Annotated in this window: 96 protein-coding genes and 1 tRNA gene (1 of these 97 running past the window's edge); 27 read left to right on the top strand and 70 right to left on the bottom strand. The window is 43.0% G+C overall.

Annotation, left to right across the window (positions count from 1 at the left end; all coding sequences use genetic code 11):
- From LX99_RS00005 to LX99_RS00085, 16 genes are all read right to left on the bottom strand, one after another.
- Positions 1-5139, bottom strand: a 5139-nt coding sequence (locus LX99_RS00005) for a non-ribosomal peptide synthetase (protein WP_146203028.1), incomplete at its 3' end; no start/stop codon positions are given.
- 335 nt (positions 5140-5474) lie between these two features.
- Complete coding sequence (locus LX99_RS00010; protein WP_109605259.1) at positions 5475-6470, bottom strand: methyltransferase; 996 nt, start codon at positions 6468-6470, stop codon at positions 5475-5477.
- 340 nt (positions 6471-6810) lie between these two features.
- Positions 6811-7650, bottom strand: coding sequence for a phytanoyl-CoA dioxygenase family protein (locus tag LX99_RS00015; RefSeq protein ID WP_109605260.1), 840 nt, complete (start codon positions 7648-7650; stop codon positions 6811-6813).
- 182 nt (positions 7651-7832) lie between these two features.
- The gene (locus LX99_RS00020) at positions 7833-8129 is read right to left on the bottom strand and encodes a FecR domain-containing protein (protein WP_170122574.1); all 297 of its coding nucleotides are present in this window, start codon (positions 8127-8129) and stop codon (positions 7833-7835) included.
- Between the two features lie 11 nt (positions 8130-8140).
- The gene (locus LX99_RS26000; protein ID WP_109605263.1) at positions 8141-8788 is read right to left on the bottom strand and encodes a FecR family protein; all 648 of its coding nucleotides are present in this window, start codon (positions 8786-8788) and stop codon (positions 8141-8143) included.
- Positions 8789-8890: 102 nt separating this feature from the next.
- Positions 8891-9487, bottom strand: coding sequence for an RNA polymerase sigma-70 factor (locus LX99_RS00030; RefSeq protein ID WP_109605266.1), 597 nt, complete (start codon positions 9485-9487; stop codon positions 8891-8893).
- A gap of 396 nt (positions 9488-9883) precedes the next feature.
- Positions 9884-11572, bottom strand: coding sequence for a trypsin-like peptidase domain-containing protein (locus LX99_RS00040; RefSeq protein WP_109605270.1), 1689 nt, complete (start codon positions 11570-11572; stop codon positions 9884-9886).
- 97 nt (positions 11573-11669) lie between these two features.
- Entirely contained in the window at positions 11670-13118 is a 1449-nt protein-coding gene (locus LX99_RS00045; RefSeq protein WP_109605272.1) for a TlpA family protein disulfide reductase, read from the bottom strand.
- Positions 13072-14484, bottom strand: coding sequence for a PKD-like family lipoprotein (locus LX99_RS00050; protein WP_170122575.1), 1413 nt, complete (start codon positions 14482-14484; stop codon positions 13072-13074). The genes LX99_RS00045 and LX99_RS00050 overlap by 47 nt, the downstream gene beginning before the upstream one ends.
- 12 nt (positions 14485-14496) lie before the next feature.
- Positions 14497-15204: a DUF4843 domain-containing protein gene (locus tag LX99_RS00055; protein WP_109605276.1), complete on the bottom strand. Its 708-nt coding sequence runs from the start codon at positions 15202-15204 to the stop codon at positions 14497-14499.
- An 8-nt stretch (positions 15205-15212) separates the two neighbouring features.
- The gene (locus tag LX99_RS00060) at positions 15213-16628 is read right to left on the bottom strand and encodes a RagB/SusD family nutrient uptake outer membrane protein (protein WP_109605278.1); all 1416 of its coding nucleotides are present in this window, start codon (positions 16626-16628) and stop codon (positions 15213-15215) included.
- Positions 16629-16639: 11 nt separating this feature from the next.
- A complete protein-coding gene (locus LX99_RS00065; protein ID WP_109605280.1) occupies positions 16640-19987 on the bottom strand; it encodes a SusC/RagA family TonB-linked outer membrane protein in 3348 nt (1115 codons plus the stop codon).
- Positions 19988-20146: 159 nt separating this feature from the next.
- Positions 20147-21271, bottom strand: coding sequence for a FecR family protein (locus LX99_RS00070; protein WP_109605282.1), 1125 nt, complete (start codon positions 21269-21271; stop codon positions 20147-20149).
- Between the two features lie 69 nt (positions 21272-21340).
- Positions 21341-21916, bottom strand: coding sequence for an RNA polymerase sigma factor (locus tag LX99_RS00075; RefSeq protein ID WP_022830346.1), 576 nt, complete (start codon positions 21914-21916; stop codon positions 21341-21343).
- A 108-nt stretch (positions 21917-22024) separates the two neighbouring features.
- Positions 22025-22318 carry a PHP domain-containing protein gene (locus LX99_RS00080; RefSeq protein WP_109605284.1) on the bottom strand — a complete coding sequence of 98 codons (294 nt, stop codon included), beginning with the start codon at positions 22316-22318 and terminating at the stop codon, positions 22025-22027.
- 333 nt (positions 22319-22651) lie between these two features.
- Positions 22652-23374, bottom strand: coding sequence for a Y-family DNA polymerase (locus LX99_RS00085; protein ID WP_109605286.1), 723 nt, complete (start codon positions 23372-23374; stop codon positions 22652-22654).
- 435 nt (positions 23375-23809) lie between these two features.
- Between LX99_RS00085 and LX99_RS00095 the strand changes: the two genes are divergently transcribed.
- On the top strand, positions 23810-24277 hold the full coding sequence (locus tag LX99_RS00095; protein WP_022830343.1) for a hypothetical protein: 468 nt from the start codon (positions 23810-23812) through the stop codon (positions 24275-24277).
- Here LX99_RS00095 and LX99_RS26415 read toward each other — a convergent pair.
- The 8 genes from LX99_RS26415 to LX99_RS00130 form a co-directional block, all read right to left on the bottom strand.
- Positions 24249-24416 (bottom strand): STAS-like domain-containing protein, encoded by a 168-nt coding sequence (locus tag LX99_RS26415; RefSeq protein WP_170122576.1) that lies wholly within the window; start codon positions 24414-24416, stop codon positions 24249-24251. The two genes, LX99_RS00095 and LX99_RS26415, sit on opposite strands and share 29 nt — an antisense overlap.
- A 57-nt stretch (positions 24417-24473) precedes the next feature.
- A complete protein-coding gene (locus LX99_RS00100) occupies positions 24474-25037 on the bottom strand; it encodes a DUF1543 domain-containing protein (RefSeq protein ID WP_031265999.1) in 564 nt (187 codons plus the stop codon).
- Between the two features lie 30 nt (positions 25038-25067).
- Entirely contained in the window at positions 25068-26756 is a 1689-nt protein-coding gene (locus LX99_RS00105; RefSeq protein WP_109605291.1) for an FAD/NAD(P)-binding protein, read from the bottom strand.
- 341 nt (positions 26757-27097) lie between these two features.
- A complete protein-coding gene (locus tag LX99_RS26420) occupies positions 27098-27220 on the bottom strand; it encodes an STAS-like domain-containing protein (RefSeq protein ID WP_146203029.1) in 123 nt (40 codons plus the stop codon).
- Positions 27221-27264: 44 nt separating this feature from the next.
- Positions 27265-27480 carry a BTB/POZ domain-containing protein gene (locus LX99_RS00115; RefSeq protein ID WP_109605294.1) on the bottom strand — a complete coding sequence of 72 codons (216 nt, stop codon included), beginning with the start codon at positions 27478-27480 and terminating at the stop codon, positions 27265-27267.
- A gap of 429 nt (positions 27481-27909) precedes the next feature.
- Complete coding sequence (locus tag LX99_RS00120) at positions 27910-29586, bottom strand: protein-disulfide reductase DsbD family protein (protein WP_109605298.1); 1677 nt, start codon at positions 29584-29586, stop codon at positions 27910-27912.
- Positions 29587-29969: 383 nt separating this feature from the next.
- Positions 29970-30419, bottom strand: coding sequence for a protein-disulfide reductase DsbD domain-containing protein (locus LX99_RS00125; RefSeq protein WP_109605300.1), 450 nt, complete (start codon positions 30417-30419; stop codon positions 29970-29972).
- Positions 30420-30437: 18 nt separating this feature from the next.
- Positions 30438-31460 (bottom strand): PLP-dependent cysteine synthase family protein, encoded by a 1023-nt coding sequence (locus LX99_RS00130; RefSeq protein WP_245927808.1) that lies wholly within the window; start codon positions 31458-31460, stop codon positions 30438-30440.
- 214 nt (positions 31461-31674) lie between these two features.
- Here LX99_RS00130 and LX99_RS00135 point away from each other — a divergent pair, with 214 nt between their 5' ends.
- From LX99_RS00135 to LX99_RS00145, 3 genes are all read left to right on the top strand, one after another.
- Positions 31675-32136 carry an Lrp/AsnC family transcriptional regulator gene (locus LX99_RS00135; protein ID WP_109605303.1) on the top strand — a complete coding sequence of 154 codons (462 nt, stop codon included), beginning with the start codon at positions 31675-31677 and terminating at the stop codon, positions 32134-32136.
- Between the two features lie 558 nt (positions 32137-32694).
- Positions 32695-35163: a glycoside hydrolase family 95 protein gene (locus tag LX99_RS00140; RefSeq protein WP_109605306.1), complete on the top strand. Its 2469-nt coding sequence runs from the start codon at positions 32695-32697 to the stop codon at positions 35161-35163.
- A 92-nt stretch (positions 35164-35255) separates the two neighbouring features.
- The gene (locus LX99_RS00145) at positions 35256-37880 is read left to right on the top strand and encodes a glycoside hydrolase family 2 protein (protein ID WP_109605308.1); all 2625 of its coding nucleotides are present in this window, start codon (positions 35256-35258) and stop codon (positions 37878-37880) included.
- A gap of 483 nt (positions 37881-38363) precedes the next feature.
- Here LX99_RS00145 and LX99_RS00150 read toward each other — a convergent pair whose 3' ends face one another.
- The gene (locus LX99_RS00150) at positions 38364-39338 is read right to left on the bottom strand and encodes a quinone oxidoreductase family protein (protein WP_170122577.1); all 975 of its coding nucleotides are present in this window, start codon (positions 39336-39338) and stop codon (positions 38364-38366) included.
- Between the two features lie 52 nt (positions 39339-39390).
- On the opposite strand from LX99_RS00150, the gene LX99_RS00155 reads away from it, so the two are divergent.
- Positions 39391-39795 carry a winged helix-turn-helix transcriptional regulator gene (locus tag LX99_RS00155; protein ID WP_245927809.1) on the top strand — a complete coding sequence of 135 codons (405 nt, stop codon included), beginning with the start codon at positions 39391-39393 and terminating at the stop codon, positions 39793-39795.
- 75 nt (positions 39796-39870) lie between these two features.
- Here LX99_RS00155 and LX99_RS00160 read toward each other — a convergent pair whose 3' ends face one another.
- On the bottom strand, positions 39871-40230 hold the full coding sequence (locus tag LX99_RS00160) for a winged helix-turn-helix transcriptional regulator (RefSeq protein ID WP_245927810.1): 360 nt from the start codon (positions 40228-40230) through the stop codon (positions 39871-39873).
- Positions 40231-40367: 137 nt separating this feature from the next.
- Here LX99_RS00160 and LX99_RS00165 point away from each other — a divergent pair, with 137 nt between their 5' ends.
- Complete coding sequence (locus LX99_RS00165) at positions 40368-41063, top strand: IS5 family transposase (protein ID WP_109605312.1); 696 nt, start codon at positions 40368-40370, stop codon at positions 41061-41063.
- Here the strand turns inward: LX99_RS00165 and LX99_RS00170 are convergent.
- Entirely contained in the window at positions 40990-41733 is a 744-nt protein-coding gene (locus LX99_RS00170) for an IS110 family transposase (protein ID WP_109605314.1), read from the bottom strand. The genes LX99_RS00165 and LX99_RS00170 overlap by 74 nt on opposite strands.
- Positions 41734-42317: 584 nt before the next feature.
- On the opposite strand from LX99_RS00170, the gene LX99_RS00175 reads away from it, so the two are divergent.
- Positions 42318-42521: a hypothetical protein gene (locus LX99_RS00175; protein WP_109605316.1), complete on the top strand. Its 204-nt coding sequence runs from the start codon at positions 42318-42320 to the stop codon at positions 42519-42521.
- On the opposite strand, the gene LX99_RS00180 is transcribed toward LX99_RS00175, so the two are convergent.
- Positions 42518-43621, bottom strand: a complete 1104-nt coding sequence (locus LX99_RS00180) for an ISAs1 family transposase (protein WP_109605318.1) — start codon at positions 43619-43621, stop codon at positions 42518-42520. The genes LX99_RS00175 and LX99_RS00180 overlap by 4 nt on opposite strands.
- Before the next feature lie 258 nt (positions 43622-43879).
- Here LX99_RS00180 and LX99_RS00185 point away from each other — a divergent pair, with 258 nt between their 5' ends.
- From LX99_RS00185 to LX99_RS00195, 4 genes are all read left to right on the top strand, one after another.
- A complete protein-coding gene (locus tag LX99_RS00185; protein WP_109605320.1) occupies positions 43880-46024 on the top strand; it encodes an outer membrane beta-barrel protein in 2145 nt (714 codons plus the stop codon).
- 99 nt (positions 46025-46123) lie between these two features.
- The gene (locus tag LX99_RS25465) at positions 46124-46291 is read left to right on the top strand and encodes a hypothetical protein (protein WP_170122578.1); all 168 of its coding nucleotides are present in this window, start codon (positions 46124-46126) and stop codon (positions 46289-46291) included.
- A gap of 39 nt (positions 46292-46330) precedes the next feature.
- Entirely contained in the window at positions 46331-46690 is a 360-nt protein-coding gene (locus LX99_RS00190) for a type II toxin-antitoxin system VapC family toxin (protein WP_109605322.1), read from the top strand.
- A 136-nt stretch (positions 46691-46826) separates the two neighbouring features.
- A complete protein-coding gene (locus tag LX99_RS00195; RefSeq protein WP_109605324.1) occupies positions 46827-48215 on the top strand; it encodes a hypothetical protein in 1389 nt (462 codons plus the stop codon).
- A 15-nt stretch (positions 48216-48230) separates the two neighbouring features.
- Here LX99_RS00195 and LX99_RS00200 read toward each other — a convergent pair whose 3' ends face one another.
- Complete coding sequence (locus LX99_RS00200) at positions 48231-48596, bottom strand: VOC family protein (RefSeq protein ID WP_109605326.1); 366 nt, start codon at positions 48594-48596, stop codon at positions 48231-48233.
- Between the two features lie 164 nt (positions 48597-48760).
- Between LX99_RS00200 and LX99_RS00205 the strand changes: the two genes are divergently transcribed.
- Positions 48761-49531: a hypothetical protein gene (locus LX99_RS00205; protein ID WP_109605328.1), complete on the top strand. Its 771-nt coding sequence runs from the start codon at positions 48761-48763 to the stop codon at positions 49529-49531.
- Positions 49532-49566: 35 nt separating this feature from the next.
- On the opposite strand, the gene LX99_RS00210 is transcribed toward LX99_RS00205, so the two are convergent.
- The 5 genes from LX99_RS00210 to LX99_RS00230 all read right to left on the bottom strand — a co-directional run bounded on the left by LX99_RS00210 (position 49567) and on the right by LX99_RS00230 (position 54333).
- Positions 49567-50223 carry a phosphatase PAP2 family protein gene (locus tag LX99_RS00210; RefSeq protein WP_109605331.1) on the bottom strand — a complete coding sequence of 219 codons (657 nt, stop codon included), beginning with the start codon at positions 50221-50223 and terminating at the stop codon, positions 49567-49569.
- Between the two features lie 145 nt (positions 50224-50368).
- Entirely contained in the window at positions 50369-51691 is a 1323-nt protein-coding gene (locus tag LX99_RS00215) for an IPT/TIG domain-containing protein (RefSeq protein ID WP_109605333.1), read from the bottom strand.
- A gap of 344 nt (positions 51692-52035) precedes the next feature.
- Positions 52036-52593 (bottom strand): isochorismatase family protein, encoded by a 558-nt coding sequence (locus tag LX99_RS00220; RefSeq protein ID WP_109605335.1) that lies wholly within the window; start codon positions 52591-52593, stop codon positions 52036-52038.
- A 20-nt stretch (positions 52594-52613) separates the two neighbouring features.
- Positions 52614-53882, bottom strand: a complete 1269-nt coding sequence (locus LX99_RS00225; RefSeq protein ID WP_109605337.1) for an MFS transporter — start codon at positions 53880-53882, stop codon at positions 52614-52616.
- A 13-nt stretch (positions 53883-53895) separates the two neighbouring features.
- Positions 53896-54333, bottom strand: a complete 438-nt coding sequence (locus LX99_RS00230; protein ID WP_109605339.1) for a MarR family winged helix-turn-helix transcriptional regulator — start codon at positions 54331-54333, stop codon at positions 53896-53898.
- 297 nt (positions 54334-54630) lie between these two features.
- Between LX99_RS00230 and LX99_RS00235 the strand changes: the two genes are divergently transcribed.
- Together LX99_RS00235 and LX99_RS00240 are read left to right on the top strand one after the other, a co-directional pair.
- Positions 54631-55509 (top strand): glycoside hydrolase family 25 protein, encoded by an 879-nt coding sequence (locus tag LX99_RS00235; RefSeq protein WP_109605341.1) that lies wholly within the window; start codon positions 54631-54633, stop codon positions 55507-55509.
- Between the two features lie 201 nt (positions 55510-55710).
- Entirely contained in the window at positions 55711-56127 is a 417-nt protein-coding gene (locus LX99_RS00240; protein ID WP_245927812.1) for a winged helix-turn-helix transcriptional regulator, read from the top strand.
- A 46-nt stretch (positions 56128-56173) separates the two neighbouring features.
- Here LX99_RS00240 and LX99_RS00245 read toward each other — a convergent pair whose 3' ends face one another.
- Both LX99_RS00245 and LX99_RS00250 read right to left on the bottom strand, forming a co-directional pair.
- Positions 56174-56677 (bottom strand): inorganic diphosphatase, encoded by a 504-nt coding sequence (locus tag LX99_RS00245; RefSeq protein WP_109605344.1) that lies wholly within the window; start codon positions 56675-56677, stop codon positions 56174-56176.
- Positions 56678-56687: 10 nt separating this feature from the next.
- Positions 56688-57473, bottom strand: coding sequence for a mechanosensitive ion channel family protein (locus LX99_RS00250; protein WP_109605346.1), 786 nt, complete (start codon positions 57471-57473; stop codon positions 56688-56690).
- 168 nt (positions 57474-57641) lie between these two features.
- Here LX99_RS00250 and LX99_RS00255 point away from each other — a divergent pair, with 168 nt between their 5' ends.
- On the top strand, positions 57642-60704 hold the full coding sequence (locus LX99_RS00255) for a glycosyltransferase family 117 protein (protein WP_245927813.1): 3063 nt from the start codon (positions 57642-57644) through the stop codon (positions 60702-60704).
- A 131-nt stretch (positions 60705-60835) separates the two neighbouring features.
- Here LX99_RS00255 and LX99_RS00260 read toward each other — a convergent pair whose 3' ends face one another.
- From LX99_RS00260 to LX99_RS25470, 3 genes are all read right to left on the bottom strand, one after another.
- Entirely contained in the window at positions 60836-61741 is a 906-nt protein-coding gene (locus LX99_RS00260; RefSeq protein ID WP_109605351.1) for a metallophosphoesterase family protein, read from the bottom strand.
- Positions 61742-61935: 194 nt separating this feature from the next.
- Complete coding sequence (locus LX99_RS00265; protein ID WP_109605353.1) at positions 61936-64209, bottom strand: lantibiotic dehydratase; 2274 nt, start codon at positions 64207-64209, stop codon at positions 61936-61938.
- A gap of 79 nt (positions 64210-64288) precedes the next feature.
- Entirely contained in the window at positions 64289-64465 is a 177-nt protein-coding gene (locus LX99_RS25470; RefSeq protein WP_170122579.1) for a hypothetical protein, read from the bottom strand.
- A 121-nt stretch (positions 64466-64586) separates the two neighbouring features.
- Here LX99_RS25470 and LX99_RS00270 point away from each other — a divergent pair, with 121 nt between their 5' ends.
- Both LX99_RS00270 and LX99_RS00275 read left to right on the top strand, forming a co-directional pair.
- On the top strand, positions 64587-65696 hold the full coding sequence (locus tag LX99_RS00270; protein ID WP_109605355.1) for a sensor histidine kinase: 1110 nt from the start codon (positions 64587-64589) through the stop codon (positions 65694-65696).
- Positions 65683-66411 (top strand): LytR/AlgR family response regulator transcription factor, encoded by a 729-nt coding sequence (locus LX99_RS00275; RefSeq protein WP_109605357.1) that lies wholly within the window; start codon positions 65683-65685, stop codon positions 66409-66411. The genes LX99_RS00270 and LX99_RS00275 overlap by 14 nt, the downstream gene beginning before the upstream one ends.
- Here the strand turns inward: LX99_RS00275 and LX99_RS00280 are convergent, their stop codons facing one another.
- The 5 genes from LX99_RS00280 to LX99_RS00300 all read right to left on the bottom strand — a co-directional run bounded on the left by LX99_RS00280 (position 66412) and on the right by LX99_RS00300 (position 73521).
- Complete coding sequence (locus tag LX99_RS00280; RefSeq protein WP_109605360.1) at positions 66412-69393, bottom strand: lantibiotic dehydratase; 2982 nt, start codon at positions 69391-69393, stop codon at positions 66412-66414.
- Positions 69394-69910: 517 nt separating this feature from the next.
- On the bottom strand, positions 69911-70462 hold the full coding sequence (locus LX99_RS00285) for a dual specificity protein phosphatase family protein (RefSeq protein WP_109605362.1): 552 nt from the start codon (positions 70460-70462) through the stop codon (positions 69911-69913).
- A gap of 1 nt (position 70463) precedes the next feature.
- The gene (locus LX99_RS00290) at positions 70464-71351 is read right to left on the bottom strand and encodes a diacylglycerol/lipid kinase family protein (RefSeq protein ID WP_109605364.1); all 888 of its coding nucleotides are present in this window, start codon (positions 71349-71351) and stop codon (positions 70464-70466) included.
- 218 nt (positions 71352-71569) lie between these two features.
- Positions 71570-72019: a GNAT family N-acetyltransferase gene (locus tag LX99_RS00295; RefSeq protein ID WP_109605366.1), complete on the bottom strand. Its 450-nt coding sequence runs from the start codon at positions 72017-72019 to the stop codon at positions 71570-71572.
- A 119-nt stretch (positions 72020-72138) separates the two neighbouring features.
- Positions 72139-73521 carry a S41 family peptidase gene (locus LX99_RS00300; protein ID WP_109605368.1) on the bottom strand — a complete coding sequence of 461 codons (1383 nt, stop codon included), beginning with the start codon at positions 73519-73521 and terminating at the stop codon, positions 72139-72141.
- A 223-nt stretch (positions 73522-73744) separates the two neighbouring features.
- On the opposite strand from LX99_RS00300, the gene LX99_RS00305 reads away from it, so the two are divergent.
- From LX99_RS00305 to LX99_RS00320, 4 genes are all read left to right on the top strand, one after another.
- Positions 73745-74737: a FecR family protein gene (locus LX99_RS00305; RefSeq protein WP_109605370.1), complete on the top strand. Its 993-nt coding sequence runs from the start codon at positions 73745-73747 to the stop codon at positions 74735-74737.
- A gap of 89 nt (positions 74738-74826) precedes the next feature.
- The gene (locus LX99_RS00310) at positions 74827-78123 is read left to right on the top strand and encodes a TonB-dependent receptor (RefSeq protein WP_109605372.1); all 3297 of its coding nucleotides are present in this window, start codon (positions 74827-74829) and stop codon (positions 78121-78123) included.
- Positions 78124-78285: 162 nt separating this feature from the next.
- A complete protein-coding gene (locus LX99_RS00315) occupies positions 78286-79740 on the top strand; it encodes a hypothetical protein (protein ID WP_109605374.1) in 1455 nt (484 codons plus the stop codon).
- 85 nt (positions 79741-79825) lie between these two features.
- Positions 79826-80599 (top strand): hypothetical protein, encoded by a 774-nt coding sequence (locus LX99_RS00320; protein WP_146203030.1) that lies wholly within the window; start codon positions 79826-79828, stop codon positions 80597-80599.
- Positions 80600-80801: 202 nt separating this feature from the next.
- Here the strand turns inward: LX99_RS00320 and LX99_RS00325 are convergent, their stop codons facing one another.
- Positions 80802-81377, bottom strand: coding sequence for an RNA polymerase sigma factor (locus LX99_RS00325; RefSeq protein ID WP_109605378.1), 576 nt, complete (start codon positions 81375-81377; stop codon positions 80802-80804).
- 259 nt (positions 81378-81636) lie between these two features.
- Here LX99_RS00325 and LX99_RS00330 point away from each other — a divergent pair, with 259 nt between their 5' ends.
- Positions 81637-81903: a CHC2 zinc finger domain-containing protein gene (locus LX99_RS00330; RefSeq protein ID WP_022833961.1), complete on the top strand. Its 267-nt coding sequence runs from the start codon at positions 81637-81639 to the stop codon at positions 81901-81903.
- Positions 81904-82111: 208 nt separating this feature from the next.
- On the opposite strand, the gene LX99_RS00335 is transcribed toward LX99_RS00330, so the two are convergent.
- The 11 genes from LX99_RS00335 to LX99_RS00380 form a co-directional block, all read right to left on the bottom strand.
- Positions 82112-84586 carry a glycoside hydrolase family 95 protein gene (locus tag LX99_RS00335; protein WP_245927814.1) on the bottom strand — a complete coding sequence of 825 codons (2475 nt, stop codon included), beginning with the start codon at positions 84584-84586 and terminating at the stop codon, positions 82112-82114.
- A gap of 126 nt (positions 84587-84712) precedes the next feature.
- Positions 84713-85579 carry an HD domain-containing protein gene (locus LX99_RS00340; RefSeq protein WP_109605381.1) on the bottom strand — a complete coding sequence of 289 codons (867 nt, stop codon included), beginning with the start codon at positions 85577-85579 and terminating at the stop codon, positions 84713-84715.
- 156 nt (positions 85580-85735) lie between these two features.
- Positions 85736-87136 carry an alpha-L-fucosidase gene (locus tag LX99_RS00345; RefSeq protein ID WP_109606916.1) on the bottom strand — a complete coding sequence of 467 codons (1401 nt, stop codon included), beginning with the start codon at positions 87134-87136 and terminating at the stop codon, positions 85736-85738.
- A gap of 520 nt (positions 87137-87656) precedes the next feature.
- Positions 87657-88082: a hypothetical protein gene (locus LX99_RS00350; protein WP_109605382.1), complete on the bottom strand. Its 426-nt coding sequence runs from the start codon at positions 88080-88082 to the stop codon at positions 87657-87659.
- Between the two features lie 51 nt (positions 88083-88133).
- On the bottom strand, positions 88134-88433 hold the full coding sequence (locus LX99_RS25315; protein ID WP_146203031.1) for a hypothetical protein: 300 nt from the start codon (positions 88431-88433) through the stop codon (positions 88134-88136).
- Positions 88412-88621 carry a hypothetical protein gene (locus tag LX99_RS00355; protein WP_109605384.1) on the bottom strand — a complete coding sequence of 70 codons (210 nt, stop codon included), beginning with the start codon at positions 88619-88621 and terminating at the stop codon, positions 88412-88414. The genes LX99_RS25315 and LX99_RS00355 overlap by 22 nt, the downstream gene beginning before the upstream one ends.
- 29 nt (positions 88622-88650) lie before the next feature.
- A complete protein-coding gene (locus tag LX99_RS00360; protein WP_109605386.1) occupies positions 88651-89088 on the bottom strand; it encodes a hypothetical protein in 438 nt (145 codons plus the stop codon).
- Between the two features lie 12 nt (positions 89089-89100).
- Positions 89101-89496, bottom strand: a complete 396-nt coding sequence (locus tag LX99_RS00365; protein ID WP_109605388.1) for a hypothetical protein — start codon at positions 89494-89496, stop codon at positions 89101-89103.
- A gap of 332 nt (positions 89497-89828) precedes the next feature.
- Positions 89829-90956, bottom strand: coding sequence for a glycoside hydrolase family 43 protein (locus tag LX99_RS00370; protein ID WP_109605390.1), 1128 nt, complete (start codon positions 90954-90956; stop codon positions 89829-89831).
- A gap of 8 nt (positions 90957-90964) precedes the next feature.
- On the bottom strand, positions 90965-92191 hold the full coding sequence (locus LX99_RS00375) for a DUF2264 domain-containing protein (RefSeq protein ID WP_109605392.1): 1227 nt from the start codon (positions 92189-92191) through the stop codon (positions 90965-90967).
- Positions 92192-92195: 4 nt separating this feature from the next.
- The gene (locus LX99_RS00380; RefSeq protein ID WP_109605394.1) at positions 92196-93191 is read right to left on the bottom strand and encodes a family 43 glycosylhydrolase; all 996 of its coding nucleotides are present in this window, start codon (positions 93189-93191) and stop codon (positions 92196-92198) included.
- Positions 93192-93601: 410 nt separating this feature from the next.
- On the opposite strand from LX99_RS00380, the gene LX99_RS00385 reads away from it, so the two are divergent.
- Positions 93602-94723, top strand: a complete 1122-nt coding sequence (locus tag LX99_RS00385; RefSeq protein ID WP_109605396.1) for an SPFH domain-containing protein — start codon at positions 93602-93604, stop codon at positions 94721-94723.
- 36 nt (positions 94724-94759) lie between these two features.
- Positions 94760-95890, top strand: a complete 1131-nt coding sequence (locus LX99_RS00390) for a zinc finger domain-containing protein (protein WP_109605398.1) — start codon at positions 94760-94762, stop codon at positions 95888-95890.
- Here the strand turns inward: LX99_RS00390 and LX99_RS00395 are convergent.
- The 3 genes from LX99_RS00395 to LX99_RS00410 form a co-directional block, all read right to left on the bottom strand.
- Positions 95887-97080: an MFS transporter gene (locus LX99_RS00395; protein WP_109605399.1), complete on the bottom strand. Its 1194-nt coding sequence runs from the start codon at positions 97078-97080 to the stop codon at positions 95887-95889. The two genes, LX99_RS00390 and LX99_RS00395, sit on opposite strands and share 4 nt — an antisense overlap.
- A gap of 439 nt (positions 97081-97519) precedes the next feature.
- Positions 97520-100219: a carboxypeptidase-like regulatory domain-containing protein gene (locus tag LX99_RS00405; RefSeq protein WP_170122581.1), complete on the bottom strand. Its 2700-nt coding sequence runs from the start codon at positions 100217-100219 to the stop codon at positions 97520-97522.
- Between the two features lie 287 nt (positions 100220-100506).
- Positions 100507-100580 (bottom strand) — tRNA-His (locus tag LX99_RS00410).
- Between the two features lie 120 nt (positions 100581-100700).
- Here LX99_RS00410 and LX99_RS00415 point away from each other — a divergent pair.
- On the top strand, positions 100701-102800 hold the full coding sequence (locus tag LX99_RS00415; protein ID WP_170122582.1) for a heavy metal translocating P-type ATPase: 2100 nt from the start codon (positions 100701-100703) through the stop codon (positions 102798-102800).
- 86 nt (positions 102801-102886) lie between these two features.
- Positions 102887-103357, top strand: a complete 471-nt coding sequence (gene rnhA / locus LX99_RS00420; protein ID WP_109605408.1) for a ribonuclease HI — start codon at positions 102887-102889, stop codon at positions 103355-103357.
- A gap of 30 nt (positions 103358-103387) precedes the next feature.
- Here the strand turns inward: rnhA and LX99_RS00425 are convergent, their stop codons facing one another.
- On the bottom strand, positions 103388-103882 hold the full coding sequence (locus tag LX99_RS00425) for a metallophosphoesterase family protein (RefSeq protein WP_109605410.1): 495 nt from the start codon (positions 103880-103882) through the stop codon (positions 103388-103390).
- Between the two features lie 37 nt (positions 103883-103919).
- A complete protein-coding gene (locus tag LX99_RS00430) occupies positions 103920-104579 on the bottom strand; it encodes a tRNA1(Val) (adenine(37)-N6)-methyltransferase (RefSeq protein WP_170122583.1) in 660 nt (219 codons plus the stop codon).
- A gap of 450 nt (positions 104580-105029) precedes the next feature.
- Here LX99_RS00430 and LX99_RS00435 point away from each other — a divergent pair, with 450 nt between their 5' ends.
- Positions 105030-105527: a DinB family protein gene (locus LX99_RS00435; protein WP_109605414.1), complete on the top strand. Its 498-nt coding sequence runs from the start codon at positions 105030-105032 to the stop codon at positions 105525-105527.
- Between the two features lie 87 nt (positions 105528-105614).
- On the opposite strand, the gene LX99_RS00440 is transcribed toward LX99_RS00435, so the two are convergent.
- The 9 genes from LX99_RS00440 to LX99_RS00480 form a co-directional block, all read right to left on the bottom strand.
- Entirely contained in the window at positions 105615-105821 is a 207-nt protein-coding gene (locus LX99_RS00440; protein WP_022830466.1) for a hypothetical protein, read from the bottom strand.
- Positions 105822-106340: 519 nt separating this feature from the next.
- Positions 106341-107171 carry an amidohydrolase family protein gene (locus tag LX99_RS00445; protein WP_109605416.1) on the bottom strand — a complete coding sequence of 277 codons (831 nt, stop codon included), beginning with the start codon at positions 107169-107171 and terminating at the stop codon, positions 106341-106343.
- The gene (locus LX99_RS00450) at positions 107158-108009 is read right to left on the bottom strand and encodes a fumarylacetoacetate hydrolase family protein (RefSeq protein WP_109605417.1); all 852 of its coding nucleotides are present in this window, start codon (positions 108007-108009) and stop codon (positions 107158-107160) included. Before LX99_RS00450 ends, LX99_RS00445 begins: the two co-directional genes overlap by 14 nt.
- 10 nt (positions 108010-108019) lie before the next feature.
- The gene (locus tag LX99_RS00455) at positions 108020-109309 is read right to left on the bottom strand and encodes an alpha-L-fucosidase (RefSeq protein WP_109605419.1); all 1290 of its coding nucleotides are present in this window, start codon (positions 109307-109309) and stop codon (positions 108020-108022) included.
- Positions 109310-109321: 12 nt separating this feature from the next.
- Positions 109322-110086, bottom strand: a complete 765-nt coding sequence (locus tag LX99_RS00460; protein WP_109605421.1) for an SDR family NAD(P)-dependent oxidoreductase — start codon at positions 110084-110086, stop codon at positions 109322-109324.
- Positions 110087-110232: 146 nt separating this feature from the next.
- The gene (locus tag LX99_RS00465) at positions 110233-111894 is read right to left on the bottom strand and encodes a UxaA family hydrolase (RefSeq protein WP_109605423.1); all 1662 of its coding nucleotides are present in this window, start codon (positions 111892-111894) and stop codon (positions 110233-110235) included.
- Positions 111895-111941: 47 nt separating this feature from the next.
- Positions 111942-113294, bottom strand: coding sequence for an alpha-L-fucosidase (locus tag LX99_RS00470; RefSeq protein ID WP_109606917.1), 1353 nt, complete (start codon positions 113292-113294; stop codon positions 111942-111944).
- A gap of 12 nt (positions 113295-113306) precedes the next feature.
- Positions 113307-113639 (bottom strand): L-rhamnose mutarotase, encoded by a 333-nt coding sequence (locus LX99_RS00475; protein ID WP_109605425.1) that lies wholly within the window; start codon positions 113637-113639, stop codon positions 113307-113309.
- Between the two features lie 406 nt (positions 113640-114045).
- Positions 114046-115343, bottom strand: the 3' portion of a protein-coding gene (locus tag LX99_RS00480) for an ABC transporter permease (protein ID WP_109605427.1). The gene runs 1123 nt beyond the window's last position; only the last 1298 of its 2421 coding nucleotides appear in the window; the start codon falls outside the window, past its right edge; the stop codon is at positions 114046-114048.

Here is a 115343-nt window from a genome sequence, read left to right on the forward strand (position 1 = left end):
TGTTAATATATAGGAGATCCGTTCAACCGGGTATGACGGATCCAGCGGAACATAGGCCCCCCCCGATTTTAAAACCCCTAATATCCCGATCACTAACTCCAAACTTCGGTCCAGAAGCAAGCCTACAAGGCTCCCCCGCTCCAACGATACACCATTGATCAATGCATAATGCTTCCGGATATGCCGCGCCAGCTGGTTACTACGTTCTTCAAGCTCCCGGTAGCTCAGCGATAATCCCTGATACACCACAGCCGTATTCTCAGGAAGAAGCTTAGCCCGATTCTCAAACACCAGATGAATCGTACGATCTGAATCGTAATCCTGATCCGTACGGTTCCAGTCCCGGACCTGCTGTACATAAGATGATTCTGGTAACAGTGACAACTCAGCGTATGCTTTGTCGGGAAAATTGACCAGGAGTTTCAAAAGTTCATTGAAATTCCCGATCAACCGGTTTATGCTTTCAGCTTCAAATAAGCTCGTCGAATATTCGATGTATCCAGAAAGCGAATCGGCACTGTCGTCGATAAATACTGATAGATCGAATTTTCCTACCTCGTAGATTCCGGGAAGCCTAATCGCTTTAAAGAACTTTCCAAATTCATTTTCCTTGCCCAACCTGCTACCGAAACTCTGCACTGAAAATGTAACTTGAAATATAGGATGTCGTGATAAGTCTCGTTCAGTTTCAAGTTCCTCGATCAACTTCTCGAAAGGAAGATTTTGATGCAATTGCGCCAAAACCTGATCCTCATGAACATTGGCAAGGAGCTCCGTAAAACATTGCCGATTATCTAGTAACGTCCGATGAACCTGCATATTGACAAAGAAGCCTATCAAGCCCTCAGTTTGCCTATAATGCCTGTTAGCGATAGCGCTCCCAATGACAATATCATTCTGCCCTGTGTATTTGTTAAGCAAGATATTGAAAGCACTTAGTAAAGTTACATGCAAGGTTGTCCTGTTATCTTTTGCGATATGTCTTAAAGATTGACTAAGTTCCTCAGTGAACGCGAAGGTTTTACGGGAACCTGAGTAGTCAATGGCCTTGGGTCTGACTTTATCCGTTGGCATTGCCAACGTTTCATAATTTTTTAGCTTTTGCTTCCAGTATTCCAATTCCTTTTGCAATACCTGCCCTTGTAAAAAATTTCGATGCCAAATCGCATAATCTTTATACTGGATCTCAAGAGCGGGTAGATCCGATGCAGTATCTCCAGACACGAACATTTTGTAGAAAAAGGCTAACTCCTTTAAAAATATTTCCATAGACCAGCCATCACTGGCAATATGATGAATATTAATAAGAAGGAGCCTTCGATCTGCACAATATTCCTTATCAGCCTGCAAATCCAATTTATTGTATAAAACTATTCTGATAGGGAAATCAGAAGACAACTCAAAGGGACGGTTCATGTCCGCGCGGAGAATCGCCTCTATGTCATCCGAGTCATTCAGTATCATTTCATCAATACTGACAGGCAAGTCATGGATAACCTGAATGGGCTCAAGGTTAGGATTTGTCTCTATCGTTGTCCGCAATATCTCATGTCTTAAAACGACCTTCTGCAGCGCAAATTTCAGGCCCGCTAAGTCTACATCTTGCTGCACTTCAAAAAGAACTGGTATGTGGTAAGCATTGGTTCCGTCTTCGTACCGTTCAATAAACCACAAACGTTCCTGGGCAAATGATAAAGGGGCCTTGTCCATACTCGTTTTCGGTATATTTACTAACATTGCGTTTACGTGATTATTTAAGATGTTCGAGAGGGTTCTTTGTCTGAATATTTCAGCTACCTGTATCTCATTTTGCAAAATCTTACTCATGCGGTGCGAAACCTGAATGGCGAGAATAGAGTTACCGCCAATCTGAAAAAAATCATCAGTCATACCGACACGTTTCACACCTAAGGCAGCTTCCCAGATTCCACATAATGCGATAGCGAGAGGCGTAGCCGGGGGGACAAAATCATTTTCCAGGTCATAATTCGGTTCAGGAAAAGCACTCTTATCCAGTTTACCATTGGCAGTTACCGGAAAGTTTTCCATCTGTATGAATTGATCCGGAATCATAAAATCCGGGAGCCAATCATTCAACGCAGCCCTAATTTTTTCTACTTTAATTCCCGACTCTTGATCATCCAGAACATAATATCCGACGATTTTTTTTTCACGATTTTCATGCGTACCGCTTTCCCTGACCATCACCATAGCTTGTTTGATGCAGGGGAAAAGTCTCATTGCAGCCGCTATTTCGCCAGGCTCGATACGATACCCTCTTAATTTAAGTTGGTCGTCTTTTCTGCCTATGTATTCGAGGTTGCCATCAGGCAGCCACTTAACCAGATCACCTGTTTTATACAACCGTATATCCTTCTGTAATCTAATTGAATATGAGGGAAAGGTTACGGTGATGAATCGTTCATTCGTCAATTGAGCGTCGTTAAGATAACCTCTTGCCAATCCATCTCCACCAATAAAAAGTTCTCCGATAACCCCTATCGGCACCGGATTCAGCGAAGAATCAAGGACAAACACATTTCTGTTGCTAATTGGCTTTCCGATTGGAACGTTCTGCCTCATAATGGCCGAACTGAAATTATAAATACATGTGAAGGTCGTGCTTTCGGTGGGGCCGTAACCATTTAAAAAATTTAACGGTTTTGCCGGATTCCGGATCATCCTGTTAACTACATCTCTATCAAGTGCTTCACCTCCGGTAATCAGATATTTCAGCCGACCGAATAAGGAAGGGTCCGCTGCAAATAAAACATCAAAGAGCGTTTTTGTGAGCCAGAGAACAGAGACGTCATTTATTTCCAGGAAATTCTTGAGAAGCCGGGCATCCGACAGGGTTGTAGTAAAGCTTTCCGGTATAACCAAAGTATTTCCGGAAAGCAATGGAGTCCAAATTTCAAACGTAGCGGCATCAAAACCAGTTGCGGAAAAGAATGCGAAAACGTCAGATTCGCCAATGTCGATGTAATCGTTATAAATCAAACTAAGCACGGACGAATGCTCTATCATAACACCCTTTGGAATTCCTGTTGTCCCGGAAGTATAAATTACATAGGCCAGATCGGACGGAGCACCTTTCCTGGAAAGACCAGTCGAATCTTCCTGCAGGTAAAGACCATCGCTCCAAGTGAATTTGATCTTCATTTCATCCTCTATCGCCGAATATCTGTCTTCCAAGGATGAATTCGTTTCCAGAATCAAAACAGCCCTAGTATCCTCGAATATAAACCTTACCCGTTCTTTTGGATAAGAGGAATCTACAGGTACGTAGGCTGCACCCGCTTTTAAAACTGCTAAAGTGCCAATTATAAACTCAGGACCTCGCTCCAGGCATATCAAAACCATCCCTTCAGGTCCCAGGTTCTTTCCAGTAAGTTCTTGATACTTTCGTTTAATGTGTCTCGCCAGCTGATTGCTTTTCTCGTCAAGTTCCCGGTAACTAAGCGACCACCCGCCAAACCTCAAAGCGGGCTTGTGGGGCGTTCTGGCTGCCTGTTTCTCAAACAAACTATCCAAAGTTCCAGATGGTGTTGCTACCTTTTCTCTTGCCGCCCACATTACGATCAGTTTCTCAAGTTCTTCAGGGTCTAAAAGATGAAGTTTACTGTAATCATTATTCGGATCCCTAAGTAATTTGCCGAGTAAGATTAGATAAGCGTTTACCATTCTTTCGATACTTTCTTTGCGAAATAAGGAAGTTGAATAGTTAAAATATCCGCGAAGCTGACTCCCTCCTTCCTCAAACATGATGGTAAGATCAAACTTTTCTACCTGATATAATGAAGCTATGTCATAGGGGCGGAAGTACTGTTCGGCGCCACTTGAAGCATATAGTTCCAATTCTGGGGTTTGCAAACCAACCATAACTTGGAAAACCGGATGCGTGGACATGTCTCGCTCTATTTTTAACTCGTTGACGAGTTTTTCAAAAGGCACTTCCAAAAATGATTGCGCCGCGGACTGTTCCCGCTGGAACCGACTAATTAATGAGCTAAAAGATTCGTCATTTCTTAAAAGCGTCCGATTCACAACAGTGTTAACAAAAAAACCGATCAAATCAGCAGTTTGCGCGTGTTGTCTGTTGGCAACAGCCCCGCCCGTAATGATATCATCCTGACCAGAAAGTTTACCTAACAAAATATGAATTGAAGCTAACAATATACTGTGTAGGGTTACGCCATATGCCCGAGACAGGGAATCTAGCGCGGCATGATCCTCTTTACTGATCTCGAATTTGAATCGGGCTCCTTGGAAGTCTGAGTCTGAAGGCCGGACCATATCTAAAGGCAGTTGCAATTGTTGAAAGCCGGTAAGCTTATTATTCCAATAATCTAATTGCGAAGCGACATTTTCACCATCCAAGTAATAGCGTTGCCATAGCGCATAATCCTTATATTGAATTTCCAGCGATGGGAGATTAAAAGAATTATCTCCACGGACAAACGCGCCGTAAAAGCTCACAAGTTCCCGGAAAAAGATTTCAGAAGACCAGCCGTCACCGGCGATATGGTGTATATTGATCAAGACGACGACCCGTTTTTCTCCAACATAGAAAAATACAACGCGTATAGGAGAATCGTTTTTCAGATCAAACGATCTGTGAATTTCCCGCACCAACACTCCTTGTAATTCCAGTTCGCCTTCAACTGCAAGCTCATCCAGAAAGGGCTCCTGATCATGAACGATTTGGATACCCTGATGGTTCTCCCCGGAGACAATGGTCGTACGCAAGATTTCGTGCCTTGCAACAATCGCTTTAATAGCATACTTTACTCCGGAAATCTCTGTCAAAGGATTTAGTTCAAATACTATAGGGATGTGATAAGCATTGTTCCCTTGAACATACTGATCTGTAAACCATAGACGTTCCTGGGCGGAACTGAGAGGGTATTGCTTTCTTTCCGGTTCTCTAAAAACAACATTATTCCGGAACCGTTCTTTTGAAAATATTTTATTCGCCTCCAGAATAGCATTAATCTCAGCCTTATTCGCTATAATAAATACTTTCACGTCTTCGTGCTGAAATTTCTTAGGTACAAAAAGTTTCAACGCGCCGTTTTCTAACCATATCGCGCCTGAACTCAATCTCAATTCATTGAAAAAAATTTGGATATCTTTCATAAAGGGGGGGGGGGAACAATATTATAGATAGATGTAAAGAATTATATAATAGCATCTAAATATAATTATCCATTATGACAAAGTATCTTGGCTCATATATATTTTAACTATTTTTTTTAATACTGTGAAAGTATGGCAGGTAGAAAATTTCTTCTCCTGTAAAGGTGCTGCCCCAATCATCCTTGTGACTTGGTTAACAATTGTGAACATCCTCGCGAAGAACTGATGTTAAGATTTAGGACTAAAATAAATGGAACACTTAATTTGCTCTGCCTCCCCTGAACTGTGACCGAGCTAAGTAAAAAATCAGAGATTCAACTACACTAATAGAAAGCTTATCCTTTCTTCGCAATTACCAGGTTCAATTCTCGGCGGACTTTCCCGAAGCCAACTTCTTTTAAAATATCTTCCATTTCCGAATAAGACGGTTGCCAGCCAGATTTTTGATCTGGCCCCAATATCAGAATAGACTGGATCATATGCAATAATGGGCCTTGCCAATTGTCTTCGATAAAAAGTTCGGAGACCAACAAGGTAATCTGCGGATAAGCAACATATATATTTTTCAGAATAGTTATCATATCACTACGGGTCCAATCGTGGAGCACGTTGGCGAGTAAAATGACGTCGGCATCGACCGGATATTGTGGGTCATTGAACATATCGCCCGGGATAACACCGGTGTTATTGTCTCCATTTTTTTCAATGACTAACTTAGTAATTGCTGTCACGTCAGGAAGATCGAAGATATCACATCTTAAATGAGGGTACACAGACCGGATGCCCATAGCCCATCCTCCGCTCGCCCCGCCGATATCCAATAAATAGGAATAACCGGAGAAGTCAAACTGTCCAGCAAGTTCCTTTCCTTTTTGCACCCGCCAGTTATGCTGCGTCCCCGCCATAAAAAAGTCATTGGAAATTCCATGGACATTCGCAATATTGTTGTCGCGATTTTTAATCTCATACCAGGGTTGGGGTACTGGATGATAAAGTTGATCTTTAAAATTTGTGAATGTACGAGCACTGAAGGCTTCAATTTCCCTGGAGAACGCTTCATTAAGCAAGTAATTTTTGGATAACTCGGAATTGCTAAACTCGCTATCATTAAAATTGAGCAATTTTAGACCGCAAAGATATTGTGCTATCACCCGGGCAGACATTAATGGCATTTCCAGGATTTCTGCAAGCCTTTCTAAGGAAACTGCAGTTTGCCTTTCTACGGCAAAAAAGAGATCTTTTTCCAAAGCGATCTCCAGAACATATCCGTATGTCTTGGACCAAAGGATCATGTTAATATTGTCGAGCGGGAGTGAACTGTCTTCAGTCATGAGTGATCTGGTTTTTGGAATGATTAGCGGGATTATAATTCATCACGCAATTTCTTAGTTAAATAGTAAACTTTTGAGATCGCCCCAGCATGGCAAGCACCTGCTGTCGGTCTTTTAAAGCTCTACCGTTTTCCCCATTACTGAACGAGCCTATAAAAATATCAGTAATTTGTAAAACCATTCTCCGGCTTACATTCTTTTTCGATTCACTGCGATTAAGTATAATTAAATTACAATAAGTTTTGACATATAATCTAATTATCCAAGGCACTTTTTCAGAGACAATTACAAGTGAATAAATTAGACGACTTGTTTTCCATTCATTGTTACATTAAATAAATTAATTTGAGGTCAATGAATTTCGATTAGGAATAATGACTTCAAATTGGCGGTTAGATATAAAAGAAGGCCGGGGGTTTTCGATAGTGGGCAATTTATTTTCAATGCTGTTATAAGTTATCAGAAAAGTGTGTCGATCCCATGGTGACAGATTATTGGACGAAGCGTGAAAAAGATTGCCATGAAAAAATACGACTGAACCGGCAGTACCCTTTATTGAATGTATTCCTTTACTTTTCATAACATCGGAAAGCATGTGCTCTTTCAATGTATACTTCAGGTCCGTAGTAAGTGATGACATATAATCGGTACTTTTGTGGTAATCAGCAAACCACCCATCATTTTCATTTATATTGCTGTTGTTTGCTATAACGTCTATATCTTCCTTCTTATGAGACCCGGGAATAACGATCAGCGGCCCATTGAATTCATTGACATCATTCAGATAAATCATTGCCGTAAGAACATTCGGTTTAGGCATTCCATCTTCCTTGTGCCAATATGTAAAATCCTGGTGCCACTCCCACCAATCGCCTACCAAAGCCTGCTTTGTATTCAGTTTAGTCTGATGTTTATAAACATCGGATCTCAAAAGTTGCTTAGCAGGTACCACCAGTTTTTCAAGGTTTATTGTGTCAGCGAATAGCTGATTATTCCACTCCGGCGCAAAAAAAGATCTGACAGAGCCCTTTTTATCCAAAATACGCCTATCACAATTTTCAGAAATGACTAATTTCATTTCATTTAACAAAAGCCCGACCTCTTCCTGACTAAAAACGTTTTCGATAAATAAATACCCTATTTCATCATAATTCGAGATTTGAAACTCCGATAATGTCATAAAATTCCCCCTTGTTGTGAATAATTAAATTGCCATCTTATATCGCGCGTTATAATGCTTTGATATCCATCATGCCGCTGGTAAGTCAGGCCCTTTAACTTTTGTTTAGCTTCGGTTAAAGATAGTTGACTTATTGTAACAACAAAATTTTTTAGAAATTTATGATAATAAATGTTCCCAATTCAATTTATTTGATATGCTTCCATAATGGCCTTGACCGGGGTATTCGCTACAGTTAACCGGGTAGTTACCAGTAGCTGTTTTTTAGAATGGTGCTTAAATTCGATCTTTACATTATACCATCGCTCAATTACCGCGGTCATTTCACTTAAAGGAACGCCTTCGAACACTAAATGGCCCTCTTTCCAGTCGGTTATATCATTGACAGGCACCGTGCTTGTAATCAGCGTTTCATTGTTCCATACAGACTGTTGACCGGGCTGCAGGTGAGCCAGTACCTTTATTTCCTTACCTTTCAAGCGTTCGATACTTACCTCGCCGCTGGCCAGTGCAATAGAAACCGGGCGATTTTTAAACGCACTGATTTTGAATGAGGTACCAATATCCCTCGTCTGCAAGTCACCTGTGTGAACAATAAAGGCTTGTTGAGGCTTGTGTTTAACATCAAAAAAGCCTCACCGTCCAGGTTAATATCCCTTATGTCGCTTTCGAAGGTTTCCGGGAAACTGATCTTACTGCCTGCTCCCAGATACACAACCGAACTATCCGGCAGGGTAATCACAGATCGTTTGCCATTGGGGTTGACGATCTGACGCATCGAAACGAGCGTTTTTTCTGCTGGCTTACCCGCCTTTTGCGTGATAACCAAAACCAGGCCGATGATAACCGCTGCGCTTATACTGGCATAACGAAATAAGCCGGAACGAAAAATGCGGAAAACGTTGCTGTCTTTTGCAGGCCTGATTCTTTGGTGCAATTCTTTGTGCAACTCCGACAATTGCAGGTCACTCAGGTCATCCGCTGCCATTGTTGCATCCCATCGTTCCTGCAGCACTTCATCAAATAAGCGTTGTCCTTCGGGCGTATTTAAGACCTGTAATACCACTTGCCTTTCGGCTTCAGTGCATTGCTGCCCTAAAAATTTGATAATTAATTTTTTGCTTATTTCTTCTTGCATACCTCGTGTTCATTTAGGTAAACAAGCAAAATCAAGAGGAGTACTAATGCAAGGAATAAAAAAATTTACTTTGTAAAAGATAGAGGATTGAGCCAAATGCTACTACTTTTTAAAGGCGGTTATCAGCAAAATAACAGGCAGGAGCAACGCCGCAAACTCGTTTAAATGTTCACGGAAATATTGCAGGGAGGCGCTTACATGATTTCTTACCGTGTTTACCGAAAGATTTAAATGATCCGCTATTTCAGCATAGGACATATTTTGTTCCCGGCTCATTGTGAAAACCTGCTTGCGTTGCGGACTTAGTTGATTTAATTTTTCCTGATAGGACTGTTGAAGTTCTTTACAATCCAGTTCATGATCTGCGGGTTGTGAAATCGGTTCAAAAGATTCCGGGAGATCACTGATCGGCAAAGTAATAATGGCTTTTCTTTTCCAATTGTTGTATAAGGCATTTCTGATCGAACGGTATAGATAAGCGTTGAGATCAGTTTCAACCAGTATGCTCCCTCTTTTTTGCCATAAACGGATCATGACATCCATCGCAAGTTCTTTTGCGGTTTCGTCGTCGCGGACGGAAGATCTGGCAAATGCATGGATCTTTCTGAAATAACGAAAGAAGATCGCGTCATAGGCTTTAAGATCGTCGTCTCTTAATTTCTTTAAAAGAATATGATCTGGGAGATCTTTATCAGCCATAGCGATTTACTTTTTCCACCACACAAAAGTAAATCGAAAACAACAACAATACATTAATGACAGGTTAACCATTTGTTAACTGATCCAATTGGTAATCATTGGGATCGGTGATCTGTGGATCATGATGGTATTTGCTGGGAAAGAGTTCTGATTAATGTTGCAAGAAAATTTTCCCCTAACTCGGCCCTTCTAAGTAGTATTCGGCCGATATTATTTTGGAACGCAAATTTCTCGTAATAGTTATGACCGGTTTTCATGCGTAGGATCTTAATTCTACTACCTAAATTTTTAAGTAAATCACGCTCTCTCTGGATTATTTCCGTCAAGGATATTCAATTGATTGGAGATCATTGCAAAGTAAGTCTTCCATCTCCACTATTGGTATAAATATAAAAATCAATCCCTTAATTTATTTCCAATTTTATTATTGCTTTCAACAACCACTTTATAAATTAAAGAGGGTAGTAAAATCACTGTGGAAGTTCTGCTATGCCGCGCAATGTTAACACCCACAAAAGCTCCATTAATATCATAAACCGGTCCTCCGCATTCAACAGAAGGAATAGCCGCATCCTGCACAAAAACTTCTTTGAAACCGTCCGAACGCTTACTTCGTTTACCCTCATAGTCATCAGCTACATGATCAGATTTTGGCTCTTCAAATATTATGGTTACAAGCATAGGTGTTTTATCCCTGATGATGTTTAATGCTACGCTGTCAGACATGTACATTTTCCTTATCTCAGATACAAACGCCTCCATGTTAGATACGTTGAGATGGTTAATAGAAACTATTTGATCTCCTATTTTAAGATACTTTTCAGCAGGATACGATGGCGCTATATCCTGCACAAAAACTTTTCCATCCCTTTCTTCTAACAAAGCTCCGAGCTGTGCTCTGCTAAATAATTGAGGAAGTTCTATTATCTGGGTACTAACAATACCTTCTTTACAACGCTTATTCGCAAGTGGTGAGATAAGCAACCTGCCAATTTGCAGATTATTGCGATCACTTGATAGGTACTTATCTATATGAATCGCTTTTAAACCATGCAGCGACTCACGAGACTGCAAAACAACAACATCATTCTCTCGGTCACGATAACAAACAGATAAACTGATCCTTTTATCCTTGTAGTTGATCCAGGGGCGATTGCTTACCAAAGAACTTTTACTTACAAATACGGGCTTGCCCAAGTTGTTAAACTTACCCGTTATAGAAGTTGCCAATGCAACCGGTATTTTATCTTTTTCTGAATTATAAACAGCAAATGCACTATCTAATGCCGCATTACAGGATGTTAAAGGCTCTTCGGGTAGGCGTACTTTAAGTATGGCTTGCGTAGTAACAGGCACAATCTTATCGCTATCAGGTAATATCTTATAGTCAATGGGTTTCTGGAGTGCTGACCAATATTTCCTAAATAAATTTATTTGAATATCAAAATTTTCATTTTCACTCCTGTTGATCTTATCACGTATGCCTATTACTTTGCCGGTAAGGTCAAATAACGCACCTCCTGAATCTCCCGGCTCCATTTTACAGGTAGACTCTATGTAGCCATAACCATCATCTAAGCGGATAATGCGGCCAAAACGCACATTCGGCATTACCTGAAAAAAGCTACCGGGATAAGATATGCCCACGCAGCCTTCACCAGGAGAAAGCAGTTGACTATTGCCCATTTCAACAAATGGCCACTTTGCTTTTTCTTCAATTTTAAGCATGGCCATGTCCAGCTTTTTATCAGCGGTTACAAAAGCCATTCTGCCTAAAGCGGTAGCAACCGCTTTTTGACCATTTGGTAATTCCACCCGGTATCTTATACCAGGCATTACGGAATGTGCTGCGGTCAATATCAAACCATCCTGCGAAACAATTACCCCGCTGAAGCCACCAAAATCACGGTCGTTAAGCGTATCACGGATTACCAGTTTAATACACGCACCTTCTACCTTATTGTATGTATCCTTTATCAGTTTTTCAACCTGATGCGGCTTTAGGACTTTCTCTTGCGCATTAGCATTTAATATTGTTAAAATCAATATTAAAAAAACACACTTCATCATTTTAAGCAAGACCATTCACGAACTTTAATTTGGCGAAAAAACCTTTTCTATTTAGTTTAAGGTAAGCGGGGGAACCTAACTACTAACACTGCGTAGGCCCCCCGTTACCAATTTAATTAAGCTTTTTTATCTCATCAATTGCAGCGCTCATTTCTGCGATTAGCTCAGGTGTGGAACCACTAAAACCTACGCTGGAAAAGCGTATGTAACCATTACCGTCAACAATAACTTTATGTGGGATACCGGAAACTTTGAACGCCTTTGCAACTAAATTTCCCCTTTCACCTTTCTTCAGATCAAGATACAGCGGCAAATCATATTGCTTTGACTTAAAGTATGCCAAGGCATTTTCTTTTACATGCTGTGTATCACCAGGTAATTCATTGGTATGTATAAACAGGAATTTCACTGTAGTGTCTGCTTTATACTTATTAACTAATTGTTGCATTGCGGGCAAAGCGGCTTTACATGGACCACACCAGGTTGCCCAAAAATCAATTACCATGGTTTTCCCTTTAAAGGTTTCCAGGGTAACTGTGTTGCCATTTACATCAAGTAGTTCAAATTCTGGCGCTTTGATTTTAATTAATTTTTGAGCAATGCTGTTATTGTAGGTATGCTCGTATTTATCCTGCAAACCTTTATTGATAGAATCTATGTGTGCTTTATAGTTTCTGTTGGGGTATAAACTTTGGTAAGCTATACGATAGTTATCTCTGATATCCTCATCTTCGGTACCTTGCTTAATGGCTGCCTCCAATGCAGGAAAAGCTAATTTGTACTGCCCGCTTTTAGCAAGCAGTATGGTATAATGATCATTCTCTCTTTGATCTTTACCTTTTTTTAGGTCGATAATCTTTTTAGTAACAATTACAGCCTGTTTAAAATCTTGTCTTTTTTCAAGAAAATAACGCTTTAGGTTAAGCATTAAATTTTGTTGTTCTTCACTTATTTTGCCATTTTTCAGTTCTTTGTCAACCAATTGCTCTGCTTTGGCTAAGGAAACCGGATTGGTAGTGTAACCAAACATTGCCCAAGCCGTTAACCTGTAATAACCTGTAGTTTTGTACAAATATTCCATAGCTTTATCAAACTGGCCGGCATCTGCATAAGCATGAGAAACCATGGCATAAGCATATCCCTTATCCTTGTTTGGATATTGCTTTTTAAGTGCCTCCAGCATCTGGAGTTTCTTTTGCAGGTCCTTTTCTGCAATTAAGCGCTCCACTTGCCTGCCATATGCTATATCACCGTTTGGAAAGCGTTTTTCAATAAGTTCAAGAACGGGTTGATAAGGCAATTCTTTGGCTATGTTGTAATTTGCCAGCAGAATAAGATCGCTTTCGTTGCCTTCTCTCAAAGCAGCCAATTTTTTATTTAAAACAACCGTGTCTTTAATTGCAGATAATGAGTCTACGCCCTTTTGAAAATCCCGCTCATTTTGGGCGAATAGCGATGCTGAACACGTTATCAGCATTAAAAACAAAGAAATTTTTTTGAACATGTTATGATTATTAAAGAGGTTTACGATAATTAATATTAGCAATTGCGCCAAAGCCATCTATTTTTTGCAGGTAATTATTGTTGGTGACATTGCCCAGATTATCTAACTGAAAAAAGTATACGCTTCCCGAGGTATTTGTATTTGCGGCAATCACTAATTTTTTTGCATCATCTGGCTGCACAACCATCTGTTTAATTGAAACACCTGCCGGGAAACTATAAATGAGTTTAGCTGAGTTAGCCAGGATATCATACACGTATAAATGATTATCAGTAGCGTAATATAGTTGACTGAGAAAAAGCGAACCGGCAAATGATTTAGCGGAGGCGATCTCCGGACTGTTTTGCATTTTTTGTTTAAGCGTTGGCCTGCCGCCTGTTAAAGAAAAAATGTACCTGTCGTTATTGCTATCCAGCATAACAAAATAGAATATACCGTCACTGTCATTTTGAGAACCATCTGCGGCTCCGACCATGGTCATGCCTGTATCACCCATATTAAACACCGTAGAAGTAGAACTCAGAATAGGGTTTAAACTAAAATCTCCAAAAGTTACCGACATAAACCTTTTGTACTTATTATCAAAAAAATAAGTAAAGAAATTGGTACTATTAATTACTTTAGGGAACAAGGAATAATCACCGATAAATCGGTCACTAAAAGTTATGTTAATCGGGTCATCAATAACGGTAGTGGCAAAAAGATCACCGTTATTAACTATATACTCTTCTGTACCATATTTAGATACCGCAAAATCGAACTGATCCTTAACCGGTGTAAAGCCAATGGTTAATTTGCCACTTTCTAAAAAACTATTCGAGTCATACATATAGCTGCCTTTATCCGTGAAAAAACCAATACTTATTTTTGAACCGAAAGAGCTTGGATAAGCATATGCGGCTACTGCGTTGCCTGAATAAGTGGTTTGATTTACGGATGCAGCAGCCGAATAAAAAACCCTGTAATCTGATCTTATAAAATCCAGTTGAGCGGTATTACCTTTTGCACTGCTCACTAACCATCCATCGCTAAAAACACTGGAAACTTGCAGCCTAAGGGTTTTAAAAGCAGATACGCCGTTACTTTTATTCGTTACCTTATACTCTAAATTATAACCGTCCGCAAGTGGCGGATAACTGATCACGGCTTTGATCGCTTTGTCTGTTGATATAACCATTGGTGATATCCCCTCAACGGGCCTAACGGGATAGATTTTCCACTGATAGCTATAACTTTCACCGGCGGGCTTAGATTCTGTGAGAACCGGATCTAACCTTAATGTATCAAACTGTGAGATAGTGACTGAAGAATCTGTTTTGATTGTTACTTCATTGATTTGAGCATACTTAAAATCTTGATTATTTTTTTTACAAGATAACAGGCACCAACAAACTATAAATAGGGCGAATATGTAAATTTTCATTGTTGACATTTTTTAAAATTTAACCCGGTTTCCAAACTCATCGATAAGAGGGCCGTTAGCCGTCTCATATACAGTAAGAGCATTCCTGAAATTTACCTGGAGTCTGAACAAATCTCCGGCTCCAACAACATTTGGATCAAAATTGGTAAGGCCTGAAACCTTTATCATAAATTGAAACTTAACAATGCTAAATGTTCCGAATAAAAATTCGAGGTTATCCCAATATGTCGGACGGATCAATTGGTTGGTAATATTCACCTTCATTCTTTTTAAATTGGCTGAAAGGTCTGCAGCCACACCCGGCGCTCCGGCAACAAGATCGGCTCCGGGAGCTACCTCGAGCATCAACTTAAAAGTATTCGTTTTCAATTCGGGAGAATTTAAAACGATAAGTGGATAATTGACCGATAATTGATTAGCGGGTAGCGTTGCATTGGGCAAAATATAGTCAACGTTATTTCTTGCTGTTGAACTGTCAGTAGCCCTTAATTTAAAAGTGCGTGGGTTTGCAGAAGGCTTACCAACCAGGCGCATGGGAATAAATACTGTATCGCGCTGTTTTTGGGCCGGTTGCAGTGCAAATGAATAGTTGATGCTATCAGGATTTGCAAAATAGCTTATATAGAAGCTGATGCCATCCGCACCGTGATACGTTGGTATCTCGCTTTTTTTACAGCCTAAAACCGATACCAATAGTATGAATATAGTTAGGTATTTCATATATAACTTTATTTATAATTAGGGTTAAACTCCAACTCACTGTCCGGAATAGGAAGAACGTACTGAGACAGAGATATATCCGTGGATTTAAATTGCATCCTGACGATGTTCTGTCTTTTATAGTAAAAGAAAAGCTGCCCCTCCGCATGAAATTCCTTCTGATATTCTTTAGTGATCTCGCTATTTAATAACTCTTGAGTGATGTTATCGGCAAGTGGCGTCAAATTTCTGCTTTGCCTCACTATGTTTAAATAGTTAACGCCATCTACTGGTGTTGTGGCACATTCGGCTAAAATGTAATACATTTCAGACAAGCGTATCATGGGAACAATTTCATCAAGCCTGCCGTCCGTAGGTGCAGTGCCGGGATAAGTTTGCCAAAACTTCGAGCAGAAAATATTTCCTGCGGAGTTGGCAACACTGTTATCGGTTTCTATTCGGGCCATATACCGGATATCAGTACTCCCTCCGGTACCTGTTTCATAAAGCGATTGATAATCTATGAGTGGCCTTCTCATAAAAGATGGCCCACGAAAATAACTTTGATCAGTCCAATTTCTTAAATTGGCTACACGTAAACCAAAGATCAGTTCAGTAATGTAGAGCCGGTCTCTTGAACTTGCGTCAGCGGTAGCCGCGCCGAAATCAACAAATGGGAACTTGTTAGCCTTTACCACAGTTTGCGCTGCTGTAAAAGCATTTGTTTTATCACCGGCGAAAAGGTAAATTCTGGCCTCAAGCGCCTTAACCGCATAATAATTCATTTTTGTTGCTCTTACAGCATCGCCGGTTAAGATTGGGTCAGAATTCTGTAGTAATTGCTCCGCCTCCTTTAAATCCGCTAAAGCCTTTTGTACTACCATTTGGGTAGTAGATGGTACGACTACATATTGGTTTACGGCTGTTTTGTAAGGTATAGCCTTTTTGTTTTGACCACTTACATATTCGGGGCCAAAGAGGCGTAAAAGTTCAAAATGCATGTAAGCTCTAAGTGCCAGCGCTTCGCCCCTTATTCTGTTGTAACCCTGATCACTTAGCACACTACGTTTTTCCTGGGTATTTTGTATTACTTTATTGGCCCCTGCAATAGCATTATATCCACCGCTCCAAATGCTATTCAAGTAGCTAATAACTTCAGTTGAATTAAAATTCAGATTTGAGGTATCATAGAAGGCATTGCTGGTAGGAATGTTATAATTTTGTGCCAGCGCCGATTCAAAGCCCATAGAAAGGTTATCGCCAAAGAGGTTACGCGAACCAAACAATGCATACACCCCATCTAAAGCCTGTTGAAACCCGATTTCTGAAGAAAACAATTGCTCCTCTGAGATGGATGATTTTGGATTTACGTCCAGATACTTATTACAAGACACGAGTATGGTGCTTAAGCAAAGTAATATCACCAGTATTTTTTTACACTTCATCTTATTAAATTTTAAAAGCCTGCTCTTAATGTTAATGAATAGGTTCTTGCAAACGGGTTGCTTGTACCACGTTCAATTTGTATAGAGCTTACCCTGAATAGATCATTGGTTATTGCCGTAAGCTGTAAACTTCTCAGGCCGATATCTTTTAGGAACTGTCTGTTATAAAAACTATATCCCAGTGATGCCGAGCTTAAAATCAGATTATTATCGTTTTGTACAAATCTTGAGGTAAGTTTAGTAGTGCTTGGGGTAGCAGTAATTCTCTTGTAAGAACTAATTGAACCAGGGCCTGTCCATCCAAGGTTATAGGCTCTCTGGTCAACATTGTAATTTGCATTAACCGACTCCACCCTATCTACAAGAGTTTGGTTGTATAGTTGCCCACCCCATTGGTAATTAAAAATTAGGCCAAGCTCAAAACCACGGTGGGAAAAATTAGTACCAAAGTTTCCGTTCCAAACCGGCTGACTGATCCCTACCGGAACTTTATCAGCTACATTCCAGTTCATGGTGGTTTGCCCGCCTTTTGTTAAATAGACTTCTGAACCTGTAACTGGATCAATGCCAAGCGATTTAACTGCAAATATGGTATTGATAGATTGTCCTTCAACCAGTTGGATATTCGGTACTACCTGGCTTGGGTTACCGTTGTTCAGCAAATCATTCGACGCTTTCAGTGCATCTGATATTTTAGCTAAAGTATTCTTGTTGGTAAAGCCATTCAGGGTTACGGTCCAGAGTGTTCTTGAATCCGGTTTTTGCATAAGCGTGTACCTGGCATAAAACTCAAACCCTTTGTTAAGCAAATCGCCAAAATTTTCGGTATAAGAATCAAAGCCCGCAGAAGGCGCAAGGGTAATTTGTGTTACAGCGTTCCGGGTATTTTCACGGTATAACTCCATTCTAAGATCGAGTTTGTTTTTAAAGAGCGTGGCATCTAAACCAATATTGGCTTTATAAACATTTTGCCAGCTCAAAAATTCATTACCCATAGCTGCAAGTGTAGCACCCAGGTTATTGTAGTAAGAGGTGTTGTTGTTGAAATTATACCTGAATTGCGATGCATATGATGGCACGTTAAGAGAACCTGTAGAACCATAGCTACCTCTTAGCTTCAAACGATTTACGATATCACTTTTCCCAAAAAACGATTCGTTGTGGATATTCCACCCTGCACCAACAGACCAAAAGGTTCCGAATCGTTTCTGATTGCCGTATTGTGAAGACCCATCCCGCCTAACAGACACGCTTCCAAAAAACCTGTCATCATAAATGTAATTACCACTGTATACCCACCCTACTCTTCTAACGGTATTTTCATCCCCGGTTGGCGTACCGGAGTATTGCGCTGCAAATAACAGATTATCCAGTGCATCCGTAGGAAAACCAGTAGCCGATACTATGTAATAATTTGACCTGGTATCCGCAATATTAAAACCCAGGTTAGAAATTATCTCGTGCTTACCAAATGCTTTATTAAAGTTAGCAGTGGTTAAACTCTCATATCCGGAAGAACCATTGGTAGTTAATTGGTAACTGCCTCTTTGAGTTACATCTGGCACATTGGCAAACCTTGGGCTCAGAGCAGAATAGAACATATCTCCACCACCGGTTTGTTTATTGATGCTTAAACTTGATTCTATGTAGAAATATGGAGTGGGTTTATATCTGGCCGTGAAGTTATTGGAAACACCGAAGTAATTTGCACTATTAACGGAATGTAATGTAGCATCATACATGGGGTTTGCCTGCTGGTAAGTAAATCCCAGAAAGTTGTAGTTCTCTACAAATGGAACAACTTTTCCGTTGGCGTCATAGGGTGACCAGTATGGGTTCATTTTCACATAGTCACTGAAATTTCCGTATGGCGATTCGTTGGATTTATTTTGAAACACGCGAAGAGAGTTACGGAATTCAAACTTCTTTTTGAAGTAATTAAGATCGAACTGTCCAGAATAATTACGCCTATTCTGCCCTTTCATTACGCCCGATTGGAAATCACCGGATACCTGGAAGGCGTAACGTATAACACTGTCACCACCTTGCGCATAAACAGACGTACGATTACTATAACCATTTTGCGTGGGTATCGATAACCAGTCGGTATTTACACCCTTTACGTACGCTTTATATCGCTCATTATAAAGCATATCATAGCTACTTTGCAAAATAGGAGAGTTAACGGTATACACACCTGCCCTTTTTTCAAAGTCAAGCTTCTGCTGTGAATTTAAAAGATTGTAAACGGACAGATCGGGGGTAGTAAAACGAAAATCATTGGTAACATTCACTTGAAACTGACCCGGAGCCGGCGTTATCGTAGTAATCACGATTACACCATTTGCACCTCTGGATCCATATAGCGCTGTAGCAGATGCATCTTTAAGGATGGTAACATTTTTTACAAGGTTAATATCCAGGTCTACAATACGTTGTAAGGTTACTTCAAAACCATCTAATATCAAAAGCGGAAGCGTAGGCGCCGTTGATAGCTGGCCGGACAAATTAGGAAATGAGTTTTCACCACGTAACTGAATATTAGGCAGTTGATTGATGTTACCACCGGTTATATTGTTGGGTACTATTCTAAATGACGGATCTATTGCACTCATAGCCGCAAATAGATTGCTTGAACTCACTGTTTTAAGTTCTGTGCCTGAAATGCTTTTGGCAGCCCCTGTAAAGCTCTCTTTTTTCTGCTCAAATACACCGGTAATTACTGTTTCCTTTAATGCTACCGATGTTTCTTCTAAAAAAATATTGTAGTTTGTGTCGGGCTTTATTTTAACCACAACAGTTTTGTAGCCAATGAACCTAAACTCTACAGCATCAGCATCTTCAGGTGCAATAAGTTTGAAGTGGCCTTTGGCATCTGTTTGTGTAGCTACGCTTGTGCCCTGCACCGAAACCACTACGTAAGGCATAGGCGCGGCATTTTTCCTGTCTTTAACCGTACCTTCTATAATTTGAGCCAGCTTTTGATCTTTGATCACAACGGCCTTTTGGTCTTTTATAACCAAGATGATCGTTTTTGCCTGTATGACGAACTTAATAGGCTGAGGCTTGAAAATGGAATTTAATGCAGTTTCTAAAGGTTGATCAATTATTTTCAGGCTGATCGGTTTAGCTGAAGAAATAACGTTGTCCGCATAAACAAAGTTATAACCGGTCTGATCCCTTATCACCTTCATAACCTCTGTTATGGGTTTATTTGAAACATTTAAAGTAACCCGTTGAGCAAAACACGACGCGCTCACGAGTAGGAAAAACATGATTAATGTAAACTGAGATAGGGAGAATCTTCTAAAAAAATTTGGACGAGTTCTTCCTATCCCATTTGAATGAATTGTTTTCATCAATTAGGGTTTAATAAAAAACATTTTTGTTGAATTCACCGGCACAGCATTCTCAGCAGGCCGCTATTTACGTGGAAAGGATGATAGTTAAAGTTTAATCATATTGGGTAAATTAGGTTGTTAGTTTTATGATAGTTTTGGTCAGTTAACTTTTAATAGTTATTGCACACCGGATATAATGATTTTTTTTCCAGTGATTTGAATTTTCACGGCCTCGGTCGCCCTCAGCACCTTAATTACATCGTTTATGTCAGCAAACCTGGAAATACTTCCACTGATCTTTTCGTTTGTGACATTGCCTTCGTAGTAAACATCGACATCATACCATCGTGCGATAAGTTTCATAATAGAGCGGATATCTTTACTGGCAAATACGAACTCGTTATCTTTCCACCCTGTGGCTGCATAAACATCTGCGTTGGATTTCGATATCCTGCTATCGCTAACGACACCTTGCTCACCGGGTACCAACATCACTTTTTGATGGCCGGTCGACATACTTATACTTCCTTTTAACAGCGTGGTCGTTTCGGAATCGTCATCCGTGTAAGAACTAATATTAAATTCAGTACCTAAAACTTTCACTTCCTGCGAGGACGTCTTCACAATAAATGGGTGCGCCGCATCATGCGCTACTTTAAAATAAGCTTCTCCAAACAACTTAACCGACCGAACTTCCGCACTAGCCAGGTTGGTAGAATACGTTAAACTGGAAGCTGCGTTTAACCATACCGAAGAGCCATCCGGCAGGTCAACTTTAAAAGTCTCGCCCTTAGCGGTGCTGAGTGTGTTTACTTGTGATGGCGCAAAACCGTTATTTTTTACCTGGTAAACCACTTCACCTTTAGCAGTCTTGCTGATTGAAACTGCGGATTCCTGCGCAAAAATTCCGTTTTTCAAGTTTCCCAGGGCAATGCGCTTACCGTTTGCCAGCGTAAGCGTTGCACCGTACTGCCCGGGCGAAATGGATTGCTTTGCAATTTCAGATGAACTTCCCCTTTTTGTAAGCGTAGGTAAAAGGATACTGCAAATAACAGCCAGTACAGCCGCGGCCGCCGCAACTTTATACCATAAATTTCGCTTAATTGCTTCACCAGATGCAGGTAAATTACGCCATATCTCCTGCCCTACAAGCTCAATATTATCTGGCTCGGGCATTGCGTCAATATTACCAGCCTGATGGTTGAACCATGAATCAACCAAACGGCTTTCTGCTTCGCTGCATGCCCCAACGTTATAACGGTCAAGAAGATCTTTAGTAAGTTTGGTTTCCTTTTCGGTCATCCGTAATTTGATTTCTACTGGTTTAACGACTAACCTATGCCAAAGTCCCAGACGAAAATCAAAAAAATATTAAAAGAACATTAAATAGATATTAATCGAATCCCCAAGCTTATTTTTCAATAATTTCAAGGCGCTGCTTAATTGGTTTTTAACCGTTTTATTAGTGATACCAAGCTCGTCTGCAATTTCCTGATTAGATTTATTATGTTTCCTGCTCATTTCAAATACCAACCTCATTTTTTCAGGAAGATGCTGTATTTCTTTTTCTATCTGATCGTATAGCTCCTTTTGAATGTAGAGCCGATCGGGCGTGCTATGGTTAAGTTCGATGAAATGATGTAACGACTCCAAATATCTATTCTCCACTTTAGCATGTTTAACCATGTCCAATATACGGTTCCTGGTTAAAGTATACAGATAAGCAGCTAATGGTGAAGCAATGTAATGGTCGTTTCTTTTCGTCCACAAAATGGTAAACACTTCTTGCACTACATCCTTTGCGATGCTATCATCCTGCAACATTTTTCTGGAGAAGCGGTAGAGTAACTGCCAGTAGCGTTCGTAGATATGTTGATATGCCTTTCTGTCACCGCCTATAAAGGCAGCCAGCAATTCATCATCGCTTGAGTCGGAAGGTTTGAACATGATCTATTAAAGTAGGGGATAAACTATTACTGCAATTTAGGCAAATATCCCAACGTATTAAAATCTGCGCAATATTTCAATCTCCAGTTAAAGATTAATTAACAACTTTCATTTGTTATCTGTAATCCTCAACATGGGTTTAAACACCAATTCAAACTCGAAATCTTCTGTTAGTTTCCCCGGAGGAATTATAATAAAAATACTCCCTTCACTGTGCTCGTAAACATCCTTTTTGTAGATAAAACACATTTCCTTTTCCGCCCGGAGGTTGCCTTTGGTCAGCAATGCGGATAAACGGGCGTAAGCGTCCTTGTTGGTCGGGTAGGCCAGAAGGGACGGGCCATCAAGCAGGTCAAGACGAACACCCGGGACGAGGCGGATGTTCCTGTCCCTGGCAACCACGTAAGCCCTGACCAGACCGGCAAAGGTGTTGCGGTCGGTACAGGTTCCACCAGTGATGCCTCCATGACGAAAAGCTCGATTCCTAATCCCGGTTCAATCTGATCGAATTTCAAAGAAAAGAGTTTAAAAAGATGTTCGGTGCGGTTACTGGCCTGGCTGGTACCTATATCGATTCTTCATTTTTTTCCGTCGATACGAAACCAGATCAATTCCTATTGCCGCAACCCTGTCCCTTCTCCGTATAATCTTTTACATAAAGCATCCAGTAATTTAAAAACGGCGATTTCGATAGCCTCACGTGTCTGTACAGGTTCGAGGCACTCCAATCGCTCGCTATATGGAACAGCCTCTTTTTAGCGGGATCAAAAATTCCTCTTTCTGGCCAAGCGCCTGCAAAAGGCGTAGCACCAGTTCCTTTTGAAACCGTCTGCGAAGCACCGAATGGGGTATATGTACAAAACTACTGACCTTATCAAGCCCAAGATTCTGCAACTTGATCAACAAATCCGTTGGTAAACGGAGCGCTGAAGGCGGCAGCGGCAATAAGGCGTTGCGGTGCCCCCCTTCCGCAACAATGAGGTCTTTTTCTGCACAACGGGCAACTCCCCAGGCGCAACCGATGGTATAGGCGATTCCCGGATGAACGCCATAACCAATAATCCTTAACCTGCTGATCATATCTTTCAGATACCCACGTTCTCCTCCGCGGAGATGCGCACATCCGGTAATATCCAATAGTAAGCCATCCGGAGGATCCAGCATAATCAAAAACGTGTAGCGAAGGCACCATTCTGCCAGGCCGCCAAGTAATTTCAGCTCCCGGCCCATTTTATGGTCTAAAACCACCAGTTCAGGAGTGATGACCTTGGCGTCGGCCACGGTCATTCCTACTTCAATGCCAAAACGCTGAGCAGTAGCAGTAGCCGCTCTCGCGATCAGCCGTCCGTGATCCGGCTCAGCAAAAACAAAAGTTTTCCCCTTAAGCTCCGGCTGTCGGATTGCTTTCCAATCCGTCAGCAGATAACGGAACCAAAGGGATAAAAAACGCTTAGGCATACTGGTGCAGTTTTTCAGGTACTGCCAAAGGCGTTACTGTTCGGAATTGATGCTGGAACCATTCGAATATCCAGGTATCGGGAATGTCGTTAGGTTCAGGACTATGGATCCAGCTTGTTCCTGATACTCCCGGGAGCTATTGTCTATACGAACCATTGCCGGAGTTGCAACTCGGGAAATTATTGTTTAACCAGGAGGATAACTGGATTTATGATGGGGACTTGTTGAGTATAAGCGAACAGGAAGATGTTGCCTCAGTAATTACTGGCTGTCAGCGTGAAATGGGTGAGTTATTGAGAAGTATAAAGGCGCTGTAGCCAGACAAATTGCTTTGCATCTGACCGGCAAAACAAAAGTGGAGTAGAATAGCGAAATTACCAGCTGTGAGTTAACCGAATTGAACGGCCTCTCAACTGGTAAATAATTGAGGGGACCATGGATAAGAAATTCGAAATCATCAGGCAAGATGGTGATGACCTGATCTTTTTAACGGAAACAGAGATCATCTTAAGGGTCATTACACCTGAGCAACGGGAGACGCGCGAAAGTTGTGCGACCGACGTGTTTGAGCTTAAAGGGAATTATATCAGCGTGCTCATCAATAATCTTGACCTCCCAGAGACTTTGTTCCCGGTTACCCTGATATACGACTTCCTGATTTTAAACAGTGAACCCATAAAAGCTAAATCGACCATTAAGGATATCCGGTCGGCAATAGAATACTATTGCACCTCGAAGCTGAAAGCCAGTATCGGTCAAATTCAGATTATGGACCTGGACGGCCTGGAAGAGGTCCTCGAAGATAGTGTAAATGAACCTACGGAAAAGGTTGTATATGATTTCAAATATTTTGAAGGGGGAGATAAAAACTGGTTTATCTGCCGGACGGCAGTTTTAAGATAAGAATTGAAGAACGCGAATTGGGTTTGGTCTGTGCGGCTGTAATGCCTACTATTTTGATGGAATCCTTTACCTTATCATAACCAAATTGTGAGATAAGTTCGCCAAAACTGGAGTTAAAGAAAGATGACGAGATTGGCATACTTAAGGCGAGGGATATCTTACTAAACAAGGGATATCTTACTAAAAAGTTGCCGCATCATCCTATCGGTAATTTATAATAGCCTAAGTGTATGTCGTCCGTCGGCCCATTATAGTTGGCGGTAAGCTGAATATGGTATCTTCTTTTAATTTCTTCACTCAGCAGGTCTTCAATATGGTAAAGGTCATCTACATCGATGCCGTATTTTTCGTCAATGTGGGCGCTGGCCGCTTTAACCCGGGTTACCGAAGCGGTTTTAAAAAAATCTGTAGCGGTTGATGCTTTTATGGCCGCCTTTCTATCGTCCTGCACCGTCAGTAGCGTGTAGTGCTGCTCTTCCAGCCTGCCGCTTTGGTAACCGCCCAGGTTGATAAAGAAGAGGCGATGTTTGGTAGCGGCCGCCTGGTTATGAGGCACAACTTGTACCTGGTAACCGTTAACCTGGGTTACCTCGCGCCAGCCGTCGATGTGCAGGCTACTGCCGGATTCCGGCCAAAAGGCCCGCAGCTGTGGCAGGAGATCGTGCAGTCCCTCAGCGATGCCGAAAAAAAAATCATGTTGCTCAATGTTCCGTCCAGGCGCTTTCGAGCCCAGCAATACCATAAATAGCTTCTCTGCCATAGTCTTAAAAGGGTTGATATATTGGTTATGTTACAACGTTATCATCTTTGCGCCAAAAAGCCCCTCCAGTATTTTGCCAGAAGCCGCCTCACCAAAATCCAGCCCGGAATAGTCGGGGTTAAAACCGCCCATTAAAGGTACAGCCATTATATAAATGCGTTCGTTAAGGCCGTTAGCGTTATCGAGCAACTGAAAGCGGTCGTTAATTGCCAGGCCGGGAACGGTCAGAAAATAATGGTCGCCATTTTTCGTAACGCGTTTATCCCCCTTATTCAATAACGGCAGTGCGGCTTGCGGGTTACGAAAGGCAACTTTTGCCCAGGTCCCGGCCTTGCGGATACCGTCAAAAGGGATGTGGTTAAACGCGATATGCGGTTGCCCGATACAATCGATGAACAACGGATAATGCCGCCCCGCGTAGTTGGCGCCACCGTTATCAGCCGGTTCCGGCTCCTGGTCGTCATCTACGGTAACCATTTGCAATCTCCCGGCCGCATGCAAAGCCATCAGCGTTTCTGCCGAACTTTGTGGCACAAACGCAATTACCACCGAAATCAGGGGCATAAGCGTTTGCTGCAGGCGCAACATATCTTCAGCCGAAAAGTACTTGGCCGGGTAGTTCATCGCAAAGCTCAGGATAGCCAGCATTTCTTTCCAGTAAACAGACTGGTGTTTTTGAATAGACCGCTCGGCCTCGGCATATTCTTTTTTCAGCAACTCAAAAGGATCTATCTTTTCGCGGCTGCTCATCGTCCGTTCCACAAACTCCTCCATGGTCAGGTCTTTAATTTCGGCATAACAGGCGGGGTCATTTTTCTCAATACCTTTTTTGAAATTTTGTTCGAAAACATAATCCAATGATAAAAAGCCGTCATTTTCTTTTCTGTTCTGCTCGATCTGCTCAGGCGACAACACGGTGTCTTTACCCAGATGGGTATCTTCCAGGTGAAAACGTACCGCGGGCAATAAGCCGTTACGGGTATGCATCACAATGCTGAAATGTTCACTTTCCGGGTCGGGATAAAAATGCAGGATGCCTTGTTTATCCTCTTCAAACCTCCCGTTATGACGGGCTAAGGTTTTAATGGCATCAATTGCCGTTAACGAGGCACCGCGAACCGCCACCGGATGATTGGCCAGCCGGGCTATCTTTTCCGGGGGATAAGGTGAATCGAACCAGTTGGTCACCTTCCCTTCATGATGCTTCGGCCACAGGTGGCCGGTGCAGATAATGGCCCGGTCATATTCCGTACTGTCTGGCCCGGTAATAACGGCGACCTTTTCTTTTTCGGGCAGATCCTCGATGTCGGTTACTTCCGTATTAAATAAAACTTTGGTAACGATGCCCTTTGTGCGCCCGGCGCGCAGAAGCGCTTTAAACTGGTCGGCCAGGTATTGCCCGAAAAGCAGGCGTGGCAAAACTTTATAATTGTTAAAACGCCCGGGGTCGACGTGGTATTTGTCCAGCGTATCTTTCGAAACTTTTTTTACCCAATCAGCTACATCGCTGGTCAATTCAGGTATCTCGTTTCCGGATACGTTAGTGACATGCTCATCGGCTGCACCGCTATGGCTATAGGGCATACCACTGCCCAGGTTGCCGGTTTTTTCGTAAATATCGATGAACAGTTGGCCGGGATAGTTGCTTTCGATCAGGCGTTTATACATAAACAGGGCACTGGGGCCGCCGCCTACAAGGGCTATACGCAGGTCAGTCATGGCAGCAGCTGGTTTTTAAAAGGTTGATCTGCATCATAGTTTCAATTGAGTTAAAAATAGTTGGAGCGGCTGTTAAAGAAGTATCGGCGAATAAATATGAGTTATAACAAGCTTTGTAAAGATTTGTTCAGCAAAAAAGCCTCTTGCGAAGCTTTTATCCGGTTACTTATTGCCGGCAGTTTTGCTTTTTCTTTAGGTACGGGCTTTTTATAGTCTCTTCGCCAATAAGCGGCTAACGCTAACCCATGCAAATTTGATTTATACGCTTCGAAGTAAACGCGCAAAGATTTCGCTTGTACGGCTGTAACTACTACTATCCGGATAGCGTACTTTATTTTATCCTAAGGAAACTGTTTGATATGCTTGCCAAAACTGGAGTTAAAGAAAGATGACGATATTAGCGTACTGCCGATAAAGGATATCTCAACTAATTGATTTGATTTTATTGAAGGGATAATCTGCATTGCCGGCAAGCCCCGGATGTGCACGCTATATGATCATTTAAAGTTTATTGCAAGAAATCGGATTGTTTTAATCCATCTTCTGAATTAAAAAAAATCATTGCTGTATAAAGTGTTCCCATCACTGTTTGTATGGGCCGGTATTGGACATCCGGAAGATAGGCAAAGCCGATAGTTTCTAAAAAAGCATTTGTTTCTTTTTCCAGTTCCGCAACGGTAGCCGACTCAATTATTTTAACAAGCTTACTTAAGCGGACGGGCATAATTTATATTTGATTTAGCTAAGATAAAATTTCCAAACGTAATTGAATGAAAACGCTACTGTTTTGCTTTTGTCGGTGTTTTTATACCGCCATTTTCATATTTAGCCAAACAATAAAGCCCCATATGATGCGCGGCCTCCCAATAATGTAATAAGAGTTTTCTTCGCCAGTGAGCGGCTAAGGGTTAACGAGCAATTTTAGCAATGCATATTTGATTTATAGGCGTTGAAGTAATCACGCAAGAATTTCGTTTGTACGGCTACGTCTCTTTACAACTTGATGAAATAAAAGACACCCGCTTCTAAGGATGCCTTCAATTTATTTTAACTATAACTGAATAAAGAACGATTGAAGCTTTTTATGGTATTCCGTCAAATCCATTTTCCCTGATGAAGGCTAATCACACCAGAATAATAATGGTATATTAATTCATTGTTTAACGTAACCTTTCAAACCGCTATCCAGATATTTCAAGTAGCTAAGCGGATCATAATCGGCTCCTTGCGGAGTTACTAACGGCGCCTGCGTATCAGGATCAAGCAGCACGTAAAAGGGTTGCGAATTGGATCCAAATTTTGAAGTTTGGAGGTAGCTCCATTTATTACCAATGGTTTGGATCTTTCTTCCTTCAGGTGTGGTGGTTTGCTCAGCTTTAGCCAGATCTGTCTTATCGTCAACATATAGTTGTATCAATACATAATCTTGTGTAATTCTTTGATACACCTGTTTGTCCGGCCATACGTCAGCTTCCATTTTACGGCAATTGACACAGGCGTGGCCTGTAAAATCTATCATCACCGGCTTATGTACCTTTTTTGCATAAGCAAGGCCTTCGTCATAATCAAAATAGGGATTAAATCCTTTTGGTTTATCAAACAAATCGGCATATTTATGCGGGCGAACGTCGGTGATCGTATTACTATTTCTATTATCAGTGTTCATGCCGGGATTTGACAGGTCAAAATCCTGGGTTGCCTGCGGCGGAAGAAAAGCACTGATTGATTTGAGCGGGGCGCCCCACAAACCCGGTACCATATACATGCTGAACGCCAAAACGATAATGGCCAAAAAAAGCCTTGGAACCGAGATATATTTCAGATCGCTGTCATGACTGAATTTTAATTTACCCAATAAATAAAAGCCCATCAGCGCAAAAATCACGATCCACAATACCAGGAAAATTTCCCTGTCAAACCAATGCCAATGATAAGCCAGGTCTACATTACTCAAAAATTTGAAGGACAAGGCCAGCTCCAGAAAGCCCAGGGTAACCTTTACACTGTTAAGCCATCCACCTGATTTAGGCAACGATTGAAGCCAACTGGGAAACATAGCAAACAATACGAACGGTATGGCCAGCGCCAGTGCAAAACCCAGCATGCCGATAGCCGGCCCCAATAATGCCCCTGTGGTGGCAGCCTGAACCAGCAGTGTACCAATAATAGGACCGGTGCAGCTAAAAGACACCAGCGCTAATGTGGCCGCCATAAAAAACAATCCTGCCAAGCCGCCTTTATCTGAGTTCTGATCCATTTTATTTACCCAGCCCGAAGGCAGGGTAATTTCAAAAGCCCCCAGAAATGATGCGGCAAACGCCACAATTAACAGAAAGAAACCAAAGTTGAAGATGCCGTTGGTTGATAAACTATTTAAGGCGTCGGGGCCGAAGATTATGGTTACCAGGAGGCCCATCACTACGTATATCGCTACTATACTGGCGCCATAAATAGCGGCCTTACCTACCGCGCTCCCCTTGTTATCGCCGGATTTGGTGAAATAGCTAACCGTTAAAGGTAGCATGGGAAAAATGCAGGGCATTAACAGGGCCGCAAATCCACCGGCTAAACCGGCTAAAAATATGGCCCAGGGGGCTTGTTTGCTTTGCCCTTTGGCAGTTTCCTTTAATGCCGCCTTTCCGCGTTTTTTATCCGCTGTTTTTTCCCGGCTGCCGTCTTTTTTTGTTGTCCCGGTGGTTTTTGTAGCCGGTGGTGTATTAATAGGGGTAAATTGTATACCCGAGGTTGATGCAGTGTCTTGTGCCTTTGCGACATGTTGGGCGAACGCTATCCCTGTAATTAATAAAATAAATAATATGATCCGCTTCATTAATCTCTCTGTTTTTTTCGATCCAGATATTTGTTACAATTTTTGTAGACCCAGGTTTATCATGTAATTGTGATACCTGGTCAGGTTTAAAAGATGATATAAGAGCGATAGTCTGCCTCCTGCCGGTAGATATCAGCTATATTTTAACCACTATTGATGATAAAAAGCTATTACTTCTCCGTGGTGCCGGGCCCATCATAATTAACATTAGCTGTATCTCAACAACCCAATAAGCTGGGCAGTTAAAAGAAACGGTTATCGTTTAAAGGTGTCAACCAGAAGTTCCTGTTCTACACAAAGACATCAACAAGTTGGAAAAAACCGGGCAAAGGCATAGCCTGAGGTACTCCTCAAATCGCATTGACACTACGAATTTTACAGCTTTATTTGATTGGTATGCTAAAGTCTATATTATCCGGAGGCAAGCATTTCTGATCGTTACAGGTCATATATTCCAGTTTACCGCTAACGGTAACCTGCCTCGCCTTCAGCTTAATTTTCTGCTGAAAAATCACGCTGCCTTCAAAAAAGCCAACCTCCATTCCAAAAGCTTTTTCCATCCGGGTTATCGGCTGTGGTTCGGTGGTTCTGCCTACCAGGGTAAAAGTATTTGACGGATTAAAATTAATAGTGGTTTTAACCGGTCCACCGTCTTTAACAAACTGGGAATATACATGCCAGCCGACATCAATAGTTGCCTTAATATATACCACGGCCTCGGTTGCGCTTGTTTTCCTGGCAGCATAACTCCACTTTACCGGTTGCAAAATCTGCGATTTGCTTTGCAGGGCAAACAAGATCAGCATGGTTATGATAGTTGTAATTTTTTTCATTTTATTTTTCTTGATTAATTATTGAATAACGGGTTCATTTAAACGGGAGATAGGCTGATATCCGGTAAAATCAGTTTCTGTTGAGATATAGCCATCTTTAACAGGTTCTTCTTTTACAAGATCGGTGCTCAGGTACTTTTTATTGCTGTCGCATAGCAGCGTAACCACTACCGCGTTACCCCCTAATTGTTCCTTTAATTTAATGCCGCCGATAACATTGGCACCTGATGATATGCCTACGGCCAACCCCAGTTGTTTAGATAACTTTTGTGCCATGATGATAGCATCACCATCGCCTGCCTGCACTACCTCATCCAAGGTTTCCAGCTTTACAATTGCCGGTATAAACTCATCCGAAATTCCCTGTATGCGATGGCTGCCTACCTTATACCCCGTCGTTAACGTGGGCGACTCGGCAGGCTCAAGGGGATGGATCTCAGCTTCGGGATTCATCATTTTCAGATATTTACCGACCCCCATGATCGTTCCACCTGTACCTACCCCCGCCACAAATGCATCGGGCTTAAGGCCCAGGCCAACAAGTTGCTCCCATATTTCGGGCCCCGTTGTCATTTCGTGCGCTTCGGCATTATAGAGGTTTTCAAATTGTTGAGGTAAAAAAACTCCGCCGTTGGCCGCCAACTCCTCACTTAATTTAATACTGCCTAAAAAGCCGCCTTGTTCTTTACTGATCAATAGTACCTCGGCACCCATACTTTTGATAATATCCATGCGCTCTTTACTTAACCAATTTGGCATAATTATCTTTACATCGTGACCAAGCGCCCTCCCTATTGCTGCAAAAGCAATACCCGTGTTGCCGCTGGTGGCCTCAATAATGGTATCGCCAGACGCTATGTTTCCATTTTGATAAGCCTTGTATAAAATATACAGCGCCATCCTGTCCTTTACACTACCGGTAAGGTTATAATGCTCGCATTTTACATAAATTTCTCCGGGCTTGCCTTGGTACTTATACTGTAGTTTTAACATCGGCGTGTTACCCACCAGGTACCATAGGTCCTGAAATTTCTTTTCCATGTTTATTGCCAGATCAAATACAGCTGCGCCGTCCCTCATACTTAAATTTTATGGCTTAAAATTCAGCATATCCTATAATAGTAACAATCATCTTCAAAAAATCCGTAAATTTTATGGTTAATTGTGTTTATAGTTAGTTTATTTTCAGTTTTAATGCTTTTTAGTTCTTATCATTGTATCTTTTTTCAACAGCCCCAATTTCAAACTTTTATAAATGAATGATTTAGATGCAACTGACCTAGAAATTTTAAAGCTTTTACAGCAAAATGCTTCATTAACCAATAAAGAGATTTCTTACAAGCTTCATAAATCGATTGCCACTGTTCATGAGAGGATAAGGCGATTGAAAGACCAGGGTTATATTAAGCGTGTAGTAGCTATTCTTGACAGCAAAAAGATCAACAGAAACCTGATCGCGTTTAGCCACGTACTTTTGAATGACCATACTGCCAATACGCTGAATGGCTTTGAAGCCGAAGTTGCAAAATTCCCGGAAGTGATGGAGTGCTTTCAGATGACCGGAACCTTTGACTTTATTCTGCGCATAGCCACGAGTGACATGGAGGCTTACCACCATTTTTACAGGAACAAACTGGCAACCCTACCTAATATCACCACCGTGCAAAGTTTCTTCGTTTTATCTGAAACCAAGAGCGATACGGCATATCCCTTATAAATTTCACTATTACTAAAACAGGCAACATCGTTATACGTGTTGCCTGTTTTAGTAAGTTCATAGCTGAAGATTTATAGTAATATGGAAAAACCATTTTGGTTGACCACTATTTACGAATTTTATTTACAATGCTAACCATTTGATTCTTACAACCAAAGGTGGTCAAAACCAAATTGACCAACAGGGGTCAATTTGTTGTGGTTTATCCAGGATATTTAGCCTTGCAGATTTTTGCGTGTGTCCAAACAGAATTTCGACCAAGTGTCTTCCGCGTTGTTTGACAAAGTCCGCTGTCTGAAAAAATCTATTCTGAATTTCGTGACACGTATCCATTTGAGCTCAAGGTTACGGCGGAACTTTGCCAATGAAAAAAGTCATTGATCCCTCGGCGCTACCTATAACTTTTAATGCCCCGTCGACGTGAACGAGCCGACAGGGTTTAAAAAGTCGGATTTTTATAAAATAAAGTCGTTTAATTTAAATTTTTTATCAAACGTACCTCATTATTTTGTTCCATTGCTTTCGGAGCTAAACTCATATCCGTGAGAATGAACAATCATGAAAATTTTACTAAAATTTGTACTATTCGGGATCCTGATTCTAAACCTACAATTTCACAGCGTCATTGCACAATCGCATAAAAACACTTTTTCTACCAACTACCGCAATAATCTTTTATGGTATTTGAAACCTGCTCAAGTATGGGAAGAGGCGCTGCCTATAGGAAATGGTCGGCTTGGTGCAATGATTTTTGGTGATCCGGAAAATGACCGCCTTCAGCTCAACGAGATCACTTTATGGTCTGGTGATCCGCAAACTGATGCTGACAGGCCTGGCGCCTATAAATACTTAGACACCATCCGTAGCGCTATCAGAGATCAGGATTATCCTCTGGCGCACAAGCTTACCAATCAGCACTTCACTTCATCTGCTCCTTATTCATCATCTTATCAAACATTAGGAGACCTATGGTTAAAGTTTAAACTTCCCAATAAACAACCTGCTACCGATTATTTAAGATGGCTGGATATTGACCAGGCCATTGCCGGTATATCTTTTACGTCTGGTGGCGTGAATTTTAAACGCGAGATTTTTTCAAGCGCTGCAGATCATGTGTTATTACAGAAAATTACCGCATCCCGGAAAGGCTGCATATCGCTTACCCTAAATTTAAACAGGATTGAGGATGCCAGTACTCATTTTGTAGCGCCTAACAAACTCATCATGAGAGGCCACGCAGGCGGGGCGTTAATTTACGAAGCGCAACTCACCGTTGTGAACAAAGGCGGTTCGGTAACCGCTTCCAAAAACGGCATTCAAGTTAAAAACGCAGATGACGTGCTTATTTATTTAACCGCCGGCACTTCGTACAAGCTTGATTATGCTAAGTTATTCAAAGGGCCTGATCCTCACCAATCAGTAAATCGCCAGATGACGTTGGCTTTGGCAAAGCCATACCCGTTGCTCAGGGCAGCTCACATCAACGAATATCAACAATATTTTCGACGCGTTGATTTTAAACTTGGAGGCACCGCAGCCAATGATCTGCCTACTGATCAACGTTTAAAAGCCTATGGAGACGGCACAGCTGATCCGGCTTTTGCTGCTTTATTTTACCAGTATGGCCGGTACTTACTCATATCATCCAGCCGCCCCGATAATCCGTTGCCTTCAAATTCTCAGGGCTTATGGGGCGACGGATTGGACCTACCCTGGAAATGTGATTACAAATCCAATATTAATTATGAGATGAATTACTGGCCTGCCGAACAAGCCAATCTTTCGGAGTTGCATATGCCTATGATCAGGCTAACTCAGGCATTGGTAACACCGGGTACAAAAACTGCAAAAACATATTACGGCCCGCAAACTCCAGGCTGGTATTATGGGTATACCACCAATGGCTGGGCGTGGACCAGTCCGGGAGCTCAGCTATCATGGGGTGTTTTTGCAGGTGGAAGCGGTTGGGTATGCCAGCATCTGTGGGAACATTATGCCTTCTCCCGAGATAAGAAATATCTGAAAAGTATCTATCCGGTTTTAAAAGGTGCTGCCCAGTTCTATTTAGCCACACTCATACGCGACAAGAATGGGTATCTGGTAACCTCTCCATCAACATCTCCGGAGAATAATTTTATTACGGACAAAAGTGTTAAATCTGACGTGACAGAAGGCGCTACAATGGAAAAATCTATCATTTGGGACCTTTTTACCAATGTTGCACAAGCCAGTAGCGAATTGAATATTGACGCTGATTTTAGAAAAGCGGTTGTAGCATCCCGTAATCAGCTCAGCCCACTAAGAATCGGTAAAGGTGGCCAACTCATGGAATGGAATGAAGATTGGGATCTGAATTCTGATGACCCACATCACAGGCATACTTCTCACCTTTTTGCTTTACATCCGGGCCGGCAAATCACTGCGCTTGGTACACCTGCATTAGCGCAGGCGGCTAAGCGGACCTTGGAGCTAAGAGGCGACGACGGAACAGGCTGGGCATTAGCCTGGAAAGAGAATTTTTGGGCACGTTTACGTCAGGGTGATCATGCTTTTAAATTGTTATCTAATCAGCTAAGATTCACAACAACAACTGAAACAGTTATGGCTGACGCCGGAGGGACTTATGCCAATCTTTTTGACGCGCATCCGCCGTTTCAAATAGATGGAAACTTTGGAGCTGTCTCCGGTATAACAGAAATGCTGTTACAAAGCATGGAAAGCTATCAAAACGCAAAAGGTGGACAGTCATACATCATCGATCTGTTACCTGCGCTGCCTACTGCCTGGGGCAGCGGTAGCATTACCGGGTTAAAGGCAAGAGGAGGATTCGAGGTGGCGTTGGCGTGGAAAGCCGGCAAACTTGTGCACGGCACAATCAAATCATTTCATGGTGAGCCGTTTCGCATCAGGACAAAATATCCTCTGAAAATCTCAGGAATGTCTTTGATCCCGATAAAAACAAATGATTGTTATCTCTACACGCTTACTTCCAAAGCGGGTAAAATATATCAATTGTCAACCATGTGAGGCAAGGAAGCTCAAATTTTATGCACAATATACTGGCATTTTAATCATTGAACCAAACACTACACTAATAAATTATTGACCTAACCGAGGCTATGAAACACTTTAAATCTCTTTTTTTCAAACCAGTTAAACACTTACTTATAGTATTCTTTCTTATTTCTTCCACACTTCCGGTTTTAGGGCGGGCAAGTAAAAACAGTGCGGATAAGGCCGGGAAAGGAAGCCGGTTATCAAAGAACTTTAATGCAGACTGGAAATTTAAAATAGGTGATGCTAAAGGAGCAGAGGAAGCCGCATTTGATGACCGGCAGTGGGAACTTACCAGCTTGCCGCACTCTTTCAGTACGCCTTATTTTATGTCGCCGGAGTTTTATGTTGGATATGGCTGGTATCGGAAGCATTTCTTAGCACCCAACGGTTTTCAGCATAAAATTGTGTCGTTGGAGTTTGAAGGAGTGTTTCAACAAGCCGAGATATTTATTAATGGTATGTTTGTGGGAGAACATAGGGGCGGTTACACAGCTTTCTCGATAGACGTAACTAAAGCATTGAAACCTGGAGATAATATCGTTTCCGTAAGGGTCAATAACCTTTGGAATCCTCAGCTTGCGCCCCGGGCAGGAGAGCATGTTTTTTCGGGCGGTATTTACAGGGATGTTTATTTGGTAGTTACTAATCCTATCCATGTTGATCTCTACGGCACTTTTGTGCAAACTCCGGTTGTTAGCAAGGAAAGCGCAAAGGTTTTGGTTGAAACCGATGTCAAAAATGAAACAAAAAATGATCAAACGGTTCAAATACGCACCGATCTGGTAAACACCAATGGAAAAATTGTGGCCAGTTATAGCTCTTCAGAACTCATTGGTGCGCAATCGGTAAAAACCATCACCCAAAATGTTGGCACCATTTTAAAGCCGCTGTTATGGCATCCTGATCACCCGTATTTATATACTGCCATTACCTCATTGTCTATCGCCAATAAAGTAATCGATCAATACAAAACTGTTTTTGGCGTACGTACGTTCCGGTGGACTGCAGATAAGGGCTTTTTTCTTAATGGAGAACATCTTTACCTGCGTGGAGCCAATGTACACCAGGACCATGCAGGCTGGGGCGATGCGGTTACCAATGCAGGGTTTTACCGTGATGTAAAAATGGTTAAGGATGCCGGTTTCAATTTTATTCGCGGTTCGCACTATCCGCACGATCCTGCGTTTGTTGACGCTTGCGATCGGTTAGGTGTTATTTTTTGGTCGGAAAATCCGTTTTGGGGAATAGGTGGTAGTGATAACGTACCCGATGGCTATTGGAACGGAAGTGCGTATCCGTTAAACAGTAAAGACACCGCTGCTTTTGAAGCCAGTGTGAAGCAACAATTCCGGGAAATGGTAAAAATGCACCGCAACCATGCGTCCATTGCCATTTGGAGTGTTTCTAATGAGCCATTTTTTACTGCCCCCCATACGGTTGCTGCTATGAGGGCGCTTTTAGGCAAATTAGTCAAAATATCACATGAAATTGACCCTACAAGGCTTGCTGCCGTAGGTGGTGCGCAACGCCCCCTTGACAGTAACAGAATTGACAAAATTGGCGATGTGGCAGGTTACAATGGCGATGGCAGCGCTATTGAGATTTTTCAAGATCCGGGTATACCAAACATGGTTTCCGAATACGGCGGAACATATTCAGAGAGGCCTGGGAAATACGAGCCCGGCTGGGGCGACCTATCCAAAGATAATGGAGAACCGGTACACCCCTGGAGAAGTGGTCAATCACTTTGGTGTGCTTTTGACCACGGTTCCATTGCCGGGGCAGGCATGGCCAAGCTTGGCATTATTGATTATTTTCGAATTCCCAAACGCGCATGGTATTGGTATCGTAATCATTACAGAGGTATTGCCCCTCCCGAGTGGCCTGTAGCAGGTAAGCCTGCCGCTTTGCGCCTGGAAGCAGATAAACGTAGCGCTGGTACTGACGGTACAGACGATGTTCGCTTACAGGTAACAATAGTGGATAAAAATGGGAAGCCATTAAGCAACAGTCCAGATGTAAAGTTGGATGTGGTTTCGGGCCCCGGCGAGTTTCCTACGGGTAGCTCCATCAACTTTAGTGAAAAGAGCGATATCAGGATTATGGATGGACAGGCGGCGATAGAGTTTCGGTCCCAGTTTGCCGGAAAATCCATAATTCGCGCAACTTCTCCCGGAATGCCTGCCGCTGAATTAACTATTGATTTTAAAGGCGGGCGTCCATATCAACCTGAGTTTAAGGTGAAGGATCGCCCTTATACACGTTTCGAAAAAGAAAACCCAAAAACAGAACTGCAGGTATTCGGGCGTAATAACCCAACCTTCGCAAGCAGCTTCAGTCAAAATCATTTACCGGGATACGCTGCTGATGGTGATCCTGATACCTGGTGGCAACCCAATGATAACGACACACATCCGCATTGGACGTTGGATACAGAAAAAAAGTTGTCCATACAAAATTTGATGATAACATTCCCCTCAGAGGAAGCCTATCAATATAAGATTGAAATCAGTGATGACCAGGAAAAGTGGAACTTAATATCAGACTTATCTAATAACGTACAGAAAGAAAAAATAAAGAACTTGAAAAATATTAATGCTGACGGTAGATATATAAGAATAAGTTTTGTACATAATACTAAGTCCGCTATATCCGAGATAAGTGTAACTGGTGCGGTCTTACAGTAGCGTTGTTCATCACAGTTTACATAGTTTTACGCCTATTTCTTTTGCTATAAACAAGGTTAAATGCGCTTATCATACTTGCCAGTTATACAAGCGTTTTGGGAACTATTAAAATTACCGTAGCCTAATGGCAATTAACCCTCAAATAACGTCCACGATTAGATGAGATTACTGGGTAATACGGTGGCCTTAACTATGTAATTACGTGCCCTTTTGAGCAACGATTTGTGTTTCATACAATATGAAGATACCACTATAGGACAATCACTTGCAGCGGTCAATGTGTTACGGAATTAGTGATTTCGCTGCTCTGAAATGAGGTAATCAAGGCTTCCGCATTCTCCACATGAAGGCCAGATAAAGAAAAAAGGATTACTGTCATACCATTCGCTGATAAACTTCACGGGCGTTGTCGTAAGGCATTCGCGGCATAATAGCCATCCTGGAAATTAAACTGCATATTTCCTGATTGTTCCTGGCAGGCAACTATTCTTCCGGAGATAGTTCCCATGATATTCGCATCACTAACTTTTGTCCTTTACTTTGATTATTTTCAAGCAGTCTGTGGGCTTCTTCTACCGTTTTGACACTTAAGCCGTCAATAATGTATACAGGCGGTGCGGTAAGCCTCCCCGTTCTCATGAGTTCAGCCAACATTTTAAGGTATTGCCCGTAATATGCTGTGTTGCCGCTAGTTGCATAGGCATAATTGGATATGTTAATGATCCGGGCACCTTTATCGAATAAAAGTTCACGGGCATATGAAGTGTTTAAAGCGGTAATGTCAATGTAGGTGCCATTGACACCCAATAAATCTGCGCATAGCTCCGACATAGCGCCACCAACAATATCGATGCAGTAATCAAATAATCGCCCAACTTTAACAGCTTCGCTCCTGTAATCGACAATAGTGATTTCGGGTAAGCAGCAATTGATCAATGCCTGCCTGCTTTCGGCGCTTCCTGCTGTCGCTATGATATTGGTAAAGCCTTTCGCTAACAACAGTTTGATCAATGCCTGGCCGACACTACCCGCGGCCCCGGTAATAAATATGCTTTTTTCAAGCGATAAGTCTCCCCTGTTCATTATCTGCAGGGCTGTCAAATAAGCCACGGGTACACCGGCCGCCTCCTCAAAACTAAGGTTATCAGGCTTACCCGCCAGGATCACTTCCGGTACAACGATGAATTCGGCATAAGTCCCATTAGATCCCATACTGCCGGCTGCTGCAAAAACCGGGCTGCCTGGCTGAAATTTTGCTGCCTGAGGCCCATTTTTAATGACGATGCCTGAAAACTCCCTTCCCAGGATTGGGGAATGCATTTTCTTCCGTTCGCTTTTACCGCGCCTCATTTGATAATCGATCGGATTGAAGCCGGTAGCAACAATTCGCACAAGCACTTCGCCTAGTCCCGGAGCCGGAGTCATTACTTCTTTCAAAATTAACTCATCTTCTTTCAACAGTATGGCTTTCATATGATCAAAATTGGGGCTTAATATTTTATTTTGCGGCATGAGTTACCTGATGGTAAGTGGTAACCGAAAAGAAACTATGGGAATGATCAACGTTAATGGCAAAGTTCAGGAAGCGACCTGCCTGCAGGAGCGTGCTGCTATGCTGGATACTTTTGAGGCTTTAGCTGGTAAATGGAAACTACCAATTTTGCGCTACCTGAGCAACCGGCCGGATGAGCAGAATACGTTTAAAAAAATTCAACGGGAATTGGGAGCCATATCTGCCAAAGTATTGACGCAGGAATTAAAGGACCTGGAGACCAACAAACTGATCACCCGTACTGTCCTGCCGACCAAACCGGTCATGGTCGCCTATCGGGTTACGCAGCATGGGCTGACCGTTATCCCTCTGACCGACCAGATCGTACAATGGGGACTCAACCACCGCACAGAACTACGTTAGCTGGTGCAGAGGATAAAAGCTAAAAACGCATAGCCGTTTAAACCGTTTTTGTCACGAATTCACCCTTATCCAGAGCTATCTGGTTTCCCCAGGCAAGTATCGCGTCCAGTCGGGTATAAAAGATTTTCCGAAGTCCGTCAGGCTGTAAATGACCTTGATCGGAGGTTTTTTCCCATGAACCTCTCTCAAGATCAGGCCATCTTCTTCCAATTGCTTTAACTGCAGGCTCAAGGTCATTTCGGTAATGCCATGCATTTCCTTTCTGAGCTCACTATACCGTTTATCTGCATCTTTCAGGTGATAGAGGATAACTACTTTCCACTTACCTCCTATCAGGTCCATGGCCAGGCACACCGTACAGGGATATACCCTGCCATTAACTTTAACCAGGTCACTTTCGCATTCTACACGCATAATGTAAAGGAAACTATCCATTTGGATAGTTATTGCAAAGCTAAGAGCCTGTTTAAAAACAGACGAATAAAATTGTTATGTGTTGAAAAGTGGATAAAAAGGGAATCGCCGATCGGTCAAATAAATGCTAATTGTGAATAACGACAAACGCAATTAGTATGAAAATTTATCCGACCGATTTAAGCGATAACCAGTGGCAATTTATAAAAAAGACCTTACAGTTAGGCGAACGCAAGCGAAAACATAGTTTACGATCTATTTGGAATGCTATTCAATACATAGTGAAAACCGGATGCCAATGGCGGATGCTGCCGTTGAACTTTGCCAAATGGCAATTGGTTTATTACTATTACAAGAAATGGTCTGAATTAGAGCACTTTGACCTTCTATTATCTAAGCTTAGGGAATTTGTCCGGGTAAAAAAGGGTCAAAAAGCGCAGGCGAGTTTAGGAATACTTGACAGCCAGAGTGTAAGATGGGGCAATAACAAAGCCCTGAACAGTTATGATGGCAACAAAAAAGTAAAAGGGATTAAACGCCATGTCATCGTAGATAAAAATGGTTTTTTAGTTGCTGTAATGGTAACAGTAGCTCATATTCATGACAGTAAAGCCGTCATGCTGATGATGCGGGTATTGAAAGAAATGCTAAGAAGTATTAAAGAGATCATAGCTGACGGCGGGTACCGCGGCGAGATCATCGAACAGGTAAAGAAAAGATTTGGTTATCTTATTGAGGTAGTTATGCGTTCAGATGATAAGAAAACCGAATTTACGCCTGTCAATAAAAGATGGGTGGTCGAAAGAACATTTGCCTGGTTCGATTTCTATGATTACAAAACTCATTGGTGGTGACTATTACTTGCACGGCTGTAACTTTCCCAACTCCACATACTGAGGTTACGCGGGCAAACAACCGTTTGAGTTCCGGATCACCGGCTACAATATCGGCTATCGCCTTGTCTACTTTTTTCAGGTCAGCTGCAATAGCCTTTAATGTACTGCTGCATACCGACAGATTTTGCCTGGCTACCCCTTTCTTTCCAAATAAGCTAAGTTCTTTAAGTGGTGTTTTCAGTTGTTTCTGTACATTGATCAGCCTCGAACGTGTTGTTGCATAATGAGCCAATTGCTGCACCACATCACGTTTAGGCTCCCATAAACGCAGTTCTTCGCGGTTCTTGTAAGCATACTCGGCAATCCTTATGGAATCAACTTTGTCATTCTTACCCCGAATGTTTCCCAAAGAGTTTTTAATCTGCATGGCCGATTCCAGACAAATGTTCCCCTTATTTTTATGCAGGCACCCAAGCAAATGATTATTGTAGATCCCCGTGTGCTCCATACAAAATACCGCATTGCTTATTGCAAACCCCGGTAACAAGCCCAACTCTTTGATCAGGGAGTTGATGGCTCCAGGACTGTTGGCTATCTCTTTATGAAATAGAAAACATTTACCTTGCTGAACCGAAAAATCCAGTTCGTTTTTTGATACATCGATCCCGATGAAAAACTCAAATTCCATATATTTGCTCTGTTTATGTTTATAAACAGTTAACAGGTTTTAAACCACATCAATTCCTTACTAACGAGCCTCTAAACTCTAATTTCTATTTGATGCCACAGTTTAAAACAAACGGTAAAGGATTTAATCGAATGATAATCCTCTAAGCTTGGAAATGACAATAATGCTCCTTTACTGTTGTTAACTTTTTCACAAAAATCACAGTTATTAACAAAGAAAAAGAAGCAAAAAGAAAGTTAAAAACAATAATATCTCCTTCTTTAACCTTTCTAATTTCTCTCTGCTAATCTAAAGGACAATGACAGAAGACTATGCAGGAACTATGAACTCTTCTTGAATCTTCCGAAAACATGGTCAAACTTGCCGCTATAAAATTATTATTGAACAAAATTTAAACAGGCTCTAAAAGTAAGATTCTGGCTCTGAAGATTGAGGTTCGAGCCCTTGTAGGAAAACAGGTTTTTAAAAGCCTTCCGGCAAACCGGGGGGCTTTTTTATTTCGTGAATGCAGCTATCTATTGCATTTTGCATAAAACATCAATTTTCCTGTAACCATATAGGCACGTCAGGGGTCTTACAGTGATATGAAGCAATTTTATTTTGTTTTTACACTTTTACTCTCAATATCTTTATTCAACGCTGCCCGCGCACAAAACCCAACCGGCAAAATTTCGGGAACAGTTTTGGACGAGATTAAAAAACCTTTGGATGGAGCAACAATTGTTCTCCTCATCGCAAAAGATTCGAGTGTTGTAAGTACCCAGCTTGCTACAGGGCAGACGCATTAAAAATTCAATATATTAATAAGGAACTCGCGATCCCAACCGGCGCGCTTTCTTTTGATTTTTATGCTTCTGGTTGACGACACGTCTCTTTTGAGCAAGGTTAGAGCGATTTTATTGACGAGCGAGAAATTTTGAGCGGCATTGCCTGCTCTTTTTCTGCTTTGATCTTCATGGAATATAACATCTAACATCCAGTGTAATTTATTCTCGATTCCCCAATGTGACCTGATGTTCTTTTGAAAATAAGCCGCGCTTTCGTTCTTGCTGGAGATATAATACCTTGTTTCCGTTTCTGTCTTTCCGGACACCTTGAAAAACCGCTCACTTTCTATTCGTATTAAGGTTGTCAGTTTAGTCCATTCCTCTTTTTGAATAATATGCCCCAAATCTTTTATGACTGTACATTTGCGGGTTTCTACCCGGCCATGACCAATATCGTTATCTGTAGCGATGTCATCCGGCTTGAAAAACCGGAAAGAATCGAGCACGTTTTCCTGTAGCTCACCCTGATTCCCTTTTACAGCCAGTAAATAGTCACTTTCCTTATCTACAATGGCATCGGCTATAGCATGCTGACATCCCATTGCATCAATGGATACCAGGCAATCCTTTATAAATAAGGATTTTAATAGATCAGGGATGGCCGTAATCTCATTCGATTTTTCATAAACCCGAAGCTGACCCAATACCAGCTCGTTTTTATCAGCCCATGCGCTAACCATATGAACGGGTGACTTTTTACCATTTTCCTTCGCCCCACGGATTGTTTTTCCATCAATGCTGATCAATTGATCGTGTGTGATCCCTTCTAAAGAACTTATCCAGTCCGTAAAACAGCTTTCGAAAGTCGCGGGATCCATATTTGCAAAAAAGCGGTTAATGGTATCATGCGAGGGTATTCCATTATCAAGCCTTAAGAAGCTTTTAAACCACGTTTCGTTAACTACCGCAAATTCTTCAATTTCATACCAGTCTTCGGCACCACACACCACAGCGGCAATCGTGATGGCAATAATATCAAGCATGTCATGCTTTTTTTTCCGATCTAAACGATGGTCTTTCATCGTGCTAAAGTAAGTGGAAATTCGGGGCTTTTTATTCATACAAGTGTCTGATTGTCAGATAAATATACAAAATAAAATACTGAATGCCAATAGATAATTGACTGAATATCAACTATTTATCCACTATTTTTGCCATTCCAATGAAAGTTATTTTAATGCGTCTGCCCTGAGCTTGCTAAGGCCGATGGCAGCTTCAGCTTTCAAAATTTAAAAAACAATACCTATTTTATTAAAGCCAGCTATATTGGCTATAAAAATTACCTGAGCAACCCGGTTGTCATTAACGGGCCGAAAGCCGTGACGCTACCCGCGTTTACATTATCAGCCGCTGGAAAAACCTTAAATGAGGTGGCGGTAACCGGCAAAAAATCGTACGTACAGCAAAAAATTGATCGCACGGTAGTTAATGTTGGCGCATTAATTTCCAACACAGGCGCTAATGCATTAGAAGTATTGTCAAAAACTCCCGGCGTGCAGATTGATGCCGATGGCAATATCACTTTTAAAGGAAAAAACGGCGTAATGGTGATGATAGACGATAAACCCACTTATCTTTCGGCGGCTAACCTGGCAACTTATCTGCGCTCCCTGCCGTCCTCTGCCTTAGATCAGATAGAACTAATGGATAACCCGCCCGCTAAATATGATGCTGCCGGCAACGCGGGTGTAATCAATATCAAAACCAAAAAGAACACCACCCGCGGGTTTAACGCCGTAGCAACAGCCAGCTGGGGCCGCGGCGTATATGGCCGTACCGACGAAAGCATTAACCTTAACTACCGGATAGATAAGGTTAACTTTTTTGCCAATGTGGCCTATAACAATCAAAAAACTTACCGCAGACTTGAAATAGACCGTATTTTTTTTGATGATAACGGCAATCAGACATCATCATTAAAAGATATTTCCTATTTCAGGCCCTCAAGCAACAACACCAATGTTAAAGCTGGTGTGGATTACTTCCTCTCGCCAAAAACAACCTGGGGTGTGGTGTTTACCGGTACCATATCGCACGATCATGATAGCAGCCCGGTGAACAGTTTGCTATATGGACAGGGCGGCGGGTTAGATTCAACCATCCAAACTCTTAACACATCCACCGGTAAATTCACCAGCAAAGGCGTCAACTTAAATTTCACCCATAAATTTGACAGCACAGGTCGGGCTTTCACCTTCGATTTGGATTATATCCGCGATATATCCGGCAGTAACCAGCGGTTTGTTAACAACACTTACCTGCCCGATGGCACATTAACAAACTTGCAAATCATTACAGACAATCTGCCATCTGTGATCAATATATATTCGGCCAAGGCTGATTATAGCCGCCCACTTAAAGGCAAGGCCAAATTTGAAGCCGGGATTAAAAGCAGCTACGTTAATACCGATAACGCTGCAAACTATTTTAACCTGATTAATAACGTAAGCACGGTTGATTACAACAATACCAACCGATTTATATACAAGGAGAACATTAACGCCGCCTATGTCAATTTCAATAAAGCATTCGGTCGGTTTTCAATACAAACAGGATTAAGAGCTGAGAATACCAACGGCAACGGGCATCAGTTAGGCAATGCGCAAAGGCCCGATTCGTCATTTGTGAAGCACTATACCAACCTGTTTCCAACCGCGTATCTATCTTACAATATTGATACAGCAGGGCATAACGTATTGGTAGCTTCATACGGCCGCCGAATAGGCAGGCCCAGCTACGGCAACTTAAACCCATTTACTTTTTTTGTAGATAAGTTCACTTACTTTTCGGGCAACCCTTTTCTGAAACCTCAATTTACAGATGATTATAAACTGGCCTATAGCTTCAAAAGCCTGTTTACCATTGCCCTTGCCTATAACCGCACAACCGATGTGCATAACGAAACCATCCATAAAGATGGCAATGTATTTATCAGCACCACAGGCAATATCGGCGTTCAGAAAACACTCGATTTTTCAATCAGCAGCAACCTGCAACCCGCCAAATGGTGGACAATTAATTTATACGCCGAGGTTTACAACAACAAATACCAGGGCGCGTTTTATTCGGGATATCTTAACCAATCAAAAACCACCTTTAGCGCCAACGGCAACAACCAGTTTACTATATCAAAAACCTGGAGTGCCGAAATAAGCGGCTTTTATAATACCAGCGGCGCGTACGGGCAGTTTGTTTCCATCCCAACGGGTATGTTAAATGCCGCGGTTCAGAAAAAAGTGCTTAACAATAAAGGTACTATCAAGCTTAGCGTGCGGGATGTATTAAAATCGTTCAGCCCAAGTGGTACTATCACCAATATTGCGGGCGCTACTGCCACTTACCACAACTTTTTGGATACACAGGTTGGTACACTGGCCTTTACCTACAGCTTTGGTAAGCTGACCAATACGCCGGCTAAGCGCAGTACCGGTGGAGCGGAAAGTGAGCAAGGCAGGGCGCATTGAGACGAGCCTTGTACATTGAAGACGCCTTTTGTTAAACGGGAAGGCTTTTTTGATGATTCTGTATATAATAACATTTCTTAAAAATCGTAAATTTGATACATGGAGACGTTAGTTATAAATATTCCTGATGATAAGAGAGCGATTGTGAAACAGATACTTAAAGAATTAGGTGTAACTATTCAACAGGAAACTCATTCATCCTTATCTGACTACAAAAAAAATATTACAGGTTTCTACGTGGAGCGAAGAAGATTTGAAAGTTTTTGATGAAACAAAAAAGGCATTTGAAAATTTCAACTCTCCCAAATGGTAATTGATACCGGAATTTTCATCGAATATCTGCGCATAAAAGACAAAACCGCGTCTGTGTTATACAAAATCCCAGACAACTCCAGTCTCTTTTTATCTGCCATATCTATGTATGAGTTACACATGGGAGCAACTTCAGCAGAAAAGGAAAAAGATATCCGGGTATTAACAGAAAGCATTTCAGTATTACCCTTCACCGACGATGTGGCTATAAGGTCGGCCAGGATATATCATCGATTAAAAACGGCGAATCAATTAATTGAATTCAGGGATATTTTTATCGCTGCAACCTGTTTGGTAAATGATCTGCCAATCCTTACCCTTAATAAAAACATTTTCAACGCGTTAAAGGGTTAAAGATTATCTAAGGTTTGTGTACTTGTAAAAAAATGGCTTAAACGGTTTGTGTTAATTACAATACTATCATTTAAAATTTAACCAAAACTTAATCCCCAACAAAACAATACATCACCGTTGTTAGTTTTTACAAGCGATGGCCAAGAAATATATCCTGCTCCTGTGCCTGTTTATTGTTAATGCATTTGCAGCGCACGCACAATCACTCAACGGCGTATATGTTGGCGCCGAACTGTACAACACGCCTTTCGACGGCATGCAGATTGACAACCTTGTTTTTTATTTTAAAAGCGATGGTACTTTTAATGATGCCTTAAACCAGGCCGACTGGAAAACCAAAGCTACCGGCTCCTACTCCATCAAAAACGGAATTGTTCAGCTCAATTTTAAAAATGGCGACGAAAGCAAGCGCTATAAGCTGGCCGCCAACGGCAACCTTGAAAGTACAGCCGGAATCAAGCATACACTGCACAAAGTTAAAAAAGTCACAACCATCCCAGCTGGTGTGTACGAAAAGCGGAGCGCATCCACCAGCGGCGGAACTGGTACGCCCATGATCGGGGCCTTCTCGTCGAACCTGCTGTATATCGATGGTAAAGGAAATTTCTCTACAGACCGGTCGGGCGTTGTTGGCATAGGCGGCGACGCGGCGGGTGGAACCATAGGCGGCAAATTTGAAAAGAACGGCAAAACCCGCGGCACGTATAAACTGGACGACGGCGAAATCACTTTAACCTTTAGTGATGGCACCGTATCCAAACAAAGTTTCTTTTACAGTCCGCCTAACGAGGAAGACCTGATCTTACTGAACGGCGAGTCTTATTTCCGGAACGATGAAAAGGAAAAGCCCGCGGTTACATCCCATACAGATAAAAACAATAAAACTCCAGTTGGTGCCGCTACGTCAGGCACTACGCCTGCCCCGGCAACCATTCTTGCTAAACTCCGGCTTAAGTACGGCGGCGACAGTATAGATAAGATTAACACCATCAGGGAAACAGCCAATATTACCGGTAATATGCAAATGGTTGCCATAACCGATCTTGCCCGTAACCGCGTACGCGCCGAAATACGGCAAAATGGCAAATTACTTATCGTAAAACAGTTAGAAGGCAATAACGGCTGGCAATGGATGAACGGCCGGAAAAAAGCTTTATCGCAGGACGAAAAAGATGAGCTTGAATTAAACCAGTACCAGGGCATCCTCGGTCTGCACAAAAAATTCAGCACTTACTTTCTTAATGCAACGGTAACGCCATCAGGGGGTGATTATATCGTTACCTTTTATAAAAATAAAAACAAAGTAATTTATCTGGTGGGTAACGACTACACCCTGAAAGGCAATGCTTATTCCATTAACGCTGCCACGCCCGGCATGTCGGTTTACAAAAATTTCGTCAAAGCGAACGGAATCACGTACCCGGCAGTTACCGAATCGCAAGATGGAAAAAACAAGCTTACCTCGACAACCACCGCTGTCGAGTTCAATCCTGTTTTAACAGAAGATGACTGGAAAACACCCTGATGAGCGATTAGCGCGCTACTTATTAAAAGTCCCGATATGCCATAATACCCCTGAAGGATCATGCACAAAGCACTCGCTCCCCCAGGCTTCCCGGCGGATCGGGTTTATTTTTACCCTCTCGTATCTTTCCGGAAGATTTAACGACACGAGCTTTTCATAATAGGCGTCAACATCTTCAACTTCTAAAAACACCATGGTGTTATCAATCCAGTCTTTAACATAAGCATCCTGTAAATAGAAGCCTAAATCATCGATTTTAAATAAACTCATGTTATGGCTTAACACCACTTCTTCAAAACCGAGGTCGCGATAAAAGCTACGTGAGGTTTTAAAGTCTTTGGCGCCGATAAACGGACGGATGGATTTGGCTTGATGTTCCATAGATATTTAATTTCAGGTTTGCAGGATTGGCTTGAAATAGCCATCGTTTAAAGTAAATATAATGCCTTCCAGCATTTTTCAAAACTCTTTTAACAAAATCATTAGGTTTATCACGCCCATTTAATATAAATTTAGTTACTTAATCTTATCGCCAAAAAATTATAATGGGAAGGCATACATCGATTTACAAACTGAATAAGCAAGCTGCAAAAGATGTTTTGTATCATGACCTGATCTCGGATACAAAATTTACAAAATCGTTTTCGACTTATGTAGATGAACGCCGAAAAGAAGATAAAGATTATGAAATTTCGGCCGGTAAAATTTTTCAAACCGTTTTAGTTGATTTTAATCAGATCAGTTTAAATGAGCTATTCGAAATCGAATCATGGTATTATGATGTTCTACACCAAAAGTCAAACAGCAAATTAAACGAATATCTCATGCAAGTGGGTATCGAATTAATGTTCGAAATCTCTACCACTGCATGGTGCCATAGCTTCATGTTTCAATTTGGAAATTTCACAAATGTTTTTGAAATGAAAAGTCATTATGGCTCTTACGGAGGAAATATTGAGGTTTCTTATTTCCTTGGCTTTTTAGATTATATGATACTTTTAATGGACAAAATAAAGGAAGATGAAACAATAGAAGATTGCTTTGCTGATTATACTCCTGATGAGAAAGAAGCCATTGAACTAATTAAACACTCACGGAAAGATGACGAAAAAATGCAAAGCACTATCTATAAAGAATTTAATATAATAAAGACCGGTTGGATGGAATACAAAAAGAATGGGGAACAAAACTGGCGTAGTCCGGAAGCAAATACAATATTGGCACACGGGTACTTTTTTGAGGGATGTTTAAAAATGAAGCAATTACTACTCGCAGATCCGGAAGCTACCCACGTAATAATTGACGATTCCTATTAATAACAGTACCCAAACCCACGCAAAGGCGATTAAACCTACTTTTTCAAAAACGACATCGCCGCCGCGCTACCCGTACCCAGGATGATTCCGGCACCAACATCGGTAGGGTAATGCACGCCGAGGTACATCCGCGAATAGCTGGTTGCCCCTGCCCAGAAAAACGACGGCGCTATCACATACCATTTAGGATAGGCAACTGAAAGCGCGGTAGCGGTAGCAAAACTTGATGAAGTATGCCCCGAAGGGAAAGATGTACCCCCTGCTCGGTAAACCGGTGTGATCTGGATATTCTGCACAAATGGCCGCGGGCGTTTTACCAGATGTTTAATCAGCACCATAAAGCCATATGATATCGCCGTACTGCCGGCTACATATCCCGCGTTTTGCCGCATCTCTTTGTTGTTGCTGATAATACCGCCAACCAATAAACCTGTCGGAATACCAATATCGCCAACTAAAACATTTTTACTTAAAAACAGGAAAAAGCCGGTTTGCTTTGGCGTACGCTGGTTTTGCAGGTCGATCATCACCCTATCGTCCCATCGTTGCACAGCAGGGGGGATAAAAGCGGGGCTGTTTCTGGTGATCTCCGCAGTATCAGCCTGGGCAAATAGTTTTGCGGGTAAACCGATAGTTAAACCTTGTATACTAAGCAATAACGCGAGATATTTGAGCGATGATAATTTTCTCATGGGCGATAACTAAAACACATTATTTATACTTACCTGCGCAAATACTAACAGCAAATTGTGAAATAAGTGTTTTTGTTTTGAAATGACTTAATCCTCAACCGCAAAAGTAAGTAGTATCACCCACAAATATCCGCAACCAAATATTTTACTGTAAAGCGATTTTTCGAATTAAGTTATTGCCTGTATCAGCTACATAAATATTGCCATCTTTATCGGCTGCTATTCCAATAGGCGCATTGAAGCCCGAAGCAAGGGCGGCTCCATTTATAGCGCCTCCCGTTGCCTGCCCGGCAAAAACAGTAACGTTGGCGTCTTTATCTATTTTTCTGATCTGGTTGCTATCAGTAACATAAATATTCCCATTTCCATCAACTGCGAGAGCTACAGGCGATCCAAATCCCGCTTTATTACCCTGTCCATTTACAACACCCCTCATGCCGCTCCCGGCAACAACCGATATTACGCCCGACGAACTTATCTTTTTTACCGTATAACCTGTAAGATCAGTAAAATAAAGATTATCGTTTTCATCCACAGCTATCCCCTCAGGAAAATGAAAGCCATGCGAATGATCATCCACACCCGGGATGAGGCTTGAAGAAAAGGTGCTAACGGTAGCATCTTTGGTTATTTTCCTGATTACTTCATTGGCAAGGTCGGCCACAAATAATTCTCCAGTGCTGTTAACAACAATACCGGTCGGCCCGGCAAAGCTTGCTTTATTTCCGGCCCCATTTGTAAATCCATTAACACCGGTACCCGCTATAGTAGTTACATTGGCCGATGCATCAATTTTACGGATCAGGTTATTGGCATAATCGGCTATGTAAAGGTTACCTGTTTTATCGGCACAAATGCCTGCAGGGTTATAAAAGCTGGCGGCCGCTCCTTTCCCATCAGCTTTTCCCGAAACTCCGTTTCCTGCTATAGTTGTCACTTTTCCATCAGCAGTAATTTTACGCACCGCGCCGTTCTTTTCATCGGTTACAAAAATAGTTCCGGTATCGTTTATGGTAATCCCCACAGGGCTATCAAAAGTTGCCGCTGTACCGGTACCATCAGCAAAACCCTCGGCACCGCTTCCGGCAAATGTGCTCACTATCCACGATTGTTTGTAATTAAAAACCGGACCACTTACTTCTGCGGCGGCATCAACTTTTACAGTAACCTTTCCGGTGCCGGCACTTAAGGGCACAAGCGCCGTGAGTTGCGTAGTGCTGGCCGAAGTTACAGTTGCCTCTTTCCCGTTGAAGAAAACCTTATCACGGCTGATATCATTGACAAAGCCAGTGCCTTTGATGGTTATCGAAGCATTGTAAACACCCGAATCGGCACTTAAAGATGTGATTGTTATTTTAGGGGTATTATCAACCGGTGTTGGCTTATCTTTTTTTGAACAGCTGCTAAAAAAATAGATTCCACAAAAAAAAGACAGGTAAACTGTTAAGCGGGTAGTAAAAATAGTCATGATAGTATACGGTTTAGTTTTGTTATATCAAATCAGCTTTTGGAGGCTATTTTATTTGTATCGAAAATACGTTAAATAAATTATCATTACCTAATACTTTATATCCCGTTAAACAAAAAAGATAACCTGCGGTATCTGTAGACTTTGTCTACAGATACCGTATGCCTGTAGTCTGCGACTACAGGATGCGATATCTATTTCGCTTTCGCCCCGGGGTTTTCAACTTCGGGCATAAAATATCTGTAGACAAAGTCTCCAGAAAGCGTTCCGGTAAGCTTACTCCAATCTCCCCCGGAAGGAGAAACCTTTAAAGCCCTCCCTCCCGGGGAGGGTTTGGGTGGGGCTTACAGCTTCTCAATGATCTCCTCAACAGTCCCTACCTCCCCTATCCTCGGGAAAATATATTTAAAACTATGCTCATGGGCTTCGGCAAACATATCGGTCATGGCATCGCTGGCAAAGGCTATATTGTAACCATACTCGTTGGCCGAGCGGGCTGTGGCCTCCACGCCTATGCTGGTGGCTACTCCTGCCAGCACAATCTGGGTAATGCCGCGTTTCTGTAATTCATGGTGCAAACCGGTATTGAAAAAAGCGCCCCATTGCTTTTTGGTGATAAAAATGTCAGTAGGTTCGGTTTTTATTTCGGGGGCTATTTCATTCCAGTCGGCGGGAAGTTCGGTCATGCTGTTGCCCTTGCTATCTCTACGGGTTTTAAACGCAGGGCCGATAGGCTCAACATGAACGATTACAATAGGCTTGCCGGCTTTGCGGAAAGCTGCAACCAGTTGTGCCGATTTTTCGAGGATCCCGGGCATCGGGTGGGCACAATTTAGCTGTACGATGTATTTTTGCAGGTCGATAAGTACTAAGGCTGTGTTTTGATCGATGGTAGTTATCATAAGTATTTGTTGTTTTTAAATCAGGGAATAGCTTCAACAGCACGTGGCTGACCGGCCAGCAGTTCGGCTGCTTCCTTTTTAAGGCGGCTTTGGCGTAAAAACCTGAAATGAATAATGCCCAGCAGTAAGGCCACCATTCCCTCCAGCATCACCGTATCAGGCACGCCGATTTTTTGCGATACTGCACCTACCAGCAAACCGCCCAAAGGCTGCATGCCGAAAAACGCCATCGCATAATAGCTAATCACCCTTCCCCGCATTTCGGGACTTGCCGTGGTTTGGATGATGGTATTGCCGATGGTAACCTGCGACATCATACCGAAGCCGGTTATCGCGGCAAACAGCAACGCTACAGGGTAATTGTGCATGTGAGAAAATGCCACCAGGCCCACGCCAAATACAAGGGTGTTGATAGCCAGGATCTTTTTTAAGTCGGTACCGTGCTGTAATGATGCCAGGAAAATGCCGCCGCCAAAAGCGCCGAGGCCAATCACGCTGTCAATTACCCCAAAAGTTGATGCCGTACCTTTAAAAATATCCTTGGCATAAACCGGGATCAGGGTGCTGAACGGCAGCACAAACAGGCTCACCGCGGCCAGCATTAATAAAATAAATTTAATAGATGGTGTATTCTGGATATAAACAAAGCCTTCCTTTAGCTCGGCCGCTATATTTTTATCATGTTTTTTGGCCGCGGCTTTGGGCAGGCGCATCATGAGCAGGGAGCCGATCACGGCTATAAAGCTTACCGCATTGGCGCCAAAACAAACCGTATCGCCAAATTTTTCTAAAACCAACCCGGCTATACCGGGGCCTATGAGCCTGGTTAAATTTACCATGGAAGAGTTAAGGGCGAGGGCATTAGGCAAATCCTCCTTATCATCAACCATTTCATACACCAGCGATTGCCGGGCAGGCACATCAAAGGCATTGATGATACCCAACACCGCGCTTAAGCCAATGATGCCCCAAACAGAATAGTATCCTGAAAACACCATCAACGAAAGCAACATAGCCTGCACCATGGATGCCACCTGGGTAAGAAGCAACAGTTTAAAGCGATCATACCTGTCGGACATGACGCCGCCGATAAACGAGAACAAAAATGATGGGAACAAACTGGCGAACAGCGTAAGCCCCAACATAAATTTAGAATGTGTTTGCGAATATATTACCCAGCTCACGGCTGTTTTCTGCATCCAGGTACCCAGTAAGGATACCGACTGCCCCGAAAAATACAGGCGGTAGTTGCGGCTTTTAAACGCGCTGAAGGTGCTTATCTTAGTCATCAAAATCCTTATATCAATCAAATTCAACCAGTTTGGCCAATGGCGCCAAAGCTTTTTTTAATATTTCCTGCTCTTCGGCGGTGCAGGTAGCCTCGAGAGCGCGGTTAAGCCATTCATCCTTTTCGCTTCGCGATTTATAGATCAGGTTCCTGCCTTCTTCAGATAGTGAAATGATTACCTTGCGCTTATCCAGTTCAGAAATACGCCGGTTAATTAATCCAAGGTTAAGCAGGTTATTCAATACCTGCGACATGGATTGCGTGGTAATCTTTTCCATCGAAGCCAGTTCATTAGGCAGGATCTCGCCATACTGAAAAATCAACGCCATGGTCGATCGCTCGGTTAACGACAGCTTACCCGCCGTTTCCGTATTACGGCGGATCTTTTTGCTCAACCGGCCTATTACAAACCGAAGCTCGGATGCCAGTTGTGTTTCTTTTTCTTCACCCATTAATTTAATCAGTTAAACTTGTAAGTTTACCTTACAAATATAAAAATTGATTTATCATCTTACTGTAAAACCGTTAATTGGTTTGATTCGGCAGATTTCGTTGATTTATTTTAATGATGTGATTGATTATTTTGATTTCACCGATTAGAAAAAGAAGTTGTAAAAATGGTTATTTGAACATGCCGCCATGAAAAATCAGTAAAATCAACATAATTACTCTTAAAATCAATCGTTAATAAAATCAGCGAAATCAACGTAATCTCCCTAAATCAACGGTTCTTTATTTAACTTTGTCCCGTGCCCCCTGCCGAAAAAAAGTCTGCCGCCAAAAAGAAAGCCCCGGCCCGAAAAAAGCCCGCGGCTAAAAAACAGCAGCGGGTGGTAATTTCTATCGATTGGATAATCGGGGTCGGTATTGTGTTGCTGATTGTACTTTCCCCATTTTATTATGGCTACGTTTTAAAAGTGGCCAGCGCTACCTGGCGCTGGATCGCTGATTCGGGCGAGGACGATACCCATTACCGCAAATACAAAAATTTCAACATCCACATTCCCGACGGCTACACCGTTCATGGCATCGACGTTTCATCGTACCAGGGCCGCATTAACTGGAAGCAGGTGAAAGCCATGCACGAAGGCGATGTGCATATCAGTTTCGCCTTTATCAAAGCTACCGAGGGTGTATTAAGTGTGGACCCTTATTTTCAGCGCAACTGGCGCGAGGCGCCCAAAGCTGGTATTATTTGCGGGGCCTACCACTTTTTTCTGCCGCAAAAAAGCGGTACCTGGCAGGCCAAATTTTTTCTGCAAACGGTTAAAACTGAAAAAGGCGACTTGCCCATGGTGGTTGATGTAGAACGCCTATACCGCGTTAAACCAGAAAAAATGCGCGAACAACTGGAAAGCTTTATTAAAATGATCGAGAGCCGTACAGGCATAAAGCCCATTATTTACACCAACCTCAAGTTTTACCAGGATTACCTGCAGGGATATTTTGATGGTTATACGTTATGGATAGCTCACTACTATCAGCCTAAACTATTGGTATCCAACAGCACCAACTGGAAATTCTGGCAGCACTCGGATAAAGCCCGGGTAAACGGCATTAACCATGTGGTTGATTTTAATATTTTTAAGGGGGATAGCACAGAGTTTGAGAAGTTATTGGTGCGATAGCGACTTATATTCCGGCTTAAGCATGCAAAGACGTCAGGACACAACGTTTTTAAGTATTTAGCTTTTTACAGCAAGCAATCACTAAATCAAATCATATCACCTTCCCTCTTTGCGCCCTGGCGACTTTGCGTGCCATATCAAACGCTGCGTTTCTGATTTAAAAAAGATATATTTGCTTTCCAAAAGATACCACTATCCTGAATGATAGCGAAAGCAATGGACGAAAACAATCCCCCAACCGAATATTCTAAGGAAACCTGCAAAGTCAGCGTAACTGCCGTGCGGGATACCCTTTATGTGCTTAACGGCAAATGGAAGTTACCCATGCTGGTAAGCCTGATTAATGGCCCCAAACGTTTTAAGGAATTACAGCGTGAACTGGAAGACATTACGCCCAAGATCCTCTCAAAAGAGTTAAGGGAATTGGAGTTAAATGGCTTTGTTACCCGCACGGTTTATGATACTACACCGGTAACGGTAATTTACGCCCGTACAGAATATGCCAATTCACTAAGCAAGGTAATTCAGGAAATGCGCGATTGGGGCATTCAGCACCGGGAACATATTAAACAAATGAGCCGCGAAGAAGCCGGAGCAAAAAAGCCTACGGCAGTTTAACTTTGTAAAACCGGTAAGGATATGCGGTTTTATCCTTGTCGCTTGGCTATTCCGGCTTTACTGTTGCCACCATTACCAGCTCCATAGCGCCCTCTGCGCCAAGCCGTTCCATCAATTTAAACTCTTTCGCTTCAAGGCGGCTGTAATTGGTAAAAAAAGCCTCGATCTGGTCGGTGAGCGCATGTGGTAACTGAGCGGCATCATGCAGATCGGTAAAGAACTTTGATACCAGCGGTACAGCCAGAAACCTGTCGTTACGGTAAGCGGTTCCATCCGCGCCGGTCTGTTCTACTTTAAAAGCCCCGATCAGCCTGCAATCTATTACACAACCAGGGAAGGTGCTTACTTCAGATATTACCAGCACATCCAGCGGGTCGCCGTCGCCGCCTATCGTATTCGGAATAAAACCAAAATCGAACGGGAAAACCATCCCGGCGGGCAGTAGTTTCTTTAGCCTGAACTGGTCGTTTGCAGCATCATAATTATACTTATGCCCACAACCTTTAGGCGTTTCCACAATTACGGTAATGTTGTTTCCTGTATTTTCCATGCTTGATGTCTTATAAACCCGGAATCTTTATCCCTGCGGCTTTGATATCCTGCAGCATATTTTCCTGCAAGGCCAGTTTAGTATCCTGGAAACCGTGAGCGTGTACCCAAACATTTACACCAACCCGGTAGCCATCCGGATCGAGCCCCGCTATACCGATACGGCGGTCGGGTGTTTCGAGGATATTTTTTGATTTATCGACAGATGAATTGATTACCGCCTTTACCTCGTTAAAATCAATATTGTTGGCAAATTTCAGTTCTATATCCAACCGGCGGGTCCCTTCACGGCTGGTATTGATGATTACCTCGTTAGATAGTTTGCTATTGGGCAAAATAACTATCCTGTTATCGAAGGTTTTTACAATGGTATAAAAGATCTGTATAGATGTAACCGAGCCCTCTAACCCCTGTGCTATGATATTATCACCAACGGCAAAGGGTTTAAGCAGCAAAATCAGTACGCCGCTCGCGAAGTTTTGCAAGGTACCCGAAAGCGCCAAACCTGCCGCCACACCAAAAGCGCCAACCAGTGCGGTAAACAGGGTAAGCTGTAAACCCATAATTTGCATTACGGCAAGTATCAGCAAAACACGCAATGCCACGCCCACCAGGCTTTGCAAAAAGGGTTTAATAGTGGCGTCGATCTCCTTTTTTTGCATATGGCCCTGCCACCATTTCAGCAACAGGTTAATCAGCCAAAGCCCTATAAATAATACCAATAACCCTATCACAAATCCGGGTCCGTTTCTGAAAACCCACGCGTAGGCCTGGTCGTAAAACTTTTCAATCTTCATAACTAAAGCTTTAAACTTTAAATAAATTATTATTGGTTAACGCCGACCGGGCGGGATGGTTTTATTTAACGGCCATTTAACACTTCGCCTCCCTAACTGTTAATAATTGTTAAAAGTGTTAAATTTCAACCAGTTGCATTAAATACCCTATACTTTAGTGTTAACTATTTGAAAAAACTTTACACTTTATCGATGACCTATAACAAAACCAACAACCTGCTGGGCTGGCTGTGTTTCACTATCGCTTCCCTTACCTACATCCTCACCCTCGAGCCGTCTGTAAGCTTTTGGGATTGCGGCGAGTTTATATCATGTGCTTATAAATTACAGGTATCGCACCAGCCGGGCTATCCGCTGTTTGCCATGATTGGCAAGGCTTTTTCATTACTCAGCATGGGCAACAGAAGCAAAGTGGCTTATTTCACCAACCTGGGTTCGGCTTTAGCGAGCGGTGCAACCATCATGTTTTTATTTTGGAGCATTACCACGCTTGCCAAAAAACTGCTTGTAGTTAAAGGCGAGCCGGTAAATAAAAATCAAACCCTGCAAATTATGGGCGCAGGCCTTACCGGTGCCCTTGCTTTCACGTTTACCGATACCTTTTGGTTTTCGGCGGTAGAAACTATCGTTTTCGCATGGTCTTCGTTATGTACCGCGGTTGTATTCTGGGCGATATTAAAGTGGGATACCGTTGCCGATGAGCCGCGTGCCGACAGGTGGCTGGTGTTTATAGCCTATGTTATCGGCCTTTCTATCGGTATCCACCTGCTTAATCTGCTCACTATCCCGGCGCTGGTAATGGTTTACTATTTCCGCAGGCATAAAAACATCAATTTTAAAAGCGGGTTAATGGCTTTTATCATCAGCATCCTGATCCTGGCATTTGTACAGTTTGGCCTACGGGGCTATACCATCAGCCTGGCGGCCCATCTCGATTTGTTTCTTATAAACACCCTCGGTTTGGGTTTCGGTAGCGGAGCCATGGTATTTTTTGCTTTGATCATAGTCAGCTTGATCCTGGGCATCCGCTACAGCATCCGCAGGCAAAAACACTATTTAAACGTGGGCTTGCTTTGCGTTGTGTTTGTTTACTTTGGCTATGGCTCGTTTGCATATATCCCTATCCGGGCGGCGGCGGGCACTAACCTCAACAACTCGCACCCCAGCGATGCCTTTACGCTTTACGAGTACCTTAACCGCACGCAGTACGGCGAAACGCCGCTGCTTAAAGGCCCTTATTTTGATGCCAAAATAACCGATGTAACTGACGGTACGCCCCTTTACCGCAAGGGCAAAAGCAAATATGAAGTAGCCTACAACAAACCAAACTATGTCTACGATCATACCACCCTGCTGCCCCGCATGTGGTCGACCGAGGAAAACACCACTTATGCCCAGGACGTTCAGTTTTACCGCGACTGGCTGCAACTTGGCGATAACGCCGCGCCCACCTTTGGCGATAACCTGCGCTGGATGTTCAGCTGGCAGATGAACCAGATGTACTGGCGCTACTTTATGTGGAATTTTGTGGGCCGCTATAATGATGACGATAACGAGGGCCAAACCAACATGCACGGCATAGGCGGCAACTGGACATCGGGCCTGTTCAACAACAGCAACAATACCCCCAAATATATCCTGAACAACGTTACCTATACCCCGCTGTATGCCTTGCCGCTGATGATCGGCTTAATTGGCATGTACTTTCAGTTCAAAAAACGTAAACAGGATGCGCTGGTTGTTATACTCCTGTTCTTTTTTACCGGATTGGCCGTTGTACTTTATGTAAACCAGCCATCTATACAGCCCCGTGAGCGCGATTACTCGTATGTGGGTTCGTTTTATGCTTTCGCGATATGGATAGGTTTAGGGTTGATAGCGCTGATCAATCTTATCCCAAAAAAAATAAATCCCCGCTTTGCTACTATCGGCGCAACCATTATTTGCCTGCTGGCCGGTCCGGTTTTATTAGCCAGTAAAGAATGGCGCAACCACGACCGGTCTACCAAAATGGCGGCGCATGATATGGCTTACAATTACCTGATCTCCTGCCCCAAAAACGCCATTCTGTTCGATCTGGGCGATAATGATACTTACTCATTATGGTACGATCAGGAGGTGGAAAACATCCGCCCGGATGTGCGCATTGTAAACATGAGCCTGTTAACCGGCGATTGGTCGGTTAGGCAAATGCAGCACAAAATAAACGAGGCCGATGCACTGCCCATTACGATGCCTTTTGATAAATATAAACTCGGCACCCGCGATGTGATCAGGTACAATGATGTGAAGATACCCGGCTACACAGAAGTAAAGGACATTTTTGACTTTATTACATCGGATGATAAGCGCACCCACGTGGAATACACCAACGGCAGCACCGAAAACTTTTTGCCCACCAAAAATTTCAAGCTTACAGTTAATGCCAATGATGTAATGAACAACAAGGTGATTACGCCCGAACAAAAAGGCTTACTAACTGATACCATGAAATGGCAGTTCCCGCCAAACTACATCACTAAAGAAAACCTGGCCATGATCGATATCCTGGCGCATAACAACTGGAAGCGCCCTATCTGCTTTACAACTTCTATCAGCCGGGCAAATATGATAGGTTTACAGCCTTACCTGTATGAAGAGGGTTTTACCTTCAGGCTGCTGCCGCTTAAAACCGATTCGTCGTTAAGCGATCAGCTTTCTAAAACCAACAGCCTGGTGATGTACAGCAACGTAATGAATAAATTCAGGTTCGGTAATTTTAAAAATGCCAGGTATCTCGATCAGCAGTCAACCCAGGTATTTTATCCGCAGCTGCTTTCTACATTTTCTGATCTTTCGCTTGGGTTGATTAAAGACGGGCACCCCGAACTGGCCCTGAAAACCCTGAAAAAATATGAAGAGGTAATGCCCGACATTAACCCTAACCTGCTGGCCGCACAAACCAAAATAACATTGGCAGATACCTCATACAAGTTAAAATACAGCAAGCTCGGCAACAAACTCATGAACAGCGTTCACGACTACATCACCGATCAGCTGGATTATAACTATCACCAATTACAACAGGATACCGGCAAACTTAACCCGCGGGAAGTGCAGATAGGCATGACCTTCCTCAACAACATGGCCGCCATAACGCGCGAAGGCCACCAGGACGCCCTGAGTAAACAAATGATTGCCCGGTTAACCGAATACGAAGGGAAATTTAAAAGTATCCTCCAGGTTAATTAATAAAAGTCATTGAGTCATTTGCTTCGCGTCATTATAGGTCATTAGGTCATTTGCTACGCGTTATTAGGTCATTTTTTTGATGCAAAGCAAAATGACTTAATGACCTAATGACGTGCAGCAAAATAACCTTCTTAGTAATTTACGTAACTTTCGTTAAAGGTGCCATCGGCGTACAGGTCAATTAAGCCGTAGCCTGGCGCGGTTTCACGGCGGTTGCCTTCCCACCAGGCGCCCGATACCGCGCCGTTGCATAGGTAAGTAACGTTGTTGTAAATTACCTTATCGCGCATATGCAGGTGGCCGCTCAAACACAGTTTTACGTTAGGGTGCTGATAAAACAGGTTAATGATCTTCGCGGTATCAGTATGCATATCACCGCCCAGCATAGTCCATTTGTTTACGATATCATCCTCAATCATGAGCAAAGCAGTAAGGATAGGTATGTGCGACATTACCATTACCGGCATATTAGCGTCGGTTGCTTTAAGCTCATCGCTTAGCCAGTTCATTTGTTCGTCGCCAAGCTTACCTATATACCAGGTGTTATCAATATCAAGATGCACACTATCCAGCACGATAATTTTCCAGCCACCTTTTAACATACTATAGTATGGCTTCGCCAGTTGCAGCTGGTCCATCGAGTATTTTTTACCATAAAGCGCCTGGCCTTTATCGTCTTCATACCACCATATATCGTGGTTACCAAGGCAATAATTAACAGGCAGGCTGCACTCATCTTTCATTATCTTATGCATCAGCTTCCATTGGTCATTAATAGTGCTGATGTTTTCCTTGTTCATATCAAACACCACATCGCCGCCATTAAGCACCAAATCAACCTTTGGGGTTTGCTGCTGCAGGTGGTGCAGGCATTTGGTAAAGCGGGCGGGCGCGTTAAACTTATCTTTCAGATGCACATCGGTAATATGCGCTATCCTGAGCGATGGTTTTCCGGGTTCATTCACATTACGACCAAGTACCAGCGAGGGAGCAAGCAGCAGGCCCCCTATATTTTTTAATGCCGTTCTTCTTTCCATATAGTTAACAGTAGCCTTGCCGCTTTAGTGGCAACGGCAGGTCAAAATTACATCCTGAGGTATATTTAGGGTAAAGATTTGATATTAAGCTTTTATTAACAAATAAAAGCTGTAAAAGCAAAAGCCTCCCTGTAAAAGGGAGACTTTATGTTGATTTGCGTAGGGAAGGTTAAAATATTTTTAGTTAAAAAAGCTTAATGCCTGCATGGCCCGTCGGGACGATACTGGCTTTTTGCATTAACAGTATAGTTAATATGACCGGAGGTATTCTGTTGCCGGGTTGAGTTGTAATAAAGAAGCAAAAAATCGTAAACAAACAATTCATGAACATCCTGTTTGGTTTTGAATAAACGATTGATGCTCATTTCAATAAGGTTGATTAAAAGCTGCGTCAGATTACGCGATGCGGATCCGTCTTTAATCAACCCGGTTAACAGCCCGGCTGCCGGTCGGTTGTTAAGGCTCCTGAACCGGAGCAGGTCTTCGCCGACAACGTCGCCACCTACTGCAAACAGCGCCTCTATCCTGTTGCGATAATGCCTGTATCTGAACGATAATTGACGGTTCAGCAGGTTATCCGAGCCATCATGCTCATCCGGATGGGATGATTGGGCAAGCTGCCGTACAATTGCTGTTTTTTGAGCAATATCGAGTTCAAAATCGTTTAAAAGCCGGTCTATAGACAATAAACCCCAAAGCCATCTCGCCTCGTCAAAATTTGCGGTCACATTCATTCGCGACAGCAGGCTGGCAATAGCGAGGCTGTCGTTAAAAAAAAGTTGTTCAACCAGTTCTATCGATGCCTCACCATAAAGTTCCAGTTCACGCTCGTAAGTATCAAACTGTACTTTCCAGATCTTTTTTGATTTTATTACTGCTGAAAAAGCAGTGTTAATACTTTGAATAACCCTGCCCAGCGCAAACACGGAAGTCAGGTGTACATTGAAACGGATATGGGGTTCAGGATCAGCATGGCGCACATAAAACCACTGATCGACCAGGTTTTCATGGTAAAGTTTTTTACTTAAATGAATCAGTTCGTTACCTATAATATTATCGGCGACTTTTAACCCGCAATAAAGCTTCACATACAGCCACTCATCGCCGGGAAAAAACTGTTTTTTGGCAATATCGGCATTCATAGGCGTTGTGCCGCCGTACATGCCAGCAGATCTTCTTTCGCCGCGTTTTAATACGGCCACAAACTGGTTTGCGTGTGCCGGTTCGTCTTTCCTTTTTAATATGATATTATTACTTTCGCCAATATACTCCTTCAATACAATGTGCTGTTGTGTTTTACAGCATGATAGCCAGGCTATAACTTCAAGCCTGTTATTACTGTGCACCACAAACTCGTTACCTTCATCATTATATGCAAAGATGGACGGCAGTTCATGATAGTTTAAAAACCGGCTCCAGGCGGCTTCGTAATCAATGGTAATGGCATGCCGCAGCTTCGCCATATCATCGCTTTTAATATACCATGTTTTTAAAGCCAGTATTACGTCTTCATAAACAATCCGGGGTGCTTTAGTTATCCCCAGTTCTGGTAGTACATCTAGGTTGATTCCCAATTGCTGATTGGTCTCCCGCTGCATCACGTCGTTTAAAAAGCGATAAATAGGCAAAATATCCGATCCGTAATTGGCTGCATGCGTTGTTGCGGGAATGATGCGGCGGTTGAGACTAATTGAGCGCAATATAACTTCGTTATCTCTAACAGCTACCATCAAATCGCGTGTATGCACAACGGGAAGTTCGTTCCCTTCGGCGCCGGTTACAGAAGCATGTATGCCGGGAAAAGCGCCAGAATCCAAATCTCCTAAACTATCTACCGGTGCACGGATAATTTTGGCTTGCAAAGCGGGAGAATATCTATGAGCTTCGCTTTCGTTAATCTCTTTTACAATTTGATTAAAACTTTTCTCAACATTGGCTAAACGGTTAAACATAGCGGTACCGGTCGGTTTACCGCAATGTTCAAGGTAAATCACAGGAGTATCATCATTCGAAATGCGGAACGTAACCGAAAAACCCGACGGCAAATTATGCTCATCATTAATGACTACAGGGCTTACCATAGCTTCGGGAATGTTAACAACCTCCAGGTCCGGATTATTTAGCACTTGGCTGATTAACCGGTTCGTTATATTGTTGTATTCTGAAACACCTGGATTTGCCGGGTTTTGCTTTTCTCTGCTATTGTGGCCATACCCAACACCGTTTTCCTGATCAATAGCCTGTATTAAAGGTATTTCCTGTTCATGGTAGCATTGCTTAAAGCGTTTTATAAAGTTTTCAAGATCGCACTGACAATGCCTCGGGGTGATACTATTTAACATATCAATGGCATTGAGCAACTTATCGGTGTACGCTTCATCAAGCGCGGCTTTACTGCCCCGCCTGAAATAGTCTACCTGCAAAAAGGTACCTTCCGAAACTTCACCCGTTAAGTTTTTTAAAATCATTGCTTTCTTGTTGTTCTTTATATTACACTATCAATACCGTTAAACTTCTTTAATAAAGCTGCCAGTCAAGGCCTGCTGATTAAAAAATACCGCTCACGGTGTTTGTAGTAACTGTTTCAGTAGGGAGACCGCCCATCATTCCGTTTAGGCCATCGTGATTGCTTCCTCTTAATTTGCCGTTAATGGCTATTCGATTAAGCACCTGTATTTTTTTTATTTGAATTTTGGGTAACGAAGCCTTGTCGTGATTTTTCATATTTTTAAACTTTTAACTGGTATGGATTACTATTTTTTAGCGCTAATGCTATAAATGTGGCTAGCATGCTTTTGCGGAAAAAAAAAATAGTACCAATGCCGGTTTCAGGCTGACGAAAACCATGGTGAGACGGACGAAAAAAAACGAACAAGCAAATTTTATGGTGGATAGCAGGAAGCTAAAAACAGTAGCCCGGCATTCTTTATTTTGGGTGATTTATATTTGTTATGAAAATCTTGCGGCCTTTATTGGTGGTCTTGGTATAAACATCAGCAGCACATTATCTGCGTTCGCCGTAAACATTGCAGACTTCTATATTTTTTGGGCATGTTACCAGATGCTGGAAAAAAAAATAAGGAAAAAAACGCTTTTAATAACAGCAATCGTTATTGTATCAATAGCTATTATCGCCATATCGGCTTATTTAAAGGTGTTGCTATCAATGCTGATCCTAAAGCAGCCGTTTTCGGTTGCCGGTAATAATGAACGTGCCGTAGCGATGAGTTCACGGGCTATTTACTTTGGTACCCTGGGTGTGGCTTACGGTTTTTTTAAACAAATCATATTAAAAGAGCGCGAAGCTGCACAACATAGGTTAGAAAAAGCGGTAATGCTTCAGCAACAGGAAAAACTGGAGAAACAGGCATTAAGGGCAGAGTTGAGTGTGATTAAATCGCAAATCAATCCACACTTTATCTTTAATACCCTGGGCTTTTTATATGGCGAAACTTATAAGAAACTGCCGGAGGTAGGTGAAACCATTATCACACTCTCCAATATTATGCGGCATGCATTAACCAAAAATGAAGACGGTTTTAGTTCTCTTGAAAGTGAGTTAGGTTATATCAAAGACTTCATTAAAATCCACGCCGCCAGGAGCCCTAACTTTTTCCTAAGCGTTAATATCGATACCGTAACAAGACCTTATAAAATAGTATCGCTGGTTTTGATAACGCTTATTGAAAACATGTTTAAACACGGTATATTTAACCAGAATACCAAAAAGGCGACTTTGAATATTACCATTAATGACGGATTATTACATTTTTATTCGCTTAATTATAAAGGCGGGAACAGCATGAACAAGATAGAATCGAACGGAATAGGCTTAAATTACATTAAGGAGAGGTTAACGGAGGAGTACGGGCAGAATTTTGAACTTTTGATTAACGAAACGCATAACAGCTACGAATGTAAACTTGTAATGCCTTTGAAATATGAAAGTAATTAATTGTATTATAGTTGAAGATGAGCAATATGCCATCAACATATTAACTGATTTTATATCAAAGGTTCCGTTCATTAATCTTGCAGAAACCTTCACCAACCCGATAGACGCTTTACTATATCTGAAAAGTAACCCGGTCAATCTGATATTTCTTGATATCAATATGCCGGAACTGTCAGGCATCGACCTGATCAAGTTACTTCCTAAAAACATGGAGATCATCATCACATCGGGCTATAGTGAGTTTGCAGTGGCCGGCTTTGAAAACAATGTGCTTGATTACCTGCTGAAACCCTACTCGTTCGACAGGTTTTTGCAGGGGGCACAAAAAGCGCTTGATAAATTGCTGCTGTTAAATACCAGCAAACCTGCACCTGTTAATGAACAGTCTGATTCTTTTTACCTGAAAACCGATCATGGCCGCATTGTACGCATCAACTTTAATGATATTATTTATATAGAAGGGCTTAAAAATTATTGCTCGGTATTTACCGAAAATGAGCGCCACATTTCGCTGGTGAGCATGAAAACGCTTGCCGACAACCTGCCTCAGCAGGATTTCGCCCGCACGCATAAATCATACATCATTGCTCTTAAACGCATAAAATCAATTGATGGCAATATGGTGATGTTTGATAAGATCAAGGAAAAGATCCCCATTGGCGTTACCTACCGCGATAGCTTTTTTGCACAGCTAAACAATAAAATGTTTAAATAACTAAAGCTTATTACGCGCTTTTTCTGATTTAAGGTACTTAAGCATAATACCGTATAAAATACACTCGTGCAGGCGCTGCCGGGTACTGAAGTAACGGTTAACCGCCATGTGGATCACGCTGCTTAAAAACTTATCGTTCCAGTCAACATGATAGCGTTGTAACAAGTTTGCTATGTTTTGTCGTTTTTCTTGCAGCAAATTATCATAAGCCAAAAGTACGTTATCCAGATTAGCGTGATATTTTCTAAACAACTGGTCTATTTGTATTTTAACCGCCTTGTCGTCAAATTCGGTTAAAAAATAGCTCAATCCTTTTTCAACAAATTTAATTTGCCGGTTAATATCGCCGCTCATCAGGTTCAGGTAATCCTTAATTAGCCAGAATATTAAAAACCAATCTTCCGTATCATACCGGTTGGTTTCCAGCAGCCTGAACACCTTACAGCAAAACAGGGTTTCGATACAAAACAAACCCTCGGCCTGCTCAATCTGGTTTCCGTATCGTTCCAGTTCCCGTACGTAGGTATCCAATTGAACTACATGCACCTGCCCGCTTATTAAAAATGGCGAAAGCACTTCCCTTATCGCCAGGTAAACATCCTGAAAGTCATCTTCTTTTAATAAATTAATCCTCACCCTGATATGATTGTCGGGATCATGATACCTGATAAAAAACCATTGCTTAATACTCACAGTGCCCGAGTGATCAAGCAGTTCGTTTAATCGCAAAATAATATTGTTGGCAATATTGCTGCTTAAATACAGCTTGATAAACAGCCACTCGCTTCCGGGAAAAAAGTTGCGTTGCAGGCTATTTTCAAAATACTGGAAGTAAGCCTGCTTTACCGGCCGTTCAAAATAAAAAGGCGCTACTAACTGGTGCGCGTGAGGCTGCTGACAAGGGCCTTTAACCACACTTTGATACTGTAAATGAATACACTCCGTTAAAATAAGCGTGGCACTTTGCTTTGCTATCTCCTTTGCAAAAACAGCCAGGGCAATTTCATTATTTACATCTACCAGTAATTCATTATCGCCTTTCACAATAAAGAACTTATCGGGCAATAGCCATTGTTCCCTGAAAGCTGCAAGCAACTCGCTAAATCTGGCCGGCTGTTTTTCGGCCCGGCAAAGTTCATTTAAAATAGCGGGCGTAAATTTCCAGGTGGCACGGTGCAGGATCAGGCCGTAAGCGGTTTCAACCCGGGGAAAAAAAACGAACTCTTTGGTAAGCCCTCCCCAGTTAAATGCCAAACCACCGTTACTATACTGATGCTGTATATCGCATAAAAAAGTATAAATAGGATGCTGTGAACGGTTATAGTTATAAGCGCTGCTCAGCCTTGGGATCACCTCCCGCTGATGCTTTTTCGAAAACAGCCTGAACGCGTTGTACTCCAGCTTAACATAAATGTCATCAAGCTGTAATACTGATTTTCCTTTGGCATCATCAATATAAGCAAGCTCGTGGGGCCAAAAAGGCGGGTGCGACATCACATTCAAAATCCGCTCCTCGGGCATATGAATTACTTCAGCAAACATTGCTTCCGGAAAGTTTTCTGTTTCTTTTCCCGCTATCTCCAAGCCAATTTTATAAATTTCTTCATCGGCAGTTGCAAAACGCGCTATCATACTCAAAGCGCCCGGACCGGTAACCCGTTCAAGAAACACCACATCGTTTTCAAACAACTGAAAAACTGCGCACATGGAAAATGGCAGGTTATCGCTACCGCGCTGCTTTGCAAAATTATCGGGTAAAGTAATATGGTAAATCCTGCCTGCCTTAGCCTCATTCAACAAATCCAGCATTTTAAAATCAAGCTCGGTGTATTCAACCTGAGCTCCCGCCGCTTCGCCGGTTGCGTATAGCCCCTCGGTAAACAGCGTTTCGTGTTCGTACCACTGGCCATACTCAATGCCTGTGTCCGTATCAAATACCTCTAATAAAGGTACACTTTGCTCTTCATAACGTTTTCTGAACCTGTTTTTAAACTGCTCAAGCCTCTTATTCAAACCAGGTGTGCAAAGGTTGTTAAGCAAGGTTATACCCTTTGCTATTTTAGCCTGTAAAGCGCTGTTAACTATTCTGCTTTCAAGCTGATCAAAACGTGTAATATGGATCTGGTCCTTCAAATCGCGCCCTGTTATTGTGCTTGTCAATTTTTCAACCCGCGAGTAAAATGAAAGCCAGTTAGCAGGCTGGCTACCGTAATTATCTCCGCCGTTCAATAAACCGATCAACTCACTTATGGTGTTATTTAAAGCCAGATCATCTGTTTGTTGTATAAATAATGGAAAATCAAAACCGATAACCGGCTCAAACGCCGGTTTAAGCAGCTGAACGTCTATCAAATCGTTTATAAATTCAAGCAAATCGTCGCGGTCAAATTCCGGAAAATGATCAAGTAGCTGCTGCCTGCTCCATATAGTATTGCCTACTGTTTCAATAATGTTATCAATAACCGGATTGGCATCTACCGCGCTAACCTGATAAATACGCTCTTTATCAATTACATGATACGTAATAAAGCGAATATCGTCGCCCACCTTATAAATAGTATTGTTAATTTTATAGCCAGCGTTCAGTTTATTGGCAGCTTCAATCTGCCTGGCAAGCTCAAAACTTACCACAGCATCAGGCGCTATATGCTTGCGGTACCTGCCGGTAAGCGTAATATTATTGCCCGTACCCCAGTTAACAGCAGCACAACCGGCAAACAAACCAAAAGGGGTGGCCCGGTTGCCCATGCGGGCCATGTATTTATAGAAGCTTGAAATCAGCTGCACCTCTTTCCCGCTGGCTTTTTCATTCCCTTCAAAAAATGCGTTTAATTCATTGTAAAGCGATTTACTGGCTATATAAATACTTTCTTTTATCAGCGGGTTATGCCAAAGCGCAACCAAAGTATTGTGATCAAGTTCTTGCCGGTATGATAATGCAGCCGAACGTAAAATTAAACCATTAGCAAAATTAACTTTCATCAGTAGCAGCAAAGTTCAGGTGGCGTAAATAGTGAAATTAGGTTAGTTTTATTTTATTCAGCTGTTAAAAAATACATATAATTATGTATATCCGATAATAAAAAAAGGGCAAAGCCTTTATCAGAACTTTGCCCCTTTGGGCTCAATTAACAAAGAAATGGATTTATAGCCACCATATAAAGTTAGCTTATATATTTCGGCAAACATAAGTTATAAAAATAAAAAACCAATATAGCACTATCATTATTTTCAACGAAAAATAAGTTAAATAACAGAATTATATTAGCGCCACCTGCGTTTTTTTTACAATATTATAACAACGCTAAGCAGTATGTAGTCGCTCATAGCTATTGTACCAAGTTATATATCAAAATATACCCATGATAGAAATAAAATGATACAAAGCTTTATTGATACGCCAGATACATAACCTGTTTTTGAGTTTTAAATGAAAGCCACTTAGTAATAGGGAAGCGCACGCAACATTTAAGGTTTGGATAAAGGAAGAGATTATAAACTATATTGTTGTTTGTTGTTGCTTATTAGCCTCGTAATACTGTTCCAATTGTTTAAGTCGCTCAATTTGCCCGGGGCGGGGATTAATAAACGTGCGAACTTTTTTAACCAGGCTAAAGGCGTCCTGAAAAGTTAAACCTGTTTTAAGCAGGTAGGCTATGGTCATGGTAGGGCCCCTTCCCAACCCCTGGCGGCAGTGAATGTATACTTTGCCTCCGGCCTTGATTTCGGCATCGGTAAAATCGGCTCCTTTTATCAATACATCCAACGGTGGCGGGGTGTTATCAACCGTCGGTAAATGCAGATAATGAAAACCTTCATATTGCGCTTCACTATACACCGAATGCATACGCATATTGATGATTGCGGTTATTCCAAGTGCTTTCATTTTACGTAAACCCAGCAAATTATACTGGCTGCCCAAAAACAGGTTAGCAGTAATCTGGCTCCGCTTAAGGGTGGGCATCCCTGCAAAAATCCGGTAAAAGTTATCATATATTTTTTGAAAAAAGATAACAATGAGCGTGATAAGGCTTTTTACTTTGCTGATCATATCAATTTTTATCGGGCGGCACCAAAATGTTTATAGAAGCAGGCATCACCTCTATTTCAATTCGCTTAGCTTGTTCTTCAAAATCATCGCGGATAAACTTCTGTTCGGCAAACGTATCAATTACTACTTTTTTACATTGCCAGTGCTTTACAGCATCCGTTTTGTTTTGCAGCAGGGCGCTGCCGGCAGCTTTAAGTAGCGATATAAAACTATTATCCCTTAATAAAACAACATCCAGCAACCCATCGGTAATACTAATGCCGGGTTGAAGCGCAAAATCGCCGATACCCATGTTACCGGAGTTGGTTACGGTTAAAGAAACGGCCTTCTCTTGCAGCACCTCTCCGTCTATTGTTAATGTGTATGCAGTTGGCTCGGCATTATTAATGGTTTTGAATGCGGTAACACCGTAAGCCAACTGACCAATTTCATCTTTCAATTCCCTGTCGGCCTGCAAAACCATATCGGCCATAATACCCAGGTTAACGCGTAATAAAAATGGTTTACCATTCATCAGGCCCATATCAATAAGTTTAAGTCCGGCAGTATCGCTTTTTAAAATCTCCAGCGCGGCGATGGTGTCTTGCGGAATGCCTAACTCTTTAGCCATAACATTAGCTGTACCGCCCGGAATAATTGCCATCGGGGTACCGGTACCCTGCAGGGCGGCCGCAACCTCGGTAACACAGCCGTCGCCGCCATATACCGCTACCAGATCTGTTTTGCCGATAATGCGGCGGACAATATCTGAAGCGCTGATATGTTTTTTGGTGATGCTGAGTTCCCAATCAATACCGCTATCGTTAAGGGCCGTATTAATATAAGATAATATCGGTTCCTCTTTACCCGAAGCCGGGTTAACAATAAAGTGAATGTGTTTAAATTTCATTTGCAGCCTGTTATGCTATGGGTTAACAGCCGCAGGCAAAGATGGTTTTGTTAATTGTATGAATAAGGATTACAGAATTTATGATATTGTTTGCCGGTTGCAGTTCAGCATGAAGTCGTGTTCAAAGATGAAGCAACAGCCCGGGTTTACCTGTACTATCCTATCAACGATATTGATTATTATAGGAGATCAATGCGGGCTTTTTTTAAAACAGGCTATTAGGTTAACACCATTTCAATATGGTCGATGCCGTCTTCATCATATACGTCACCCTCGGTTTTAAAGCCGAATATCTCATAAAATTTAACCGCATATAACTGAGCCCCTATCCTGAGCGGCACATCACCGTAAAGCTGCCTGGCACTATCAATAGCCATCTGCACCAATACTTTGCCTGCACCTTTACCCCTCACTTTGCTGCTGGTTATAATACGGCCGATCGATGCTTCGGCATAGGATATCCCAGCCGGTACCACACGTGCATAAGCCACCAGTTCCTGCCCTTCATCAAAAAGCATCAGATGGTGGCAGGCATAGTCTTTATCGTCCTGATCAAGAAACACGCAGTTTTGCTCTACCACAAACACTTCGCTCCGGAGTTTCAATATTTGATACAATTCTGTAACGGTAAGGTTATTGAAAGCTTTACAAATTGAGGTATAGTTCATGTTGCTGGTATGTCGTAATGCGAGGATATACAATTATCCGTGTAAAGTAAGCACATTGCCCCGATATAACAAAGCACTGTAAGTTTGGCCGGGGCCGGAATTTAAGTTGCAAAATGATGTTATCGGCTTGCCCTGCTAACCTTTACAGTTAAAGCACGTGCCGCGCGCTCATTTGCCGAACTGTAATTAACACCGCTGCCCGATAAGCTTTTACCGCTTGTGTTATTTGACGTGGTTGAGATCCGGTTACCGGTTAATGCAAGGGCCTGGTTCAGCAGGGGGTCCGCAGGGTCGCCAAACTGCTTAAGTGGTAGTTCGGTAAATTCATCAACAGCGAAATCCGGTATTAAGCCGCCGCTGTAATCGCCCTTGCCGTTAGCATTATACAATTTAAATATCAACGGGTGTAGTATAAGGCTTACCTGAGCCGGTTTGCGCTCATCGGCAATGGCAAAAGCTGCCATATCCTTACCTACGGTTTTTCCGCCTACTTGTATTACCGTAATGTAGGGTTTAAGCGCGTTAATCAGTAATTCGGCCGATGAAGCGGTTGCCGCCGTAGCCAGCACAATTACTTTCTCCAGGTTTAAGCGCCTGCTGATAACATCAGAGAATGACTGTGGCTGGTAATCGTTCTCCAGCATGGTTTGCTGGAAACTACGGTTACTTCGACCTCCGTTTTTATTGGCCTGGTAGATAACAAAGGTCTGGTTTGCTTCAGCATTGGCCAATACAGCGGCAAACTTTGCTGCCGAGGATACATCGCCGCCTGGGTTGTAACGTAAATCGATAATAAGGTTTGATACGCCTGCTGTTTTCAATTTCGACAGGGAATCGAGCAGGTTGCGGTCAAACACACCGTTAAAGGCATCATAAAATATATACCCCGTTTTTTTGCCCGCCGAATTGAATACTTTGGTTAGATATACCGGTTGCTCGGTAAAATATTGGGCGGATAAATTTAAGGTTTCCGTGGCGGTGATAATTCCGGCCTCCATATTTGCCAGTTGTAATTTGACAGGATTGCCCTGCTTCAAAATATGTTGTATAGTATTGCTGCTTGCGCTGCTGATTAACACATCATTAACCGCTGTAAAAAAATCGCCCCGTTTTAAGCCGGCCTTGTAAGCCGCGCTCCCCGGCACAACTAATGTAACGGTGGCTACCAAACCTCCCGGCGTAGTAGCATTATTAACGATGACGTAATCAAAACCGTAATACCCGAATGATGAGTATTCTGTTATTTTTTCATCCGGGTCGTCGAGGTATGAAAACCTGTCCGCATTATTAAGCAGGCTTTTGAAAAATGCGGTGGAAGATGCGCCCGGTACCGGACTTTGCGGCATTGTTTCGTTCCAGTAGTAGTAAACCTTCATACTATCAAGTATCCATTTTTGGACAAACGATAAGTTACCGGCGTTTACTTGATCCTTTTTACAGGATATGATAGTTAATATACATAGCAAAAAGATAACGGGAACACGAGAGGCTTTCATTTTCATCGGGCAGGGTTACATTTATTGTACGCCCGGCGGGAGCATATTCCCTATTGCGACTGAGAATTTTTTCGAAGTTTTTTACTGCCCCCTAACAAACGCTGATGTAACGCCGCCCTTTTAGCTTATTTGAAAATCGCCTGTAAAAAAATTAAAAAAAGTTTCAAACCCAATAGGGAATCCGGTTTTCCCCGGCGTAGTATCAATAAAAAGGAAAATAAACCACCACATGGCCGATACGACCAATAAAGCACTACTAAAAAAATATTTCGCGGGAAATTGCACTCCCGAAGAAAAAAAGCAGGTATTAGCCTACCTGGAACAGGATGATCAATCGGCGCTGGATGAGTATATAGCTGAGCAGGCCATGCTGGGCAAACCTATTGAAACGCCCGACGATGTTAAACAACAATTTTTTGAAAGGCTTAGTTCTGTTATTCATAAACCCGTTAAACGTAAAGTAATCAGCCTTAAAGCAGCCTATACCTACCGGGTGGCGGCGGGCCTTGCCCTGCTGATGGCTGTTGGCATAGCCTACTGGTTGGGCGGTAACAAAAAAGGCCGACAGGTACAGCAACTGGTTATTGTGAGCAATAATGAAAAATTTACGCACAAAATTATTTTGAGTGATGGTACACAGGTGTGGCTTAATCCCAACTCATCTATCAGTTACAACAAAAACAACTTTGCCGATACCAGCCGCGAGGTGAATATAACAGGCGAAGCTTTTTTTGATGTTACCCACGATGCCAACAGGCCTTTTAAGGTAAAATCGGGCAATATCATTACCCGTGTTTTGGGTACAGCGTTCAACATTACCGCTTACAAAACCGAAAAAGATATCGGTGTATTACTCGTGCGGGGCAAAGTGCAGGTAACATCAGGTAAACAACTCCGGGTGCTTTTACCAGGACAGTTATTAAACTACAACCGCTACAACAGCAGTATAGATGTACACAAAGTTTCTATCGAAGGCAAAATGGAAGCGTTTACCAGCGGCAAAATGGTATTTGATAACGTTCCGCTAAGTTTTGTGCTTAAACGCATTGCCAACGCGTATTCAGTAAATATCAGTTTAAAGGATAGCTCGGTGCTTCAAAACAAAATGATAACCGGCACCTATACCCGCAACGCGCCCGACGAGGTTTTACGCCGGGTACTTTTTATACACGGGTTACATTTTAAAAAGAAGGGAGAACATGAATATATCATAAACGATTAACCCTTTTTTTAAAAAATCGGGAATACCGCGGCAACGGTATCCCCCGTTAAATTTTGAAATGAGTTCGCTAAAACACTATTAAAAAATTTATGTACGTATTTACCAATAATAATTTCGTCAAGCAAAAAAAATCTACATTCATCGTTCTTATCATCGTACTGTTTACTTTTTATTCGATAGCTGCCGCCAACGCACAACTCAATATAACGCAGCTGCGCAACCCGGTAAGCCTGGCTATGCCAAACACTAATTTAGATGAGGTGCTGGTACAGCTGAAAAAGCAATCAACATACGACTTTTTTTACGACAAGGAAGCCGCTAAAAAAGTAAAGGTTAACAATATTAACTACAGCAATACAGCCCTGGGCAACGTTTTAACCGATTTAAAAAAGAGCCAGGCTCTTGAATACGAGCTGCAGGGCAAAGAAATATCCGTACGCATAGAAAAACGCCCCGCACACGCACCCGCCAGGCAGCAAAAAGACGGTAAAATTACCGGCAAAATACTGGATGACAAAGGCGAAACCCTGCCGGGCGCCACCATTAAACTGGTAGAAACCGGGAAAGCCATACAAAGTGCGCCTGATGGTTCATACCAGTTTGTGGTTGCACCAGGCACCTATACTATCGAAATCACTTATATTTCCTTCCAATCGCAACGCATAACCGGTATTGTTGTAAATGCTGATAAAAGTACATTATTGGATATAGCCATGAAACCGGCATCCAATGCACTTAGCGAAGTGGTGGTGAAATCTGATTATAAAAGAGCTTCCATCCAGGGGCTGTACGCAAGGCAAAAAAACAATGCCGCCCTATCCGACGGGATCACCGCCGAGCAGATTAGCCGTACCCCGGATAATAATACCGCCCAGGTACTCACGCGGGTAAGCGGTTTGCAGGTATCGCAAAACCGGTTTGTTGTAGTACGCGGCATGAGCGACAGGTATAACAATGTTATGCTGAACGGCGCGCCGTTGCCGAGCAGTGAGCCCAACCGTCGCGATTTCGCCTTTGATGTGATCCCAAGCTCGCTGGTTGATAATATTGTGGTGAATAAAACCGCCACCCCCGATCTCACCGGCGAATTTACAGGCGGACTTGTACAAATAACTACCAAGGATATCCCTGACGAAAACTATATACAACTTACGGTTGGAGGCGGCTACAACAGCCGTGCTACCGGTAAAGATTTTATAAGCGGGCACCGCGGTACGGCTAATTATTTTGGTTTTGCAAACGATTATCAGCGCAGGCCAACTGGAATGACAATGGGCGAATACAATAATCTGGGCATCCAGATTGCCGGAAACAACGCCACACCCGACCAAAAAGCGCAGGCGGCAAAGTTTTTAGGCACCCTGCCCGATAACTGGGCGTTACGTAAATATACAGCCCACCCCATTCAAAGCTATCAGTTTACAGTGGCACAAAGCTTTCCATTTAAAGATAACTCTACACTCGGGTTGGTTGCCGCCCTTACCTACCGTAATGAGCAGCTAAATCAGCAGCATGATGTAAGTCAGCTTACTGTAAGTGACTATAAAGGGACTGACTATATCTTCAATACACTTTGGGGAGGCAGCCTTAACCTCGGTTACACCAGTGGTCGTAACAAGTTTAGTCTTAAAAACACCTATAACCGTCGTTTTAATGATGAGTATTTCACTTATAGCGGCACCAATATCAGCGATAACCGTTTTACTAACAGCTACAGTAATCAAACCATCATTAATCAACTGTTTCAAACCAATTTTACCGGAGAACATACTTTGGGCAAGCGCGGAGTAAAGGCCGATTACGGCTTTGCTTTATCTACAGTAAACCGCGATCAGCCATTTACTCGCCTGATGGAAAGCGGCAGGCCGCTACAGAGCGCTAACCCGGATGACTACTACAGCTATAATTTTGGAGATGCAAACATTAATTACGGAAACATTTTTTATTCAAAACTGGCAGAAAAACGATATACCTGGCAAACAAACCTGCAGTTTCCTTTCCGCATGCAGGGATTAAACCAGTCGCTAAAAATTGGTTACCAGGGAAGCTACCGACGTGCTGATTTTGGAGCCGATTTTTACCGGATTAAAAATGTGTCAACCAATACAACCGACTCGCGTTATGACGGCCAGGCCTATTACGATGTATATAATTCAACGCAGTTTGCTAACGGAAGTTTATACCTGTATCCTACGGTTGCCGCCGGTAACGGCGTTACAAATCCTGGTGCAGGCACGGGTTATAAAGGCAGGCAAAATTTAAACGCCTTTTACGGCATGGTTGATTTAAAACCACTTAAAAACCTTAGGATTATAGGCGGTGTGCGTTACGAACGCAACGAACAAAATGTTTTTACAACAACCCGCGGTAAAGCAGCCAGTAACCAGGTAGCACCAATGGTAGATAGTTTAATTCAATCAAAAAATAACGACTGGCTGCCTTCCTTCAACGCCATTTATGCCTTAAACTCAAAAATGAATATCAGGGCTGCATACTACAAAACGGTAGCCCGACCAGATTTTAGAGAACTATCCTTTTTTACTTATTTTGACTACGACTTGTTTTTATCGGTTAGTGGTGATAATCTTAAGCGCACTTCTATCCAAAACTACGATTTAAGGTACGAGTTTTATCCTTCTCCGGGCGAGATCCTTTCAGTTTCGGGCTTTTACAAAAAATTCACCGACCCTATTGAGATACTTTATCCGAATGCCAACCCGAGAAGATACATATACAGCAATTTAAAAGGCGCCAAAAATACCGGTATCGAAGTCGACTTTCGCAAATCATTAAACTTCATTTCAGGCTCCTCGCCCCTTTGGGCAAACCTGTACATTTCGGGCAACTTTACCTATTTAGATGCCAATGTTGATCTTGGCACTGTATACTCGGTAAATGCCGCCGGAAAGGCGGTTCCAAGTAAACGCAACCGACCGCTAACCGGCCAATCGCCCTATATTATCAACACTGGAATATTGTATACCGGCAAGCATTTTGGCTTTAACGCTACCTATAATCGTTTCGGTCATCGTATAGTATATGCCTCGCCCGATCGTTCGGAAGACATGTACGAAAATGGGAGAAATGTGATTGATATGCAGTTGAGTTACAAATTCCTGAAAGATAATAAAGCAGAATTCCGCCTCAATATCAGTAATCTTTTAAACAGCCAGATGTTTTATTACAGAAATCAATACGGGCCCGGTAACAAAACCTACCCGGAGCAAACTCCCTCTGTTGAATCATATCCCGGCGACGGCACTCCCCCCCCTCCGTCCGGACAGCTTGATCCTAAGGGAACCAAATTTAACGCGGCATACGATACCAAGATGTATACCTGGAAATACGGCACAACATCAACGCTCAATTTCATTTATCGCTTTTAATTGTAACCATCATATAAATTTTAAAAAGAAAGGAAAACAAACATCTACCTAAGTAAAACAAAAAAGCCTGATCTGCTTACCGGCTTAAAAGGTGAAGCGACAATTAAAAACCCAAATTGAATAAACAGAACCAAATTTCTATTTATTTAAAAAAAGCACACTATGAAAATGCAATTTAAATCTATCGGTGTATTAGCGCTTGCTGTAGCTGTAAGCTTTGCAAGCTGTAAAAAACAAGACGGTGTTAGCGCAGCCAAAGGCGATTTTGACCGTTCATCAAAAGCTTTATTTCCTGATACCCACACGCTGCCAACAGCTACAGGTACTATCAGCGGTGTAATTACCAGCAACATCACCCTTACTAATGATAAAGTTTGGTTTATTGACGGCCCTACTTTTGTTGATAGTTTGGCCACTATCACTATTCAGCCGGGTACTTACATTAAAGGTAAAGCTACTTCAACTACTACAAGCGGTTTCCCATCGTACCTGGTTATCAGAAGAGGTGGTAAAATTGATGCGCAGGGAACAACAGCAAACCCTATCGTTTTCACTTCGGCAAAAGCTGCAGGCCAACGTGCCAAAGGCGATTGGGGTGGTGTTGTACTTTTGGGTAATGCCCCAACTAACCAGGCCAAGCCGCAAATTGAAGGTATTCCAACTGCACAAATCCCTGCATCTTTACTAAGTAAAGACGCTATCGGTTACGGTGGTTCTGTTGAAGCTGATAACTCAGGCATCCTGAAAAACGTACGTATCGAGTTTGCCGGCGTAATTGTTGATGCCGCACTGGGTAACGAACTAAACGGCCTTACTTTAGGCGGTGTTGGTGCCGGTACTACCTTAGATCACATCCAGGTATCATACGGTGCTGATGATGCATTTGAATTTTTTGGCGGTTCGGTAAATGCTAAATACCTGATTTCTTATGGTAACGATGATGATGACCTGGATTTTGATCAGGGTTACCAGGGTTCAATTCAGTTCGCGGTTGCTGCCAAAGATCTGAACTTTACCTATTCATCAAGCCCTAATGGTATCGAGAGCAACAACATTTCATCGCCTATAACAACAACAGGCGGTGCTTTTGCAAGCCGTTTAACTCAGCCTGTTTTATCAAACCTTACCTTTGTTGGTGGCGCAACTGCCGGCCCAACTTCAGGTATTGGTCATTTATTCCGTGTAGGTTCAAGCTACATTGTACGTAACTCGATTGTTATGGGCTTTAACGCCGGTGCTACATTAATCAGCACTACAGGCAGCGAATACTCAAACAGCTATGTACATGGCTTTACAACAGCTGTTAGCGGTTCGGCTTCTACTTCAACTTCAGTTACTTCGTTAACCGGCGCTACTCCAAACAACACCATCAAACTTGTTGATCCGTTTAATATCAGTACTCCTGATTGGAGGTACAAAAACGCTGCTCCTGGCTCTGCAGTTTCACCTGTATCAACAGGCGCTAACTTCACAGGCTTAAGCGTTACCCATCCTGGCGGCGGCTTTACCGCATTTGATTCTTCCAACTCTTACGTAGGCGCATTTGGTTCACAAACCAGCACTCGTTGGGATAGTGGTGGCTGGGCTTCGTACGAGCCATTCACAAACGCTTACTAATTAAAATTTATCCCTGATAGGTTACATTAAAAGAACTGAAGTACCGTGGGCAATTATGCTCACGGTACTTTTCAAATTAAAGTTTATGAAAAAAATCAAACTTCTGTTTCTGTTAATATTAATTGCTCAACTATTTTTTTCCTGTAAAAAAGACGGCCAACTTATTGAAGCCAAAGGATATGGCAAACTGGCAATAAATTCAACCACATCAGCAGATATAGGCCCTTTGCTGGTTGATATTGACGGTAAAGTGACAGACACATTGAAAGGGCCATCAGATAATGCAAGTATTACCACTTACACCGGCAACAGGAAAGTTAGGATTTACGAGCAGGGCAAAGCAAATACACCTGTTATTGACACAGTGTTAAATATTAAAACAGGTACAGAAAAACTATCATTTTTATATACAGGCGATGTAAAAATTATAGGAGGCGGTTACGATGGCAGTATAACCCCTGCAAAAGGCAGTGCACTGGCTCAGTTTGTGAACCTTGATAAATCTTTACCTACACTGGTAGATATGAAAATTTACGAAGTTTACAGTAACGATGCTGGTGATTTTATACCAGAAGAGGTAGCATACATCAAAGGCATCGGAAAAAATAAATTTAGCCCTTATATAGAAATTCCACCATATAAACATGGCGATTTTAGCTTCGGCTATTACTATGCCTTGTTTGATTCGGCCACCGGCGCAACTGTAGTGGATATTTCAACTTATCCGGCAATAAACTGGTCGACCGAAGGCGGCGGCCAATTCCGCCCGGACAAAGTCGTATCGCTGGGTATTACATATGATGCCTCGCTTGGCGGTTATACAACAGCGATCATCTACGAAACGCAGCTTAAACAGTAATTAATCCTCAAAAATATATAATTAAAAAAGCCGGTCCCAAATCACCGGCTTTTTTTAAATGCAATTTATCCATCGGCTAATTTCTTTTCCGGGGATATCTGCAAAAGTAAGCTTTTTTGCTATTAATTTTATGTAATTTTAATATTAACCAATAGTGTATTTTCAATTAACTACCACCACAAACTATTTTCCACAAATAATATCAATTATTTAATAGTTTAACTAACAGCACCATGGTTAAGGATGACAAATGGCCTACCTCATATGCCATCTTCACCTGCCGCCTAATCTCTTTTGATGCTTCATTTAAATGGTTGTCAACCGTTTTTGGCGATATACCGAGGCTTTGCGCTATATTTTTATAACTCAGGCCGTCCTCCTTAAACATGCGGTAAACCCGCTGCCGCTTCAAAGGCATCTTATCGATAATTTGTTTAACTATTCCTTCATATTCTTTCAGTTCAGTGCCGTCGGTTGGGTTAGTAGCCTCAGCGGCCATATAGCCAAGTTCTGCTTCAGCTATTTCCTGTCGGCATTTTTTCCGCAGTTCATCTCTGAAAGCATTGCGGGTATAAACGTATAAAATGGGCGAGTAATCGCCCTGGTCTTCGATATCATCAAGCTTTTCCCAAAGTTTTACATATGCTGTTTGCAGCAGATCATTAGTCTGATCTTCATTATGTGTAAGCTTCAGAAAAGTATTTTTGAGTTTGTTAAAGGTATGATGGTAAATATCCTCAAAACGAGCCAGCCGGGCAGATTTTTCAGTTAATTTCATATGCAGGTTTTACGTATGTAAATTACCCGGATGATATTAACTGAATGTTAAAACTTAAAAATATTTATGGATATTTAAATTTATGACATAAATAATAATAAAACAGCTATCAAGCATTTAAACAACTATCATTGTCCAGATCTAACCTTGGAGATGATCAATAATAAACCCAAAACCTTAGTGTTTTTTTCAACATTAACACCGCGGCGGCAGCCAAAAATTTATTTTCGCAACCTGATTAAAATACACTAAGCATAACATGTCCGCATCTTATTCCCTGTCACCGGTACAGGCCGATCTTGTACAGATTGTTTCAAAATATGTATTACTGGAGGCCAGCCGCCGTAACTTGAAAGGCCGCTGCCCTTTTCATATTGACCAGGCCACATCACTCATGGTATCGCCCGAAAAAAATATATTCCAGTGCTTTGGTTGCGGCAAGGGCGGCGGCCCGGTTGAGTTTATAATGGCTATAGAAAATAAAACCCGCGAAGAGGCTATACAGATGATTACGGCAATTAATTAAGCCCTCATCATACAAAACAAGCCATAGTGTTAAATCGGGTATTACAGCGTTCCTGCAAACAAGGCCGACGTGAATTTCCGCCGTCCATCCGGATAGATCAAAAGAAAAGGGGGCTGTTTTCCATAAGGAATACAGCCCCCTTAACAAACAGTTTTTTCGCTGCGCCCTCACAGCTACCTGCAGATTTTTTTAAAGATCCTACCGTGGCTTATAAACCGGCTGTTAACCGGTACGATTTGCCTTTTTGGGTATTAAACACTAATTCATAACCCTCTTTCACTTTAGTTTGCGTAGCGCTTACCCCGCTTACTTTCAATTTTGATGGCGACACGATGCGGCAAACGCCGCCTGTTTTAGATAAAACGTTAGCGCTGGTTACTTTACCTTCAGTCCATTTCATATCTACCACAAAGGCACCCCTTGCTACCAAACCTTTTACCTCGCCTGTACCCCAGGCATCGGGCAGGGCCGGCAGCAAATGGATATTGCCGTTCTGGCTTTGCAGCAGCATCTCGGCCAAACCAGATGTACCACCAAAGTTGCCATCTATCTGAAATGGCGGATGAGCATCAAACATATTAGGATATAACCCCCCGCCTTCGCTGTAATGGGTTTCGCCGGTGCCGGTAAGCCTTAGCAAATCGCGGTACAGCTTGTACGCGTGATTACCATCAAGCAGGCGTGCCCAAAGATTTACCTTCCAGGCCAGGCTCCAGCCGGTACTTTCATCGCCACGTAACTCCAACGATCGTTTAGCGGCAGCGGCCAGCTCGGGGTTTACTGCTATCGATATTTCATTTGCCGGATAAACCGAATACAAGTGCGATACATGGCGGTGATGCGGATCGGGCGATTCCTGGTCTTTATACCATTCCTGTAGCTGCCCTTTGCTGCCCACCTGGTAAGGGATCAGCTTGCTTTTTTTAAGCAGGAGCGTATCGCGAAACGCCGCGTCAACCCCTAATATTTTACCTGCGGCCACAAGGTTGCCAAACAGATCGCGGATGATCCCCATATCCATTGTGGTTGAAACGGATACCTCGCCTGTTTTACCCGGCGCGTATATAAAATCGTTTTCGGGCGACATGGATGGAGCAGTTACCAAATGCCCCCGACCGTCGGGCACCAGCCAGTCTAACGTAAATTTAGCGGCGCCTTTCATTAAGGGGTAAGCGGTATTTTTCAAAAACTCCTTATCGCCGGTGTACAGGTAATGCTCCCATAAATGCCGTGTCAGCCAATCACCACCCATAGCCCAGTTCGCCCATTTGGGTTCGCCTTTGCCCAAATCACCTACCGGGTAGGCCATGGCCCAAATATCCGTATTGTGATGTGTTACCCAGCCCTGCGCATGATAGTAGCTTTTGGCAACTTCGCTGCCCGTTTCAGATAATTCTTTAATTAACTGGAACAGCGGCGTGTGCATTTCTGAAAGGTTGCAGTCTTCGGCCATCCAGTAGTTCATTTGCACGTTGATATTGCTGGTGTAATTGGAGCTCCATGGCGCACGGAGTTCTTTATTCCAGATACCCTGTAAGTTTGCAGGCACACCTTTAGTGCGCGAACTGCTGATGAGCAGGTAGCGACCATACTGAAAATACAAAGCCTCCAGGCCGGGATCGGCGCTTTGATTTTTATTATATTCAACCAGCCTTTGGTCGGTTGGCAAATCGGCGCGGCTGCCTTTATTATTGTTCAAACTCAGGCTTACGCGGTTAAAATATTTTTGATAATCGGCAACATGGGCCGCAAGCAATTGCGCGTAAGTTTTTTTAGCGGCCTGTTTTAAATAGGTTTCCGCTACTTTTTCATCGCCATCCAGGCATTTATTGTAAGCGATAAAGCTGGTTGCTGCGGTTAGATATAATGTAACCGATGATGCGCCCTTTACGGTGACGCCGCTGGTATCGGCCGTTATTTTGCCATCATTACTTACAGCTTTGGCTAATAACTCATAACGCATACCCCTGCATTGATCATTATCTGCATAAACAACCGGGTTAGGCGAATCTACATAGCTTGGTTCAACGTGGGCGGGGGCCTTGCCGGCGAGTTTCAGTGTGTTACCTTCAATTACACTTTTTTGAAAACGCAGCTGGCTGCCTGTATTTATTTTAAGATTTAACTGTTTAGGTTTATCAGCCGAAATACGGATCACTATAACCTTATCGGGCGCAGAAGCAAAGATCTCGCGTTTATAATTTACGCCGTTAACCGTATATTTTGTGGTTGCCACGGCGTTGCCGATATTCAGATCGCGATAATATGCGCTTTGCTGTGCGCCGCCAAATGTCTGTTTGATATGCAGATCGCCGAGGGGCAGAAAACTTTCTGAATACAAACCCTGCATTTTTTGGGTAAGATCATGCGCTTTTTGATAGTCCTCCTTAAATAATGCTTCGCGCACCTGGGCAAGGTATTGAAAAGCCCCGGGGTTAATGTTCTTTTTTACCGGTCCGCCCGACCATAGCGTAGCATCGTTTAGTTGTAGCAACTCATCATCAACGCCGCCAAAAATCATAGCGCCAAAGGTACCATTACCTACCGGCAGCGCTTCTGTCCATACTTTTGCAGGTTGCCTATACCATAATGTGTTGTTTTGTGCATTGGCGTTAAGTGCAGTGAGCTGCATACATAGTGGTAAAACCACCAACAGGAATGTTGCTTTCAGTCCTCGGTTCATAAATAGTTTACATTGTTTTTACAATTATAACAATGCACCGGCGATAAAAAATAATGCTTATTGGCATTTTTATACGCGAAACTGTAAATGAACCATACTAAGGCTTAACCGCCATAGCATCATTATTTATGCTGAGGCACTATAAAGAACCGCGGGGTGCAGTTCGCGTTTTTTAAATAGTGCGGTTGCATGTTCTGCCGCAAAGTGTTTGAAGCGCGACATGCTTTTAATATCTTCTAAGCTTATGTTGCATTCGGTATCCTTCATGAGCAGGGCCAGCACATCAAAATCATCTTTTAATAAATCGCCTGTATTGATCACGCCGTTCTGAAGCGCGTATTTAAGCAAACCCGCCATTTTAATATTGGCATATACGTGTTCCGGCTTTTTAAAATAATTATTGTTTAGCTGCAAAAATTTGTTGCTGATCCATAGGGCAGAGCCACCGCTTAGCAAAGCTATTTTATCATCCTGCAATACCAGTTGCGTTAAAAAGCATTTCACTTCTGCCAAGGTGATTAACCCGGCATGGTACAGATCGCGCAGGGTGTAATCAACCCTATCGGCGCAAAGTGCAGGCAGGGGTTGTTCTAATATTTTATGCTGTTGATTAAATAAGATATCTATTGAATAGCCATGTCTTTTTAAGATGGCAGGCACTTCCGATTGCACAATAACATCTTCAAAAATACTTTCATGGTAATCTTCGTTAAGGTTTTCGAAAATATAATCTGCCACATGCGAGAAAGCGGTATGCGAAGCATCATGAAGCAGGGCAGCAATCTGCTCTTCCATACTTCCGCCAAGCCATTTAACCAGGTACATTACCCCTACCGAATGCTGGTAACGGGTATGGTTAATTGCCGGATTAACCAGGAAAATGGCGCCGCCCTGATGAACGTTTCTGAGCCTTTGCACCGGGGTCGAGTAAAGTAAATCGGCCAGTACAAGCTCTATTTCAAATTGTCCGTATAAATTATCTGCCAGTTTCATCAATTAACGTATAACCAATGTTTGTACCGGTTATAATGTAAAATTAGAAACATTAATTAAAAAATACTAACTTTTTTAGCAAAAAATCGTCGTTATGAAACAGAAAAACCCGCTCAGGGCGGGCTTTCTTTTTAACTATTAATTGTGGTAAGCTATTTACCTTCTTTCATTATAAACCTGAAATTCGGCGATAGATACCTGTTTTGCTGCTTTCTCAATCGAGATACGCACCTTACCTGCCCATACCCTGTCAAACCTGTGTACTTTAATTTTATTTCCGTTTTCACCTTCAAAAAGCGTTTTCCAAACGCCGTCGATATTGTATTCCAGTTTGTAGTTAGTGATGTTCGGATGTTCTTCGGCAATAACAATGGTATTGAACCCCTGCTCTTTTTTAAAGTCGATCTCGTACCATGGCGCTTTTACAGTCGGGTTTGATACCCACGAGGAGTGAAAATCATCGTCATTGGCGAAATCCATAATGGCCGAATCGTCGCTCCAGCTTGCACTTGCCGGTTGGTTTTTAGCAAGGTTGGATGATATGATCGGAGCATCCAGTTTAGATAGTTTGACAACCGGGCCTTCGTTTTTCCAGATCTTACCTATTTCTTTAAGGGCAGCAAGCGCGTTATCATCAAAAACGCCATCGCGGTTAGGCGCCACGTTAAGGATAAAGTTACAATCTACGTTGTTTAGGGGCTTTAAGGTTTCATTTACCAGCTTTACAGGATCCTTTACCGGCGTGTTAGGGTGGCTTGTTTCCCAAAACCAATTGGCCTGCAGCGGCAAACAAGCTATTGCCGGCATACGGTTATCCTTGGTTGATACGCGCTGGCCTGCACCCATTTCATAAGTTTTAATATCGGTATAGTACATGCCTTCGGCAGGGTATTTGGCGCCGTTTAGGTCCATTACCAAACAGTTTGGCTGCAATGATTTTACCAAGGTGTAGATCTCTTCAAAGGGCACATCATCATAAGAAATACGAGACCACGGCGCATCCCATCCATCAATTATCAACGCACCTATTTCACCATATTTGGTCATCAGTTCGATGATCTGCGCTTTAACCATATCAATATGCTTAGGCGTAATCATGTTTGGCCTTAAGCGGTGGTGGGTATCTAATATCGAATAATATAAAAACACCTTCAATCCGTTGGCCCTGAAGGCGTCGGCATATTCTTTTACCACATCTTTTTTTAACGGACTGTTCATCACGTTATAATCGGTTGTTTTGGTATCCCAGATACAAAAGCCACTATGGTGTTTGGTGGTGATACAACCGTAAGTCATGTTGGCAGATTTGGCGGCTTTGGCCCACTGGTCGCAATTCAGTTTTTTGGGATTGAAAATGGCCGGCGAGGCATCGGGATCAGCCCAGTCCTGGTCCATATAAGTAGGGATGTTAAAATGGATGAACATACCGAAGCGCAGATCAACAAATTCCTGTTGTAACTGCGCCAATGGTTTTACAGGCTGCGTGGTGGTTTGTGCTTTTAATGAAAGCGTAAAAACGCTACATGCTATTAAGCATATATTTTTTAGTTTGAACATGATTTTGATAAAACGTTTAATCACTTATTTTATCGCAAGATGCTACAAATTACTGCCCCGATATTGTATTAAATTAACATTACGTTCAGGTTATTTGGCCTGAACGTAAATGTACCGGGGCTACTATTTGTATCTTACTGTAAAATAAATCCACTTTGCCGAAGCTTGTTTCCAGAAGGCAATAATCAACGCTTTAGCTTAACGGCACCTGGTTGTTTTTAGTGCTTATTTGACTGAACGCAAAAATAGAAAGATACCTAAGAATCTACGCTCACGCCATTGCTACAGGGAATGCTTTCTTTGCAAGGCATAAGTTCCAAACCAAGCTGAAATAAGCAAGGTAAACCAAGTTGTGCAGGTCTTTCAATCCCATACCGCCCACTGGCGGTAATACAACTTGCAGCATAAAAAACAAACATCTTAACAGACATACATGTAGTCGTATATACAAATATACCGGGACGCTTAAAGGACAAATCCCGGCTGGTTTGGCCGGGCTAGTAGTTATTATTATTCCAAATTACTCTTCAGGATCTTCGGGATTGACTATATCTTCTATCATTCGATTTGCTACAATCTTTACGCTTATTAATCTAATAACAAACATTACTGCAATAAAAACGATAAAAAAGTAAATATGATAATCTTGAGTGAAACCTAAAAATGCAGCAACGCATGTCGCGAGAATTTCAAATAATGGGGAAAGATAGTAGGAAAAAACGATAGTTTTACTTTCTGGAATAATATCAAATTCCCCTCCATCCACATTTCTAAACACCTCTGCACGAGAGCCCCCCCTCCAAATATTATATTTAAATCCTACATGACTTTGGGTTTGTTCTTTAATTATATAAGCTGGTTTATCCAGTTCAGCTTTTATGTTTTTAATCAAGATGAATGGCTCAACATTCGTTGAACGTATTATTTTTTTATATCTAATTTTCATGTTATCAAGATTTAATGATCTCCTTTTGCTTCTATTTCTTAGGCCATTGCATTAATGGACTATATGACCAACATCAGGATCATATCCAGCATTTTCATCATGATAATATGGTTGCCCGATTAAAGTAGTAACACCCGATGTGAAAGAGCCAGTTCCTATTTTGGGAAGGGATACACCTGGACCAAAACCAATACTCCAAGTTTTATAAGTACTTGACCAACGATAGCTAAGTAAGACTATACCATAGCTTCCTCCTGCTACTTTTACCGGCCCAGCCCAATCAGAGAAAGTGTTATGATAACCATTCACGGGTTTGATAATATATCCCCCTATTGATAATGAAGCTGCCAAAGTAGTTGCGACTCCATATACAGTGTAATAATCTTGATGCCAATTTTATTAGTTGAAACTGTTCCGTATTCTATCATTGTTCCGGCCACCGCTCCAGCTTGAGCAGTGAAATTTCCACCACCTGTTATCTCGCCATATTTAGCCAACTCCTGAGCATAGCCCCCCTGATTGACATTCGCAGTAACCAAGTGATAATAGGTAATTACCCCTCAAACTATTAGTCATTCTTAGATGACTCAATTTGATCTAATAGATCGTCTAAACTTGTTTTATCAGAATTTCTAAAAAAATATTTATAAGACAATTTACCTTTAGATTCAAAAGACACTTTTATTAACTTTCTTTCTTTCTTAACTGAAAAATTATAAACAAACTTTACACTTTCAATCTCAGAAACCAAAATAGATTGAGATTTATCCCCAAAATAACTTTTTAATTTTAGGCTATTTCCATCGTAATACACTTTCCTGCAATGCCATAATCGTATCCACTGAATCACTGTAAAAATAACTAGTACGCCATAGGATATATTTACAACGCTATCGGAAAAATTACTTTTCCAAAAAAAACAAATAAATGCTGCTATAAGAACCGGACCTATGATTAAACCTATCAAAGATTTATAATATAGGGCATCAGACGATAATTCTTTCATGTTATATTAATGTTACCATTTAAAACCAATTTTTGTGGAGGCTTCAACTCCTAAAAAATAAAGGTTCACACCAGTGGTCATGTCAAGACCTATAAAATTTGAATTTCCAGTCCTTTCATAGCCGAAAGCACCAATTCCTAAAATGCCGCTATTTTGACCGCTTTTGGCATCATGTGTGGCTCCGATACCTACAGGAACGTCAAACACCGGGACTACTAATTGTCCACCGTAAATTTTAGCTTCATCATCTCCATATGCATTAATTCCGCCTTTATCAGTACCTGTCGTAAATGTGATCAGGTTATGCTTGCCTAAATCAATTTCTGATCCAGCAAATCGTCCCGACATCACACCTATCGCACCTTGTGTTCCTCGTCCCGATACCTCGGTATAAAAATGTTTACCCATCCATTCCAAAGCATCGGATATCCAGCTATTACCCCCCCCTTGATTGGCCGTACCACCAGAAACTATCTCCGACTTGGCGGCACTGCATTAGGTATTTGTCCCGGCCTGTCCAACCCAGCACCAGGTGGAAAAGTAACAGTGAGGAAATTCCAACTACCGGAGCCAAATAATCCAAGTACACCGGAAGTTCCATTACTACCTGAAGTTCCATTACCAAGGGGAGTTGCTCTAACCACAACTGTTCCCATTGAAAGTTTTATAGTACTCCCGTCTTCAAGTACCACGTCCCCTTCCCATCTTTTGCCTTATTCTTACCAAGATATGTTGCTACATTACTTTTTAAATACACCCAAATCCCAGCTATCAAGCCAGTCAATTTCGATGTCATTCCCCTTAAAGCTGATTGGCAACCACAGGTACCTGCCGTCGATAGCATCTTTAGGCGTCCATTTATCGGCCATAAAAATAAAAGCATCCTTTTTTCCGGCTACAGGGAGTACGTGGGTACTTTGCCCGCCGTAGGTGATCGCGCTATCTGCACCCTTACATGGGTTACCGTGATAAACCCATGGCCCCCAGATGGATTTGGCCGAGAACCAGCGCGCCGCGTTTGGCGCCCAACCGGTGCAGCCGGAGCCTATCATGTAATAAATGCCGTTATGTTTAAACAATGCGGGCGCTTCTGTTTGGTGACCGATGTAAATGCGGATAAATTTACCTGTATGGCCTGTATAATCGGGGGTTAGCTGGGCCAGTTGGAGGGTGTAATTTTCCTCGGATGAAAAAACATGGTAGGCTTTACCGTCGTCATCCACAAAAACGGTCATGTCGCGGGCCATTTGTCCACCGGGCAGGTCGCGGCAAAAAAAGCCGTCAGTTTCTGATGCCGGCGCGGCGCAGTTCACTTTCTCTGATTGGCCGGTAAATGGCGGGTAAAAAGGCATTTGTCCGGCATTGGGGCGATAACTTTTAATAAAGGTATATGGGCCTGTTACCCGATCGCTGGTGGCTACACCGGCGCGGGCCGCTGCATAGCCTTTGCCCAACAATTCGAGGTGAAACCACATCACATACTTTTTAGTGAGTTTATTGTAAACCACTTTGGGGCGCTCAAGGATACAGCCCCTGGCTATGTCGTTTTTCGGATCATCGGATACGCTTAACGCAATACCCTCATCCTTCCAGTTATACAAATCGGTTGATGAATAGCAATGTACCCCCACCATCGCACGGTTACCTGCATCACCGGCTACTTTATGCTCACCAAACCAGTAATATTTTCCGTTTTGGTAAAGGATGCCGCCGCCATGGGCATTGATGTGTACACCTTTATCGTCGGGCCATATCTGGCCGGGCTTGAAAACCTTTTGCTGCGCCTCGCTGTACAAACCGGCACAAAGCATCCCTGCTGCAAGCAGCGTTGTTTTTAACTTACTTTTAATATATTGGATTGTGTTCATCGTAAATTTTATTTGAGATCTAAAGCATGGTCGGCCGGTACGTTTTGCCCGCTCCAGATTTTTACAGCCGACCAGGGTAATGCCGTGTCGCTCCAAAACGCATCCGAGGCCGGTAAACCGAGGGGCAAGAAAATATCGGTGCATAAATAAAGACTACCTGTGGTGATGTAAAAATCGGCCAGGCCTGGTTGCTTACCGTACAGGCCTATATTTAACCAGCCATCATTGGTAAAGGTAGATGGCGATTCAAGCGTTTTTGTTATCACCGCCGTCAACGCGCACCTTACCTGGGCAGGCGGCAGCGACGCGGGTAATTGCCTGTTAAGCGCCACATCGGCCAGCAGGTGGAAAACGCCTGCCCTGTAAACAATTGAACGGCCTGTTGCCGGGTAAGTGCCATCTGTATTGATGAGGCGTTCCAAAATCTGGGCGTAACGCTGTGCTATTTTGCCTGCTTTCTCCTGTGGTTTATAAATGCCTTTCGTGTTAACCAGCACCTGCAGCATCGTATTGAGGTAGGGCTGTATCACAATACTGTTGTAATAATCAAAATGAAAATTCATCCCGTCAGCATACATACCATCGCCAACGTACCAATGCTCGGTAAACTCCCGGATACCATATTCTATACGCACCGGGTCGTAACCAAGGTCATATTTGCAAAAGAAGGCCTCTATCATCCCCGAAAACAAGATCCAGTTGGAGTAAACCGGCACCGTAGCGCGGGTAGTTTCCAAAGCCTTAATCACATTCTTTTTGGTCTGCTCATCAAGGTGTTCCCAAAGCCAGGGGGCACGTACCAGCCCTAAAGCCATAAAAGAAGCATCAACCAAAGGTTGCCCGCCCTTCCATTCCAGGTAGCTTTTAGCTTGCGGATTTACCGCGTTGGCTATAGCCTTAAGCGCCCACGCCCGGTATTGACCGCGCAGTTCCGTTTCGGCAGCGTCGCCGCCTTCCAGCTGCAGCCATGGGGCAATACCGCTCAGCGTACGGCCAAAAGCTTCCAGGTAAGCTACTTTATGGCGGCTTTGTTTATCATCTATATCATCAGCAAACATTACCGGCATGTTTTGCTTCAGCTTATCGGCGGCAAGGTTTGATAGTACCGGGCGGGCTATTTTATCCAGGTAGGCCAGCCACAGCTTCCTGTCGGCCAAACCGCTGGCACGTTTATTTTGCGCCGCTGCCGATATACAGGCATAAATAAGCAATAAACAAATGGCCGCTTTTTTCATCAGCTTATTTATCGGCCTTTTTAATTTTAACAGGCTTTAACTTTTCAAAAACGTTAACCGGCAGTATATTACCGTCAGCATCAAAACGCATTGGCGATACGCAGGTTTCGCGGTTGTAACCGTTGCCATCAGGTATGGCGAAGCGGTGGTAAGCGATATACCAATCATCAGTACCGGGTACCCGCACCACCGAATGGTGCCCGGCGCCTTTAACCACTCCTTTACCTTTTAGTACCGGGTGCCCTACAGCCTTTTTAAACGGCCCCAGGGGCGATGTTGAAGTAGCATAAGCGATAGAATAACGGGGATCGCGGGTATCATATTCCGACCACATTAAATAGTAAATACCTTTACGTTTAATCATGAACGGGCCTTCGTTGTATCCCTCGGGCTTAATCGATATAATTTTCGAGGTATCGCAGGAGATCATATCGTCATTCAGCTTAACGATGTTACACTGCCCCTGCCCCCAGTACAGGTACGCAGACCCGTCATCATCAATAAAAGCCATCGGGTCAATCATCTGGCCGCCGCGTGTGCCGCGTGGTATAAGCGGTTTGCCTATCGGATCTTTAAAGGGGCCTTCGGGTTTACCGGCTACGGCAACCCCAATGTTTACGTTTGCGGTAAAGTAGTAATAGTACTTGCCGTTTTTTGTCGCGATGGTGGGTGCCCAGGCCCGCTCCTTACCCCAGCTGATATCGCGGGGAAGATCAAGAATCACACCTTCATTTTTCCAGTTAACCAGGTTATCTGACGACCAGCAGCTAAAGCTGGTAGATGCCCAGCCCTCCGTACCATCGGTTGTAGGATAGATATAAAACTTTTTGCCGAAAGCCGTTATGTTAGGGTCGGCATACAAACCTTTAAGTGCCGGGGCAGGGGCATTCAACGTATCGATAGTTTGGGCGGATGATGTGGTAACCAAACAACCAACAAATGCCGGGCAAATTAAAAATCGGGAGATGGATGATAGTTTAACCTTAAGAGCTATATACATTATAAACAGTTTTATTATAAGTTACTAAATAAGCGAATCCGGGTTTCACGCAACGGGGGTAAAATTGTAATTTATGAGGGATAAAAATACAAATTGCATCTTTTAACCGGCGTCCCCCACCGTAATACACAAAGGTCAAATCTATTAAAATGTAAATGCCTTTACCGGCCTTAATTTATCTTCATCTGTAACTTATAGCTTCAAAAAGTGTCAAAAACATAAAAACGAGGGAAAGTTGTACTGGTAACTATTGATTGTTCAGCCGCCTTTTTCGGTTTCTCCAATAGCTATTAATTAATTTTTCCGGAAAACAACGTATAATCAACGGCAACGAAAAATTTAACGGTGAATAGCCTTCATCATTATTTTTTTTCATATTTATTCAAAATTTAAACCATTAACCTAAATACATGAGCCTTTTTAGCAGACTTTCAGCCGAATTTATAGATATCATTGAGTGGGTGGATACCACGCAGAACACATTGGTATGGAAATTTCCGAGGTATGATAATGCCATAAAAATGGGCGCCAAATTGATTGTGCGCGAATCGCAGGCGGCGGTTTTTATGAACGAGGGTAAAGTTGCCGATGTGTTTATGCCCGGTACTTACGAGTTGCAAACCGGCAACATGCCTATCCTTACCACCTTGATGAGCTGGAAATATGGATTTAACAGCCCATTTAAAGCTGATGTGTATTTTGTGAGCCTTCGCCAGTTCACCAACCAAAAATGGGGCACCAAAAACCCGGTAATGCTGCGCGACCCGGAGTTTGGCCCGGTAAGGTTACGCGCCTTCGGTTCGTTTAATTTTAAGGTTCAGGATCCTAAATTATTTATTACGGAGATAGCAGCCACCAATCCCGAGTTTGTGCTGGAGGATATTAATGAGCAACTGCGCAATACCGCCGTATCGCGCGGTATGGATGCCGTGGCGCAGTCAAAAATACCGGTGTTAGATTTGGCAGCCAACTACAACGAAGTGGGCACCATGATAACCCAAAGCATCCAGCCCGATTTTGCTGAGATAGGCCTGCTGCTCACCAAACTATTGGTTGAAAATATTTCGTTACCACCCGAGGTGGAACAGATATTGGATAAACGCAGCGAAATGGGAATTTTAGGCAACCTGGGCGCCTACGCGCAATTTCAGGCGGCTAACGCCATAGAAAAATCGGCCGAGAATACCATTGGCGGAAACCTTGGCGCAGCTGGTATGGGTTTAGGTGTTGGCGCGGCTATGATGGGCCAGGTCGGTAATATTTTCCAGCAAAATCAATTCAACCCCAACTCACCAAACGCTTCTTCTGCGGGCGATACCCCTCCGGCTTTACCAACAGCACAATATCATATTGCGAAGGATGGCAAACCCGACGGTCCGTATACCATTATCGATTTGAACGCGATGGTGATGAACGGGCAAATAACCCGCGACACCATGGTTTGGAAAAAGGGCATGGCCGCCTGGGCCCCGGCATCAGCCGTAGATGAAGTTGCCGGATTATTTGCCAGTGTACCGCCGCCAATTGCCTGATCCTTTTTTAAACCTCATTAAAATATTATACGCTGAATGAATGACCAGACCAAACCGCAAACCGTTAACAATTCATTAAACTGTAACGGTTGCGGCGCTTTGCTGCACTTTGCACCCGGCACCCATAACCTGCAATGCGATTATTGCGGGGCAAGCAACCCCATCCAACCAAAAAACAACGACCAAACGATTTATACGTTTGATTATGAAGAATTTTTGGCGGGTATTGGTACAGCCCAACCAAGCGAAACCTTAAAGCAGGTAAGCTGCAAAAATTGCGGCTCGCAAACCGCGCTCGATTCGTTCGTTACATCAGATCAATGCCCTTTTTGTACCGCGCCGCTGGTGCTGCTGCCCCGGGACGGGCAGCAATATGTTGAACCGCATTATATTTTGCCGTTTGCCATTACCCAGCAACAGGGCATAGATGCCTTTAAAAAATGGATAAAAGGTTTATGGTGGTCGCCCGGCGACCTGGCAAAAAAGCTGGTTAATGATGCCACCGGGCTAAAGGGCGTTTACCTGCCCCATTGGGCTTACGATAGCGATACCGTAACCGATTATACCGGGCAGCGCGGCGATTATTACTACACTACCGAAACTTATACCGAAACGGTGGATGGAAGAACAGAAACCAAAACAAGGCAGGTAAGGCATACCAGCTGGTCGTATGCGTCGGGCAGGGTTTATGTAGATTTCAGGGATATCATGGTGGCCGCAAGCTCATCCCTCCCCGAAAAAACGCTGACTAAACTTGAGCCCTGGAATTTTAATATGCTGGTAAATTTCGATGAGCGGTATATGAGCGGCTTCCGGTCGGAAACCTATCGTTTAGATCCGGAAGCAGGATTCGGCAAAGCCACCATCCAGATGGAGCCGGAGATCCGCGAGGCAATACGCCGTGACATTGGCGGCGATGAGCAGCAAATTAACAGTACAGATACGGAATATCTGAATAAAGGCATTAAATACATGATGTTACCGGTTTGGGTAAGCGCCTATAAATACAACAATAAGTTGTACCAGTTTACGGTAAATGCCAGCACAGGCGAGGTGATCGGTCAGCGGCCATTAAGCGCCCTCAAAATTACATTGGCCGTGTTGTTGGTGATCATACTGATTATAGTGATTGTTATTTTGGCGCAAAACGGGCATGCGAATGGTTAAACAAACTTACGCTGCCTGTTCACGATAACACACAAAACAAAGCCCATAAAAACCATAACCATACTAAACGGAAAAATATAAAGCATGCCGAAGTTGCTGGCCACCCCGCCAATAAGCGGCCCGGTAAGGCCAAGCGAAGCATCAATAAACAACCCGTAGGCGCCCAACGCGGCGCCTTTGTTTGATGCGGGCGCCAGCTTAACCGCCTCAACACCCAATGCAGGGAATACAAGCGAAAAACCCAGCCCTGTAACACCCGCGCCAACAAGCGCCAGGTAGGGCGTATTAGCCAGCCAAAGGATCAGCAAGCCAACCGATTCGGTTGCCAGACAAACCATTGCTGTTTTTAAACCGCCATAGTTGTTTATCGCGTCGGCAAATATTAACCGGCCTAAAATGAAAAAGGTACTGAAAACCGATAAACATAAAACCGCGTTGGTCCAGTTAAGGTAGGCATAGTATAAGGTGATGAATGTAGATATGGCGCCAAAGCCAAGGCCGCCCAGGCCTAAACCAATACCATAAGGCGCCACTATTTTCAACACCGCCAGGAACGATTTTCCGGGTTCGGCACTGTTGCCGCGCACGTTTTCCTTCCGTTGAGCCAGGAAATACCCCATAAGCCCGATAGCAAACACAACTACCCCCAGGCTGGCCATTCCATAAGTAGTAGCCAATACAATACCAACCGGCGCGCCGGCGGCAAGCGCGCCGTAACTGGCTATACCATTAAATGATATGGCTTTGGCCGTATGATGCTCGCCTGTAGCGTTAATGGCCCAGGTAATGGGGCTGGCGCCTATTAACCCTTCGCCAAAACCGGTAGCCAGGCGGGTTAGCGCAAGTAGCAACAGGCAAACTTCGCGGTGCTCTTTCAGCAACAAAGCCACCAGGAGGAATAAACCGCTGAGGGCGAAACCCGTCATACTGATAATTACCGCAGGTTTTGGTCCTTTACGATCAATAATTTTACCGGCAAAGCTCCTGAATAAAAAAGTGCTTAAATATTGCAGACTGATAACCACTCCCGCCACCATGGCGCTATAACCTAACTGGTTATGAATAAAAACCGGGAGAACCCCCAGGCTTAAACCAATGGTAAAGTAACCGATAAAAGTAAACTTAACATATCCAATTATAGTGAGAACAATGTTGGATGGTGCCGCTTTGATACCCGATTCTGCTTCCATGCGGCAAAGATACGTTTATCATGCATGTTAAAGCATATGATGTGTCAATGTTCGACGGGGGCCCCGCCGCACTTAGCGCTGCAGTCTATGCCGCATCAGAAGGCCTGCGATCCTTTTTTTGGAATGCGAAACCATCGGTGGGCAGGCGGGTGGAAACTAAAATTTGCAGCAATATTAAACTATTGACGGTTAAGCCAAACAGCGAATAAGTTGATCTTTCAATGATGACATGCTCATCTGCCCTACTTTCTCTTCAGGTTTCTTTCGTTTCAGGGTCTTTCACCTTTGCCTCCACGGGCGTTTTAGTATCTCTATAAAGCTGAGATCTACGCTGCTTTAAACGAAAGCGGTTAATGCTAAAAGACGTATAGTTTTGTCGGTCATCCGATTGCTATAATGACACATTTACGTTAATACAAAAGCACTATTACCCGGTATTTTACTTGGGCGACGGGTTGAAAGAAGGGGTGACGATCACAATCTTGTTTCGGATATAGCCTAATTGCCCGTTCAGGTCTGTGCCCTGCACCGTAATAGTATAAGTGGAAGGTTTATCGGCACTATAAAATGAAACTATTGCTTTGCCGTCCGCCCCGGTAACAATGTTAGGCTCCCAATGGATGGTTGAGCGTTGATCTGTTCCTTTCGGGATAGTTTTTACGGTATATCGTGGGCGATAAAAATCCTTTGGTAAACTGTAAGCTAAAGGTTTATAAATATAGATACCCGGTATCTTTTTCATAAATGCGCCATTGCCCGACCTTGTAGTTATTTCAAGAAATACCGGAACGTCCCTGTCCTGGCCCATTAACTTTGACATGAAATTCGGATCATAACGCATAGCAAAACGTGAATTGTACATTACTTCAATCCCCAGAATATCCTCGGATGTGAGGTAATGCATATACATACCCGCATCAAGTCCTAATCTATTAATTTCCACGCCATCTATAAAAAAGTTGACTATATGATTTTTTAAACGATAGGTTATTACTCCCACATTCATGGTTTCGTTAATTCCGGGAAATTTCTTATTCAGCAAATCATACAAATCCAGTTTTGGATATTTTTCCATATCCTTTTCATCAAGCGTATAATCAGCTTCGCCGGGACCGTTCAGGTTCTTTGAGTTTTTAATGATGCGTTTATCTTTTATCACCACTTCCTTCAACATCATACCACGCCCCTCTGCTTCTTCCTGTGCCAAATGTTGCGACATCTTGCTATCGCGATTGTGCAGCAAAAGCGTATCGCTATTTACGTACCATGGCGTGGTTCTGAAAACCGGCGGGTTAAACAACGGTACCTTTAATTCGTCGACATTAAGCGACACATTAAAACTGCTTCCGCTTTTTCTCCGTGTTTGAACAATATAAGTTGCAGTATCAATCGGGAACAGCCCTGTAAACTTAAACCTTCCGTCCTTACCTGTTATAGTATCCTTAATCACTAATGGTTTTTTAGACAGTAGCACCACATTGGCTTTATCAACCGGTTTATTAAAAGCGTTGGTCACAATACCGGTTACTTCAAAATCTTTTTGTGCTTCAAATGCAGGCTGTTGAGGCGGATTAAAAATCTGTTTCCAATTACAGCCAATCCAACCCTGAGTAAGTAACAGGTTATCTAATTCAGTTTCACGCTCCGGTGATCTATCTGCAAAATAATAGCCCGGTTCTTCAATGTACCCTTTAAGGTCTTTACTAAACAGCAAATTGTTAATTATATTATCGCCAACCGTATCGGTTTTTACCTGATTATCGTCTGTTACCGCCATTGAAAAATTTCCGGCAACCGGTCTGCCGTCGTTATCCGTTACCTGTAACTGCAAAGCAATGCTGTCATGCGGATTATATTTTTGTTGATCTTGGGTGATATCGATCTTAAGGTTATCATGATGATTGATGTAAACCAGGCGCTCGTTCAAAGGCTGATTATTTTTATTAAACAACGTGAAATGGGCGATACCTGTTGGAAATATATTTTGCGAAAGGGTTATTAAAAGTTCTCGTTTTTTAAAAACGAGGTGTGCGCCGTAACAAACGGTACCGCGCGATTGGCCGATCAAATAATAATCTGCAGGGAGCGCCGTATTAGCCCCTACTTTAATACGTAACGAATCCTTTGAGAATTTAATGATTTTTAAAACGGTACCTTCCGTATTCACCAACGGCAGCGGGTAAGCCTTTGATAAGCCATTAGCAAAAACCAGTTTTGCGGTGTATATTTCACCTGGCTGCGGCGTAATTTCAAATGAACCTATACCGAGGTGTGCTGAGTTAAAAGCAACTACTTCCTGTTGCTTACTATCGTATATCCTGCCGCTCACCTGTATACCTTTGCCGTCCTCGCCAATAGCCTTAAAACCTATTTTTGATTGTACCCCTGCAACGAGCGCGCCTCCTTCAGGCATAAATTGCAGATCGGTATTTTCTGGACGATTCAGTGTTACCGGTATGGTTAAACTAACCGGTTTTTCTCTGCCGTTTTTCTCCATAACAATTATAGAAAGGTTTTTAGCTTTAACTTTTTCAGGAACGGTAAAATTCAAATCGAAACTACCATCCACGCCTGTTGCCGTTCTCTTGCGATAAAGCGTATGCCTGCCATCCATTACCCGCAATTGCAAATCCGCCAATCGTACAGGCTGCCTGCTAAGGTCGGTGAGCAGGATACTGGTTTGGATATTGCTTTTATCAGCCTTAAAACCGGCAACAACCAGCTGCGCTTTAGTGCCTGAAGACGCGATGTATATGTTTTTATTGTAGATAAAATCAGTTCCGAAGTTCTGCATCCAGTTGGTATAGGCGCGAATGATATAATCTCCTTCGGGGATATCGTCTTCATTCAGGATGATATTTCCCCAGGTTAGGCCGGTAATGAGCGGTAACATCAGGCGCTTTACACATGAATCTTGCGCGTTATCAAGTTCAACATATAATAAACCACTGTGTGCCGATGGTGTAAGATAGCCTGCATCTAATAAGTATCCTTTAAACCAAATAGTATCACCCTGCACATAATTTGGTTTATCCGTTTGCAGGTATATCTTTTCAACAGGCAATTGCTTGTCCATATTATTGATACAATCCATGATGGATTCCAACTTAGTTTGGCCCGCTGCAGAAAGCGCAGCCATAAGTAAAACAGAAAGTAAAAGCTTTCGTATAAAGCCCATAAACAAGGTAGATTTCAGGTTTTGATAAATTTAAGAATAATTGTTAAATCAGATTAATTAATGTAAAACCCTCAGATTTTAATAGCAATTTCAAGGCAAAAAAGTCTCTTAGATTCTGAGAGGAGTTTGATTGCGGTAGCTAAATTGCCCCTAAAGTATGCCGTTTTAAGTCTATATGCTGATTATCAGCATCCACATTATGAATTTGGGCATAAAAAAAGCCCTTCATTTTCATGAAGGGCTTTCGGGGTAAGCAATGGGGCTCGAACCCACGACCCCCAGAACCACAATCTGGTGCTCTAACCAACTGAGCTATGCCTACCGTTTGTTTGGGTGTGCAAAAATAGAAATCTCCCCGGTATTTGCAAACTCTTTTTTAAAATTACATTAAGCTTACCCATTTTATTTAGAACGATTACAGTTAATAGGTAGCTTTGTAACTATGGCAGAGCAACTGATAGAACTGAACGTAACGGGCATGCACTGTAATAACTGTGCCATGTCTGTCCATAAATTCCTCGAAAAAAAGGGCTTACATAATATCCTGGTAGATTTTGCCGGTGAAGAGGTAAAATTCTCCACCGATAACGAGAGCCAACTCCCCGAAGTAATTAAAGGGATAGAAAATTTGGGGTTTAAAGTTGTTGAAGACATCAGCAACCATTCAGTGCCGTTTTATGAGCGTGTAGAAAACAAACTTATCTTCTGCGCCATATTTACCGCGCCGCTTTTGCTGCACATGGTGTTGCCCTGGCATTTTTTACACCATTCTGTTGTGCAGTTATTGCTGTGCCTGCCCGTTTTTTTAGTGGGTTGCGCGCATTTTGGTAAAAGCGCCATCAGTTCCATAAAAGGCGGCATCCCTAATATGGATGTGCTGATTTTTGTGGGGTCAACATCGGCCTTTGTTTACAGCCTGATAGGTACCGTTCAAAACCTTGGCGCGCAATACCAGTTTTACGAAACCTGTGCCACCATCATCACGCTGGTGTTGCTGGGTAATGTGTTTGAAAAACGCTCGGTTAATCAAACTACATCGGCTGTTAAAGATCTGATTAAATTTCAGCAGGTAAATGCCAACCGTATGGTTAACGGCAGCGTTGAGGCGATCGACGCGCGCGAAGTGCGCCCGGGCGATACCCTGCTGGTAAACCAGGGCGACAAAATTCCGGTTGATGGCGAGATCCTTTCGGGCCAGGGTTCGGTTGATGAAGCGATGCTTACCGGCGAAAGCCTGCCTGTTGAAAAACAAAAATATGATAAGGTTATTGGCGGTACCTTGCTGGTTAACGGCAACTTCCATATGCTGGTAACAAAGGTTGGGGCAAATACCATACTATCGCAAATTATTGATTTGATGAAAAAAGCCCAGGCAGCTAAGCCGCCCGTGCAAAAACTGGGAGATAAGGTTGCCGCGGTATTTGTGCCGGCGGTGATATTAATAGCGCTGCTTACTTTTGTGCTTACGTATTTTGTGGGCAACGCGGGCTTTCAGCATGCTATGATGAATGCCATTGCCGTACTGGTAATTTCGTGCCCCTGCGCTATGGGGCTTGCCACGCCAACAGCCGTTATGGTAGGCCTGGGGAGGGCCGCTAAAAACGGCATCCTGGTAAAAGGCGGCGATACCATTGAAGCGGTTGCCAACACCAAATATGTGGTTTTTGATAAAACGGGTACCCTCACTACCGGGAAATTTACGGTGAACGAAATAAGCATTGAGGACGGGGCCGATATTGAGCACATCAGGGGCATGATTACCGCGATTGAAGAACGCTCAAACCACCCGATAGCCAAATCGCTGGTGAATGGTTTGAAAGGCTTACCGCAACACAAACTCATTTTAAAACTTGTTATAGAAGAAAAAGGCCTGGGTATGCGCGCCGAAGATGTGTATGGCAACCATTACTTTTTAGGCACAGCAAAAACCAATAATGATCATTTTAACCTTGCACTGTATAAAAACCAGGTATTAATAGCCAAAATTGCCGTAGACGACCAGATAAAACCCGAAGCCGTATCTTTGATAGCCCAACTCAAAAAAATGGGTATAACTCCTGTGCTGCTAAGCGGCGATAAAAAAGACCGTTGCCTTAATGTAGCCAGGCATTTAGGCATTATGGAGGTACAGGCCGAAAAATTGCCCGACGAAAAGCTTGGGGTAATTGACGTTTACAAAAAGAAAGGCAAAACCATTATGATAGGCGATGGCATTAATGATGCCCCTGCCCTAACCCATGCCGACGTTGGCATATCCATGAACGATGCCAGCCAGGTAGCCATCCAATCGGCCAGCGTGGTATTGCTGAATACTGATCTGAATTCGGTGGTCAAATTCCTGCGGATTAGCAAACACACGCTGCTCACTATCAAACAAAACCTTTTCTGGGCCTTCGCCTATAACATCATAGCCATACCGGTGGCGGCCATGGGCTTCCTTAACCCGATGGTTGGCGCGCTCACCATGGCATTTTCGGATGTGGTGGTGATTGGTAATTCATTGAGGTTGAAGATAAAGAAGGTTGGCCCCCCGGCCCCCTGAAGGGGGAGTATTTAGTGCAGTTGCCTATCCAAACTATTTATTGGTTCCCCCTTTAGGGGGTTAGGGGGCTTTACTATATTTGCTTCATGATTGAAATTTTTACTGACGGAGCTTCGAGCGGTAACCCGGGACCGGGTGGATATGGTGTAATATTGCGCTCCGGACAGCATTACAAAGAACTTTCGGAGGGTTTCCGCAAAACCACCAATAACCGTATGGAGCTGCTGGCGGTAATAAAAGGCCTGGAGGCGCTCAAAACTCCCGGCCAGGATGTAATTGTGTTTTCAGATTCTAAATACGTTATCGACGCTATTGAAAAGCGATGGCTTAACGGATGGGTAGCCAAAGGTTTTGCAGGTAAAAAAAACAAAGATTTGTGGATGCGCTACTTAGAAATAAGCAAACTTCATAAAGTAAAATTTAACTGGGTTCGCGGCCATAACGGTCACCCCGAAAATGAGCGTTGCGACCAGTTGGCGGTAGCCGCCGGCAAACGCACGCCTTTACTTATCGATAGTGTTTTTGAGGCCGAGCATGCAAAGGCCGGGATGTTATAAACCAGCCCAACCATTCCCCAATCAACTTAATCAACCATTCGCCAATTCGATAACCTGCAAATCCTTGATTTTATCGCCATCGATATTAAACCGCATGAGTGTTTGTACCTTATGCCAGCCCTGCTTACCCGCCGCTCCGGGATTCAGGTGAAGACACCCGATGCTTTTATCAAACTTTACTTTCAGGATATGCGAATGCCCGGTAATAAATAATTTAGGCGGATTCAGATAAATCTCCTTCTTTACCGCGGGCGCATACTTACCGGGATAGCCGCCGATATGCGTTATCCATACGTCAACATCTTCGCATTTAAAGCGCAAATGCTCGGGGTAAACCGCACGTACATCTTTGTCATCGATATTGCCATATACACCTTTTAAAGGCTTAAAAGCGGCGAGTTTATCAGCCAGTTCAATAGTGCCAAAATCGCCGGCATGCCAAATCTCGTCGCAGTTTTCAAAATGTTTAAAAACGGCGTCGTCAAGGTTGCTGTGGGTGTCGGAGATGAGGCCAATGCGGGTCATAGGGTATTTGTTTATGCCCGGCAAATATAAGGCAGCTTTAAAATATCGTCAGGAAATCTTTTAACAGTGCCCTGTATTGGGGATTGTAAATTTTGTGACCGTCGTAAATAATAAGTTCGTCGTTGATCAATGGCGTTTCCTGCATCCCGAAACTTAATATTTCGCGATGGGGGGCATCGGTACTGAACGAACGGATGGTCATTATTTTTTGCAGATGAAGATAATGTTGCCGGGCTATAGTTTTCACCAGCCCGGCGGTATCAGTAGGAAGGATTAGCCATAATGCCCCGTTGGCGGTAAGCCTCGCGGCCACTTTGTCTATCATCGATGCAAAAAATCCCCGCGGCGCATGTTTGGCCAGGTTAAGTTTCTCGCCCGGCGATTGCAGGGAATTGATATAGAATGGCGGGTTTGAAACAATAAGATTGTATTTCCTTTCGGGATATAGATTAAAAAACTCTTCAAATCCTAAGGGATGACAGGTTAGCCTATTGACAAAGGGCGAATTTTTGAAGTTTTCGGCGGATGTAAGCGCTGCCTGTTCATCAATTTCAACGGCATCAATATGAGCACCGGGAAAACGTTGAGCAAGCATCATGGCTATTACGCCTGTTCCGGTGCCTATATCAAGGATGTTTAAAGGATCATTTGCCGTAGCCGTTGCACCAAGCAATACGCCATCGGTATTGATTTTCATGGCGCAACCGGTTTGATCTACATTGAATTGCTTAAAACGGAACATGTATACCCGGATTGTCTTTGCAGGTTGAAAAGCGCATCTGTCGGGCTAATTGTTCCTAACAATATTTATCCTAACATACCAGCACCGGCCGCTCATTTGCCGCGGAGGCTGTTACTTTTTATCCTGGCACAAAAATAACCAAAAAGTCAAGACAGCAAAGAGCTTCATCCCGTATGAGCTATCCCAGTCGTTTTTCCGCAGGCCGCCAATCGTTCTTGGGCGAGTTATTTAAGATCGTCTTTAAAAATCGGTGCAATCAAAAAATCATTAAAAATCAGCCAAACGAAAAATCGGTGTAATCAAAAACCAATCGGTGCAATCAAAAAAAAAATCAACGGCACCTGCTGACATAGGGCTGTCATTAGCCAGCCGTTACTTTACATCATCAAACAAAAACACAACACTATGGATACTTTAAAATCGTTATTGAAAGAGATGGAACAGGAAGCTCAAACTACCGAAAAAATGCTGAGCCGTATACCTGATGATAAATACCAGTGGAAACCCCATCCCAAAAGTATGACCATCGAGCAACTTTCAACACACATTGCCGAACTGCCCACCTGGGTTACCATTACATTGACTACCGACGGATTGGATTTTGCAGTTACACCTTACCAGCCAAAAAAAGTTGCTGACACCGCTGAACTGTTGAAGTTTTTTGAAGATTCGCTGGCTGATGGATACGCGAGTTTGCAAAAGGCCGACATAAACACTTTTGACCAGATCTGGACTTTACGCAACGGCGATCAAATCCTAACGGAGCGCACCAGGGCTGAAGTGATCAGGATGACTTATTGCCAGATTGTACACCACCGCGCGCAGCTGGGCGTGTACTTAAGATTGCTGGATATCCCCATTCCGGGAAGCTACGGTCCAAGCGCGGACGAACTGGGACTTTAAAGTACCCCTACCCTGCTTTAACCTTGAAAAATAAAACCATCAAAAGCAAGGTCGGCATTTGCGGGCCTTGCTTTTAATGGGCAAGCACTATCCACGGTGCTTCGATAGTTTGCCGGTATTAATTTCTTCCAGGAAACCATTTTCGTTAATAGCATAACGGGCTTCAGAGGTATCGGTATCTATCTTGTAATTTACGGTCTTTACTTTTTTGTTCCTGAACCTTTTGCCGAAGATGAACATTGGCAAAACGAAAACCGCAAGCAGGACTACAACTTGTAACAGGGTTGTGTACATAACATTCAACATAAATTTAAGGTCTGATTGGTACTTTTATAACGTTATCAGGAGAAATTTGGTTTACCCTTTGGCGTTATAATTATACAAATCATTGCGCACATATAGCTAATTGTGTGCCATATATTTATTTGACGCTTCTTATTGTGTAAAAATTACACTTACATATACATTTAACTGATTTTCAATAAAGTATTTAAACCTTTAATCACTTTAATATTTAAACACCCGAAGATTTTGAAAAAGATAACAAAGCATATAACTTAATGACTTTGGTTCAGCAATAAACTATAGTTTTTTATCAGGTACCGATAACGCAATCAGCGAGTTTTAGGGCAAAAAATTGAAAAATATTTTTCATTGTAGCCATAAAAAGCTGCACGGACGATGGGTTGAGGAAAATATTGTACGCTTTGCAGTACAAAAAACAATACCGTGTGTAGCTGCTTTTTATTTTAACCAAAGTTTTCCCCTGCTGCTCCGTTTAAATAGCTTTTTGTTGTTGCGATAGAATAACTTTTATAAACTATAAAATGCCGCCGCGTTGCCGCCGAAAAACAATTCCCTTTCAGCAACCGATAATCTTTCAGCATAGAGATCCATCACTTCCATTGTTTTTTCGTATCCGCCGGCCAGCAAACATACCGGCCAATCAGAGCCAAACATTACGCGTTTAGTTCCAAAAGCATTGAACGCGATCTCGATATAGGGGATGAAATTGACTGCCGGGGTATTATCCCAGTCTGCTTCGGTAAGCAGGGCCGATACCTTGCAGTAAACGTTAGGATAAACGGCCAGCTTTTCGATGTCCTGCTTCCAGCCATCAATTTTGCCTGCTTTAATATAGGGTTTGGCCATATGATCTAGCACAAACTTGTTTTCCGGAAATTCGGCTACCAGCTGCGCGGCGTACGGCAGGTGGTTCGGGAAAATCAGGATATCATAAGTATAACCATGTTTTGCTAAAGCGGCTATGCCTCTTTTAAAAGCCGGGTTAAGCATGTATCGTTCATCAGGCTCGCCTTGCAGAATGTGGCGGAAACCTTTCAGCTTTTCATATCTTTTAAAATGATGCAGCCGGTCTTCCAGGTCATCAGCTTGAAGATCAATCCAGCCCACTACGCCTTTGATAAAAGGGTTAACAGAAGCCAGACCAAGCAGGAACTCGGTTTCTTTTTCCGACTGATCGGCCTGAACGGCTACTGAACCATCTATGCCGTGTTGTTGCAATACAGGTAACAGGTCTTCCGGATAAAAATCCCGACCTATTACCTGCATATCCGGTGTAATCCAACTGTCTCTTACCGGATTGTATTGCCAAAAATGCTGGTGCGCATCAATTTTTAGCATAAGCTATTACGTTTTGTTTCGATTCGCCCAAACCTTCGATACCTAACTCAACCACGTCGCCGGCTTTCAGATAGATTGGCGGTTTCATACCTAAGCCAACACCTGCCGGGGTACCTGTAGAAATAATATCACCCGGCAGCAAAGTCATAAACCGGCTGGTGTACGATATCAGGTGCGGCAGGTTGAATATAAAGTTTGAGGTAGTACCATCCTGCATGGTTTCGCCGTTAACCTTAAGCCACAGGCGCAGGTTATGCGGGTCGCTGATCTCATCCGGCGTAGCCAAAAACGGCCCAAGTGGCGCGAAGGTATCGCAGCCTTTACCTTTGTCCCAGGTGCCGTTACGCTCCAGTTGAAACTCGCGTTCGCTCACATCGTTATGCAAAACATACCCCGCAACGTAATCCATGGCTTCAGCTTCTTCTACATACGATGCTTTTTTGCCGATCACCACGGCCAGTTCCACTTCCCAGTCGGTTTTTACCGAGTTTTTCGGGATCATGATATCATCAAACGGACCAACAATGGCGGTGGTTGATTTCATAAAGATAACCGGCTCAGGAGGAAGCGGCGCGTTGGTTTCCTTAGCATGATCGGCGTAATTCAGCCCGATACAAACCAGTTTTGACGGACGGGCAACGGGGCTGCCCAAACGCACATCATCAGCAACTTCGGGCAGCAGGTTATCCTGTATAAAAGCGGCAAGGCGGTTCAATCCGTCGGTTTCAAAAAACTGTTCGGTATAATCTTCGCCAAAGGCCGATGCGTCGTACTTTTGATCGTTCAGGATAACACCCGGTTTTTCTTTACCTGGCTCGCCAAAGCGTATTAATTTCATTTTATGCGTATTAGTTAGTTGTCAGTTTAATAATAGTATCGTTAGGGTCAGTTGTAATACCGTTTAAGTATACAAACACGCCCTCGGTTTGTTGCTTAAATTTCACCGCGCTGCCATCGGCCAGTAAAGCGGCTTTGGCTATTTTGCCCTTTAACTGCGGGATGAAAATGTATGGCTGTTGCGGCGGTGTCATTACGTGAACGTACAGGTTTTTATCTTTTTGGGTGATTACGCCCCATGGCTGGGCGGGGATGCCGCTGCCGCGCGTACCGTAAATAGCTTCACCGTTTTTTTGTACCCAAGCGCCTACAATAGCCAATGTATCGGTAAACTCCGATTGGATCCTGCCGTTTGGCATAGGACCGATGTTTAATAAAAAGTTGGCATTTAAACCTGCCGCGTTTACCAGGTAATGGATAATACGTTTGGATGATTTAAAGCTGTTATCGGTAATATTAAACCCCCAGCTGTTATTGATGGTTTCGCAGGTTTCTAAAGGCAGTGTGCCTATTTTTGATTTACCGCTGAAACCGGTGGTGTTGGCGCCCGGCAAATCTTTCTCAAACATCTGAAAATCTTCACCTTCTTTAGGCTCGAGGTGGTGGTTATTACCGATCAGGATAGCGGGGTTCAGTTTATGGATCAATCCGTAAATTTCGTCGTAATGCCAGTTCACGTCACGCTCCCAGTGGCCATCAAACCAGATGCCCTTTACCCCAGGGTATTTGGTAATGAGCTCGGTAAGCTGGGCTTTCATAAAGTTAATGTAGCTGTTCCAGTCGCCGTTTACGGGCTTGCCATCCACTATCGGGCTGCCATAGGCATAGTCTTTCCGGCCCCAATCCAGCAGGGAATAGTAAAAGTGTAATTCAATACCTTCTTTAACACATTCCTGCGCCAGCTCCATCAATGGGTCTTTATGGTAGGGCGTGCCGTCAACAATATTATATGGCGATGCTTTGGTGCCGAACATGCTGAACCCATCATGATGGCGCGATGTAACGGTGATATACTTCATGCCTGCCTTTTTAGCAAACATCACCCAATCGTGCGCGTTAAAAGCCTGTGGGTTAAAAAAATCGGCTAAGCGTTTATAGCTATCATAAGGGATATGCTTCTCGTTCATTACCCATTCGCCGGCGCCCAGTTCACTGTAAATACCCCAGTGAATAAATAAACCGAACTTCATGTCCTGGAAGTTTTTCCGGGCGGCGAGGTTATCGGCTGTTGGCGTATAGGTTTGAGCACCGGCGCGCAAAGCACCAAGCAGCATACCCGTTAACAATAGCTTTTTGATCATATACAATAGGTTTTAATTGTTCAGCGTAATAAAGCCGCCGTCAATAGGGTAATCAGTACCGGTAATGAAACCGGCCTCATCCGAACAAAGGTATAGCGCCAATGCAGCTACTTCTTCCGGTTTGCCCATCCGGCCTATCGGCTGGCTTTTTGATAATTTTTCAAAGATCTCGTCTTCACGGCCCGCATAGTTTTTGGCGATAAACCCATCCACAAACGGGGTATGTACCCTGGCCGGAGAAATGCAGTTACAACGGATGTTATCATGCAAATAATCGCGCGCTACAGACAAGGTCATGGCATGGATAGCCCCTTTGCTCATGGAGTAAGCAAACCTATCGGTAATGCCCACGCTGGCCGCTATTGAAGCTGTATTGAGGATCACGCCGCCGCCATTGGTTTTTAATGCCGGGATGGCCACGTAAAGGCAGTTGTAAGCGCCTTTAACGTTAACATTAAATACACGCTCAAAATCTTCTGTGCTGGTATTATCCGCCCTGCCGATATGTGCTATACCTGCGTTATTAATCAGGATATCAATTTTGCCAACTTTGGCAAAAGTATCAATTACCTGTTGCTGTTTACTTACATCGCAGGCATAGCCGGTTGCTTTGCCGCCAGCCGCAGTAATTTCGCTAACAGTATCGGCTGCTGCCTGGTCGTTTAGTTCAATGATATGTACTTCGGCGCCTTGTTGGGCAAATAATACGGCCATCGCTTTGCCTATACCGCTGCCGCCGCCGGTAATAATTACTGATTTATTGGTTAGTTTAAACATAAATATGGGCCTTGCCCCCTCTAAATCTCCCCCGGGAGGGGAGACTTTTTGTTTTTATGGTTTATTGATGTAATCTATTATTAGAATAAGAAAACTTTAAATTAGTTGATCAAAAGCCCTCCCTTCCGGGGAGGGTTGGGAGGGGCTTACAACGACACGCCCCGTTTCCACGGAATAAAATCGTCCTGACCAAGCTTAACGGATTTCGGCTCTGCCTCGCCGCTGGCCACTTTGATCACATAATCCAATATCCGCTCACCGGCCTCGCTGATGGTTTCAGAACCTTCAATGATGGTACCGCAGTTGATATCGATAATATCGGGCATGCGCTGATACATTGCCGTGTTGGTTGACAGCTTGATTACCGGGGCAATAGGATTACCTGTAGGCGTACCCAAACCGGTGGTGAATAATACGATGTTAGCACCTGAGCCAACCTCGGCCGTAGTACTTTCTACGTCACTGCCCGGAGTGCATAGCAGGTTTAAGCCCGGTTTGGTTACTTTTTCAGGATAATCAAGCACCGCTGTTACAGGCGATGTGCCGCCCTTTTTTGCTGCCCCGGCCGATTTAATGGCATCGGTGATCAAACCATCACGGATATTGCCGGGCGACGGGTTGGCGTAAAAGCCGGAACCATCAGCCTCGGCGCGGGCGTTATAGGTAGTCATGAGGTGCATAAAGCGGTTAGCCGTATCTACATCAACGCAACGATCGCTTAGTTCCTGCTCAACACCGCATAATTCGGGAAATTCGGCAAGAATAACCGAACCGCCCATAGCAACCAGTACATCAGATACATAACCCAATGCCGGGTTGGCCGAAATGCCCGAAAAGCCGTCTGAGCCGCCGCATTCCAAACCAATGCAAAGTTTGGAAAGTGGTGCAGGCTGGCGTACCGTTTCATTGGCCTTAACCAAACCTGCAAAGGTTTGCTTTAAAGCCTGTTTTAATAATTCGTTCTCTGTACCTACTTTTTGCTGCTCCAATATTACCAATGGCTTATTAAAGTTCGGATCCCGTTTAGCAATCTCGGCCTGCAAAATGCTCACCTGCGCATGCTGGCAGCCTAAGCTTAATACGGTAGCGCCCGCTACGTTGGGGTGCGTAATATACCCGGCAATCAAACCACAAAGCGCGTCCGAATCTTCACGTGTGCCGCCGCAACCTAAACTATGGTTCAGGAATTTGATGCCGTCGATATTTTTGAACAGGCGTTTTGAATTGGCTTTTTCTTCGGCAGGATTGATATCGGCATTCAGAATTTCCTCAACCGATTTACCGGCCTGGTAAAGTTCCATCAGTTGCTCAACATCGCCCTCATAACTTTTTGCCTTTTTATATCCCAGTTTATCAACCAATGCTTCTTTCAATACGTTGATGTTCCTGTTCTCGCAAAAAACCAATGGCACTACCACCCAATAGTTTGCCGTACCAACCGAACCATCGGCACGGTGATAGCCCATAAAGGTTTTACCGTCAAATTTACCGGTATCCGGCTTGTGCCAGTCCAGTTTGCGTTCGCCCAGGCGGAAACCGTCGGCAGCGTGGTATACATTTTCGGTAGTGAGCAAACCACCCTGTGGTATAGTTGCCGAAGCTTTGCCTACCAATACCCCATACATGTAAATTTCCTGGTTGGCAGCCAGTGTATTGATGGCAAATTTGTGTTTGGCCGCTACTTTGTTTACCAGCGGAAAAGTTTGTCCGTCGAACGTGATCACTGTTCCCTGCTCCAGATCTTGCAGGGCCACCAGTACATTATCATGCGGATGGATCTTTAAATATGTTTCTTTTTGTGTTGACATTAGTTTTTATGATCGGTCCTTTTTTAGCAAGGACAATATTTTTCAGTTTATTGCTTAAGCGTTAGCTCAATTACCGGAATTTCATAAGGCGGCTTCTGCGCCGGTAACGTTATTTCCAAATCATCAGCACCGGCTTCTTTGTATAAAAGTTCCGAGCTATCGTTTAAAAACTGCGCGTATGCAATTTTACCCTTGTAACCTGGCAGTACCAGTTTTCCCTGCGGATAGCTAAACAGGTGTACATAAAGTTTACCCGCTGCTTTGTTGTAGGTTAATTTACTTCCTTCAGGAACTTTATAGGTATCGGGCGCGAAAGTACAGTTATAAATAGCTTTGCTGTTGGCGTGCATCCAGTAAGCTAAACTATCCAGAGCGTGGTTTGCCCGGTAATCAAACTCACCCCGGGCCGTAGGGCCTACGTTCAGGATCAGGTTGCCGCCGTTGCTTGTAGCTGTGATTAACAGATCAAGTAATTGGCGATGGGTTTTCCAGGTGTTCTCATCGCGGTAATATCCCCACGAGCCGGAAAACGTTTGGCAGGTTTCCCATGTTTTACCACGGTATTTGGCCAGTTCCTCCGTACTTACCTGTTCAGGCGTTTCAAAGTCGGCGCCATCTTTATATTCTTCCAGGTTAAGGCGGTTATCAATGATGATGCCCGGCTGCAGTTTCCTGATCAGCTTTACCAGTTCAACAGCGCCCCAGTCGTCTTTACCTTTACCATGTCCGTCTTTACGCGGGAATGAAAAATCGAGCCAGAGGATATCGATCTTACCGTAGTTGGTAAGCAACTCGGTAATCTGGTTGCGCATGTACTGGCGGTATTTGGCCATATCGCGGCCTTTATTTAGTTTGGCATAGCTGGCGTCGCTTTTATCGGCAGGCGATTGCGGATGGTAGTCGTCTATCAGGTAATCAGGATGGTGCCAATCTAACAATGAATAATAAAAGCCAACCTTTAAACCCTGCGCACGGAAAGCATTTACATACTCACGTACCAAATCGCGTTTGGCTTTGGTGTTGGGCGCCTTATAGTCGGTATATTTCGAATCGAACAGGCAAAAACCCTCGTGGTGTTTGGTGGTCAATACCGCGTATTTCATTCCTGCCGCCTTGGCTGCTTTAGCCCATTTCTGCGGCTCAAACTGATCGGGATTAAACTGGTCGAAATATTTTTGGTATACCTCATTGGTAATATGTTCGTGGTTTTTAACCCACTCGTGGCGGGCCGCCTGCGAGTACAAGCCCCAGTGGATAAACATGCCAAAGCGGTCGTCCTTCCACCATTCCATGCGTTTTTCCTTTTGGGCATCTGTTTCAGTGCCGATCATTTTCTGCGCGAACGCAAACTGCCCCATCAGCAATACAAAAATTGCGAGTAATTGTATTTTCTTAAGCATAATCATAGCGGTTTATAACGTGAAAACTTTTTTCATCAACACCCATTTTATACCTTCGGGCGCGTTTTTAACCGGCGATTGATAGCCCCACATTAAATCTTCCCACTCCTGCACCTTCGCGTTGGCGGCATCCATGGCAGCGGCTTTTTCAAAGCTAAAATCATCGCTTACCTCCATAATCATGAACATACGGGTATCAAAACGATAAATTTCCATATTAATAATACCCTTGGCTATGATACTATCATGAATTTCGGGCCAGATGCTTTCATGGTACTTTTCGTATTCGGCAATCAGGGCTTCGTTGTCTTTTAAGTCGAGGGTTAAACAGTATCGTTGGTTCATAGTATAGCTCTCAAAAAAAGTTTATATCGGTACTACAAAGAAATAAGGTTTAAGGGTAAATAATTATCCAAAATTGGCCAAAACGTTCAGTTATTTTAGCATCAGTAAGTGATAGATTGAACAGTGATATACAGGCAACTTTCCGGCAGTGTTAAAGAAAAGCACGGCCCGAGCGGTATTTTGATTTAGAAAATTGCTTTTGAAACATACTAAAAGTTGCCTCACCTAAATCCTTCTAAAAGAGAGGACTTAAAAAAAAGACGCTCCCTCTCCTTTGGAGAGGGCTGGGGTGAGTCTCATTCAATCAGGCAATGGAAACTCTTTTTTAGAAGCGATTCCCCGCATTTTTAATGTGACCATGCTGCATGTAAAAGTAAAAACACCCTTAAGGTTAGGATTAACTTAATCATTCATTCCTTAACGAACCAACTGGGTTAGCCAAAGCCGCTTTAAAGGTCAGAAAAATAGTAGTTGCTACCGCTATGCCTAACAGTGTTAATACCGGCAACACAAACTGCCACCAGGTAAGCGCTACCCGGAAGGCGTAACCATCAAGCCATTGGCTGATGAAAACATACGCCATTGGTATAGCCACAAGGCCGGAAATAATAATCAGTTTAACAATATCCCACGTTAACAGCGATATAATATTTTGCACCGAAGCCCCGAGTACTTTGCGTACGCCTATTTCTTTGGTACGGCGCGCGGCAGCGTAAGCTGTCAATCCGAATAAACCTATGCAGGCTATGAATATAGCCAATGAGGCGAACGCGGTAAACAGGTGTCCAAACTGTGTATCCTGCGCGTATTGGCGGTTATAAAAATCGTCAAGAAAAAAGGAGTCGAAGGGCGATCCGGGAAAAGTATTATTCCAGGCCGCCTGAATATTATTAACCATTTGGCGCATATTGCCGCCGTTTATCTTTACAGAGATATAATCTGCCGGGATCCAGGGCAGCTTGGGGTCCATAAACATGATTACCGGCGTATAATTTTTCTGGAGCGATTGCTGGTGGTAGTTCTTTACAATACCTATTATTTGATTCGGTTCTTTATCCAGGGTTTCAATCCACACCTTCTTGCCTATAGCGTCTTGCGGAGAGGCGAAGCCAAATTGCTTCGCTGCCTCCTCGTTCATTACAAGGCCTACGGAGTCTGCCGGGCGGTTTCTGTCGAAAGCCCTGCCGGCTATAACCTGAAGACCATAAGTGGGAATAAAATCATAATCGGCGCGGAGCATTTCGTAAGTACGCTCTTCAGATTTTGGCGCGCCGAAGCGCCTGTTAGCTAAATTTTTCCCCACTTCTTTACCAGGTATGGCACCTGAAAGTGTTACTGCCTTAACTCCGGCAAACGATTGTAAGGAGGTTTTAAAGTTTTCGGTTAACCGGTTATAATCGGGTGTGTTAACCGGCATTTTAAGCACCAGGGTCTGATCAATATTTACACCGGTGCTTTGGCTGTTCATATAAACAATTTGCCTGTAAACCGCGAACGTGCCGGCGATAAGCAATACCGAAGACATGAACTGAAAAGCTACCATCCCACGGCGAAGCAGCACACCGCTTTTTGAAAACGTGAAACGGCCTTTTAAAACGGTTATAGGCTTCATTCGCACCAGTACCGTTGCCGGGTAAATACCCGAAAGCATTATACTGCCGATAAAAACCGCTATAAGTTTTAAATATAAAGCGTTGTTAAATA

It is taken from the genome of Mucilaginibacter oryzae (genome assembly GCF_003148845.1).
In the GTDB taxonomy this organism is placed as follows: Bacteria; Bacteroidota; Bacteroidia; order Sphingobacteriales; family Sphingobacteriaceae; genus Mucilaginibacter; species Mucilaginibacter oryzae.

What these genes read in the sequence shown, in the direction of transcription:
- LX99_RS00010 (WP_109605259.1), bottom strand. Translation starts at nt 6,470, where the DNA reads ATGACTGAAGACAGTTCACTCCCGCTCGACAATATTAACATGATCCTT.
- LX99_RS00015 (WP_109605260.1), bottom strand. Translation starts at nt 7,650, where the DNA reads ATGACATTATCGGAGTTTCAAATCTCGAATTATGATGAAATAGGGTAT.
- LX99_RS26000 (WP_109605263.1), bottom strand. Translation starts at nt 8,788, where the DNA reads ATGCAAGAAGAAATAAGCAAAAAATTAATTATCAAATTTTTAGGGCAG.
- LX99_RS00030 (WP_109605266.1), bottom strand. Translation starts at nt 9,487, where the DNA reads ATGGCTGATAAAGATCTCCCAGATCATATTCTTTTAAAGAAATTAAGA.
- LX99_RS00040 (WP_109605270.1), bottom strand. Translation starts at nt 11,572, where the DNA reads ATGGTCTTGCTTAAAATGATGAAGTGTGTTTTTTTAATATTGATTTTA.
- LX99_RS00045 (WP_109605272.1), bottom strand. Translation starts at nt 13,118, where the DNA reads ATGGCTTTGGCGCAATTGCTAATATTAATTATCGTAAACCTCTTTAAT.
- LX99_RS00050 (WP_170122575.1), bottom strand. Translation starts at nt 14,484, where the DNA reads ATGAAAATTTACATATTCGCCCTATTTATAGTTTGTTGGTGCCTGTTA.
- LX99_RS00055 (WP_109605276.1), bottom strand. Translation starts at nt 15,204, where the DNA reads ATGAAATACCTAACTATATTCATACTATTGGTATCGGTTTTAGGCTGT.
- LX99_RS00060 (WP_109605278.1), bottom strand. Translation starts at nt 16,628, where the DNA reads ATGAAGTGTAAAAAAATACTGGTGATATTACTTTGCTTAAGCACCATA.
- LX99_RS00065 (WP_109605280.1), bottom strand. Translation starts at nt 19,987, where the DNA reads ATGAAAACAATTCATTCAAATGGGATAGGAAGAACTCGTCCAAATTTT.
- LX99_RS00070 (WP_109605282.1), bottom strand. Translation starts at nt 21,271, where the DNA reads ATGACCGAAAAGGAAACCAAACTTACTAAAGATCTTCTTGACCGTTAT.
- LX99_RS00075 (WP_022830346.1), bottom strand. Translation starts at nt 21,916, where the DNA reads ATGTTCAAACCTTCCGACTCAAGCGATGATGAATTGCTGGCTGCCTTT.
- LX99_RS00085 (WP_109605286.1), bottom strand. Translation starts at nt 23,374, where the DNA reads ATGCCTAAGCGTTTTTTATCCCTTTGGTTCCGTTATCTGCTGACGGAT.
- LX99_RS00095 (WP_022830343.1), top strand. Translation starts at nt 23,810, where the DNA reads ATGGATAAGAAATTCGAAATCATCAGGCAAGATGGTGATGACCTGATC.
- LX99_RS26415 (WP_170122576.1), bottom strand. Translation starts at nt 24,416, where the DNA reads ATGCCAATCTCGTCATCTTTCTTTAACTCCAGTTTTGGCGAACTTATC.
- LX99_RS00100 (WP_031265999.1), bottom strand. Translation starts at nt 25,037, where the DNA reads ATGGCAGAGAAGCTATTTATGGTATTGCTGGGCTCGAAAGCGCCTGGA.
- LX99_RS00105 (WP_109605291.1), bottom strand. Translation starts at nt 26,756, where the DNA reads ATGACTGACCTGCGTATAGCCCTTGTAGGCGGCGGCCCCAGTGCCCTG.
- LX99_RS26420 (WP_146203029.1), bottom strand. Translation starts at nt 27,220, where the DNA reads ATGCAGATTATCCCTTCAATAAAATCAAATCAATTAGTTGAGATATCC.
- LX99_RS00115 (WP_109605294.1), bottom strand. Translation starts at nt 27,480, where the DNA reads ATGCCCGTCCGCTTAAGTAAGCTTGTTAAAATAATTGAGTCGGCTACC.
- LX99_RS00120 (WP_109605298.1), bottom strand. Translation starts at nt 29,586, where the DNA reads ATGAAGCGGATCATATTATTTATTTTATTAATTACAGGGATAGCGTTC.
- LX99_RS00125 (WP_109605300.1), bottom strand. Translation starts at nt 30,419, where the DNA reads ATGAAAAAAATTACAACTATCATAACCATGCTGATCTTGTTTGCCCTG.
- LX99_RS00130 (WP_245927808.1), bottom strand. Translation starts at nt 31,460, where the DNA reads ATGGAAAAGAAATTTCAGGACCTATGGTACCTGGTGGGTAACACGCCG.
- LX99_RS00135 (WP_109605303.1), top strand. Translation starts at nt 31,675, where the DNA reads ATGAATGATTTAGATGCAACTGACCTAGAAATTTTAAAGCTTTTACAG.
- LX99_RS00140 (WP_109605306.1), top strand. Translation starts at nt 32,695, where the DNA reads ATGAAAATTTTACTAAAATTTGTACTATTCGGGATCCTGATTCTAAAC.
- LX99_RS00145 (WP_109605308.1), top strand. Translation starts at nt 35,256, where the DNA reads ATGAAACACTTTAAATCTCTTTTTTTCAAACCAGTTAAACACTTACTT.
- LX99_RS00155 (WP_245927809.1), top strand. Translation starts at nt 39,391, where the DNA reads ATGAGTTACCTGATGGTAAGTGGTAACCGAAAAGAAACTATGGGAATG.
- LX99_RS00160 (WP_245927810.1), bottom strand. Translation starts at nt 40,230, where the DNA reads ATGGATAGTTTCCTTTACATTATGCGTGTAGAATGCGAAAGTGACCTG.
- LX99_RS00165 (WP_109605312.1), top strand. Translation starts at nt 40,368, where the DNA reads ATGAAAATTTATCCGACCGATTTAAGCGATAACCAGTGGCAATTTATA.
- LX99_RS00170 (WP_109605314.1), bottom strand. Translation starts at nt 41,733, where the DNA reads ATGGAATTTGAGTTTTTCATCGGGATCGATGTATCAAAAAACGAACTG.
- LX99_RS00175 (WP_109605316.1), top strand. Translation starts at nt 42,318, where the DNA reads ATGAAGCAATTTTATTTTGTTTTTACACTTTTACTCTCAATATCTTTA.
- LX99_RS00180 (WP_109605318.1), bottom strand. Translation starts at nt 43,621, where the DNA reads ATGAATAAAAAGCCCCGAATTTCCACTTACTTTAGCACGATGAAAGAC.
- LX99_RS25465 (WP_170122578.1), top strand. Translation starts at nt 46,124, where the DNA reads ATGGAGACGTTAGTTATAAATATTCCTGATGATAAGAGAGCGATTGTG.
- LX99_RS00190 (WP_109605322.1), top strand. Translation starts at nt 46,331, where the DNA reads ATGGTAATTGATACCGGAATTTTCATCGAATATCTGCGCATAAAAGAC.
- LX99_RS00195 (WP_109605324.1), top strand. Translation starts at nt 46,827, where the DNA reads ATGGCCAAGAAATATATCCTGCTCCTGTGCCTGTTTATTGTTAATGCA.
- LX99_RS00200 (WP_109605326.1), bottom strand. Translation starts at nt 48,596, where the DNA reads ATGGAACATCAAGCCAAATCCATCCGTCCGTTTATCGGCGCCAAAGAC.
- LX99_RS00205 (WP_109605328.1), top strand. Translation starts at nt 48,761, where the DNA reads ATGGGAAGGCATACATCGATTTACAAACTGAATAAGCAAGCTGCAAAA.
- LX99_RS00210 (WP_109605331.1), bottom strand. Translation starts at nt 50,223, where the DNA reads ATGAGAAAATTATCATCGCTCAAATATCTCGCGTTATTGCTTAGTATA.
- LX99_RS00215 (WP_109605333.1), bottom strand. Translation starts at nt 51,691, where the DNA reads ATGACTATTTTTACTACCCGCTTAACAGTTTACCTGTCTTTTTTTTGT.
- LX99_RS00220 (WP_109605335.1), bottom strand. Translation starts at nt 52,593, where the DNA reads ATGATAACTACCATCGATCAAAACACAGCCTTAGTACTTATCGACCTG.
- LX99_RS00225 (WP_109605337.1), bottom strand. Translation starts at nt 53,882, where the DNA reads ATGACTAAGATAAGCACCTTCAGCGCGTTTAAAAGCCGCAACTACCGC.
- LX99_RS00230 (WP_109605339.1), bottom strand. Translation starts at nt 54,333, where the DNA reads ATGGGTGAAGAAAAAGAAACACAACTGGCATCCGAGCTTCGGTTTGTA.
- LX99_RS00240 (WP_245927812.1), top strand. Translation starts at nt 55,711, where the DNA reads ATGATAGCGAAAGCAATGGACGAAAACAATCCCCCAACCGAATATTCT.
- LX99_RS00245 (WP_109605344.1), bottom strand. Translation starts at nt 56,677, where the DNA reads ATGGAAAATACAGGAAACAACATTACCGTAATTGTGGAAACGCCTAAA.
- LX99_RS00250 (WP_109605346.1), bottom strand. Translation starts at nt 57,473, where the DNA reads ATGAAGATTGAAAAGTTTTACGACCAGGCCTACGCGTGGGTTTTCAGA.
- LX99_RS00260 (WP_109605351.1), bottom strand. Translation starts at nt 61,741, where the DNA reads ATGGAAAGAAGAACGGCATTAAAAAATATAGGGGGCCTGCTGCTTGCT.
- LX99_RS00265 (WP_109605353.1), bottom strand. Translation starts at nt 64,209, where the DNA reads ATGATTTTAAAAAACTTAACGGGTGAAGTTTCGGAAGGTACCTTTTTG.
- LX99_RS25470 (WP_170122579.1), bottom strand. Translation starts at nt 64,465, where the DNA reads ATGAAAAATCACGACAAGGCTTCGTTACCCAAAATTCAAATAAAAAAA.
- LX99_RS00270 (WP_109605355.1), top strand. Translation starts at nt 64,587, where the DNA reads ATGGTGAGACGGACGAAAAAAAACGAACAAGCAAATTTTATGGTGGAT.
- LX99_RS00275 (WP_109605357.1), top strand. Translation starts at nt 65,683, where the DNA reads ATGAAAGTAATTAATTGTATTATAGTTGAAGATGAGCAATATGCCATC.
- LX99_RS00280 (WP_109605360.1), bottom strand. Translation starts at nt 69,393, where the DNA reads ATGAAAGTTAATTTTGCTAATGGTTTAATTTTACGTTCGGCTGCATTA.
- LX99_RS00285 (WP_109605362.1), bottom strand. Translation starts at nt 70,462, where the DNA reads ATGATCAGCAAAGTAAAAAGCCTTATCACGCTCATTGTTATCTTTTTT.
- LX99_RS00290 (WP_109605364.1), bottom strand. Translation starts at nt 71,351, where the DNA reads ATGAAATTTAAACACATTCACTTTATTGTTAACCCGGCTTCGGGTAAA.
- LX99_RS00295 (WP_109605366.1), bottom strand. Translation starts at nt 72,019, where the DNA reads ATGAACTATACCTCAATTTGTAAAGCTTTCAATAACCTTACCGTTACA.
- LX99_RS00300 (WP_109605368.1), bottom strand. Translation starts at nt 73,521, where the DNA reads ATGAAAATGAAAGCCTCTCGTGTTCCCGTTATCTTTTTGCTATGTATA.
- LX99_RS00305 (WP_109605370.1), top strand. Translation starts at nt 73,745, where the DNA reads ATGGCCGATACGACCAATAAAGCACTACTAAAAAAATATTTCGCGGGA.
- LX99_RS00310 (WP_109605372.1), top strand. Translation starts at nt 74,827, where the DNA reads ATGTACGTATTTACCAATAATAATTTCGTCAAGCAAAAAAAATCTACA.
- LX99_RS00315 (WP_109605374.1), top strand. Translation starts at nt 78,286, where the DNA reads ATGAAAATGCAATTTAAATCTATCGGTGTATTAGCGCTTGCTGTAGCT.
- LX99_RS00320 (WP_146203030.1), top strand. Translation starts at nt 79,826, where the DNA reads ATGAAAAAAATCAAACTTCTGTTTCTGTTAATATTAATTGCTCAACTA.
- LX99_RS00325 (WP_109605378.1), bottom strand. Translation starts at nt 81,377, where the DNA reads ATGAAATTAACTGAAAAATCTGCCCGGCTGGCTCGTTTTGAGGATATT.
- LX99_RS00330 (WP_022833961.1), top strand. Translation starts at nt 81,637, where the DNA reads ATGTCCGCATCTTATTCCCTGTCACCGGTACAGGCCGATCTTGTACAG.
- LX99_RS00335 (WP_245927814.1), bottom strand. Translation starts at nt 84,586, where the DNA reads ATGAACCGAGGACTGAAAGCAACATTCCTGTTGGTGGTTTTACCACTA.
- LX99_RS00340 (WP_109605381.1), bottom strand. Translation starts at nt 85,579, where the DNA reads ATGAAACTGGCAGATAATTTATACGGACAATTTGAAATAGAGCTTGTA.
- LX99_RS00345 (WP_109606916.1), bottom strand. Translation starts at nt 87,136, where the DNA reads ATGTTCAAACTAAAAAATATATGCTTAATAGCATGTAGCGTTTTTACG.
- LX99_RS00350 (WP_109605382.1), bottom strand. Translation starts at nt 88,082, where the DNA reads ATGAAAATTAGATATAAAAAAATAATACGTTCAACGAATGTTGAGCCA.
- LX99_RS00360 (WP_109605386.1), bottom strand. Translation starts at nt 89,088, where the DNA reads ATGAAAGAATTATCGTCTGATGCCCTATATTATAAATCTTTGATAGGT.
- LX99_RS00365 (WP_109605388.1), bottom strand. Translation starts at nt 89,496, where the DNA reads ATGGGTAAACATTTTTATACCGAGGTATCGGGACGAGGAACACAAGGT.
- LX99_RS00370 (WP_109605390.1), bottom strand. Translation starts at nt 90,956, where the DNA reads ATGAACACAATCCAATATATTAAAAGTAAGTTAAAAACAACGCTGCTT.
- LX99_RS00375 (WP_109605392.1), bottom strand. Translation starts at nt 92,191, where the DNA reads ATGAAAAAAGCGGCCATTTGTTTATTGCTTATTTATGCCTGTATATCG.
- LX99_RS00380 (WP_109605394.1), bottom strand. Translation starts at nt 93,191, where the DNA reads ATGTATATAGCTCTTAAGGTTAAACTATCATCCATCTCCCGATTTTTA.
- LX99_RS00385 (WP_109605396.1), top strand. Translation starts at nt 93,602, where the DNA reads ATGAGCCTTTTTAGCAGACTTTCAGCCGAATTTATAGATATCATTGAG.
- LX99_RS00390 (WP_109605398.1), top strand. Translation starts at nt 94,760, where the DNA reads ATGAATGACCAGACCAAACCGCAAACCGTTAACAATTCATTAAACTGT.
- LX99_RS00395 (WP_109605399.1), bottom strand. Translation starts at nt 97,080, where the DNA reads ATGGAAGCAGAATCGGGTATCAAAGCGGCACCATCCAACATTGTTCTC.
- LX99_RS00405 (WP_170122581.1), bottom strand. Translation starts at nt 100,219, where the DNA reads ATGGCTGCGCTTTCTGCAGCGGGCCAAACTAAGTTGGAATCCATCATG.
- LX99_RS00415 (WP_170122582.1), top strand. Translation starts at nt 100,701, where the DNA reads ATGGCAGAGCAACTGATAGAACTGAACGTAACGGGCATGCACTGTAAT.
- rnhA (WP_109605408.1), top strand. Translation starts at nt 102,887, where the DNA reads ATGATTGAAATTTTTACTGACGGAGCTTCGAGCGGTAACCCGGGACCG.
- LX99_RS00425 (WP_109605410.1), bottom strand. Translation starts at nt 103,882, where the DNA reads ATGACCCGCATTGGCCTCATCTCCGACACCCACAGCAACCTTGACGAC.
- LX99_RS00430 (WP_170122583.1), bottom strand. Translation starts at nt 104,579, where the DNA reads ATGAAAATCAATACCGATGGCGTATTGCTTGGTGCAACGGCTACGGCA.
- LX99_RS00435 (WP_109605414.1), top strand. Translation starts at nt 105,030, where the DNA reads ATGGATACTTTAAAATCGTTATTGAAAGAGATGGAACAGGAAGCTCAA.
- LX99_RS00440 (WP_022830466.1), bottom strand. Translation starts at nt 105,821, where the DNA reads ATGTACACAACCCTGTTACAAGTTGTAGTCCTGCTTGCGGTTTTCGTT.
- LX99_RS00445 (WP_109605416.1), bottom strand. Translation starts at nt 107,171, where the DNA reads ATGCTAAAAATTGATGCGCACCAGCATTTTTGGCAATACAATCCGGTA.
- LX99_RS00450 (WP_109605417.1), bottom strand. Translation starts at nt 108,009, where the DNA reads ATGAAATTAATACGCTTTGGCGAGCCAGGTAAAGAAAAACCGGGTGTT.
- LX99_RS00455 (WP_109605419.1), bottom strand. Translation starts at nt 109,309, where the DNA reads ATGATCAAAAAGCTATTGTTAACGGGTATGCTGCTTGGTGCTTTGCGC.
- LX99_RS00460 (WP_109605421.1), bottom strand. Translation starts at nt 110,086, where the DNA reads ATGTTTAAACTAACCAATAAATCAGTAATTATTACCGGCGGCGGCAGC.
- LX99_RS00465 (WP_109605423.1), bottom strand. Translation starts at nt 111,894, where the DNA reads ATGTCAACACAAAAAGAAACATATTTAAAGATCCATCCGCATGATAAT.
- LX99_RS00470 (WP_109606917.1), bottom strand. Translation starts at nt 113,294, where the DNA reads ATGCTTAAGAAAATACAATTACTCGCAATTTTTGTATTGCTGATGGGG.
- LX99_RS00475 (WP_109605425.1), bottom strand. Translation starts at nt 113,639, where the DNA reads ATGAACCAACGATACTGTTTAACCCTCGACTTAAAAGACAACGAAGCC.